The sequence below is a fragment of the Ruegeria sp. AI3 genome, from assembly GCF_056541245.1.
Genome location: NZ_JBQFYA010000011.1, coordinates 1 through 115,343, shown reverse-complemented (window position 1 = coordinate 115,343; position 115,343 = coordinate 1). Strand labels below are relative to the sequence as shown.

The following is a 115,343-nucleotide window of genomic DNA, read 5'->3' as shown; positions in this document are numbered from 1 at the left end:
CACGCCGTATGAGAGAGGACGCATAGCTGTACTGGCGGCAGGGCAGGGGGTTTTTCCGTCGACCGAAGCGGCTGTTGATGTGCTGTTCGCCGCTGCGTCAAAAGCGAAGCGATCAAAGGTCCGCAGCTTTGCAATGGTCCATGAAAGCCTAGGCGATCTTCTCCAGCACCCGGTTGCCTTGTCAGAGAAGGCGGGTCTAAAGCTGGCATCGGCCATTCGAAGTGGTGCGCAAGCGGTGCTTCGCGACGCTTTGGCAGGAGTCGGTCCGCTGGATGCAAAGGCCGAATGGGGTATCCTTGAGAAAGCAATGAGTGACTCGTCCGATGCATCTCAGGTCAAAAGCCGAGGCGGCCGACCCACAGAAGTTCTACGCCTCCCAAAGAGACCATTGAAGGGGGGAGGAGAGGTTTGGGCAGAAGTCGCATCAGGTGAATTGCGGTTGAAAATCAAAGGACGTGAACTGGCGCTGGCAGATGCGGAAGCCTTGGTGAACCAACTTTGTGAGCAATTTGAATAGGCAATAGTTGAGGTGCAGGGGGCTGGTAGAGAGGAGGGTAGAATAGCAAATTCACGGGAGTGCGCAAAATATAGAATTATTGAACATTATATTCGGCGAGGCTATTCTGCCATAGCCAGCCATGATGTAATTGATGTACGACTTCCCAAGTTCAAAAGTAGGAACATGGAAGCTTCTGAAAATCACACACTCTGGAACAGGACTAACAGTCAGTAGATGACAAGCGCTGTAAATGCGATGGAAGAGAGGAAGGCTTCCAGGCATTCGCAGTAAACGCAATAGTAGGAAGTTGGTTGAACCGCGTATTGCTTAAGTCATCGACAGATCAAAGCTACTCTTTCGCCAGCGCGAAGTCTTGTGGCAATCGGTTTGTCTGGAATTCTCTCTAAAGAATAAGCGTAACTTACTTTTCAGAGGGTCTTTCAATTGTCGGCGGCAATCAAACTCTTGCCTTTTCGAACTCGGCCCATGCGGTTTCGAAGGTTTCAAAATCAAACCCGGATTGGCGTGCAGCATCCAAGACGATACGCTCTGTCACAAGCAGTTTCTGGATTGCGGCTTCCAGTTGCACAGTGATATCCTCTGGCATCACCAGTGCTCCGTGACGGTCAGCGTGTACCAAATCACCTGGGCTTATATTCAGGCCGAACACGGAAACCGGCGTATCAATCTCGCGTATGTGGACGAAGCCATGGCTCGGGCCGACCGAACCGGCGACAACGGGAAATCCTTCGGGTAGGTCCCCAAGATCGCGCATCACGCCATTTGTGACGACCCCCGACATACCGAACCCTTTGTGGACCGATGTGTTGATCTCACCCCAATAGGCGCCGATACAGTCCGGGTAGTCTACATCCTCAATCACCGCGACAGATGGCTCCGGGGCCTCAGCCATATATTTGTAGTAGGCCATGCGCCGCGCCCGGATCACATCTGCTGGCTCGGTTGGCGGGTGAATGGCGGCTATCTTGGCGGTGCGTGCATAGCCGACAATTGCCGGCTCATCGGGGGCAGAGCACAGCATGGTGCCCCGGGTGAACTGATCAAAGCCTCGTTTGCCCTGCGCCACTTCAATGGCGTTGCATACGGTGGGCGTGTCGACCTTGCGAAGCAGAGACAGAAGCGATGGGGTCATGTGTCCTCCAGCCAGCGGATCAGGGCCGCTGTGGTTTCTTGTGGTTGTTCCAGTGTGGGCAGGTGCCCTGCGTCTTCAATGATCGTCAGCGCGCTATTAGGCAGAAGATCGTGCATGAGTTGGTGGCGTTCGACAGGGCAAAGACCGTCGGCACGCCCGCACAGAACCAGCGTTTTGCCGGTATAGGCCGACAGGGTCGCGCGTTGGTCGATGCGATCCATCAGCGCTTGCGACTGACGTAGAAAGACGTCCGGCCCCAGATCCGTGGCCATAGCCATGCAAAGATCCAGAATAGCGCCCTGTCGCGGACCATCCGCCAGATAGTTGGGCTTCATCTCATCGCGCATCACCTGCCGCAAGCGCCCCTCGCGAACGGCGGCCATCTGCGGCGCACGGCGCGCTTTGACCTCGGACGCTTCTGCCAGCGGGTTGGTGTCTAGCAAAGCGAGCCGTTCCACCCTATCCGGGGCCTGACGCAGCACTTCCATCGCAACGATCCCACCCATCGAAAGCCCCGCCAAAGCGAAGCTAGGAGGGGCATTGTTCAGAATTCCGGCGGCAATGGCCCCGACGCTGTCCTGCTGGCTTAGCGGGAAGCTCATCAACGGCACCCTGTTTGACATTGCGTCGATCTGCGGACCAAAGAGGCGCGCATCGCACATCATGCCGGGCAACAAGATCAAAGGCGTCATGACGCAGCCAGCTTTGCCCCTGCCGACAGCGCCGCCAATTTGGCATAGGCGATCTGCGGATCAACCGCTCCGAAGCCCGCGAAGGTACCAAAACCGCAATCGCTGCCTGCAATCACCCGATCCGCCCCTACGATGCCCGAGAAACGGTCGATGCGCTGCGCCACAAGCTTGGGGTGTTCGATGAAGTTCGTGGTGGTGTCGACAACGCCGGGCACCAGTACCTTGTCATCGGGTATCTCATTTTTCCGGTCGCGGAACACGGTCCATTCATGGGCGTGTCGCGGGTTCGAAGTTTCAAACAGCACATAGCGCGATTTGGTCGCCATCAGAGTGGAGAACACCTTGTCCATTGCGATGTCACAACAATGGGGCCCCTCGTAATTGCCCCAACAGATATGCACGCGCACACGGTCCTGCGGGACGTTCTGTAGAGCATGATTCAGGGCCTCGACATGCATATTGGCGATCTTCACGAACGCATCGTCCGACAGATCGGTGAACAACATATGCCGCGACAGGGCCAAATCCGGGCAATCCAGTTGTAAGTCCAGACCGGCGGCCACAATGGTCTCGTATTCTTCTTTCATCGCATCGGCCAGCGCGGCCAGATATGCTTCGCGCGTTGGGTAGTGGTCATTCTGCAGAAACAGCGAAATCACCCCTGGCGAGGCGGCGTTCATGAAGCCTCGGTCGAGCCCACGTTGGGACATCGCCGACTTAAGGTTTTCGATGTCCTTCTGCAACTCGCCTTGCCCTTTTGAACGCACATCGCCCGTACACATGGGGCGCGCATATTTCGGGGTGCCGCCATCATCGGCGAGGCGTTGCAAAAAGCTGGGAAACATCTTCAGATCCGCAGGTGCATTACGCGGGCTGTCACCGGAAAAACCGGTATATCGGTCTTTGACGTAGGTGGCGTAGGAAATCTTCGAGGTCTCGCCATCGCTGACGATATCCACCCCGGCTTCGACCTGTTTGCGCACCGTCTCGGAGACCGCTTCAGTCATGCAGGCATCAAAACCTGCGGCATCGTATGGCTTGCCGTTTTCACGGGCGAAGATGTAATCCACCACGTCCTGCGAGCGGGGCAGGGATCCAACATGCGTGGTCTTTACGGTCATTGGGGCCTCCTCAGATTTTGCGAGCCATCAGGATTGTGTGGCTTTGGGTTTCGGGGTCTTCGGCCAGAAACCCGGTCAATTGCAGCCCGTACTCTTCAAGGCAAACAGCATAGCCTGCCGGAGACAGCGACGCGTGATAGACACGTTCCGATCCAACGGTACCACTGTCCTCTCCCGCGCGGGGACCGACGGTCAGCATCAGCATTCCACCGGGCCGCAAGTGACGGGACATGCGGGCGATGCAATCCCTTTGCTCGTCCGCTGTCAGATGGAAAAAGCTGTTCCAGGCGATGATGCCATCGAAGGTCTGATCCAGTTCGAAATCGCGCATGTCGCCATGTCGCCAATCCCCATCGGGCCAGCGGGTCCGGGCAATGGCCAGCATCGCCTCAGAGAAATCGACACCCGTGACGTCAAACCCTTCGGCCTTGAACCACCGCGCAATCGGATCGCCTGTCCCGCACCCTAAATCCAGAACGCGATCGCCTGGCTTCAGGCTGGCAGTGAAGCGCGCCAGCCAGCGCGCTTCGAACAAGGCCTTTGAACGGCGCTTGTCATAGTCGGTCGCCTGCCGTTCATAGATAGCATGGGTGTCGTTTGGATCTGCGGTCATCCTGTCCAGGTGGCTCCTGCCGGGTCATCGGTCGCTGTAATCCGGTACAGACCTGCCTGTCCGGTCATCGACGGTTCAACGCTATAGCGTTCTCCTGGCAGAACCAAGGCGGTGTCTCCATTTGACAGAGTGGTCTCATACCCATCAATCGAGATGCGCCAGTGACCGCTGGCGGGCATTAGAACAACCGGTTTTTCAGCGACAATTGGATCAGTCACGCTTGAGCCGCGCCCGAGGAAGTCGACATCGAACCCTGGTTTGTCTTTGATCAGAGCGTTTTCGCCAATCACCGGTGCCGGTTTATTGGCCGACAGCGCCATCAGATCCCAATAGCGGGCGACGTATTTACCCACCACGTCCTCGACCGGTACTTCGGGGTAGTCTTTCAATTGTTCCTCGGTCAGCAGCGGCATCGGGCGCACGTTGTGGGGCAGTTCTTGGCCTTTCTTGCTGTCATACAGAACGCCATTGTCACCCAGCATCAGCCCGTGGGCCTGCGCGTCCTGAATAACTTGCGGTGCCCAGGTCACGCCACCCCCGGCATCGTCGCCGCCGAGGATCGACATGATCATCCCATAGTCCTGCCCCACATTTTCGAACCCGCGAAAGATGCCGGTTGGAATGTTGAAGATGTCGCCTTCTTCGGCAATGAACTCACCCGCAGTGCCATAGCGACCCCAGAAGAACCGCCAGCGGCCCTTGGCGACAAAGAACACCTCGGCCGTGGTATGGCTGTGCAGAGAGTTCCGGCATTTCGGAGGCTGGCCCGCAGCCCCAATGTTAAAGCCGATCTTGTCGGTGATGTGGACGTGCTGGTCGGGCGATTCCGAAACGCCGCCGCCGATGATTGTGAAGTTTTCCTTCTGATCACTGCCCGGTGTGTGGGCGTCGATAAAGGCGGCTTTGCAGGGCCGCAGCTCGCCGTAGCGGACGATGCGTTGTTGGATTGTGCTCATGATGGTCTCCTTGAAAATGGGGGCGATGGGATCAAGCCCGCCCCCCCGGGAGGTCGGTTGTTCAAACGCCGCGCGCGCAGCGAGGCGCGATGCGTGTGAAAGCGCCGCGCCGCCTGACTCGTGTTCAGGGAGAGGCCCATCGCAGCCACTCAGCCCTCCTGTCCCTGTAGCAGGATCTGTTTCCAGACCGAGGTCTCGTCGAACAGGGTGTATTCCCGGCGCAGCTGCGGCTGACCAGTGATCAACTCGCCGAATTCGCCGTGGCTGATGCCCAGAACATAGACCTGAGCCCCGGTCGGCGCGCCAAAGGCACCCCAGCCATCATGCTTGCCCCACAGGCTCCAGCGGATCGCTGCGCGAGGGGGCATATTCGGGTCGTCGCGGCCAATCTGGTGCTCAATCTTGAATTCGGCATTGGGGAAGCTGGCGCGCAGTCCCATCCAGAACCGATCCACCGAGTCCCAGCCGTGACCGGTGATCCCGCCTACATATTCGGACTGAACAGCGCGATCATATTCGGTTTCAATTGCGCCCATATCGGCATTCATGATCCGGGTCAGGATATCGGCGTAACGCTGCCCCCATTCATTGTCGTTGCCGGTGCCCTTGTAGGGGCCGGGCTGGTCGATCTCGGGTGTCAGCGGTTTGACGCAGTTCTCAGGTCCACCTTCGCGCGCGATCAGATCGGCGGCGTATTCCTTGGGGTCCCAACCCATCTGACGCACGATCGCGCCTTGATCGCGGATCAGCCATTCGTCATTGATCTGATTGTCGATGGCGTGGCAGTCGGCGAGAATCCGATAGCGCAATTTGGTTCCGGTCGCTTTGCCGTAAACACCCTCGGCCAAATGTGTCGCGGTTGAGATGATCCGGTGCGAACTCAGCATCCCTTCTTCCGGCGTACCGGACCAGATAACATCCTCGCCAAGCAATTGACGGTCGGGAAATTCGGCCAGCGTCGCCATGGTCGCGCCGATGACGTTCTGGTTGCCCAGCACCACCGACCCGGGCGAGCGCACGACGATATCCTTGCTGTAATAGACATGCAGCGTGGCGATGCCACGATCTTCCCAGATCTCTTTGGTGATCCCGATGATGTAATCCGGGAAGTCCCGGAATTTCGGATCAAAGCCCTTCATGTCTCAGTCCTTTGTGGTTTCCACCCCTTCGGCAAACGCGCCGAGGTCCGCACGATCAGCGGCCCGTCAATGGCCACTTTGCGCGGTTCGGCCGTGGCCGGGGTGTCGATATGGTCAAGCAATGCGGTGACGGTTTCAGCCACCATCAGGTTCGCACGCTGGCGGATTGTCGTCAGGTTATAGGCAGGCCACCCGGCGGGCGGCACATCGTCATAGCCGATGACCGAGACATCCTCGGGCACGCGCAGGCCCAATTCGAAGCGGATCACGTCCATCACGGCCAAAGCCATGTGATCATTGGCCACAAATACCGCGTCTGGCCTTTTACCGGGGGCAACATCAAACATCCGGCGGGCGGCGGCCCGTGCGTTTTCGGTGTGGAAATCTCCGACATCATGGGCGAACACGTCCTGCCCGCCTTCGGCCAGGGCCGCACGGAACCCGGCCTCGCGGTCGCGCTGGGTCGAGGCGCCCTGCCAACCGGCGATATAGGCAATGCGCTTATGCCCTCCGGCCAACAGAAATTCGGCCACCTTGCGCCCGCCCGAATAGTTGTCTGAGGCCACCGTGGTAATCCCGTCAAGATCTTGCGTACGGTTGAACAATACAACCGGAACACCGGCCTGCTGGCAGCGCGTGGCAATATCCGACGACATCGGAACCGAGGCCAGAATAACCCCGTCAACCTGATAATCCAGAATCTCGTCCATCACGTCGTCAATATTCCCGGCCGAGCGTGAGGCCATGAAAATCAGCACGTGATAGCCCTGTTCCTGCAGCGCGTTGGAGAGCTTTTCTAACGCCTCGGGGTAGAAGTAATTCTCGAGATACCCCACCACCAGACCAATGATCCGGCTTTTGCCCGACACCATGGCGCGGGCCAGAACATTGGGTCTGTACCCGAGTTCGGCGGCCGCCTTGCGCACTTTGTCTTCGGTCTTTTTGCTGACCGAGGCCCCGGGCGTGAACACCCGGCTGACCGCCGACTGGCTGACGCCTGCCAGCTGTGCAACCTGCAGGGATGTGACCTTTTCAGCCATCAGTCCGCCGTCCATCCGCCGTCAATCAGCATCGAGGTGCCCGTCACCAAAGCCGAGGCGTCCGAGGCCAGATAGGTGACCGCGCCCATGATGTCTTCGACTTCGCCCACACGGTCGAGTTTGATCTTGTCCATGATCCACGCGGCCCGTTCGGGGTTGTCGAAGGTGGATTGTGTCAGCGGCGTGCGGATGAAGGTCGGGCAAACCGTGTTGATGCGGATGCGCTGTTTGCCCCATTCGATCGCCATCGCTTTGACCATACCCTCAAGCCCGTGTTTGGTGGCGCAGTACAGCGCCCGGTCCACACCGCCCACATGGCCCATCTGGCTTGAGATATGGATGATCGATCCTGGCCGCCCCGCCGCCAGCAGCGCCTTGGCCGCGTAGGATGACAGGAAATAGGCCGAGCGCAGGTTGATATCGGTCACTGCGTCGAAATCCTCGGGCGTGGTGTCGATTGCCGAGCTGTGGCGGGCGGTCCCGGCGGAGTTGACCACCACGTCAAAGGCGCGGCCTTCAAACAACTGTTTCAGCGCCTGTAAGTTACCTTGATCCACCACAGCAGCCTCGGCCGACCAGCCCTGCGCCTGCAGCGCGGCGACGGTCTCGGCCAGTCGATCTGCCCCGCGCGCCGCACAAACCACATGCGCCCCGGCTTCGGCCAGCGCCACGGCGCAGCCCTGACCGATACCCGAGGAGGCACCGGTAACCAGCGCGGTCTTACCGCTCAGCGAAAAAGAGGGGGTGCGGGGCAGGTCAGTCATCAGCTCATTCCATCCGGTATTTCAATTCGGCCCATATTCCGGGCCTTGTTGAATTCCCGCAGACGGGCGAACACGTCAACGCCAAGTTGGCGATAAGCGTCCAGAAGATCGACCAGAACCCAGTTTTCGCGGATCAGGCCATTCTCGAGCCGCCAGAAATCAAGGCTGCGCATTGTGATCCGCTGGCCCGAGGGCGCAATCCCCATCCAGCCGTCATGGGTTACCGTTTGGATCATGTTCGGCCAGCCCGTGACGGCGGCATAATCGCCATCGCCGAAGAAGTGATAGGTGATCTCATCCACATACTTCCCGCGATCCGGCATCCCGCTCAGGAACGGAATCTGGTGCCAGTTGCGAAACCCTGCATAGCCGCGCCCGGTTCCGATCCCCGCCGGGCCGTACCAGTTCATTCGCGGATGCCAGAACTTCTCCATCTCCATCACCTCTGGCCCGCCTTCTGAGGGGTGTTTCTTGAGGTGATCCAGCATGTCGATGATGTGCTGGCATGTCTGCTGGCCCTTGGCGGCATCATATGGCCCCGGCACCAGACCATCCTGTGTCGCGGGACCCGGCACATGCCATTCGTGCCCAAGGCTAGGGGCCATGGGCCAGGCGTTGGCCTGCATCATAACTTCGGGGATGTCCCAAAGCGCCTGCATCTCGACGATTCTACCGTCGCTGAAGCGATAAAATTCATGGAACCGCATCGTCACCTGATGGCCGGTCGGCGGGATATCCAGCCACGGCCCGGTAAAGGTGCCGGTATAGTAGCCGCCGCACCCGACCCAATCCGCGCCGTGTTCATCCGGTCCGGCTGTGACGATGTAGTCGCGCCGCTCCAAGTCAGGCCATGCGTCCAACAAACCTTTGTAAGCGGTGTCATAAAACGCGTCGCTGCCTGTGCTGTCGCCGAACGGGTGGCACAACCGAAACAGGGCGTCCGGAGCGCTGATATTTGCCAGCGCCTGACGCACACCCGTTTCTATAAAGTCATACATAGCTGCCCTGATTTGCGCGATCAGCGCTTTGTGCTGCGTATGGGTGTCACTCATTCCGCGGCGTCCCGATAGGGGGCGGCCTCGCCATAGGGGACGTTGATCCCGCCATAGCGGCGGACACGGACGTTGCATTGCTCGGCATGGCCCACGAACCCTTCCAGCATACACAGGCGCGAGCCATATTCGCCGATTAGCGTTGCCGCTTCATCGGTCAGAACCTTCTGATAACTGTGCGTTTTCAGGTACTTGCCAACCCAAAGGCCGCCGGTATACCGCCCGGCCTTTTTGGTCGGCAGCGTGTGGTTGGTACCAATCACCTTGTCGCCATTCGACACATTGGTGCGCGGACCGAGGAACAGCGCGCCGTAGCAGGTCATATTCGCAAGGAACCAGTCATCGCGGTCGGTCATCACTTGCACATGCTCGGACGCGATGTCGTCGGCAACTTTCAGCATCTCGTCATAGGTGTCGCAGACAATCACCTCGCCATACTCGGCCCAGGACACTTTCGCGGTGTCGGCGGTGGGCAGGATGCCCAGCAGGCGGTCGACCTCGGCAAGAGTATCCTCGGCCAGTTTGCGCGAATTGGTCAGCAACACGCAGGGGCTGTTATAGCCATGCTCGGCCTGACCCAACAGGTCGGTTGCGCAGAGTTCCGCGTCTGCTGCGGTCTCATCTGCGATCACCATAGTCTCGGTCGGACCAGCAAACAGGTCGATGCCCACACGGCCAAACAGTTGACGCTTGGCTTCGGCCACAAAGGCATTGCCGGGGCCGACCAGCATGTGGACGGGATCAATGGTTTCGGTTCCCAGCGCCATCGCGCCGATGGCCTGAATGCCGCCCATCACATAGATCTCGTGCGCACCGCCCAGATGCATGGCGGCGATCACCGCCGGGTTCGGCTTACCCTGAAACGGAGGTGTGCAGGCGATGATGCGCGGCACGCCCGCCACGCTGGCCGTCGCAACCGACATATGGGCCGAGGCCACCATCGGGAACTTGCCGCCGGGCACATAGCAGCCTACCGATTGCACGGGGATGTTCTTGTGACCCAAAATGACGCCGGGAAGGGTTTCAACCTCGATATCCAGCATCGAGTCGCGCTGCGCCTGTGCAAAGTTGCGCACCTGTTCTTGGGCGAATTTGATATCGTCCAGCTCGCGGTCGGTCAGCTGGCCGATCAGATCGTCGATCTGCTCCTGCGACAAGCGGAACGAGGCGGGGGAATAGTTGTCGAACTTCTCGCTCAGTTCGCGCACAGCGGCGTCGCCACGGGTTTCGATGTCTTTCAGTGTGGCCTCGACCACGGCGCGGGTCTTGGCGTCATCTTCGGCCCGGTCAGCGTCGGACTTGCCGCGTTTGAGATACTCGATTGCCATTGTCGTGATCCTTACTTGTCGGGGCGGGGCGCGATTTTCTCACCCCTGTCATAGGCTTCCCAGCCCTCACCGTTAAACAGATCGACCCCCAGCTGCGCGGCCACATGGGCGAAATCCACATTCACCCAGTTGTCGACGATTTTGCCGTCGACCACTTTCCAGAAATCCATGTAACGGATTTCAACCCGCTTTCCGGTGGGGGCGATGCCCAGAAACTCGCCGGAATGGGTGGCCTCTTGCCGGCCGAAGGCGGCAGCCCATTCACCCATATAAAGGCGTGCCTCATCGATGCAGGTTTTGTCTGAAAACGCCGCTTGGAAGGGGCGCTGCCAGTTGTCTTGAAACTCTTTCAGGCCGGTCTTGGTGCCGCAACCCTGATTGCCCATCCAGCGGAAACCCTGCGAAAAGAACTCGCCGATATCGTCTATACGGTGGTCGTTCAAACCGTCCACCATGGTTTCGATCACGCGGCGCGTATCTTCGGTTTTGCTCAGATCCGTTTCACGGGTCAGAACGGCTTGTTCCGGGCGGGAACCCTTCATTTCTTTATCCTTTTACTGCGCCAGCGGTCAGTCCGCTTACGATTTGGCGTTGGAAGATCATCACAAGGAAGAACAGCGGGGCGATGATTGACACCGCAGCGGCTACGGCGACCACCTGATCGGTTGTCGTCGTCTCGCGGTTGAACATGCCCGCAATGGCGGGGACCATCGTCTGGTTCTGCGCATCAAGCAGCAGCGAGGTCACAAGAAAGTCGTTATAAGCCAGCAGGAAGCTGAACAGCCCGGTCGTGATCACCCCCGGCCACATCACCGGCATGATCACGCGGCGGAAGGCCTGAAAGTGGTTGCAGCCATCAACCCGCGCAGCCTCATCCAGTTCGGCCGGAATGTTCTGGAAGAACGAGCGCAGCATCCAGATCGTGAACGGCTGGTTGATCGCCACCAGCACCGCGATTACGGCGAAAGGCTTGCCATAGAGCGTCGGTGCATTCTCACCCAGAATTGGCGCCAGCCATTCGGCCGAGTTGATGAAGACCGGCAGGTAGCCCGCCACCAGAACCGAATGTGGCAGCGCGCGAAAGATCAGCGCAATCAGCAAGATCCAGAAGGCCAGTGTCGAGCCCGACCGCGCCAGACCATAACCGGCCAGCGTTCCCACGGTCAGCGATACGGTCACAACCCCTGCGGTCACGATCAGCGAGTTTTTGAAGTTGTTGGAAAAGCCCCGGTCGACCCAGACGGTCTTGTAGTGCTCGGTCGTCACGCCCAGCACGTCGCGACCCAGAGGGCCGAATAGCGGGTTCAGCACGTTCAGAAGCGCAGGCAAGACCACAAAGAACACCAGCAGGAAGGCGATCAGGGCAACAAGCACTCCGACCACCCAGCCGAACCATGCCTGACCCGGCGCAGTGTATTCCCTGATCTTCGTGGGCAGCACCTTGGTTACGACCATGGCTGCGCCCCAGATCACCGTGATCCCTAGAATGATATCCAGAACCGACAACCCGTTCCCGGTGGCCAGCGTCGCCGGGCCAAAGATCACGTTCAGCGCGTTGCTGTCATAGGCGTCCACTGGGGATTTGACGCTCATGATCGCAATCCAGACGATCGGGAAGGCGGCGACAAGGCACCAGAACGCCAGGAAGATGTTTGATGTCAGCCGCAGGCTGAGAGGTTGGCGAAGCGCGCGCGAGGACATATCAGTGGCCTCCTTTATGGTCGCGCCAGGTGCGGCGCAGCGGCAGGATCAGCAGAATGACGATCCCGATCATGGTCAGCATCGCGCTGGCCGAGGCCCGGCTGATCGACCGGTTGCCCGCCTGATCCGGCACGAGGAAGTCGAAGGTCAGCCATTGTAGCGAGATGACATAAGCCTGACTGGAGAAACCGACGATCTCTTCGAACACCCGGTAAGCGTCCATCAGGTGAATCATCGATACGAAGATGATCAGCGGCATCAGATGCGGAATGACGATGTATTTCATGCGCTGCCAACGAGTCGCCCCATCGATCACGGCGCTTTCCAGACTGTCCTGATTGACGGTCTGCAGCCCGGCATAGAACACAACGGCCGCAAACGGGGCCACGTGCCAGACGCGGTAGAACATCATCAGGATTTCAATCGTCCAGGCCTGCGCGAACAGGGCGATGTCTCGGTTCAACCACCATTCCAGCAGTGCGGTCAGGATACCGTCCCCACGGAACAACCAGTTGATCGACAGCGCGCCGATCACCGGCGTGATGATGAAGGGCAGCAGCGAGATGAAGATGACCGGTCCGCGGATCGACCCCGCAGCGTTATTGATCAGAACCGCGATGCCCAGCCCGAACCCAATGACCAGAGGCAGCGTGATTAGCGTAAAAGTCAGCGTGAATCGCAGCGCCTTCCAGAAGTTGATGGTGGACAGCACGGACCAGTTGCCCTCGGTGATCGCGCGCCAGGCCCGCTCGGGTTCCAGCACGTTGCGATAGCTTTGCAGGCCGACATATTCGGTCTGGGTGATAACCTCGCCATGTTCATCCAGCTTGGGCTGCGATTTCTGCTCGGTCACACAAGTCTGAGTCAGGAAGCCAGGGGTACAGGTTTCGACCTCGACTGTCTCATAGACGGGTTGGGTGATGTAAAAGCTCTGCTTAAACACGCTGACCAACGGGAAAGCGATAAAGAGAAGCATCATAAAGACAGAGGGGCCAACAAAGGCGGCAAATGTCCTGAAATTCATGGCTCTGCCTTTCTCATGGTTCTCGGGTGGGGAATTAGGGAGGGCACGGGGCCCTCCCCAGGGAGGATCAGTTGCTGATCAGACCAGCTTCTTTCGCGGCAGTGATGTAGTCCGCCTCGATATCGGCCAGTGCGGTTTGCGCGTCCTTGGCGCCGGTCAGGTAATCGGCCAAACCATTGCCCAGGGCGCTGTGCAGAACACCCATTGCGGCGCTGGCCGGGTAGGCCCCCGCACCGTTTTCCGCCGAGGCGGCAGCGCCTGCAGCCAGTTCGCCGGGCTGGTAGGCCGCGTTTAGCCAGACGGCAGTGTCATTGTTGGCACTGACCATGTCACCGTCGATTCCTTCCATGACCAGACGGAAGGCGGCATCGGCCTCTTCATCGCTCATGTTCGAGGCCAGAACGATGCCGTCCCACCAGATCGTGGTCGAGGGACGCTCGGATCCCATCGGAGCCGAGGCCATGGTGACCTTGCCGACCACTTGGCTTTCGGCCTCGTCATTCATGGCAGCGGCGCGGCTGGCCCACAGGTTCGCCATGGCGATCTTGCCCTGTTGGAACTGCTGCTGGACATAGGTGGAATCGGAGACAAGGTATTCGGGATCCATGAACTCGGTCATGGCCTTCATCGTCTCAAGCGCTTTGACGCCTTTTTCGTTGTTGATCGCGGGCATGTTGCCCTCGCCGATGAACGTGCCGCCTTCGCCCATATACATGTTGACGAATTCCTGAGCCAGGTTCCAACCGGTTTTGAACGTGCCGCCGATTGGGTATTCCATCACGCCGGCCTCTTTGATCTTGGCTGCGGCAGCCAGAACGTCGTCATAGGTCTTGGGTTCTTCGATGCCCAGCTCGGCCAGAACATCATTGCGATACATCAGGTGCTGCGCGTTCACCATCATAGCGATCGCCATCACCTTGCCATCCACCTTGATCAGCTGGTTGGGCAGCAGGTCTTGCCCGTATTTCGCGACAAGATCATCCAGCGGGCGGATCGTGCCCGCGTTCAGAAGCGGGATCATGGTTTCGTTCGCCACGCCGCCGATCTGATAGAGCGAGGGGTTGGCAGCGAAAGCTTCGGGCTGCTTCTCGCGGAATTCCTGATCCAGCGAGGCGCTGAAATTGCCGCACTCGGCCATCGCATCCGTCACTGCTTTCCAGGCTTCGAACCCTGCCGACAGCGATTTCAGCGGCACTTCGTTTTCATAGGAACAGGCTGCCGATGCACCGCTTGCCGCGATGGCCATGGCGCCTGCCATTAGGATCGTCTTGAGTTTCATGCGTTTCTCCCTGTCAGGATGGGTCCGTCGTCGACGCCCGGACCGCTGTTATGCCCCGAAGGGCTGTTGGCGGGGTTACTCCCCGATCCGCGCACCGCTTCCAGCTTCGAAGAGGTGACAGATTTCTGTTGGCACCGAGAATGAGACATCATCCCCGATCTCGGCGCGGAAAGATTTATCGGCCTTGACCGACACCAAAGCCCCACCGACCCGGACCGATATCATGGTCGCGTCGCCCAGAAGCTCCAGCGTGTAGATCGGTGCGGTGATCTGGCCTGCGCCTTCGGCAAGACTGGCATCCTCAGCCCGGAAACCCAGTGTCATGGGGCCATCGGGCGCGTTGACTGGGATCTCAACATGTTCCGCACGGAACACGCCGCCCGCGACCTCACCCTCCATCAGGTTCATGGCGGGCGAGCCGATAAAGCTGGCGACAAATGTATTCGCGGGTCGGTCATAGATTTCGGTCGGGCTGCCGACCTGCTGCACCACGCCCTGTTTCATCACCACAACGCGGTCAGCCAGTGTCATCGCTTCGATCTGGTCATGGGTCACATAGATCGTCGTCACCGCCAGCTCATGGCTGAGGTTTTTGATCTGCGCCCGGGTCGAGACCCGCAGCTTGGCATCCAGGTTCGACAGAGGCTCGTCCATCAGGAATACGTTCGGTTCTCGTACGATGGCGCGGGCCAGGGCCACGCGCTGCCGCTGACCGCCCGACAGTTCGGCGGGTTTGCGATGCAGAAAATCGTCCAGCTCGACCATTGCGCTGGCGCGGCGCACCTTGTCGTCATGGGTCGCCGGGTCGATGCCGCGGACTTTCAGCGGAAAGCGGATGTTCTCATAGACGTTCATGTTGGGGTAGAGCGCATAGCTTTGGAACACCATCGCCACGTCGCGGTCTTTGGGTTCCAGATCGTTTACGACCTTGCCGTCGATCAAAATATCGCCCTCGGTCACGTCCTCAAGCCCGGCGATCATCCGCATCGTGGTGGTCTTGCCGCAACCCGATGGACCCAGCAGCACCAGAAACTCGCGATCTGCGATGGTTAGGTCAAAATTGTGGACCCCCACAAACGAACCCCATCGTTTGCCGACGTTACGCAGTTGAATTTCCGCCATGGTGCCCCCAACTAGGATTCGTTTTGCATACGTTTGCAAAACTGTAATTCGCATATATCAAATCAGGCAAGACTTTTTTGCATACGTATGCAAGAATGTGGAAAATACCCGATTCATTCCAGCGACACAAAACGCGCAACACCCTGACAAAAATGGAAAATACCGTGACCTTCCAGAAAGAGAAAAAAGTTATCTCTGACTTTCATTCCGCATTGGATTCAGCGACGCCCCAAGACGTTCCCAACGTCATGAGCCGTTTCTGCACACCTGATTCAGTTTGGCGCGGCTTTCACCCATTCAACTTGATCAATGATGCTGAACAAGTGGCCCAGCAATTCTGGATGCCCCTGAAATCCAGTCTGACACGATTGCAAAATCGGGTGGATATCATGTTCGCCGGGCAGAATTCGCTACGTGATGAATCAGATGTGTGGGTCGTCACTATGGGGCATTTGATGGGCCTGTTCGACCATCCTTGGTTGGGCATTCGCCCGACCGGAAAGCTGGCGTTTCTGCGCTATTGTGCGTTCTACAAGGTCGCCGATGGCAAGATCACGGAAACGGCGATGTATTTCGACATACCACACCTGATGGTGCAGGCCGGGCAGAACCCGTTTCCTCCGCAAACAGCGGCGCATCTGGTGCAACCTGGCCCAATGCCGCATGATGGCCTGCTGCTTACGGAACAGCCGGTTGCAGAGGGTGAGAAAACACTGGCATTGATCAATGCGATGATCTCGGACCTTGGCCAGTGGCAAGGCGGGTTACCGCTTGAGGAAGAGTTGGCCAGAACCTGGCATAAAGACATGATCTGGTGGGGGCCCGAGGGGATAGGCGCGACCTACACGATCGAACGCTATGCCAAGCAACACTCGGGACCGTTCCGCGCGGGTTTCAAAGACCGGTCAAAGACCAAGCATATCTGCCGTCTGGCCGAAGGGCATTATGGCGGCTTCTTTGGCTGGCCCAACTTCACCGCAACGCCCTCAGGAGGGTTCATGGGTATGCCGGCCACTGGCAAACCGGGTGAGTTCAGGGTGATCGACATTTATCGCCGTGCCGAGGACAAACTGGCCGAAAACTGGATTTTCATAGACCTGCTGCATTTCTGGAAACAACAGGGGGTCGAAGTATTGGGCCGCACTGCTGGGATTGAAACACCATGAAAATAGACGCACATCACCATCTGTGGGATCTGAACGCGGTGGAGTATCCTTGGTTGATGGAAAAGGGCGCCGTTCGGTTTTTTGGCGACCCCACGCCGATCCAGCGTGACTATTTTTTACCAGAGTTTCGTGCAGACGCGTCGGCACAGGGTTTCTCGGCTTCGGTTCATATCCAAGTCGGCGCCGCCGATCCCTGGGCCGAGGCGCAGTGGGTGCAATCCGTGGCCGATCAATATCCGGACTGGCCGCTGGTTCAGGTCGTGTTTTGCGATCTGACGGCTGATGATTTGGATTACCAGCTGAATCGCTTTCAATCGCTACCCTCGGTCCGGGGTGTTCGTCAGATCGTCGGGCGCGCGCCCGGCGAAGATGCCAAGACCGGCACAAACAAGTTGCTTGAAAACCCGGATTTCCAGACCGGCCTCAAAGCCGTGGGCGAGCGAGGCCTTTCCTTTGACCTGCAATTGCTTCCCGAACTGATGGAGCAAACTGCCGAAGTGCTTTCGCAGGCACCAAGTACACGTGTCGCTCTTTGTCACGCAGGCTCACCACATGACCGCAGTGCTGATGGGTTAAGTCACTGGCAAGAGGCGCTTAGTTCTCTATCCAAACTGCCGCACGTCAATTGCAAACTCTCTGGGCTTGGTATGTTTGACCACAACTGGAGCACCGACAGTGTCGCGCCAATCGTTTCAACCTGCTTGTCGCAATTCGGAGCCGATCGTTGCATGTTCGGATCGAACTTTCCGGTCGACAGTCTTTCTTCGACTTACCATGAACTGGTGTCGCGCCTTCAAGAACTGATCCCTGACGCGCATCAGAACAGCGTGTTCCAAGATACTGCAAAGAGGTTCTACCGTTTTGAATGAGTTTGGAAACTGTATTCGAAGTTGATCGGCCCGTTGCAATTGAGGGTACCGCGTGGGGCGATACGTTTAGATATGCGCACGCCCGGATTCATTCGGTTTCAACATGTCAGGCAATCACAGCCAGACTTTCGACTTCAAATTAAAACCGAGCCAGGCAGATCAGGCCGCTCATGAGAACGGCCTGTTTCTCTTTTGCTGATCAAAACCTCTCAAGGAGAATTTGGTGCATAGGCCAGATAGTTTTCCTGAATAGAGATCTGGTCCGCGATGAACTTTGCATCATGCCAAACGCCCCAGATAAACGATGATCCGCGGCGCGATTGCCAAGGCAGCCCGACAAAATAGAGCCCCGGCACCGGAGAGACACCGCGTTGATGGATCGGTCTGCCTCGGTCGTCCAGCGTGTCTGCCTCCAGCCAGTCATAGTCAAACTGGAACCCGGTTGCCCAGATCACGGTGCGTATATTGTTACGCTCAAGGTCCAGCTCGCGAATGGGGTCCGACACACAAGCGGGATCGTCCGCTATGACCCAGGCCTCGGGCTCTTCTGGCAGGTCCATGCCGGTGCGCGCGACGTAGGCATCAGCGGCTTCGAGCAGGGACAACATGTTTGCGTCGCCCGCATCGAGATTGGCTTTGAGGTCATCAGCGATATGGAGAACGCCGTTTTCATATCCTGACGACATCCCCAGCAAAGTGATACCGCGCTGGGCAAGTTTCCTGAAATCTACGGTATTGCCGCCATGCGCGCCGCTGACTGCGATCGTGACATGCTCGGTGCCGGGCGCCGGTGTATCCAAATTCCAAATGCCGAGAACACCCAGCCACCAGACATTGTCGCGCCCGCGATAGCGACGCGGAGGTCGGTCATGGGGGCCAATGGAGAAGAAAACCTCGCGCCCAGCATCGTGCAACTCGGCGGCGATCTGCGATCCTGAGGAACCGCCGCCGATGACCAGAACGGCGCCCTCAGGCAAAGCCTCGGGATTGCGATACGCGATGGAATGCATCTGCAGAACGTCAGAGGTTTCAGGTATGATCGGCGGAATTGCCGGTTTCTGAAACGGCCCAGTGGCACAGACGAGGTGGCGCGCTTCTATGGGACCTTGTGACGTTTCGATCAAAAAACCCGCGCGGTTTTCATGCGGCCGCGCACGCGTCACCGTGACGCCGGTGCGCACGGGCGCGTCGATCATTTTGGCATAGTCTTCAAAATACTGGGCCACGCATTCCTTGCGCGGAAAGGCGTCGCGGTCGCCGGAAAACTCCAGGCCCGGGAAGCGATCATGCCATGCCGGACCATTTGCAACGAGTGAATCCCACCGTTCGGATCGCCAACGTTCGGCAATGCGGCCCCGCTCTAAAAGGACGTGGTCAATGCCTTGGGCACGGAGATGCTCGCTTGTGGCAATGCCCGCCTGACCTGCGCCAATCACCACCGTGTCGAAGTTTTCCATCGCGTCACCTTTTTTGCCGTGCTGGGTATCTGTTGGCCCGGCCGCTTCTTTTGCTTGTGCAACCCTAATTTTGTATCATCTTATGTCGATTAGATTTTACCTAATCACCGGTAAGATAGACTTTTGGTTTGTTTCCGGCAAAAGCCGTCTCAGTATGTGAATGCGGTGACCGCCCGCGACTCAGGCAAAGAGGTTCGTTCATGCCCAAAGACCACGTTGATCCTATCGCCGCTCTGCGCGCGAACACCTCGGTCCCATTTGAACGTGCGCGGGCCATGCCGACCGAGGTCTATACCGAGCAGAGCTTTGTAGATGCAGAGCTGGAGCACATCTTCCGCAAGGATTGGTACTGTGTGGGCCGGGCGGACGCCTTGTCGTCTGTCGGGGACTATGTGGCCTGTGAACTGGCTGGGCAGCCAATCGTTGTGTTGCGTGACAGAGACGGCGATCTGCGCGCGATGAGCAATGTGTGCCTGCACCGCATGTCGACGCTTTTGCAAGGGCGCGGGAATGCAAAGACAATCGTCTGCCCCTATCACGCCTGGACCTACAACCTCGACGGCAAGCTACGCGGAGCGCCCGCGATGAAGCAGAACGAGGGGTTTTGCAAAGAAAACTACGCGTTGCCTCAGGTCCGCTGCGAGGAATGGCTGGGCTGGGTCTTTGTCTGCCTTGATCCAAATGCAGCCCCCGTGGTCGAGCAGCTGTCCGAAGTGGCGACCATGATCGAAGGCTATGACATGGCCAACTATTCCGAGGCGTTCTATGAAGAACACGTCTGGGACACCAACTGGAAGGTGTTGGCCGAGAATTTTATGGAAAGCTACCATTTGCCGGTGTGTCACGCGGGCACGATTGGTGGATTGTCGCGGCTGGAGGACATGATTTGCCCACCCGGCAGCCCGGCCTTCAACTACCACACGATTCTGAAGGATGAATCCTTGCGCATCGCCATGGCGCATCCCAGCAATGACCGGCTGAAAGGCGATGAACGCCGCACGACCTTTCTTCTGGCGCTTTATCCAAGCCTGATGATCACGCTGACGCCAGGGTATTTCTGGTATCTGTCCTTGCATCCCAAAGGGCCGGGTCAGGTGCATATCCGCTTTGGCGGTGGCATGTCGAATGACTTTGCGGATGACCCGGATGCGCAAGACAATTTCACCGCGCTCAAGGCGCTTCTGGATGACGTGAATGTCGAAGATCGCGGTTGCACCGAAAAAGTGTTTCGGGGCCTGTGTTCAGAAGCGGCAACGCCTGGGCATCTCAGCCATCTGGAACGCCCGAACTACGACTTTGCGCAATATCTGATGTCAAAGATCGACGCAGGAGGCGCGTCCTAAATATGGCTCACACCCGCATCCGCCCCTTCAATACCGGCGATACCTACCCTGAACAATCGCTCGACAATGACCTGTGCCAAGCCGTTGTCACCCGCGGCGGGAGTACTGTCTGGATGCGCGGGCAGTGCCCGCAGAACCTGGACGATGCCAAGAACATCGATAGCCACGACCCGGCAGAGCAGACCCACAAGGTGATGCAGAACATCAAACAATTGATCGAAGAAGCAGGCGGCGAAATGGAGCATCTCGTCAAGGTGGTCGTCTATATCACCGATGTCCGCCACCGTGAGGCTGTGTATCGGACCATGGGCGAATACATCAAAGGCGTGCATCCTGTTTCGACCGGGCTTGTGGTGCAGGCTCTGGCACGGCCCGAATGGCTGGTGGAGATTGACGCCACCGCCGTGATCCCGGACTAGCCCCGTGACTTTCTCTCTTGTGGCCCGCTGCGCGCAGACCGGCATGTTTGGCGTGGCGATCTCGTCTTCTTCTCCGGCAGTTGCAGCCCGTTGCGCCTATGCGCGTACAGGCGTTGGTGCGGTGGCAAGCCAGAATGTCACCGATCCGAGCCTTGGTCCAAAGACGCTCGATCTGATGGAACAGGGCGCCTCGGCTGAGGCGGCGGTGCGCCAAATCACTGGTGAGGCCGCGCACATCGCGTACAGGCAACTTCTGGCGATTGACCGGAACGGAACCACAGCCATCCACTCAGGCCAAAACGTGCTGGGCAACTGGAACGAGGCGCAGGGCAGGGATGTTGCATCGGGGGGCAATCTTCTGGCCCATGACGGTGTACCCGCTGCCATCGTGTCCGCATTCGAAGATGCGACAGGTCACTTGGGTGACCGGCTGATTGCTGCACTGCGCGCTGGGCTTGTTGCCGGGGGCGAGGCCGGGCCCGTGCATTCCGCGGGTCTGATGTTGGTCGACAAAGTCAGCTGGCCCGTGGCCGACCTGCGCTGCGACTGGACCGAGGATTGCCCCATTGAAGCGGTTGCAACCGCCTGGGACGTCTACAAACCACAACTGGACGATTACGTGCGCCGCGCACTCGATCCCTCCGCCGCGCCCTCCTATGGCGTGCCAGGGGACGCGTAAGACATAACAACAAGGGAGGCCGGGATGACCCATTTGCGAACGAAACTTCAAGACTTGGCCGCCTTGCCCGCGGATCGCCCGATGGGCATGCCCGGCGCGTTCTATACCTCGCAGGAGCAATTCGACCACGAGGCGCAGACTGTGCTGCGCAGCGGGTGGCACTGCTTGGGTCGGGTTGATGAAATCCCTGAACCCGGTGATTTCTTCACTGTCCAGCTTCTGAATGAACCCTTGCTTGTCGTGCGCGGCGATGAAGGTGAAATCCGTGCCCTTGCGAATGTGTGTAGGCATCGCGGAATGCCACTGGCAGAAGGAAGCGGCAATACAAAACGGTTTGTTTGCTCGTATCACGCTTGGGCCTATGGGCGCGACGGTGCCTTGCTGCGTGCGCCGCGAATGGAGAACGCGGGCTTTGATCCCAAATCCTGCAGGCTGCCGGAACACCAGGTGCAGCTTTGGAACGGGTTCATTTACGTGAACCTGGCACCGAACGCCCCGCCGTTTGAACACCCCGAGCTTGATGCCATGCTAGCGCCCTATGAGACCGAGGATTTCCGCCTTGTGCATGTGGCTGAAGAGAACTGGCAGACCAACTGGAAATGCCTGGTTGAGAACTTCATGGAAGGCTACCACCTGAGTGTGGTCCATCCGCAAACCCTGCACGGCTACACCCCGTCAGGGCTGTCGCGCAAGCTGGTCAGCGGGGATGGATACACCTCCTACGCTGCCAATTACCCGGACAATATCACGCCGCGCGGAGACGGCGCGGCGGGCCTGAGCGAGGCAGAACGAAAACGGTCGTCCCTCTTTGCCAAGTTTCCCACGCAGGTGGCCAGCCAAGCCGCCAGCCTGCTCGTATCGCTGTCTATTTTCCCGATCAACGCGAACCTGATCCGCGTCAAATGGACGATGTCCGTCTATCGCGATAACCTCGATCACGACACGATCCAGGGGCGAATCGCGCTCTGGGAAGAGGTCAACCGCGAGGATCGCGAAAAGCTTGAGCGCATGCAGGTCGCGCTGCATTCTGCCCACGCGATCGAAGGGCCGCTGGCAGGGGATGACTATGAAGGCACGATCCGCGATTTCCAAACATGGCTGGCCCAACAGGATAGTGCCCCTGATCTGGCCTGAGACTATGCGAGCCGCTAAGACCTCTGACAACATCTCTAAAATAGGAGCGTCTGCGTGCCGCGTCTGACCCTCCGGCAGTTGGAGTACCTTGTTACGGTTGGCGAAACAGGCAGTATAGCGCGGGCTGCAGACCGGTTGAACGTCTCGTCGCCGTCGATCTCATCTGCCATCACCCAGCTTGAAGAAGAGTTGGCGATTTCGCTGTTTGTGCGGCAACACGCGCAGGGCCTGTCACTGACACAAGGTGGGCAAAGGGTGTTTGAAAAAGCCCGCCAGGTCCTGAACGACGCGAGAGAGATCGCAAACATTGCCGCCGATATTTCAGGTACGGCGCGCGGCCCTCTCGCAGTGGGCTGCCTCCTGACCTTTGCGCAACTTGTTTTACCGCGGTTGCGGCGCGGGTTTGAAACCGGATTTCCCGATGTCAGGATCGCCCAGAAAGAACTGAACCAGGCCGAGATTTTCAACGCGTTGCAACGGTCCGAGATCGACATTGCGCTGACCTATGACATGGATATTCCAACCGATCTGAATTTCATAGGGCTGGTGCGCCTGAACCCTTTTGCATTGCTGCATGCCGGGCATGAATTGGCGACACGGACATCCGTATCCATTGATGATCTGGCGGACCTGCCAATGATCCTTCTCGATTTGCCGATCAGTACCGACTACTTCCTGTCGCTCTTTACGGCATCCTCGCGCCAGCCTCGCATTGTGGAGCTGACGCGAGACATGGCTGTGATGCGTTCGATGGTCGGGAACGCCTTTGGCTATTCCATCGCCAATGTGCGCCCGCAAAGCAATACATCACCGGACGGCAACCCGCTGGTTTGTGTGCCGATCACCGGGCCGGTTCGGTCCTTGAGAATGGGCCTTTTGACCACCCACGGTGCGGAAAAATCGCGCACCGTTTCTGCGTTCATAGACTATGCGCAAGCTCAGGCCCGTGCGGGCGCCTTTCGCGCCATCGGAGGAGAAGCGCTTTCATGAGTGTCTCGCTAAAGGTTCTGGAGCGTCTGGTTGCCTTTGAATCCGTCAGTGCCCGATCCAACCTCGATATGATCGCCTATATCGAAGACTTTCTGCGCAATCGCGGCTTTCGGGTGCAGCGCATCACAGATCCTGACGAACCTAAGGCAGGGCTTTTTGCAGAAATCGGGCCATCTGTTGAAGGTGGGCTGTTACTCTCTGCGCATTCCGACGTGGTGCCGGTTGAGGGGCAGGATTGGAGCGTAAGCCCCTTCAAACTTACCCGACAGGAAGGCCGATTGTACGGGCGTGGAACGACCGATATGAAAGGCTTTCTGGCTGAGATGCTGGCCCTTGCCGATGCCATGCACGGTCGGGAACTGAAAACGCCTTTAAAGCTCTTGGTGTCATACGACGAAGAGATCGGCTGCGTCGGGATTTCACGTATGAAAAAGCAGCTACCGGCGCTCTTGGGACGCCCCAAACTGGCCATTGTGGGCGAGCCGACCGAGATGCAGGTCGCCATTGGTCACAAAGGCAAGCGTGCCTACCGCGCCGACATAAGAGGAGAGGCCGGACATTCCGCACTGGCCCCGCAATTTGTAAACGCACTCCACGTTGCTGTCGATTTCGTCGCAGAGTTGCGCCAGATGCAGCAGAAGGCCCAACAAACTGGGATCCGCAACGACGCCTACGATGTTCCCTATACGACCTTCCATGTTGGCCAGCTGTCCGGCGGCACAGCGCTCAACCTTGTACCCGACAAGGCGACGCTTGTGTTTGAGTTCCGGCATCTGGCGGAAGATGACCCCGACGAGATCGAAGCCGAGCTTCAGCAGGCAGCAGACGCGGTTTTGGCCAAGTTTCCAACGGCTGCCCAAATCTCGCTTCGGGCGTTGGCGGGATACCCCGGGCTGTCGGTCGCCAGCTCTGAACCGGTGGTCTCACTGGTAAAATCCTCTGGCGGCGGTGACACAAGCCACGTTGAATTCGGAACTGAGGCTGGCGTTCTGTCAGACCTCGGCATCGCGACAGTGGTGTGTGGCCCAGGGTCTATGGCGGAACAAGGCCACAAGCCTGATGAGTTTGTTTCCGAGGAACAGTTGGTTGCTTGTTCTCTCATGCTCAGAAAAGTCGCGGATGAGGTGTTGATTGGCGTCTAGAGCAGATGTGTTTTTGATGAGGTCAGTCGCGAAGCTTCCGACAATTGACGCCCAAAACTGGTTCTGATGAATGCCGTCTGCTCTGAGAGGGGGCGATCCGGGATTGGCGTGCAGCCATCAACTTAACCCTTGTCCGTGCTCTTGGATCGGTCGCATATCTGTTTCCTACGACGCGAGTCGTCAGAGACTGTCGCGGAATAGGATGCGCCACGAGCTCGCTTCTGAACGACTTTGTCGCAGCGTTGGCGAGATAGTTTGACCATTCAATTGTTTCGAATCGATTGAGAAGTGGTATGCTGCACCGCAGAAATCGAGGCGCCACGATGTTCCGCCTGAACAGGTCAAAAGCTGTCGTCATCGGAGTGGCAAGCGATCGGTCGATCGCGTGGGGTAATGCACGCGCGCTGCAGTCGCAAAGCGAAGATGTCGCCCGGCCCTTTGAAAACCCGCGTACTCACCGGGACAGTCAATTTCGGTGCGCTGCAGTAAATCGTGCACCCACGTATTGCTTCGCGACCATTGAAGATGTCGGCCTGTGCAGCGTTTATTGCAAGCCGCGAGGCGTTCAATTTTATCAGGGGCATATACCCCATCGACGATGAAAACAGCATCGTCTGAGGAAGGATAGATCAATGGCTCGGAATTCACGCGCGAATGAAAAGGCATCGAACCTAGCAAATGGTGAAAACATAGCGGCCGTGAACAGCAATATGTCTGACGCGATTTCCAACGTGCTCGACCAATCTGGCGTTCAGTATGAAATTCTGTCTCGCGCCGCCACAATTCAGGCTCAGAAGATAACTGAACACCATTCGGATCGGGGGTTAAAACTGACAAACGAACTGCGAGGTCTTGCAGTTCAATTAACGCAGACGAAATCTGTTGGCTCGGCTTGGGCGGACTACGTCAAGGATGCTGGTCAGCGCGTCGCCTTGACGATGGACGCCTTGCGTGAGCGTGGCGATGTTTTCCTCGAACATGAAGCGGCCGGATGCCCGCCGGTGCTCGCCTATGACTACGAAGTGATCGTTGACGGGGCGGAGCTCGACCGGCCTTGCAACTATCAGCTATTGTGCATTGTCCCCCCGCAAGGGATCGACGTAGACGATCACAAACGCCCCTACATCATCATTGACCCGCGTGCCGGTCATGGGGGTGGTATTGGTGGTTTCAAGTCCGACAGCCAGGTCGGCGTGGCGCTGGCCAAGGGCCATCCGGTCTATTTTGTGAGCTTCGGCCGTGATCCGGTTAAAGGTCAGACATTAGCCGACGTCATGCATGCCGAGGCTGGATTTGTTCGAACAGTCAGCGCGCGTCACCCCAAAAGCCCGCAACCAGTTGTGACAGGAAACTGCCAGGGCGGTTGGGCGACATTGCTGATGGCGGCCTGCAACCCAGATCTGAACGGACCTTTGGTGCTCAACGGAGCGCCGGTTGCACCTTGGTCGGGTGAGGTTGGTGAAAACCCCATGCGCTACAACGGTGGTATGCTTGGTGGCACCTGGCAGCCGATGTTCTGGTCAGATTTGGGGAATGGCAAGTTCGACGGCGCCAATCTGGTGATGAATTTCGAGCAGCTAAACCCCAGCCGAAACTACTTTGGCAAATATTTCGATCTGTATCGCGATCCCGAAGCCGGCAGGCAGCGCTTCATTGATTTTGAGCGCTGGTGGGGTGGGTTTTTCATTCTGAACGAGGCCGAAATTCGATGGATTGTCGAACAGCTGTTCGTTGGAAACCGGCTGGTCAAGAATACCGCGCAACTGGAACCCGGAGTTCCCGTTGATCTCAAGGCGATCAAAGCGCCGATTTTTGTCTTTGCAAGCCATGGCGACAATATCACGCCGCCGCAACAGGCGTTGAACTGGATTGCCGAAACCTATGCGGACGAAGAAGAGATACGGGTACGCGGCCAGCGCATCATCTACATGCTTCATGATGAGGTGGGACATCTGGGCATCTTTGTTTCCTCCAAGGTCGCGCGCAAAGAGCACGCAGGCTTGGCGTCTACACTTGAGACGGTCGAGGCAATGGCGCCGGGTCTCTATGAGATGATCATTGATAACATTGAAGGGGATGGGGTCGATAAGTCGTTCGAAGTTCGTTTCGTCGAGCGTACGCTTTCCGATGTCGCAGCATTGGATGACGGTCGGCAGGATGAGACCAGCTTTGCCGCAGTGGCGCAAATGTCCGAAGTGCAAGCAGGAGCTTATGAAACCTTCGCTCGCCCGGCGGTGCAAGCCCTGTCGTCACCGGTGATGGCCCGGGCTTTGCGCGATGCAAATCCATTGCGTGCACAGCGCGCTGCGATGTCTTCGAATACAATTTTGGGGAAAGGAATCGAAACTCTGGCGCAGAATGCCAGAGCGCAGCGCGCTCCTGCCGATGCTGAAAATCCGTTTCTGAAATGGGAAAAACTCACCGGAGAATGGATTGAGCAGTCGATGGATTTTGGCCGTGATCTGCGCGACGCCTGGTATGAGGCGTCGTTCTACGCAATTTGGGGCGGGCCGTTTGCGTCTTGGTTCGGGCAAAGGAATGCAGCTCGCCGTACCCTGCCGGATCCGGCGACTTTGCGCGATCTGCCCGAGGTCAGCGCTGTGCTTGCTCATATGCGGCAAGGGGGTCTGCCCGAGGCGGTCATTCGTATGCTGGTTCTATTGGCTGACAGTCACAAAGGCTTTCGTGCCGAGATTTTACACCGTTGGGCGCATATCTTTCACCACGAAGCGCCGTTCAAGTGCCTTTCGGTCACCGACCGTCAACGTATTCTGCATGAGCAATCTCTGGTCGCCACTTTCGATCCGAAGGGTGCGGTCGAAACGTTGCCTTATCTATTGCCGGACAAAGCGCGGCGCACTGAAGCCGTCGATCTCGTCAAACACATCATAGGTGAAGTCCGAACGCCCTCTAAAGAACTGGAAGAGATGGCCAATCTGCTTGTGCGGGTTTTGGACTACAGTGGCGATGCTGGAACTGAGGCAAAGCCAGCGTCAGAGTCATCACCGGCACGACCCAGAAAGCGAAGAGTAAAGACAAAATCCAGTCTGAATTAAAACGATTTCATTGCTTTAGGCTGGAAACGTCTATTAACTTAGCGGCAACCAGATTTGCCAGATCAATATAAATCCCTCCGGCGCTGATGCTTTGGTGGGCAGCACGAAAGTGGAAAGAATTTAAACTCTTAAACATGCGACTTAGGGTAGGCGATGTCTCAGAGTCTTTTGAAGTATACACGTGTTTTGGAAATTGTCGGCGACACGATCAAGGTTCGTGTGCCGGTTGACGATGGTGGCGCACCGGCTGTTCGGTTCAATGATCTGGCGGTGATCGAAACGGTCGATGGGCATAAAACGCTGGCCCAGGCGATCTTTATCGACCGGGATGTGGTGACGCTGCAAGTGTTCTCGGGCACCAAGGGCATCTCGACCGAGGCGACAGCGACCTTCCTGGGTCACCCGATGCAGACGCCGTATTCCGCCAATATTCTGGGACGCGTTTTTGACGGAGCGGGAGAGCCGATAGACGGCGGCCCTGACCTGTCATCCGAACCGCGGATCGAGATAGGCGGGCCAACTGTGAACCCGGCCGAGCGGGCCGTGCCCAACAAGATGATCCGCACCGACGTGCCAATGATCGACGTGTTCAATACGTTGGTCGAAAGTCAGAAGATCCCGATCTTTTCGGTCTCGGGCGAACCGTTCAACGCCTTCCTCAGCCGCATCGGGATACAGGCGGACGCGGATATCGTGGTCTTCGGCGGGTTGGGGTTGATCTTCGATGACTACCACACGTTTCGGACTTCGTTTGAGGATGCAGGGGTGTTCTCGCGCACTGTGATGTTTGTCAATCAGGCCATGGACCCTCTGGTCGAACGCCTTCTGGTGCCAGACATGGTGCTGGCCGTGGCCGAGAAATTCGCGGTGGAAGAGGGTAAGCGCGTTCTCGTGCTTCTGACCGACATGACCGCCTATGCTGATGCGATGAAAGAGGTGGGCATCAGTCAGGAGCGCGTCCCTTCGCAGCGTGGCTATATGGGCGATCTCTATTCGCAACTGGCGCGACGCTACGAGAAAGCCTGTGATTATGCCAAGGGGGGTTCGGTGACTGTTTTGACCGTCACGACGATGCCCGGCAATGATGTGACCCATCCGGTGCCGGACAACACGGGCTACATCACTGAGGGGCAGTTCTACCTGCATTCGGGTGTGATTGACCCGTTCGGCAGCCTCTCGCGCCTGAAGCAGAACGTCATAGGCAAGACTACACGTGAGGATCACGGGCAGATCATGAACACGATGATCCGCTTCTATTCGGAAAGCCGGGATGCCGCGCAGAAGCAGGCGATGGCCTTTGATCTGTCGGACTACGATCACCAACTGCTGAAATTCGGCGCGCTGTTCCGCAAGCGGTTCATGGATATCAATGTCTCGATCCCGTTGGAGGACGCGCTGGATCTGGGTTGGAAAACACTGGCCGAGTGTTTTGCGCCTGAACAATTGCTGATGAAGCAAGCTCTGATCGACAAGTATTTCCCAAAGGACGGTGATGGCGCGGTTGCAGCTGAATAAGTCGTCGCTCGCCCGCGAGCAGACACAGCTGAAAAGCTATGAGCGGTTCCTGCCGTCGCTGGACCTGAAGCGCCAGCAGTTGATGGCCGAACGCGCCAAGGCACGAGAAGATGTAAAGCGTCTGGAAGACGAAGTGAGCGATCTGGCGCAACAGGTTGGCGCAAAGCTCCCCATGCTGGCGCAGAAGGGCATTGATCTTGATGGCTTGGTACAGCTGACAGACTACAAAGTCAAAGAGGTGAATGTCGTGGGCGTCAAGATGCCCGCCCTTGACCGGATTGAGGTTTCGGTTCGGCCGTACTCACGGCTGGCCAAGCCCCATTGGGTCGACGCCGCCGCGCAGTTGCTGCACGACATGATTGAGGCGCGTCTGCGGGTCAAAGTGGCGGAAGAGCGGGTGAAGATATTCGACAAGGCCGTCGCCACGATCACGCAGCGGGTCAATCTGTTCGAAAAGGTTCTGATCCCGCGCGCCAAGGCCAATATCAAGAAGATCCGCATCTATCTGAGTGATGAGCAGATGCAGGCCGTCGTGCGCTCGAAGATCTCCAAGCGCAAACATGCGCAGGAGGCCATGTCATGAGTGTTGCACGGCTTAAGAAGCTGTCTTTGGTGGGACGGGCGGCGCAGAAGATCGAAACGCTTGAGGCGCTGCAGGCTCTGGGCTGTATGCATGTTCTGCCCCTGGCGCCGCCGCCGGCTGAGCCGGAAAAGGTCAACGAACGGGGCGCGCATGAAGCATACAAGGCGCTGCGTTTCCTGACCGATGTCCCCGAGCCCCGCAGGCAAATACAACGCGATCCTGAGTTCCAGATGAATCAGTTCGTCAAAGACGTGCTGGACCTGATGCAGCGTACGCGTGACATGTCGGACCGGCGGGATTTTCTGGCCCATCGAATTGCTCAGGTGCAGCCTTGGGGGGATTTGGATTTCCCGCCCGACGATGTGCTAGCGGGCAACCGGTTGTGGTTCTACCAACTGCCCCTAAAGCATCGGGATGCGTTGGAAGGTCTGGCGCTGCCTTGGGCCATTCTCGAACAGGATCACCGCTTCATCTATGCCGTCCTGATTGCGCCAGACGAACCGGCCGACGATATCCTGCCGGTCCCGCGCACGCATACCGGGTCTTTGCCGATCCACGAGTTGGAAGCACAGCTGGAAGAGGCAGAGATCGCGATCGAAGCGCTTGAGGCGGAACGGGTTGCGCAGACCCGATATCTAACGCTGATGCGGCGCAACCTGTCCGTAGCTGAAAGTGCGGCGGAGTTGGCCCACGCGACCCAGAAGGTCCGTGACGAAGAGGCGATGTTCACCCTGCAGGGCTGGGTGCCAGAAGATCGGATTGATGCGGTTCTGGAGATGGCGGGGGCGAAAGACGCCGCCGTTCTGATCGAAGACCCGGGCGCCGATGACACCCCTCCCACATTGCTGGAGCAGCCGGAACAGCGCAGCGCTGCTGTGGACTTGGCGCTGTTTTACCAAGTGCCGGGCTACAAGGACTGGGACCCGAGCGTGATCGTCGCTGCGTCTTTCGCGTTCTTCTTTGCGATGATCGTGGCAGATGCTGGATACGGGGCCGTCATTCTGCTGGGCCTGTTATTGTTCTGGAAGCGTTTGGGCGGGACGGTCAGCCAACAATCCTGGAGGCGCTACGGCGTGATCGTCTCGGTGGCGACCATCCTGTATGGCGTTCTGGTTGGCAGCTATTTCGGGGTCGCACCGCCCGATGGGTCCCTTCTGGCAAAAGCAAAACTGTTGGATCTGAATAACTTCGGCGCGATGATGATGATCTCGATTGTTGTCGGTGTCTTGCACCTTGTGCTGGCCAACGCACTGGCCGCGCGCGCGGCATGGGGGCAGCGTAAAGCGGTTGCGAACCTGGGTTGGATCGCGGCGCTGATCGGCGGGTTCGTCCTGTGGCTCAGCTACATGAAAGGCCAATCAGCAACGCCGGGCGCGATGATATTGGGCGCGGGTCTTTTGGCGATCCTGCTGTTTACCAGCGAGAGGCAGATCAAAAAACCAATCGACTGGCTCTGGCGACTTATTGACGGTGTGCAGGGTCTTGCCGGGGCCATGGGCGCATTCGGAGATGTCCTTAGCTACATGCGTCTATTTGCACTCGGATTGGCCTCGGCCTCGCTTGCAATCACTTTCAACGATCTGGCCGTCTCGGTGATCCACGCGCTGAAAGGGCCGGGCATTTTGTTCGGCCTGCTAATCCTGATCATTGGCCACATACTGAACTTCGCCCTCGCCATGATGAGCGGCGTCGTCCACGGGTTACGTCTTAATTACATCGAATTCTTTAAATGGGGCCTACCGGACGAAGGCATTGTTTTTCGTCCGTTCGCCCGCAAGGAGGTTCAGGAATGAATGAGCTTGTTCTGACATTGGGTTGGCTGGGCATCTACGCCCCCATGGCGCTGGGCGCGGCGGCCAGTGCGATTGGCTGTTCGATTGCGGGCATGGCCAGTATTGGTGCGATGACCGAGACGGAGGGCGGCTATGGCCGGTTCGTCGGTGTCTCGGCCTTTCCGTCAACGATGGTGATCTACGGGATCGTCATCATGTTCACGCTCAACCGCGATGTGACGCCGGAAAACGCGGGTGGGCTGTTCGGGATCGGCATCCTGTCAGGCATCGCGCTCATGTATTGCGGAATCTGGCAGGGTCGGGCCTGTGCCGCCGCGATTAATGCGACCAAAGAAAAGCCTGAGATTTTCGGCCTGTCCTTGGCTCCGGCGGCTATTATCGAAGGCTTTGGCGTCTTCGCCTTCGTCTTCGCCCTCGTGATCAGTGCGGGGATCAGTTGATGGCACAGGATGGCATGATCTCGCACGGCGTTGACGCGCTGATCGACAAACTGCGCAGTGATGGGGTGGCCGCCGGGCAGGCGGATGCCGAGAAGCTGAGGGCGGATGCCAAGGCCGAAGCGACCAAGATTCTGGCGGACGCCAAGCGTGAGGCGGATGCCTACCAGAAAAAGGCTCGCAGCGACTCCGACAGCTATCGCGCGGCAGGCGAAGAAGCATTGAACACCGCCATGCGGGACGCGGTTCTGACCATGAAGGCGGGCTTGACGGATCGGTTTCGAGAGGACGTGGCGCGCCTCGTCACCAAGGAAATGGCAGACCCGGACCTGCTGAAACAGATGATCCTGGAGGTTGTCGGGCGCGCGGCTGAGGGCGCCAATCTCGAGGGCAAGGTTCAGGTCATCCTGCCCGCAAAGGTCGCCACGCAAGAGGATATCAAGCAAAACGCTGATGACATCCAGTCCGGTAAGCTGACGAAATACGTACTTGGCCTGACCGCCGAAATGCTGCGCGAACAGGTTGAATTGCATGCTGCGGACGATGCGCAGGATGGTATCCGTGTTCGGGCCGAGGATCAGGGCGTCGTTCTGGACTTAACCGACAAAGCCGTGGCCTCGTTGCTGATGCAGCATCTACAACCTCGCTTCCGCGCCGTGCTGGAAGGGGTGATCCGGTAACATGTCGGACCCCGACGCCTATATCGCTTTGATCAGCAGCCTGCCGGGCTCGGAACGGTTGTTTGTCGCCAAGCAGCCACCCTTGTCGCGCCTGCGCCTTGAGCGGCGTTTGACGGCGCTGACATCCGAGGACGCGCGCGTTTTGAAGGCGTTGGAGCATGCCCTGAATTGGAGCGGCTATGACATGGACGTGACGGATGCTCAGGCCATGAAGCGATGCAAAGAAGCACTGGAGGATACGCAGCAACCAACTCTGCGGAAGATCCTTGTGGAACGCATGGATCTGCGCACCGTCGTTGCCGCGCTTCGCCTGCGTAAGCAAGGCGGTGGTGCCCCGTCAGGGGTGTTCGGCATGGGCCGTTGGAGCCGGCACATCCCCGAGAATTGGGGCGACCCGCACTTCCGTCTTGAAGGTGCGATGCCGTGGATCAAGGACGCGAAACAGCTGTTGGAGGCCGAAGATCCACTGGGCCTGGAACGGTTGCTCTTGTCGGTCAGTCACAAGCAACTGAAACGACACGCATCTCGTCACTACTTCGATTTCGAAGCCGTGGCGATCTATGTGCTGAAATGGAACATTTTCGACCGCTGGGCGCAAAGCAACGCGCAGGACGCGGCCAAGAGATTTGAGCATCTGGCGCAACAGGCCATGGCCGATGTCGCCGATATCGATTTTGAGGGAGCATACGCATGACCGCCCCAACACCCGCCACTCAGACCGCCACAGCCCGCGTCGTTTCGGTGCAGGAGGGGCTTGTGCAAATCCAAGCCAACGCTGACGCCTCGGGCCAGCCCGGACAGCTGGTCAAGAACGAAGTCGTGTTCATCCTTCCAACGCGCCCCGGCCCAGGCGGTAGGCAAGAGCGTCTAAAGGCCGAAGTGTTGCGCGTGCGCGGTGATACAGCGGACGTGCAGGTCTATGAAAGCACCGACGGTGTCGCGGTCGGCGATCCGGTAGAACAATCGGGCCAGTTGCTGTCGGTCGAACTCGGGCCGGGCTTGCTGGGGCAGGTGTTTGATGGCTTGCAATCGCCGCTGCCCAAGGTGGCCAGCGAGTTTGGAACATTCCTGCCGCGCGGGGCAGACGTTGCCCCACTCGACGATCAGGCAAAATGGTCATTCACGCCGTCGGTCAAGGTTGGGGATACGGTCACAGCAGGCGACAGCATCGGAACGGTGCCCGAAGGCCACTTCAGCCACAAGATCATGTTGCCCTTCAATTGGACGGGCGACTACAGGGTCGTTTGGGTCCAGAAGGGCGCGGCCACGATCCACGACATCGTTGCCCGGCTGGAGGATGAGCAGGGTGGCGAACACACACTCACCCTTTCGCAGAAATGGCCAGTACGTCGCCCCTTACCAGAGAGCATCCTCAAGCGCGCCCTGTCCGAACGCCTCTATCCAACTGAGCCAGTTCTGACCTCGCAGCGATTGATTGATACGTTCTTCCCGATCGCCCGCGGCGGGACAGCCTGCATTCCCGGCCCGTTTGGGGCAGGTAAGACGGTGCTGCAAAACCTGATCGCGCGGAATGCCAAGGTAGATATCGTCATCGTCGTTGCCTGTGGTGAACGCGCCGGTGAGGTGGTCGAGACCATCCACGAATTCCCCAAGATGACCGACCCGACCACCGGCGGCAGCCTGATGGATCGCACGATCATCATCTGTAACACCTCCTCGATGCCGGTCGCCGCGCGCGAGGCCTCAATCTTCACCGGCATTACGTTGGGCGAGTACTACCGACAGATGGGCTACGACGTTCTGCTGATCGCCGACAGCACCAGCCGTTGGGCCCAAGCGATGCGCGAAACCTCTGGCAAGCTTGAAGAAATCCCAGGCGAAGAGGGGTTTCCGGCTTATCTGGAAAGCTCGATCAAGGGTTTGTACGAACGGGCTGGCGCGTTGAAAACCAATGATGACGATCTGGGCAGCTTGACCCTGATCGGGACTGTTTCACCTGCTGGAGGCAATTTTGATGAACCGGTCACGCAGTCCACTCTGTCTACCGTGAAATGTTTCCTCGGCCTGTCCTCGGAGCGGGCCTATAAGCGGTTCTATCCAGCCGTTGACCCGATGCTCAGCTGGTCGCGCTACACGGATCAGCTTTCCGACTGGTATGACAAGAACGCGGAACCCGGTTGGACGGGTAAGGTTAGGGACCTGCTGGCCTTGATCGAAAAAGGTGAGCAGGTCGACCAAATGATGCAGGTCACCGGCGAAGAGGGTGTCACCATCGAGGACTTTGTCACCCAACAAAAGGCGCTGTTTGTGGATATGGTCTACCTGCAGCAGGATGCTTTTGACCAGGTGGACGCAACCGTGCCGCTGGAGCGGCAAAAGATGACCTTCAAACTGGTCTACGATGTCACCCAGTCGAGTGCCGATTTCGCCGACAAAGCCGAAGTGCGGCAGGTGTTCACGCAACTCACCGGATTGATGAAAAACTTCCACTACGCGGCAGAGAACACGCCGGAATTCAAGTCAATCTGGCAACAGATCACCGATCTCTGTCATGAAAAATTCGGAGTCTGACGAGTTGCTGGCCATTGAGGACGGAAAGCCGACTGCTGAGGACAATGTACGTGAGTTTTCGGGCTAGCTAAAACATCGTTCCCAGCGCTGTTGCAAACTTTTGACAACCGAAAGTGTCTTGGCTAGCCGGAGCATGACTTTCGAGGTCATCGCGTTGAAAGCCCATCCATGATTCCGTCAAAAGCACTCAATATTCGAAGAATGCTATGCGCGAGGACCGTATCGTATGCGCGTTTTGTTTTCTTTGGCATCGACCAATTTACAGGCAGATGGATGGATAAACCTCGGCAAGGTGCGCAAATGGATTTTGACTTGTTTGACAGAGCTACTGCTCTGGCGAACAATTGGCATTTGACGAAGCCGAGCCAAGCACAACGACCATGAGCCAGAATTTCTCCCGGCGACTGACGGATTTTCTGATCCGTATCTACCCGGACCACGATCATTCAGAATTGTCCGAGCAGATTGTGCAAGCGTTCTGGCCGTCCGGCCACCACCAAAGAAAGCAGGGGCGAAAGCCCGGCAATGGTCTTTGGTCGGAGCGAGACAGTGTTCTGATCACTTACGGCAATTCCATCGAAGATCAAGTTCATAAACCGCTGGACCTGTTGCACGATTTTCTTGTGCGTCATCTGCAAGGGGTCGTGAATGGCGTGCATATCCTGCCTTTCTTTCCCTTCACATCCGATGATGGGTTTGCGGTTTCGGATTACTACAGCGTCAGCGCGCAATTGGGGGATTGGCCGGACATCACGCGCATCGCGGATGATTTCCACCTGATGTCGGATCTTGTGCTCAACCACATGTCTAGTCAGGGGCTATGGTTCAACAACTACCTGCAGGGAAAACCGCCGCATGATAGGTTCTTCTTCGAAGCCAAGCCCGAAGATGATCTGCGGCCGGTGGTACGGCCCAGAACCACGCCGCTTTTGCGTCAGGTGGAAACGAGCCGTGGCGACCGTCACGTCTGGTGTACTTTTAGCCACGATCAAATCGATCTAGACTTCCGCAATCCTGAGGTTCTGATCGAAATGCTGCGGATCATCCGACTGCATATCGACAAGGGCGTGCGCATCCTGCGGCTGGACGCCGTGGCCTTCATCTGGAAAGAAGTGGGCACGAACTCGATCCACCTTCCTCAGACGCATGCCATCGTGCAACTGCTTCGGCTTCTTTGCGATTTCACGACAGAGACTGTCGTACTGCTGACCGAAACCAATGTTCCGCGTACAGAAAACTTAAGCTATTTCGGCAATCGGAACGAGGCGCATGCGGTTTACAACTTTCCCCTTCCTCCCTTGATCCTGCACGCCATGCAGTCTGGCACGGCACGATACTTGCGTGAGTGGCAGGCGGCCATGCCCCCGGCGCAATTGGGGTGTGCTTATCTGAATTTCACCGCCAGCCATGATGGTATCGGGATGCGGCCCGCAGAAGGGCTGCTGCCACCCGAAGAAAAGACGCGGATGATCGACACCGTGCGAAGGCTGGGCGGGCTGGTTTCCATGCGCGCCTTACCGGATGGTCGCGAAGAACCTTATGAATTGAACTGCGCCTTCTTCGAGGCCATGCGCGCGACCTTTGACGGCGAAGACCAATTTCACTTGGCGCGTTTTATCTGTTCGCAGACCATCGTGATGTCGCTTGAGGGTATTCCCGCGTTTTACATCCATTCACTGTTGGCTACCCCCAACGACCATGAGGCGGTTGAACGTCGCAGGATGAACAGGGCGATCAATCGGCATCGCTGGCACTATCCGGACCTGTTGTCAAAACTAGCCGACCCCGGATCGGATCAATCCCGAGTGTTGTCGGAAATGTCGCGCCGGTTGCGCATTCGCGCGCAGCAGTCGGCGTTCCACCCGAATGCGACGCAGTTCACCCTGCGGCTTGACGAAAGGGTTTTCGGCATCTGGCGGCAGAGCCTGGATCGAAGCCAATCCATTTTCGCCCTTCACAACGTGTCTTCGGATCACGTTCAGATCAACCCGACAGAGGTGAACCTGATTGCCGAAGAAACGTGGATGGATGCGCTGACCGGCGAGGTTTTTGGCGCCAACATGTCCGAATTCTCGCTGGCGCCTTACCAGTGTCGCTGGATCACGAACGCCCCTGCGGTGTGAACTCTTCCAGATCCAGAGCGACCGCTTCGCTCAAGTGGTGCAGGAACTCGGCATCTGCGGCATGGACCCGGTTCCATGTCGGGATAAAGGGCGTTTCATGGGGGTTTTCCAAAAAGACCCGACCGGCGCGGATGATATTTTCGGCAAACAGCTCAATCGACTTTTCCTCAGTATGGCGATCAAGTGCCAAGCCGTTCATCTTTGCATCGGTATAGTACCCCTCGAGCAAATCCAGAGCCGAGCGATAATAGGTCGCCTTGAGCGTGCGGAACGTGTTGGCGGTGAACACGGTGCCGTCTGCGGCCAGTTTGCGGAAAATGGCCTTGCAAATGTCGGTCGACATCCGGCTCAGCCCTGTGTTTGCATCTTCGGGCGACAGCTTCTGATGCTTGTGATCGTAATTGTCGGCAATCTCGACCTGGCAGACGGATTTGGGCGCGAGGTTCCTCCAGGCCTCAGATAGAACGCCGATTTCAAGCCCCCAGTCGGACGGGATGCGCAGATCGGGCAAGGTTGGTGTGCGAATGGCAAACTCGCCTGACAGCGGATAGCGGAAGCTGCGCAGGTAGTCGATGTAGTCCCGATCTCCGATCACCTTTTTCAGCGCGATCAGCAGAGGGCTGACCAGCAGCCGCGTGACACGGCCGTTCAGGTTGCCATTGCCGATGCGCGGATAAAAACCTTTTGCCATCTGGAACGGGAAGGTCGGGTTGACCACAGGGTAGACCAGCCGATCCAGCATATCCCGTTTGTAGGTCACGATATCGCAGTCATGGATCGCCATGACCGAGCTGTCGGCGCAGGCCAGCAGATAGCCGATACAGGACCAGACGTTTTTGCCCTTGCCGGGTTCCTGTGGTGCAAGGCCAAGGTCGCGCAGCCGGTCTTCCAGCTGCAACATCCGGGGGCTGCTATTCCAGATCACAACATGTTTCTGGGGCAAACGCTCAAAAAACGCTCTGGCGCTTTGGTATTGTTCTGCGTCGGCCTGATCTAGCCCGATGATAATGCGATGCAGGTAGCTGACCTTGGACAGCTCATCGATAATCCCCGTAAGGGCCGGACCTTCCAGTTCTGAGTAGAGACAGGGCAGGATCAGCGTCACCTTACGCGTTTCGGCAAAGACCGAGATTTCGTGCACCAGATGCTCGGCCGGGCGGCTTCGCAGGTTGTGAAGCGTGGTGATGTTTCCGTTTTGATGGAAGTCTGCCATTTGGGCTGCCTGTCTTGGTTAACTGTCTTTGTGATCGGCTGCGGTGAGGGTCAGAATGGCCTCGGCCCAGCCTTCGGGACCTTCACGTGAGGTTCTGAGGATCCGCTGTTCGGTTTCTGGCGCCTGGACCGGAATGGGTGTACCATGCCGGTTTGCGACAACGACGCCGGTTTCGGCGGAAAGGATCATTTCCAGATCGTTTGGTGCATCGCCGAGAGCGATGATTCTTTCGGGTTTCAACTGGCGGATCACGTCGGACATGGCATCCGCTTTGGTCTTTCCGAACGACAAAGTGAGAAATCGACCGCCTTGCCTGGCTTTTAGACCGTACCGCCCGGCTTCGGAGATAAACCCGTCAAGATCTTCTGGCGCGCCCTCCCACACGCCCGGTTCGCTGAAATGCCGATCCTGGGCTTTCTCTGCCTCGACGAGATCAAGGCCGGTCCTGTCGCTCACCTCCTGCACGCTCATATCTGCAAAACCGCGAAAGCCGGGTTGGAGGTGTTGCAGGATATTCAGAATGTTCAGATATTCAGAGGGTCCATCGGTTTCTGGGTGGCCCGGTGTCAGAATGCCAGCCCCATTTTCGACGATCGACGGCATGTTCGAAAAGCCTATGGCTTGGCGCAAGCCAATAATCTCGGCAGCGGTTTTACTGCTGGCTAGCACGAGCCCCGCGCCAATGTCCCTAAGCCGCTTTAGCGCGGGTTGTGCGGCGTCCCAGCTATAGTCTTGATGGTTCAGCAGAGTACCATCGAGATCGGAGAAAACCAGAAGTGGCAGGCGTTGGAGCATGGCTTCTGACTAGCATCCGAGATTGCGCGGCTACATCTCAAATCAGAAGAAGACGCGAGTTTTCTGTTTAAAAAAACAGCATACAGGCGAGAACGATTAAGAATTAGGCAATTTAGGCCGGTAAGTTCTGACTTAACCCGCTCCCATGCGCACTGGACGGGCGGTAAATGAAAACGGATAAAACTAAGAAAGCGTATCCGGGCATTGAACTTTGTGTCTGTTCCGGATCACCTGCACGACAGCGCGAGCGAAGGAAACCGACCATGCCCAGCAATGTAGAACCGAGCATCCGCCAGCTCAAAGCGCTTGAGGCGGTTGCCCGCACCGGCAGTTTCACGGCTGCGGCAGAAGAGTTGGGCGTCTCTCAACCCACGGTTTCCAACCTGATCGTCGCCTTGGAGCGGCAAACCGAGTGTCGCTTTTTGCGGCGGGGCAACAAAGGTATTGAAACCACCGAAATGTTCGAAACACTGCGTCCACAGATCAAGGCTCTGCTGGCGTTGAAGTCCGAGGTCGATCTGGCGATTGGCGCGCGGAAAGACCTGAAGTCGGGCAGCTTTTGGGTGGGCTATTCGACCTATCAAATCGCCATGCCTCCAATTGCCCGATTTATTCAGACCCATCCGCGTGTCACCCTGAATGCACGTGCCATGGCCAGCCTCGACCTGCTGCCCTTGCTGCGCACGGGTGATCTGGATGTCGCCTTTGTCACCGCACTCGAACCGCTGGAGACGATGCATTGCCAAAAGGTCGCCTCGTTCCGGATCGGCGTCGTCGCCCAAAGCGAAGGTGCATTGCGAGACGTCGAGACCCTTAGTTGGGCGGATGTCGGGAAACTGAGACTGATACAGCGGGAGCCGAATGCCGGTACGCGTCAGATCTTCGAACGCGCAGCCTCAGAAGCTGGTATCGCGCCGGATACCATTCTGGGCCTCGGCTCCTGGGGGTCGATCACCTCTCTGGTTCGGGCTGGCGTGGGCGAGGGGGTAGGCTTCGAATCGGAATTGGTGGCTTCCGACAAGGATCTGAAATTTATCCCGATTTACGATCAAAAGCTAAGCGCTCATCAGTTTTTGGTTTCGATGCCTGCGATGGCTGCGTCAGCCACCGTCCGGCAATTCTATGAAATTACTCAAGAAACTTTGGCGAGCGTTAACGAATAGGAGTAATATAGTTAAAAGCTATAAACGCTCACTCATTATTAAATTGTTACAATAGCCCCTTAACCGGGTCGTCGAACAAACCTGGAGGTTGTCATGACGATCCGTCATATCCTGATGTCCACTGCCGCGACGATGATTGCGGTTCCCGCGTTGGCAAATTGCCCTGTCGCCACCGTCGCTGATCCAATGGGGCTAGAGCCCGCGTTCCCGCAGCAGCTGGAACTGGCCGAGCTGCAATCGACCGCATCCTGCAACCTGGAATTCTCGGAAAATCCCGCGATTACCGAACTGAACAGCAAAATCCTTGGCAACGCCGACCTGGCCGCTGTTGCAGACCGCCTGCCGGCCGAGCCTCTGGTCGTGATGCCCTATGAGAGCATCGGCCAGTATGGCGGCGCGATCACCGGCATCTCGAAAGCGACGGAGTCGGGCACGTCGGACCTTCTATCCGTGCGTCATGTGAACTTTGTGCGCTATGCGGATGACTTGCAGACGGTTGTGCCCAACGTCGCCAAGGCTTGGGACTGGAACGAAGACAAAACCGTTCTGACGATCACGCTGCGTGAAGGCCACAAATGGTCTGACGGCGAACCCTTCAGCGCCGAAGACGTTGCCTTCTGGTACAATGATCTGCTGCTGAACACTGACATTCTGGAAAAAACCCCGGATCGCTGGCTGTTTGCAGGCGAGCCGATCAAGGTTGAGGCGGTCGACGACGTGACCGTCCGCATGACCTTCCCGGTGCCGACGCCGGGCATTCTGAACCGCTTTGCCGTCGACTATGGCCAGCCGTTCCAACCCAAGCATTTCCTGGGCCAGTTCATGCCCAAATACAACGAAAACGCCGATGCGCTGGCGCAGGAATACGGTTTCGCCAACGGGGCCGAGGCAGTTGATTTCTACTACGGCGGCTCAGATTGGAAAGACGTTCCATCTCCGCTGCTGAAAGACGCCGACAAAGCAGCCGCCATCGGCCGCGCAGTAGTGCCGACACTGGAAAGCCACATCGTTGTCGAAGAGACTTCGGAAGGCCGTAAACTGGTAGCGAACCCCTATTTCCACCAGGTCGACACTGCAGGCAATCAGCTGCCCTATATCAATGAAATCGTTGAGAGCTATGTCAGCGAAAAGGAAGTTCAGAACCTCAAGGTCATGAATGGAGAGGTTGTCTGGAAACAGCAGGCGATCTTCCTGGAAGACTTCCCGCTGCTGAAAGAGAACGAAGCCAAGGGCGGCTACACAATCCAGTTCGCGCCGACCCTGGGTGAAAACGTGTTCTTCTCGTTCAACCGCACCCATAACGACGAAGTGCTGCGCGAAATCTTCAACGATGTACGCTTCAACCGCGCCATGTCGTTGGCGATGAACCGTGATGAAATCAACGAGATCGTCTATCTGGGTCAGGGCACTCCGATGCAGGGTGTGCCGGCGGAGCCCAAGACCGTGTCGTTTATCTCGGATGACGTGCTGAACAAGGACATCGCCTATGATGTCGAAGGCGCCAAGGCCCTTCTGGCCGAAATGGGCCTGAGCGACAGCGACGGCGACGGCACGTTGGAGCGCGCGGACGGCAAGCCTCTGGTCATTCGCCTGGTCTATTCCTCGCAAGGTGTACCGGTGAAAATGATGGAGCTGGTGCGGGACTACTGGACCGCCGTGGGCGTGCGCGTTGACCTGAAAGAGGTTACCTCGGACGAATACCGCGCCTCGGGCAACAACAACGATCTGGACCTGACGACCTGGAAGTATGATGGCAATGCTGGCCCGACCATCTCGCAGGATACCACCGTTTTCGTGCCGCCCTTTGGTGACTTCTTCAACCCAGGCACCGGTGCCAAATGGGCCACATGGAAACAGACCGATGGTGCTGAAGGTGTTGAACCCCCGGCCGATATCCAGAAGCTGTGGGACCTGAGCGAGCGGTTCATCCAGGCTGAGTTCGGCTCGGACACCAGCAATGAAATCGGTGCGGAAATCGTCAAGATACACACTGACAACATGCTGAAGATCGGCACCGTCGGTGACATCGTTGCCCCCTTCCTGTGGCGCAACGATCTGCAGAACGTCAAACCCATCAAGTCGAAAACCTACGACTTCTACTGGACCTACCCCTACCGCCCCTCGCAGTGGTGGCTGGAACAGTAACCCCCATACGGGTTTGACATTTTCCTCCGGGGCGTTTGCAGCAGACGCCCCGGAGTTTGCAGTCCAAGCTGCAATCTCGGGACAGACGCATGCTCAGATTCACTGCAGAACGACTAGTAGGGATGGCCATCACGATGCTTCTGGTGTCGATGATGGTATTCCTGATCATGGAAATCCCGCCCGGAGACTACGCCGACCGCTACGCGTTCCGGAAATACTCGGGCACCGGGGTCAACGTAACCGAGGCCGATGTGCAGGCCATCCGTCAGGAGCTGGGTTTGGACAAGCCCATGCTGCTTCGGTATTTCGACTGGATCGGCGGTATCGTTCTGCGCTGGGATTTCGGGCAGGCATTTGCCTTTGAAACCTCGGTCACCAAGGTGATCGGTGACAAGGTCTGGCTGACCGCGGGCATCCTGTTCGCGACGCTGATCCTGACCTATCTGATCTCAATCCCCGTTGGGATCTACGCGGCCGTCCGGCGCGGCTCGGCCATTGACTACGGTCTGACGATTTTCTCGTATCTGGGCCTCGCGCTGCCGAACTTTCTGCTGGCGCTGGTTATGCTTTATTTCGCCAACCGCTGGTTCGGTGCGGATATCGGCGGGTTGTTCTCGGCCCAGTATCAGGACGCTCCGTGGAGCGTGGCCAAGGTCTGGGATATGCTGAAACATCTGTGGTTGCCCGCAGTGGTTTTGGCGTGGTCGGCAGTGGCCTATCAAATCCAGACCGTGCGCGCGACCATGTCGGATGAGTTGAACAAGCTATCCGTTACCGCAGCCCGCGCGCGCGGTGTGCCTGAGCGGAAGCTGCTGATCAAATACCCGGCCCGGCTGGCGATCAACCCGGTCGTCTCGACCATCGGGTTTGACGTGAACCGTATCTTTTCCGAGCTGCCGATCGTGGCCGTGGTTCTGGGCCTGACCGAGCTGGGTGAGCTGCTGCTGAAAGCGTATCTCGACCTCGACATGAACGTGGCGGGTGCGATCCTGCTGATGCTGACCTTTGCCATCGTCTTCATGAATTTCCTTTCCGATCTGCTGTTGGCGTGGCTCGACCCGCGCATCAAGCTGGGGGCGTGAAATGACCGATATGACAGATCCCGAAATGACCCCGGCCCAGCGTCGGGCTGCGGAAAAAGAACGTCAGCAGCTGCTGAAATACTACTCGGCCTCGCAATGGACCCTGATCTGGTGGCGTTTCAAAAAACATCGCGCCGCGATGTATGCCTCGATCGTGCTGGGGCTGATGGCGCTGGCCGGCTTGTTTGCCGAGATCGTGGCCCCCTATGGCCCGGTCACGCGCGATACGTCCTATATCGAAGGACCGCCGCAAATCCCGCGTTTTTGCGATGACAACGGATGCTCGGTCGTGCCCTTTATCAACGGCACCAAGACCGAGCGTGATCCGGTTACCCTGCGGGCTGTCTCGGTGCCCGATCCCGAGGTGCGCAACTATTTAGGGCTCTTCGTAAAAGGAGAACCGGTCAAGGTTCTGGGCTTTATCCCAACCGACCGCCACCTGATCGGCTTGCAGATCCCCGACGCCAAGATCCATTTCTGGGGCACGGATGATCTGGGACGGGATGTGTTCTCACGCACCATCTATGCCACACGCACCTCTCTTTCGATTGGTGTGATCGGCGTGCTGATTTCCTTCGTACTGGCGCTGATCATCGGCGGGATTGCCGGGTATTTCAGCGGCCTCATCGACAACGTCATCCAGCGCGTGACCGAGGTGATCCGGGTGGTGCCCATCATCCCGCTTTACATGGGACTGGCGGCCGCCATGCCCAAGGAATGGTCGACCACGCAGGTCTATTTTGCGATGACACTGATCCTTGGCCTCTTTGGCTGGCCGACACTGGCGCGGCGCATCCGGTCGCAGCTTTTGTCGATCCGGAATGAAGACTACGTTGTCGCGGCCCGACTGGCCGGCGCGCGCCCCAAGCGCATCATCGGTCAGCACATGCTGCCCAGCTTCACCAGCTTCATCATCGTCGATCTGGTGATCTCGTTCCCCTACATGATCCTGTCGGAAACCGCGCTGTCCTTTGTTGGCCTCGGCCTGCGCCCGCCATCGGTCTCGTGGGGTGTTCTGCTGCAACAGGCGCAATCGGTGCGCGCGATCGAGCAAACCCCATGGCTGTTCATTCCCGCCGTATTCGTGGTGGTGGCCGTTCTGGCCTTCACCGTGATCGGCGACGGGCTGCGCGACGCTGCTGACCCTTATGCGGAGGCGAAGTGATGGCAAACATCCTCGACGTCAAAAACCTGACCCTGTCTTTCCGCACCGATGAAGGGCTGATCCAGCCGGTGCGCGATGTCTCATTCTCGCTGGAGAAGGGCAAGACGCTGGGCATCGTGGGTGAAAGTGGCTCGGGCAAATCCGCGTCGACCAAGGCGGTGATGCAGCTGCTGCCCGGTATTGCCAGCATCGATCAGGGGTCCGAGATCAACTACGTCATGAAGGGCGGAAAATCCGTCGATCTGGCCAAGGTGCGCCCCCATGACCCGCGGATGGGCGTGATCCGCGGCGGTGAGATCGGGATGATCTTTCAGGAGCCGATGGCCAGCTTTTCGCCGATCTACACCATCGGCAACCAGATCATGGAGGCGATCCAGCTGCATCGCGGGCTCAACAAACGGCTGGCGCGTGAGCTGGCGATAGAGATGCTGGACAAGGTCGGCATCACCAACCCCTCCGCCCGCGTCGATCAGTTCCCGCATGAGATGTCGGGTGGCATGCGCCAGAGGGCCATGATCGCTCTGGCCCTCTCGGCGGGCCCGCAACTGCTGATCGCGGATGAGCCGACAACCGCTTTGGACGTGACCATTCAGGCGCAGGTTCTGCAACTGATGCGTGATCTGCAGGCTGAGCTGGGCATGAGCATGATTTTCATCACCCACGATCTGGGTGTGGTCGCTCAGGTCGCGGACGACATTGCAGTGATGTATAAGGGCGAGATTGTCGAGCGTGGCACCGTGCGCGAGGTCATCAACAACCCGCAACAGGCCTATACCCAGCGCTTGCTGGACGCGGTTCCGAGGTTGGACAAGGTCGTTCCGCCCGCGCCACTGAAGAAGGCCCGCAAGCTGATTGACGTCCACAATCTGGGCGTCGAATTCGAGGTGCGAAAGAAGAAGCTGTTCCGAACCGAGGTTGAAACGGTCCGCGCGGTCAGTGACATCACTTTCGACATCCTCAAGGGCGAAACCGTGGGCCTCGTCGGTGAAAGCGGATCGGGTAAAACCACCGTTGGACGCGCGATGTTGCGCGCCATTGATCCCAGCGAAGGCGAGGTGATCTTTCACCGCAAGAAAAAGGGCGATATCGACCTTGCCCACGCCTCCGAGGCCGAGCTTCGTGCGGTGCGCAGCAAGATCAACATGGCGTTCCATGAAGGCCCGGTTCAGTTGCACAACCTCGGTGGGAACCTGCTACGCAGCTTCCGCCCGGAAATGAGCCTTGTCTTTCAGGACCCGTATTCCTCACTGAACCCGCGCATGACGGTGCGCGATATCATCGCCGAACCGCTCGTGGCCTCAGGCCTGATGACGGACCGGGACCAGATCGACGAGCGGGTGCGCGAGATAGCATCACGTTGCAAGATCGACCTAGAACATTTGCGTCGTTTCCCGCATGCGTTCTCCGGCGGTCAACGGCAGCGGATCTGCATTGCGCGCGCCCTGGTGTCCAAGCCCAAATTTGTTGTCTGCGACGAATGCGTCTCGGCACTGGACGTGTCGATTCAGGCCGAGATTGTCGCGCTTTTGAAGGACGTACAGGCCGAACTTGGTGTCAGCTTTCTGTTCATCGCGCATGATCTGGCGGTGGTTGCGCAGATCTCGCACCGGGTGGCGGTGATGTATCGGGGGCGGTTCATGGAATATGGCCCGACCGACAAGATCTTTTTCAACCCGCAGCACCCTTACACCAAGGCGTTGCTGTCCGCCGTACCGCATCCTGATCCTGACGCCGAATTCAAACCGATCCGCTTTGAGGGCGATATGATCCATCCCGTTGCCTCGAATGGTCCAGACGGTGTGTCGCTGCGTATCCCGGACCAACCCTCGAACGAGCCGATCCAACTGGTGAAAGTGGAGGAGGGGCATTTTGTTGCCTGTCATCTAGACCAGCACGTGACCACGAAAAGGACCAAGGCGCTGGAACCCGCTTAGCCGGTCGAACCACCCTTGCGGAGGTCACTGGAAAACTGTAGCCACACCATAGCTCAAACCTATGTTATGGCAACCTTCATATAGAAGATGAATGACATGATTGATCACACCCAAAGACTGCCATCGCCCCATTTCGGCGAACCGTATCTGTTGACTCCGGGCCCGTTGACCACGTCGCTGCCGGTGAAAGAGGCGATGCTGCGCGACTGGGGCAGCTGGGACGCCGATTTCCGCGCCATTACGGCTGAGTTGCGTAGCCGCCTGCTGGATATTCTGGGGCAGGACAAAGCCCGCTATGGCTGTGTGCCTTTGCAGGGCAGCGGCTCTTACGTGGTCGAGGCGATGCTGGGCAGCTTTGTACCCAAGGACGGCAAGGTGCTGGTGTTGTGCAACGGCGCCTATGGCAAACGAGCGGTACAGACTCTGGGTTATCTTGGCCGTGACTACGCCGTGATCGATATGGGGGACTATCTGCCGCCGCGCGGGGATCAGGTGGCAGAGGCGCTGCAGGCCGACCCCGCGATCACGCATGTGCTGGCCATCCATTGCGAGACCAGCTCGGGCATCCTCAACCCGCTGCAAGAGATCTCGGACGCGACGCAAGCGGCGGGCCGCAAGCTTCTGGTCGATTCCATGTCGGCCTTCGGTGCCGTTCCGCTCGAGCCGCATGTGATCCCGTTTCAGGCCATGGTCAGCTCGGCCAATAAATGCATCGAGGGCGTACCGGGCTTTGGTTTTGTGATCGCCGAAACAGGTGCGATCAAGGCGGCGGAAGGCAACAGCCATTCGCTTAGCCTGGATGTTTATGCCCAATGGGCCGCGATGGAGAAAACAGGCCAGTGGCGCTTTACCCCGCCGACGCATGTGGTCGCGTCCTTCATCGAAGCGCTGCGCGCGCATGAGGCCGAGGGCGGCGTCGCTGCAAGGGGCGCGCGGTATCTTGAGAACCGCAAGACGCTGGTCAAAGGGATGCGCGCGCTGGGCTTTGTCACATTGCTGGACGATGAATGGCTGTCGCCGATCATCACCACCTTCTTCTGCCCAGATCACCCGCGTTTTGCGTTTCCGGATTTCTATAACCGCATGAAAGCGCGCGGATTTATCCTGTATCCCGGCAAACTGACGGCGGCGGAAAGCTTCCGGATAGGCCACATCGGACAGGTCGATGCGCATGTGATGCAAGCGGTCGTTGACACCGCAGCCGAGGAGCTGCGTGACATGGGGGTCGACAGTGCCAGACCCTCGGACGAAACACTCAAACAGAAACAGGTTGAACCTGCCTGACGAAAGGAAAGACAATGAGCAAATTCAAAGCCGCCGTGTTTGATTGGGCGGGGACAATGGTCGATTTCGGATCATTCGCGCCGATGGGAGTGTTTGTGAAGGCCTTTGCCAAGTTCGATATCGAAGCCACGATCGAGCAGGCCCGCGCACCGATGGGCGCGCCCAAATGGGATCACATCCGCTCCATGATGGATATGCCCGAAATCGCCGCCCAGTGGGAGGCAAAATACGGCAACGCGCCCACCGATCAGGATGTCGACAAAGTCTATGAGATATTTGTGCCGATGAACGAAAAAGTCGCCGCCGACTACGCGGATCTGGTTCCGGGTGGCAAAGCTGCGATTGATGATCTGCGGTCCATGGGCCTCAAGATCGGATCGACCACAGGATATACCCGGTCAATCATGGAGAACGTTCTGCCGGTTGCCGCCGCTCAAGGCTATGAGCCGGACAATCTGGTCTGTTCCGACGACCTGCCCGAAGGCCGCCCCGGCCCGCTGGGCATGTATAAGTGCATGGTCGATCTGGTGGCTTATCCGCCTGCGGCGATCATCAAGGTCGATGACACCGAGCCGGGCATCAAAGAGGGCGTCGCCGCGGGCTGTCTGACAGTTGGCGTGTCTTTGTCTGGCAACGCAGTGGGCAAGACACCGGAGGAACTGGCTGCTCTGTCCGCAGAAGAGGTTGACGCGCTGCGCCAGCACGCGACCAAGATCCTGAAGGACGCGGGCGCGGACTATGTGATCGACACGGTTGCCGATCTGCCCGCGCTGATCCGCGAACTGGACGGCGCAGAGGCCTGACGCCATGTTGAAGAAGGCTCCGCGCAATTTTCTGTTCATCGTCATCGATCAGTTCCGCGCGGACCTTCTTACCGGCGCTTTGGGTCAGCATGTGCCGCTGCCCAACATTCGCGCTCTCGCAGAACGATCGGTGCATTTCCGCAACCATCATACGGTTGTGGTGCCTTGCGGCCCGGCGCGTGCAAGCCTGCTAACGGGCCAATACGCCATGAACCACGGATCGGTTCAGAATGGCGTTCCGCTGCGGCGCGATATCCCCAACCTTGCAACGGCGCTGCGCACCATTGGGCGAGAGCTGTTGCTGTTCGGCTATACAGATACGCAGCCTGATCCCAAAGGCTTGCACCCGAATGACCCGGCGCATCTGTCCTACACGGGGCCGATCCCAGGGATCACCGAGGTTACCGAGATGCGCGAGGAAGCGTGGGAGTGGCTCGCCCATCTCAGATCGCGTGGATATGACGTGCCGGATGCGGGCGACCTGACCGCGCTCTACAGACCTAAGAACGATACCTTCGGAGGGCCAGCACTCTATGACGCGCAGGACAGTGATACCGCGTATCTGACCGACCGGGTTTTGGCACATCTTGACGTGCGCAAATCACAGCCATGGTCTGCCATGGTCACCTATATCCGGCCTCATCCTCCGTTTGTTGCCCCTGCGCCGTATAACGACTTGATCAACCCTCAGGGCATCTCGCCACCGGTTGAGGCCACTTTTGAGCATCCTTTTTTCGAAGCCTATCATTCCCGCCCAAGCGGTGCGGATATGTTCTGGGGTTTTGACGGAAAGCAAGATGCCATGACGCCCGAGCAGATCGCTCTCTGCCGGTCCACATATCTGGGGCTGGCTGCCGAGGTCGATCACCATATCGGTCGGATTTTTGAATGGTTGCGAAACGTGGGGCAGTTGGACGACACACTGATCGTGTTGACCGCCGATCACGGAGAGATGCTGGGCGATCTTGGTCTGTGGGGAAAGCAGACCCCGTTCCGCGCCGCCTCGCACGTGCCCCTGATGATCGGGCATCCGGATCTTGCGCCCGAAGATATCGACGTGTTGACCCAGTCAATTGACGTTGCCCCGACGGTTCTGTCGGCGCTTGGGGCGACAACGCCGCCCGAGATGCAGGGCAGCAACCTCTTGGCGCCCGACCGACCCGTCGGGCAAGGGGCCATGGTCGAGCTTGAGCTTGGATCAGAAACCGGCCAAGGGCGCTTTGAAACCGCATGGCAATGCCCACCTGATCATTGCCGCGCCCTCGCGTTTGAGAAAGACGGGTACCGGCTTGCGCATTTCGCAACGGATATCGCGCCGATGCTGTTTGATGTCGAAAATGATCCCGATTGCACCCGGAATCTCGCGCGGGAAGATCTGCCCCGACTGCATCACCTTCGGGCTGAGGCGCTGTCACACAGAATGAGAAAAGGCTCGGTCTGAGGTGACCTCGGGTCCTGACCCCCAAAGCTTAAAACGGTTGAAAAAGCAAAGAAATTAGCTCTGAGGTGGGGAATTTCGGAGCTTTTCAGAAATGCTTGCCGCAGTCTCAACAACCGACGCGGCCAAGGTTTCAAGCTTGTTGTCGGGGAATCTGGTGATGGGCCCAGATACTGAAACGCCAGCGACAACATTCTCCAACGAGTCGAAGACAGGCGCTGCGATACAGCGCAGGCCCGGAAAACGCTCTTCATCGTCGATCGCCCATCCCCTTTGCCGGGAAGTCTGCAGCTCGTCTTTGAGCTGTTGTTTGTCCGTAATCGAGTTGGGCGTCTGCTGAACCAGTGTCAGCGGGGCCAACAGCTTTTCAAGTGCCGCCTCGTCCATGTACGCCATGATGGCTTTGCCGACGCCGGATGTGTGAAAGTAAGCTGCGGTTCCGTTCTTGATCGAGGCGCGGATCGGGTTTTCGGATTCCACCTGAATCAGATACAGCAACTGCCCACCTTCCTCGATGGCGAGGTTCACGGTCTCTCCGGTTTCCTTGGACAGCTTGCGCATCGCGGCTGGCGCGACTTCCAGCAAATTCGAGGCTTCCTCAAACGTATTGCCGATCCGATAAGCCTGCGGTCCGACGCGCCACTTACCATGTTCGGCATCGTTAACCACCATGCCTCGCTGTTGAAGCGTGGTCAGAAGCCGGTGCGCCGTTGCCGTTGGAATGCCTGTCGTTCTTGCGATGTCGACAAGCGTCGCGCCCCGGGCATCTGCGACGGCAATCAGGACACGAATCCCACGATCCAGCGCCCCGACCAGAGAACCTGCGGGCTTTTCTTCATTCGCTTTCAGGCGCGGCCGTCCGCGTCTTGCAACTGTCTTTGGTTCGTTCATTTTTGGCGCGTTTGTCATCTGGCTTGTTGTGAAAAGAGTCTAGCTTGTTCGCAAGTGCAAAAAAATGAAAATAATAAATAACGCAAAATCAATTAGTTGCTCGTATTTTGACGCTCAAAATGAAAGAGTTTCCAAAATATTTTGAAAAATCGCGAATCTGGCTTATCGTAGATTCTATCCGCTGGAGGGCGGGTTTGGTGCCAATGCCGAAGGGATATCGGCGACGGCCCAGTCTAGGGAGGAAACATGACAAAATCTTTGAACCGCAGAAACTTTCTGCGTGGGTCCGCTGTTGTAGGTGCTGGTGCGCTTGCTGCTCCGGCTGTCCATGCGCAGGAAGGAACGACAATGAAGATGCAGGCAGCCTGGGGCGGCGGCATCTTTCTTGAGAACGCGCAATCCTACGTCAACCGAGTCAACGAAATGTCCGGTGGCAAACTGACGATCGAACTTCTGCCTGTGAATTCGGTTGTGAAAACCAGCCAGATGCAGGACGCGGTCCACCGCGGCGTTCTGGACGCGGCGCATTACGTTCCGGCCTACTGGTACTCGAAATCCAAAACAGCATCGCTATTTGGTACGGGTCCGTGCTTTGGGTGGTCTAGCCAAGAGGTTCTGGGCTGGGTGAACTATGGCGGCGGTCAGGAACTGTTTGACGAGCTGATGGGCATCCTTGGCCTGAACGTTGTTTCATTCTTCAACTCGCCCATGCCCGCACAGCCATTGGGTTGGTTCAAAGAGGAAATCACAAGCTCGGATCAGATGAACGGTCTGAAGTATCGCACAGTCGGTCTTGCGGCAGATGTTCTGCTTGAGATGGGCATGTCCGTTGTGCAGCTGCCCGGAGGCGAGATCCAGCCCGCGATGAAGTCCGGCCTGATTGATGCGGCCGAGTTCAACAACCCCACATCCGACCGCGACTTTGGTATGCAGGACGTGTCCAAACACTATCACCTGGCCTCGTTCCACCAGAGTCAGGAGTTCTTCGAGGTCACGTTCAACAAGGACAAGTTCAACGCGCTTGCGCCCGAGCTTCAGGCAATCCTGAAATACGCGTCCGAGGCCGAGAACTCGAACTTCTACTGGAACAACACCAAGCGTTACGCCGACGATCTGGTAACGCTGGCCGAAGAGCAGGGCGTCAACGTGTATCGCACGCCTGACAGCGTGATGCAGGCTCAGCTCGAGGCTTGGGATGTTGTGGTCGAAAGGATCTCGAACGAAGATCCGTTCTTTGCCAAGGTCGTCGACAGCCAGAAGGCCTATGCGAAGACTGTTATGAACTACCTCAACCTCAACCAGCCGGACTACAAGCTGGCGTATAAGCACTACTTCGGCTGAGGCCTGACACCTCATTGAAAACGGAAGGTCGCGCCGGTGCGCGGCTTTCTGAACTGCGGGCGGAACAGGCGAGGAACTGACCTTGATCAAAACAATCCACGCCATCGAAGGGCTAAGCCAATGGGTCGGCAAAGCCTTCGGTTGGTGCATCCTAATTCTGACACTTTCGGTGTCCTACGAAGTGTTCGTCCGGTATGTGCTGAACAAGCCGACCGTCTGGGCGTTCGATATGATGGTGCAGATGTATGGCGCCCTGTTCCTGATGGCCGGGGCCTATGCGCTGGCGCAAGACGCGCATGTGCGCGGCGACGTGCTGTACCGCCTGTTCTCGGTCCGCTGGCAGGCGCGGGTCGATTTCGTTCTGTATATCATCTTTTTCTTCCCCGGCATGTTTGCCCTGTTCTGGTACGGGTGGGAAATTGCCAAGGACAGCTGGCGCTACGAAGAAGTCAGCTGGAACAGCCCCGCCAGAATTCAGATCTATTTCTTCAAAACCCTGATCCCGGTTGCCGGCGTTTTGCTGATGCTGCAAGGGCTTGCCGAGATGGCAAGATGCTGGCTGGCGATGAGAAATGGCGTCTGGCTCGACCGTCTGGATGACGTGCGCGAGACCGAAGACATGCTGATGGAATCAACCGTCGACCGAATTCATACAACAGGCACCAAGCAAGGAGGTCGCAGCGATGACTGACCCACAAGTCGCCATCCTGATGCTCAGCCTCTTTATTGTACTGGTGCTGTTGGGCTTTCCGATTGCGTTCACACTGCTCGCCATGGGCGTCGCGTTCGGGTACTACGCCTACTACCAGTCCGCGCCCGAGAGCATTGCGGACATCTTCAACAACAACATCTTCTACCTGCTGAACCAGAACACCTATTCGGTGATGGAGAATGACACGCTTGTTGCCATCCCCTTGTTCCTGTTCATGGGCTACGTGGTCGAAAGGGCGAACATTGTCGACCGGTTGTTCTTTTCGCTCTACATGGCGGCCCGCAACCTGCCCGGATCTCTGGCGATTGCGGCTCTGCTAACGTGTGCGGTTTTCTCGACAGCGTCGGGGATTGTGGGCGCAGTTGTCACCCTGATGGGATTGCTGGCCTATCCGGCAATGGCCAACGCGGGGTATCAGCGCAGTTTTGCTTCGGGCGTGATCTGCGCCGGTGGCACGTTGGGCATCCTGATCCCGCCGTCGATCATGTTGATCGTCTACGCCGCCATTGCCGAGCTTTCTCCTCTGCGCCTCTATGCAGCGGCGGTCTTTCCGGGCCTCATGCTGGCGGGTCTCTACATCGTTTACGTCATGGTGCGTGTCTGGCTGAACCCGTCGCTGGCCCCCAAACCGCAGGAGGATGATGTTCCGCCAAAACGGCTGATCTACATGGACCTGCTGATCTCGTTCGTGCCGTTGACCGTTTTGATCCTGCTGGTGCTTGGCTCAATCCTCGGCGGTCTTGCAACACCGGCCGAAGCGGCAGCGATGGGTGCCTTGGGCGGGCTTGTGCTGGCAATGCTCTACCGGTCGCTCACCTGGGACAAGGTCAAGCAAAGTGTCTTCCTCACGGCCAAGGCCACTGCCATGGTGTGCTGGTTATTCGTGGGCTCGTGGACCTTTGCGTCGATCTTTTCATATCTCGGCGGGCATGACGTGATCGAGCATTGGGTTGTTGGTATGAACCTTCAGCCCTGGCAGTTCCTGGTGCTCGCGCAGCTGATTATTTTCCTGCTGGGCTGGCCGCTTGAATGGTCTGAAATTCTGATCATCTTCGTGCCGATCTTCCTGCCCATGCTCGAAACGTTTGGCGTCAACCCGTATTTCTTCGCGATGCTGGTGGCTCTGAACTTGCAGACCTCATTCCTGACACCACCGATGGCTATGTCGGCCTACTATTTGAAGGGGGTCCTTAAGAACCAGATCCAGCTGATGGAGATCTTCCGAGGTCTGATGCCCTATCTGGCCATCGTGATCCTGTGCATGGTGCTGATGTATCAGTTCCCCGGTATCGCGCTGTGGCTGCCTGACTACCTCTTCGGGGTCTGGGTGCCATGACCAAACATGATCTGTCATTGTTCCCGGCGGTTGAATCCGCCGAGGGCATTCGGGACGGGCGTATCTTGTCCGAAGCATTGGTTGAGGACTGTCTCAAACGCATCGAAGAGACCGACAGCACCATCCGCGCTTGGGCTTATCTGGATGCAGGCGTAGCGCTGGATCAGGCGCGTGAGCTGGATCGCATTCGCAAGGCCGGACGGGCGACAGGCCCCTTGCACGGCGTGCCCATCGGGCTAAAGGACATTGTCGATACAAAAGACATGCCCACGCAGCGGGGCACACCGATCTTTTCGGGTCGGCAGCCGGAGGCAGATGCTAGGCTCGTAGAGTGCTTGCGCGAGGCCGGCGCCGTTATCATGGGCAAGACCAAGACGACCGAGCTTGCTTTCATGCATCCGACCGACACCACCAACCCTTTTGATGCGACCAGAACACCGGGCGGCTCGTCCAGCGGATCAGCGGCGGCCGTTGCGGCCAGACATGTGCCTCTGGCCATCGGCACTCAGACCGGGGGCTCGGTCATCCGTCCGGCCTCATACTGCGGCGTCTATGGTTTCAAACCCACGCGCGGAATGATCTCGCGACATGGGGTTTTCAGGACGTCGGTCTCTTTGGACCACGTTGGGGGGTTCGCCAACACGCTGGAAGATATCGCTCTGCTGACAGACGTGGTCGCCGGATATGACCAGCGCGACCCCGCCAGCTTTGCCCGGCCGCGAGCGGATATGCTGTCCGGCGCGCAGGCCGAGGTTCTGGTCGAACCGAACATTGCCTGGCTCGATTTTCCGTTCAACGACCGCCTTGATGCAGATGCGCTTGAGGGGCTGAACGCCGTTATCGAGGGGCTTGGTGGAAGGGTCGAGCGTTTCTCGGTATCGCCGCAACTGGCCGATCTGATCACCGTTCACAAAACAATCTATGACTTTGAGATTCGCCAGAACATGGCCGAAATCTCGAATGCGCATTGGCCGGAGCTCAGCCCCGAGATGCAATCCGCAATCACCCGCGGCGGAGATATCAGCGAGGCCCAGTATGAAGACGCCTTGGCCGTCATGGCGTCCGCTCAGGGCTTCTTTGCCGAGTATTTCAATGAATTCGACGCAATCCTGGCCCCGGCAGCAACCGGTGAAGCCGTGCCGCTGAGCGCGGGCCATACCGGAGATTCCGTTTTCTGCCTCACTTGGACGCTGGCGGGTTTGCCCTGCCTCACGCTGCCTTTGTTGGTGGGGCAGAATGACCTGCCCATTGGTGTCCAGCTGATCGGCGCGGTCGAAGAAGACGATCGGCTTCTTCGCACTGCTTCTTGGGTTCAAAGAACCCTCAGAACGCAAGAATAAAAGGGAGAGTAATCCTATGTCACGACTGACAAATATTCTCATGGGCCTCATCGGCACCGGCCTGATGATGGTGTTCGTTCTCGGGCTTGCCCACAGTATCTCGACCGGGTTCGCCGGGTTCTGGGGCGGTTTTCCATTCTTGTGTATTGCGGTCTTCGTGATAGCCCTTGCGCTGTACAATTTCTGGGAAGACGCGATCAAAAAGGACTGACCCCATGAGCGATAGACCTGTTCTCTGGCTACCGCGTCGGGTGTCCGATGCCACGATTGCGCGCGCACGACAAGGCTATGACGTGATCCTGAACGAGGCCGACACGCCAGGCACTGCAGACGAGATCATCGCCATGAGCGCGAAGGTCGACGCGATGATGCCCTGTCACTCGGAACATTTCTCGGCCGAGGTCGTTTCAAAGCTCAATCCAAGGCTGAAGATTTTGGCGAACCATTCAGTGGGCGTAGATCACTGCGACCTTCCGGCGCTGGCGGCGAAGGGGATTGTTGTGACAAACACGCCTGACGTCCTGTCGGATGCCACGGCTGAGCTTGCGATATTGCTGATGCTGGGCGCGGCGCGGCACGCGGTCCGAGGGGATCGCCTGATGCGCACCGGTGCCTGGGACAGCTGGAGCCCGTCTTTCATGGTCGGCAAACAGGTCACCGGCGCTCGGCTTGGGATTGTCGGTATGGGTCGTGTGGGCCGCGCGTTCGCAGAAAAGGCGCGCGGTTTTGATATGGAGGTTCACTATTTCAACCGCAGCCGCCTGTCGCCTGAACAAGAGCAAGGCGCGACATATCACGACAACATCGACACGTTGTTGACGGTCGCGGATTTCCTGTCGCTTCATTGTCCTGCAACACCTGAAACTGTGAACCTTATGGATGCCCAAAATCTGGCAAAACTGCCTGGCGGCGCGGTTCTGGTGAACTCTGCGAGGGGCGCGCTGGTTGACGAAGACGCTTTGCTGGGCGCAATCGAAAGCGGCAAGCTGGCGGCCGCCGGTCTTGATTGTTTCAAGACCGAACCGGGTGGAAACCCAAAATTCGCCGCGCATGAAAACATCTTCATGCTGCCGCATATTGGCAGCGCCACAACCAAAACCCGAGACGCTATGGGCTTTCGTGCTTTGGACAATCTGGACGCCTTTTTTGCGGGTCAAATACCGCGAGACCTTGTGTAGTAGAGGATTTAACTAATGGCTAAACTTGCTTTTCTTGGCTTGGGAGTGATGGGCTATCCGATGGCCGGCCACTTGCAGGCTGCAGGCCACGACGTGACGGTTTTCAACCGGACGGCAGCCAAAGCCGAAGCCTGGGTTGCCGAACATGGTGGCTCAATGGCCGCAACCCCGCGAAAGGCGGCCGAGGGGGCAGAATTTGTCATGACCTGTGTGGGGAATGACGATGACCTGCGCAGCGTTTGCACGGGGGCAGACGGAGCGTTCTCGGGGATGTCGCAAAGCACTACGCTCGTGGACCACACGACCGTTTCGGCGAAAGTCACACGCGAGTTGTATGCGGCGGCGAAGGATCAGGGCTTGGGCTTTGTAGACGCGCCGATTTCGGGCGGTCAGGCTGGGGCCGAAAACGGTGTCCTTTCGATCATGTGCGGCGGGGATCAGTCTGTTTACGACGCGGCCGAGCCAATCATGCAGGTCTATTCGAAGATCTGCCGTAGGATTGGCGAAAGCGGTGCGGGTCAGATGACAAAGATGAGCAACCAGATTGCGATCGCCGGTCTGGTTCAGGGCTTGAGCGAGGCCCTGCACTTTGCCGAGAAAGCCGGTCTGGACGGGCGCGCGGTCGTCGAGGTTATCAGCCAGGGCGCAGCCGGAAGCTGGCAGATGGCCAACAGGTACGAGACGATGCTGGACGACCACTTTGACCACGGGTTTGCCGTGGACTGGATGCGCAAAGATCTGGGGATTTGTCTTGATACTGCAAATGAAACAGGGGCAAGCCTTCCGGTGACTGCGCTGGTCGATCAGTTTTACAAAGATGTTCAGAAACTCGGCGGCGGCCGCTGGGATACCTCGTCTTTGCTAAAAAGGCTTCGGGCTCTGGATTGAACAACACGCCTGCGATTTCGAGGCCTCTCGGCAGAGCGCTTGCAAAGCAAACCGAGGTAGGGTGGCGATTCGCCTGACACGCAGTCCAAGCGCCAGATGGTTCGCTAGCCCAGGCGCTTCTTGAACCTCAATGTTGCTGCCAGCAATCCGAAAATGGCAAAGCCGATCATCCACAGGATCTCCGAGCGCAGATCATAAAGCGAGGCGTCGCGCAGAACCACGCCTCGGATCATTTCCATAAAATGCGTGGCTGGCAGCACCTGTGCGATGATCTGTACCGGTTGAGGCATGCCGTCGAACGGGAACATGAACCCGGACATCAGGATGGACGGCAGCAGGATAAAGAGGGTCATCTGCATCGACTGAAGCTGGTTCTGGGCCAGCGTGGAAATCACCAGCCCCAGCGAAAGGCTGGCAATGATGAACAGCAGCGTCACCACCAGCAATGTGCCCAGCCCTCCGTTAATTGGGACGTCAAACAGAAGATGCCCAAGCCCCAGAATGATCGCGACCTGGATCAGGCCCAGAAAGATGTAGGGGATGATCTTGCCCAGCATCAATTCGATCGACTTGATCGGTGTGTTGATCAGCATCTCCATATTCCCGCGTTCGCGCTCCCGAACGATCGCGGCGGAGGTGAACAGGATCATCGTCATCGTCAAGATCACCCCCACAAGACCTGGCACGATATTGACTGCGGATCGCTGTTCAGGGTTGAAATACAGTGTCACTTCAAATGTCGGAACCTGCCGGTTAGCAGGCAGCCTTAGCAGTTCGGTCAAGGGCATTGTCCGCAGGGATTTGATTGCGCTTGCCACCATGGTGTCCGAGCCATCGACGATCCAATGCGCAACAGGTCGACTACTGGTTTGATCTGTTGAATTGGGCAAGCCAAGCCCAACAGACGGGCTGCGGGCAAGGCGCTGGCTAACGTCCGGAGGGATGATTAGCGCGGCCCGCACGCGGGATTGCGTGATCGCGCGCTCGGCCTCTTGTGGGGTTGTCAGTTGCTCGGTGACTGTCACGACCTGCGTGGCCTGAACCATCTGCGTCAACATGCGGGACAGCTCGGTTTGGGATTGATCAACAACAGCCACAGGCACGTGGCGCAGGTTGGTGTTGATCGCATATCCGAACAATAATAGCTGGATCAGCGGGATCATGATGACCATGGCGAAGGTCATCCTGTCCCGCCGCAGTTGCAACAGTTCTTTCCTGAGGACGGCTGCGATCCGGCGGGCCGAGATCATGGGTCTTCCCCCCGCGTAGCGCTGACAAAGACGTCCTCAAGATTTGGCCTCTGGGGTGTCAGAGACAGATCAGAGAACCCCTCAAGCTGGGCGCGCAGCATGTCCACCGGCTGAGGTTCGGACTTGTCCACCAGAACCCGCAAGCGAGAGCCGACCTGAGCGGTCGACAATATCTTTGGCGTGCCGTCCAGCTCATGTTTGACCCTACGCAGATCCGGGCCTTCGACCTCCACAACGTCGGCTTGAAGATCATTCATAAGCTGGCGCGGTGATCCGTCCGCTTTCTTGACACCATGCTGGAGGATGGCCAGGCGGTGGCAGCGCTCGGCCTCATCCATGAAGTGGGTAGAAACGATCATGGTCGCACCCTGATCGACCAGATCGAACAATTGCTCCCAGAACGTGCGGCGTGTTTCGGGATCAACGGCCGAGGTCGGCTCGTCCAGAAACAGCAGTTTAGGCCGGTGCAGGATCGTGGCCGCAAGGGCCAGCTTTTGCCGCTGACCTCCGCTCATGCTGCCGCTGAGTTGATTTACGTTGGTCGTCAGGTCGTATGTGTGTAGCAGCTCGTCGATCCGATCTTTCGCTGCTTTTGCAGGGATACCGTAGATTTCCGCCGCGAACCTGAGGTTTTCCAGCACGGTCAGGTCGCGGTAGTAGGAGAAGATCTGGGTCATGTACCCGATCTCATTCTTGAGCGGTTCTGCCGCTTCGGGCATGGATCGACCCAGAACCGAGATGGATCCGCTGGTCGGCGTCAGTAGCCCGGTCAGCATACGCATGGTCGTTGTCTTGCCGCAGCCGTTAGGGCCAAGAAACCCGTAGATCTGGCCTGTTCTGATCTCAAGATCCAGATCGTTGACGGCGGTGTTTGTTCCGAATTGCCGGGTCAGGCCGCGTGTCGACACAACGACATCTGTCATGGCATGGGAACCTGCACTGGAACGCCGGCAGGCAGGTCCGGCGACGCGGTGGGCAGATCAATTTCGGCTAGATAGACAAGCCGCGTCCGGTCATCTTGGTTCAAACCATAGTAAGGGGTGAAGGACGCGTCGTCGCTGATCCACCGGACCACGCCGTCCAGCGGGGCATCCAGCCCATCGACATTCACCTCCAACGTATCGCCGGGTTTCAGTTTCACGCGATGCGGTTCGGGTACATAGACGCGGGCATAGGGTGTCTGCCCCGTGACCAGAACGGCCACGGGGCTGCCGGTCGTCACCCGTTCACCAAGGTTCCAAGGCAACGAGTCCAAGACGCCGTCGCGTGTTGCGACAACGGTCAGATCCTCCAATACGGTCTGTTCCGCGTCAACCGACGCTTCGGCTGCGCGGACGTTGGCTTCGGCGACGGCGAGATCTTCGGGGCGGGTGCCGTTCTGAAGCTCTTTCAACGTTTCCTGAGCACCGACCAATTCGGCACGCGCAGAGTCCCGCAAGGCCAGATCATTTGCGACCTGCGCCTCGGTCACGACCGAGTTTTCAACCAAACGGGCATTGCGTTCATAGATTGCTTCAGCATCGGCCAATCGCGCGGTAGCCCCGGCGACCTTGGCTTGGGCAATTGCGATCTCTTCCTCGCGCGGCCCGACCTGCAGCTTCAAAAGGGTGGCTTTTGCTTTTTCCAGTTCCGCCTGAGCCAGGTTTAGCTTTGCGGTCTGCAATGTGGGATCAAGTTGAACCAGCGTATCTCCGGCCATGACGACCGAGCCTTCGGCAACTGGCAAATCGACGATGATTTCGCTGGCCGTCGCAGTCAATGCGACGCGGTCGCGTGCCAGAACACCTAGGGCCACGCTCGTATCCGAGGCAGAGCATCGGTCCAGAACCGCAGGCAGCATTGCCGCCAATATCAAGGGTATGGGGATCGACAAATTCAGCACGGGGTCCCTCCGGGTGTTAACCTCTGGTCGCGTTGGACGGTTTGTTGAACCATACAATCATGAAATCGGAATTGTATATGTTGTCTAGCCTTTCGCGAAGACCGCACCGATCATGCGATGCGTTGTGCCGGTTTCAAACCTTAAGCTTGTCCTGACACACCATTTACCTGCCATGCCTTCGGCAGTGTAGGATCAATGGGGTTCTCAAAAGCATCAAAAGTCAAAACGCGCGCTGTCATAGCGGGCGAAAAGAACATCGCAGTCATCAGACTCCTGACGAATGGGTCTGGGGAAATCCAGAATTTCAAACCCGTTCTTACCCATGAAAGAGACGAGCTCTGAGAACCTGTATCCACCCACACAACGCCGTTTTACATTCGCTTCGGCCAACACAAAGATAGCTCTTTTTGCGCGAGATCTACCCTCAGCCCGCACAGTTGGCGAAGGATCAGACGAGGTATCGATCATGTCATGGGCCGGTCTGGTTGGTGTTCAAGAAGGATGTTCATCAGCTTGTGGCTTATCACCTCGGGCGAGTGCATTTGCGCATGGTTCAAACAGGCCTGTCGCAGCCTCTGATACTCTGAGGTTTCCATCTGCAGCGATCGGATCATGGCGCGGATCAACCCTCGGTGCAAGCTTGGGTCATAGAGTGTTGTCTCATGCAGTTCCGGCGGCGTGATTTCCTTCATTTCGCGCAGGGCAGGGCCGATGATCGGTAATCCGAAACTTATGGCCAGTGAAACAGTGCCCGAGCTGAACAGCTCGGAATAGGGGGCTAGAAAGAAATGCGCGTTCGAGAAGATTTCGGGGATCTCTTCATCCGGGATACGGTCGGTTCTGAGCGAAATGTTCTTATTCCAGCCTAGGCGCCTCAGCAACCGTCTTTGGCTGCCGAAAGCCTTGCCGTACATGTTCAGACTATAGTCATAGTCCCGCTTTGTCAGCTTAGCGGCGGCGTCCCGGATGCGCTCTGCCCCTTTTTCTCCTCGAAACATTCCGAAGAACAAAAACGTGGTTGGTTTGCGATCCGGCATAGGGCGCGCCAGCGTGATGTCTTGCGGCTCGTACGACCCGAGGTAGCTTGGATGGGAAATCACATGAATACGGCTCGGGTCCGCCCCGTATTCCGAGATCATGTGATCGCGGGCATGGGGGGCGTGAACGTGGATGGCGTCGGGCCGTTTGACCAGTGATTGGCGGGCTTGGCGAAAACCGTCAAGGCTGATCACTTTGTGCGGGCGGGCGTTGTGAATGGTCCAGACCAACCGACCGCCCTGCGCGCGGTAGCTGTCAATCGACAGTTCCGCCTTGTGCAAAAGGTCCGTGTTGTTTTGCGCATCTGCGTCACGACCAAAGATCCGGTCATCCCAATGTAGATGGGTTACTGGGTGTTTGGCCGCATCCAAATTCAGAAGTGCGCCTTTGCCGCCGCCGACAAACTCGACCCTGTCCGTCGCGCAGCGATACATCAGATTGCGCTGATAGGGGTTTCCGTCGGCGGTCGGAATGTTGAGGACTTGCATAGGATTTCCGCCGTTCACAAGGACCTGCCGATTTCGTCTTGGGCGGGCGTGGCGTGATTCATTCTGGGGTTCGGCGAAACTGTCACTTGGCTCATATCTGCCCAGATCAAAGGGTCTGTTATCGATTGCATCCAACGAGATTGGCTGCTCGGCGTATGCAGGCTTGCTTGATGATGGGGGTGATAGCAACCCTTTTCTGCCAGCAACCTCGGTTCGGACCAAGCGCAAGGTTGCAGGGGGCAGGGGTCCCTGCTCAGTTATGGGCAGCCTGACCGTCGAACAGGGGTTTGCGGTTCCCACGGTGACGCTCGACAAGCTTCGAAATCCACTTGCCCTTTCCAGGCACCAACCTTGCCGTCAGCGGTCGAAAATCGATCGCCGCGCATTCCGGGAACAGCTCTTTGATCTCTTGCCTCGCTTCGGGCGAGATGGCCTGCATGGTCAGCGGCCCTAGAAAGAGGCTTTCCGTGGGCGTGCCGTTGGACCAGATGATCTCATGCTTATCGAACAGGATGTGGTGATACCGAACTCCACCAGACAGGTCGTCCAAAACATCGACACCGCTCAACGGCAGCAGTTTCTTCGCGGGCAGCAGGATATCCTTACAGTCAAACATCCGTTTGGCGATGGCTGAGGAAACCAAAATCCGGTGCTGAGGCGACACGATCAGATCGCGCTGCGGATAGCCAGGACCCAGCGCATTCGCCCTGATCACAATGGGTTTGAGGTGCGTTTTGTCCTCAAGTTGGTTTTGGCTCAGGCCACGAGAGCCAATCCAGCAAACCGGCCGCAGCCCGTTGTCATACGTCAGGACCTGATCGCCGACCTTCAGGTCCTCGACGCGAACAAGCCCCTCTGATGTTTCGATCAGTGTTCCTGATGCAAAACAGGGCACATCCTCGAATTCACCGCTCGCATTGGTCGGGCCAGTCACGACCTGATCGATTTCGATGGTGTTGTCACCATCCTCGTTCCAAGCTGCCGCGATTGCGTCGGTGTTGACGGTTAGGCCGTTGAACAATTCCAGCGGAACAAGGGCGCCATCGTTGGACTTCACGCCGAACAGGGCGATGGTCCCGTCCGGGTTCACCTCGAGCCGGACAACAGGATCAGTGTCCGAGTTTTGCAGTTGCCAAACGGCGGGCGTATTCACCTCGTATCGATCACCATCGGCAAATCGCACGGTTTGACCGGAGGTCCCGCTAATCTGGAACTGTAGCTCATTGGGTGCTCCGGCGGGGCCGCCGACAAAAAGATCAACACCGTTGATCTGCACGCTGAAGCTGTTGTCGAGCAGCCTGAAGTCGATGACAAACCCCCCGCCGGGGGTTGTGTCCGTAAATGTGGTAGATGCGCCGCCGACGATGCTGAAATCTGGCATTCAAGTCTCGTTTCAACCTGTAACCTGTTTTCCTTCCGTAGACGCGTAAACCCTTGCTTCTTCAAGACAGAAATTCGTTCATTTTGTGAAAAATTCGCCCCTGACGTCAGGTCCATTTGTTTTGGTTTTGCCCTAGACTGACGTGGGAATCCGCGGGCAGCGTCCTGACGCATATTTGGGGCGAGAGCGCGCGCCTCTCGATGGCGTGTCGTGCTCAGGCAGCCTCGTCCAGAGTGCGCAAAATCCAATCTCTTACCTTTCGCGCATCATCGGACAGAGGGGTTTTCTTGGACCAGACCAAATAGAACCCTTTGCCGGTCGTCCATTGCCAATCGGATCGGGCAGCCAGCAGACCCTGATCGACAAGACGGTCGGTCAGGTGTTTCCAGCCGAAGGCAAAGCCCTCACCGGCCATCGCCGCCTGCAGGACAAGCGCATAGTCATTCAATCGCAACCCCGTGTTCGGAACCGCTGTCCTGATCGAGAAATTGGCGAACCAATCGCTCCAACTCGGACGCTGACGAATGGGTTCTTCCAGATGAATGAGGCGTTGGGACAGGAGATTGGGCAGGCTTCTCAGATCAACTGCGGCGGCCATGACGCGGGGCGAGGCGACAGGATAGATCGCCTCGGGCGCGATCAGGGCGCTTTCGCAATCCGCCCAGTTTCCATCCCCCAGACGCACCGCCAGGCTGATGTTTTCCGCGTCGATATCCGGTTCCCGGTCACTGGATTGCAGGCGCAAGTCGATTTTCGGATGCTGGCTTTGCAGATCGACCAGTCGCGGCATGATCCAATAGTTGTTGAAGGCTGTCGATGCGCTGAGGGTGACGTAGCCCGCCTGTTTGGTCTGCTGAATGGACTCAACCGACAGGGCCAATTGCTCGAACGCGCGCGAGACATCCGCCAGCAGTCGCTCGCCGGCTCCGGTCAGGACGACCTGACGGTGACCGCGGGTGAACAGAGGTGTTCCCAGGCCTTCTTCCAGCCTGCGAATGGCAACGCTGACGGCGGGTTGTTGCACGTTCAGCTCCTGCGCGGCGCGGGTAAAGGACTGAAGGCGGGCGGCGGCCTCGAATACGACCAGATTACGAGGGGATCCAAGCTGTTTCCAGAGTTCTAGCATAATCTGTGTTTATGCTAAGCATTCAAATTTTCAAGCGTCACATGCGTTTTCTTGGCAGTTAATATGCACCCAAAAAATGGAGTGCTATTAATGGCTCGGCGCGCACGTCAATCCCGTTCCCGCGGTTCCGAGGCTGGTTCTGTCCCGGCCTCCCCTTATATCCAACGAAAGTTGGCGTTCTTTGACCCCCTGAACGAGGAAGATCTGGCCCGCCTTGAGGCTCAGGTCGACTGGATTTTCCAGGATGTGGGAATCGCCTTCCGCGACGACCCCGAAGCGCTGGAGCTGTGGCGCCGTGAAGGGGCGCGGGTCGAAGGCGATATCGTACGGGCCGACGCGCAATGGATTCGCAGCCTGTGTGCCAAGGCGCCCAAAAGCTTCAAACAAGTCGCACGCAACCCCGAGCGTTCGGTGGTCATAGGTGACGGAAATCAGGTTTTCGCGCCGGTCTACGGCGCACCTTTCGTGCGTGATCTGGAAGGCGGTCGCCGCTACGGCGATATCGAGGCGTTCGAAAAGCTGGTGAAACTGACTTACCTGCATCCGAACCTGCACCATGGCGGTTTCGTGACCTGCGAACCCTGCGACGTGCCGGTCAGCAAGCGTCACCTCGACATGATGTTGGCGCATATGACCCTCAGTGACAAACCGCATCTGGGTGCCATCACCGAGATGAGCCGCGCGCAAGACAGTGTCGACATGGCCGAGATCATCTTCGGCGCGGATTTCATGGAAGACAATTGCGTCATTATGGGCAACGTGAACACGAATTCTCCATTGCTGGTCGACCGCGTTGTCACCGAAGCGGCACGGGTCTATTCGACGCGCGGACAAGGCATGATCGTGGTTCCGTTCATCTTGTCCGGCGCAATGGGTCCGGTCAGCACCGCCGCCAGCGTCGCACAGGCCATGGCCGAGGCGATGATGGTCTGTGCCTACGTCCAACTTCTGCGCCCCGGCGCGCCCTTTGTTCTGGGCAACTTCCTGTCGTCCATGTCGCTGAAATCCGGTGCACCGACCTTTGGTATGCCGGAACCTGTGATTTCGAACTACGCCATCGGCCAACTGGCCCGCCGTGCCGGTCTGCCGCTGCGCTGCGGTGGCTCTTTGACGGCCTCCAAGATCGAAGACGCGCAGGCCGCCTATGAATCGGCGGATTCGATGCATTCGACCATGCTGGCCGGTGCAAACTTCGTTCTGCACTCGGCCGGTTGGCTCGACGGTGGCCTGTGTACCGGTTTTGAAAAGCTAATCATGGATGCAGACCGTCTTGGCTCATACCAAAAAGTCCTCAGTCAAGGGCTGGACACCAGTGACGACGCCTTCGCCCGTGACGCCTATGACGAGGTCGACGCAGGCGGTCACTTCCTCGGCTGCGCCCACACCATGCGCAACTACCAGACTGCATTCTACGAACCCAAGCTCAGCGACAGCGAAAACGTCGAAAGCTGGGAAGAGGGCGGCTCCAAGGACATGCGCCGCCGCGCCTATGAGCGCTGGAACCAGATGCTGAGCGAATACCAACCCCCCGCAATGGACGAGGCCAAGAAAGACGAACTGGCCGCCTATGTGGCCAAACGCAAAGAAGAGATCCCGGACGCCTGGTACTAAAACCGGGATCCCTTCATCTGGCCAGAAATACCTTCAGGGGTGAATTGAGCCGCAGGCTCAAGAGGGGGCAGACAGCCCCCTTTCCCCATCACCACAAGAAAACGACACAGGAAATTCCCATGCCTGAGATTCAAAAAGACGAAACCACGTCTGGTAAAAAGCTGCCCTCCCACGCCAAGGTCGTTGTCATTGGCGGCGGCGTCGTCGGCTGTTCGATCCTCTTCCACCTGGCCAAGTTCGGTTGGAAAGACGTTGTCTTGCTGGAGCGTGACGAGTTGACATCCGGATCCAGCTGGCACGCGGCGGGTCAGATCCACACGATCAGTTCGGATCCCAACATCTCGCGCCTGCAGAGCTATACCATCGATCTCTATAAAGAGATTGAGGAAACCTCGGGCCACTCGGTCGGCATGCATATCACCGGCGGTTTCTACGCGGCGTCGACCAAGGAGTGGTACGACTACCTCAAGCGTGAACGCTCGAAAGCGCGCTACATGGGCCTGCATCAGGAATTCATCAGCCCGCAGGAACTGGCCGAGCGTCACCCGCTGATCGACCCCAAACACTATCACGCCGCCCTCTGGGACGAGCAGGATGGCGATGTCGATCCCTCGGGCGCAACTTACGCCTTCGCCAAATCCGCCCGTCACCACGGCGCGCAGTATTTCACCCATTGCGGTGTAACCTCGATGAGCCAGCGCCCCGATGGAAGCTGGGATTTGACCACCCCCAAAGGCGTCATAAACGCCGAGCAGGTTGTGAACTGCGGCGGCCTCTGGGCGCGCGAAGTGGGCCATATGTCGGGCATCCATCTGCCGGTACAGCCGATGGAGCACCACTATCTGATCACCGACGCGATCCCGATGATCAAGGACCGCATGGAGAGCATGGGCGAAGCCGGTCGTTTACCCGCGGGCATCGACTATGAGGCCAACATCTATTTCCGTCAGGAACGCCACGGCATGCTTCTGGGCACCTATGAGCCGAAATCGACCCCGTGGAAGGTCGATGGCACACCATGGGATTTCGGCCACGAGTTGCTGCAACCCGATCTCGACCGTATCGCCGACCGTCTAGAAATGTCGTTCGAGCGTATCCCCGCCATTGGCGAATCCGGTATCAAGGACACCATCAACGGCCCGTTCACCTTCGGCCCCGATGGCAACCCGATGATCGGTCCGGTTCCGGGCATGAAGAACTACTGGGTCGCCGTGGGCGTCATGGCAGGCTTCTGTCAGGGCGGCGGCGTTGGTCTGACCATGGCCGAATGGATGATCGACGGCGAGCCCTCGATCGACGTCTGGGCGATGGACGTGGCGCGCTTTGGCGAGTTCGCAACGCCGGACTGGGGCACCATCAAGTCCTCGGAAAACTACGAGCGTCGTTTCGTGATGACCTTCCCGAACGAAACGCTGCCCAAAGGCCGGATGCAGAAAACCACCGCGCTCTATGACCGTCTGGTCGAAAAAGGCGCCGTGATGGGGCAAGGCTTTGGTCTGGAAAACGCTCTGTGGTTTGCCGACAGTGCCGAAGACGCGCATGAAACGCCGACTTTCGAGCGGAACCGCAGCCACGACTATGTCGCGCGCGAAGTCAAAGCCGTGCAAGAGGCCGTGGGCGGTATCGAAATTGCCAACTTTGCCAAGCACGAGTTCAAGGGCGCTGGCGCGCGTGAATATCTGAACCGCACTCTGGCCGGCTACGTCCCGAAACCGGGCCGTCTGGCGCTGACCCCAATGCTGACCGAAAAAGGCCGCCTGTACGGAGACCTGACCGTGGCATGCCTGGGTGACGATCACTTCATGCTGTTCGGTTCCGGCACGATGCAGGACGCACACAGCCGTTGGTTCGAAAAGGACCTGCCTGCGGATGTGAGCTATGCGAATGTCTCGGATGACTGGCATGGGATCGCTCTGTCGGGTCCCAAGTCGCGCGAACTGCTGGCCCTTATCACCCGCGACGACGTCAGCGCCGATGCGCTGAAGTTCCGCGATCTACGCCAGACCTTCGTGGGCGGCGTGCCGGTGATCCTGAACCGTATCTCGTTCTCGGGCGAGCTGGGCTTTGAGATCTACTGCAAGCCGATGTACCTGCTGCGTCTGGCCGAGGCGATCGAAGAGGCCGGGGCCGATCTGGGTTATTGCTGGTACGGCGCGCGCGCGCTGATGTCGCTGCGTCTTGAAAAAGGCTGGGGCGTCTGGACCACCGATTTCCGTCCTGATTTCAACGCGGTCGAATCCGGCATGGATGTCTTCATCAACTGGAAGAAAGACTTTGTCGGCAAGGAAGCGACGCTGAAGTTCAAGGAAGATGGCGTTGCCCGCAAGCTGGTCACCATGACCATCGACGTGGACGGCATCGACGTCTCGAATGACGAAGCGATCCTGAAAGATGGCGAAGCGGTTGGTTATGTCTCGTCCGGCGGCTATGGCCACCGCGTCGGCAAGTCGATGGCGATGGGCTATGTCGCAACCGAGAGTGCCGCTCCGGGAACCAGGCTTCAGGTCGAAATCCTGGGCGCGTTCTACGATGCGGAAGTTCTGGGCGCGCCCGCCTATGACGCCAACGGCGCCAATATGCGGACGTAAGAAAGGAAAGCCGGAATGGGTCGTCCCGAGATCAATTTTGCAGATGCAAGCACACGGGTGAATGAGCTGAACCGCTTCATTTTCCTGCTGACGCCGGGGTTCTCTGCTTTGGACCTTGGGGCCGGGATCGACTCATTGGGGGCGGCCAATGCCGCCTCCGAGCAGGCTGTTTTCGAATGGAGTATCGTCAGCGAAACCGGCGAGGCGGTGACCTCATCCTCGGGGATGACGGTTGCTGTCGATGGCGGTTTGAACAAGAACCGCCGGGGCGATTGTATTGTCATTTGCGGGCCGACGACCGTGGATCGGTCGGTCTCGAATGAGTTGAAATCCTGGTTGCGTCAGGGGCGTCGGTTCGGCGTTCAGCTTTGCGGCATCGGGGGTGGGTCCGGCATTCTGGCCATGGCCGGAGTGGCCAGCGGCCAGAGCCTGAGCGCGCATTGGAAACAGCAACCCGTGATGGTCGAGCTGTTTCCGACCGTGGAATCCAACTGCTCGGTCTTTGTGGATGAAGGTCCGATTGCGACCTGCGGCGGAGGTGTCACCACGCTCGACCTGTTCTCATCGTTGATCGGTCAGGCCTGTGGTCAGACCGTTGCCTCTCGCGTGGCGGATCAATTGCTATATGCGTCGGTGCGTCCAAAGGACGGCAGGCAGACGCAGACGGATCTGTTCCGCTTTGGCCGCCGTCATGAGAAACTGGCGACCGCCATCATGATCATGCGCGAAAATCTTGAAAGCCCATTGTCGCCAAGTGTCGTGGCCGAAAGCGCGGGCCTCTCGACCCGACAGCTTGAGCGCTTGTTTCAACGGTACGTCGGCACAAGCCCAAAGAACTATATGACGCGCCTGAGGCTCGAGCGTGCGCGCACCCTGTTGCAGCAAACCGATATGCGGGTGCTGGATGTGGCCATCGCCTGCGGCTTTGGCTCAGCCAGCTATTTCTCCAAATGCTTCCGCCGGTATTTTGGAACCTCTCCGCATATGCAGCAGAAGTCGGTCTGAAAGACCGAGCTTTAGTCCGAAAACCTGCTCTTACCCCGCGCTGGGCGAACCTTTGTGGTGCAGAATACGCCCAATTGTGTTCATGAGGATTTGTGCCGCCAGAATGGCGGTGCTGCCCGTGTGATCATAATCCGGGGCCACTTCGACCAGATCCAACCCCACCACATCACCGCGCTGGGTCAGACCGTCGAGCAGTTCCAGCACTTCGTAATACAGGAAACCACCGTGGCTGGGCGTGCCGGTACCAGGCGCGATGGAGGGGTCGAACCCGTCAATGTCTATTGTGACATAGTACCTAGCGCCTACCGGTATCCGGTCCAAAACAGCCTCGGTCCCCAGCTTGCGCAACTGCCGGACCGACAGGATGTCTGACCCCATGCGACGGGCGTCCTCATAGCCCTCTTTTGCGGTCGACGAGACGTTGCGAATGCCAATTTGCGTCAGGCCCGAAACATATGATTTCTCCGCCGCACGCCGCATCGGGTTTCCGTGCCCGAACCGAACCCCGTGCCGTTCATCCACGAAATCCAGATGCGCGTCGATCTGAACAAGGTGAATGGGGCCGTTCTTTTCGCAATCGGCAGCAAAGGCATCAATGCAAGGGATGTTGACCGAATGATCTCCGCCCAGAACCACAGGCAGAGCCCCGGCCTCAAGGCATTTTTCGACACCGAGCTTTATGTTCTGGTGGCTTTTTTCGGTGCTGGTATGCACGATATCGGCGTCGCCCAGATCCACGATCCGGGTGGTTTCCGACGGCAGGTAGGTGATGTCATCCTCGTGGTCGTATGCGCCGCCATGCCCAAAGGAAAACAAGGTCGAGGCTTCGCGGATGGCGCGTGGCCCGAACCGCGCGCCGGGCCGGAACTGAGTGCCAAAATCAAACGGAGCGCCAAGGATCGCGACATCAGCGTCGATCGCATCCCAGTCGCTGACATAGGGATATTTGCCAAAGGTCGAGATCCCGACAAAGGGCAAGTTTAACCGACCGCTTTCATATCCATGTGCGCTCATTCTTCAGCCTCCAACCGCTATTCTTGCGCCATAGTGTGGGATAATTTTCAGAAGGGCCATAGGGTTGTGGAGAAGAGGGCGAAATCTATCGCCACGCTCAGCGCATCACAAACGGGTTCGACATGGGTTGATCAGAGGTGTTCAGCCATACGGTCTTGGTGCGTGTGTAGTCCTGAATGGCCTCGATCCCCGCTTCGCGGCCATAGCCGGATTGGTTGTAGCCGCCAAACGGCGCGATGGGCGACACCGCTCGATACGTGTTGATCCAACAAATACCGGCCTTCAATCGGGACGACACCCGGTGCGCGCGGGCGACATTTTCGGTGAACACGCCCGATCCCAACCCGAACGGGGTTTCGTTGGCCAGAGCGATTGCTTCTTCCTCGGTGTCGAAGGGCAACAGGGACATGACGGGCCCGAACATCTCGACCTGCAGGGTCTCGGTCTCGGGCGATGCACATTCGACCAGAGTGGGCGCCATGAAGTTTCCGGGTCGGTCAAGCGGCGCGCCGCCAAACCGGATGCGCGCGCCCTGATCGGTGGATTTTGCCAGTACCGTCTTGATATTGGCGATCTGCGCATTGGTGCAAAGCGGCCCGATATGGGTCGAGGCGTTCAAAGGGTCACCCACGACGACGTCTTTCATTTTCTCTTCGATCCTGACTGCCAAGGCCTCCAGAATTGGGCGATGTACCAAACCGCGAGATCCCGCGACGCAGCTTTGGCCGGAGGCCCCGAAGTTGCCTGCGATCAGGCCATTGGCGGCCCCGTCCAGATTGGCATCGTCAAATACCAAAATCGGGGATTTTCCGCCAAGCTCCAGCGTGGTTACAGCGAAGTTTTCGGCCGAGTTGCGAACCACATGGCGCGCTGTTTCCGGGCCGCCGGTAAAGGCGATGCGATCCACGTCGGGGTGTCGGGTCAGGGGGATCGCGCAGTTTTCTGCATCGCCCGTGATAACCGAGACGACGCCGGGCGGGAAGCCCGCCTGCTCTACCAGACGCGCGAATTCCAGCATTGGCGCTGGCGCAATCTCAGAGGCCTTCAGCACCACCGAACACCCGGCGGCAAGGGCTGGACCCAGCTTGGTTGCCGTCAGGAACATCTGCGCGTTCCAAGGCACAATTGCGACGACCACACCGATTGGTTCGCGGCGGGTAAAGACATGCAGGTTGGGCTTGTCGATCGGAAGCACCGCACCTTCGATCTTGTCGGCCAAACCAGCGTAGTAACGATAGTAGTCGCCGACATAGGCCGTCTGGCTTGCTGTTTCGGCCAGAAGCTTTCCGCTGTCTTTCGTCTCAATCTCGCCGAGGCGTTCGGCATTTTGTTCAATCAGCTCTGCAAGCCTGAACAACAATTTGCCACGCGCGGTCTGCGTCAAATCCCGCCAAGCCGGGTTATTCAGGGATCGACGCGCCGCCGAGATGGCACGATCCACATCCTCGGGCGCGGCGCAGGCGAAACTGGACCATGCCTCGCCCGTAGCAGGGTTTTGCGAGGTCATGACCTGCCCGTTGGCGCCCTCGGTCCAGGTTCCGTCGATGAAAAGCTGATAGTGTGGGTTCTGTTGCATCACGGGTCCTCACTGAAACTTTGGCATCACGTCGTCGATAAACCGGGCCAGCGAAGCGCGCTTGCGCTCAAAGCTCATGCCGCTGTCGATCCAGAACGAATATTCATCATAGCCAAGGTCTTCATAGTGCTTCAGGCGATCCGTGACCTGCTCAGCCGTGCCAACTGTCAGATCGCGGCCCATGTTCTCGGGGGCCATCATGGCGTTGGCCGCCATTTCTTCATCCGTCAGGGTTTGGATCAGCCCCTGATGTACGGGTCGCTTGTTCTGAAACCACGCGCCGAAATAGTTGTAAAAGCGCGAAAGCTCACGCGTGGCCTGATCCACATCAGCGGCGTCCTGCCCGACATAAGTGTGGTGAAGAAGCATGATCTTCGGTCGCGGCCCGTCATAGTTGGCGCAGGCATCATTGAAGCGGCCCATCAAACTCTCAATCTCTGCGTTGCCTTGCCAGAGAGGCGTGACCTGAATGTTGAAGCCATTTTGGACGCCGAATTCGTGGCTGTTGGGGTCGCGGGCAGCGATCCAGATCGGCGGCCCTCCGTCCTGAACGGGTTTCGGCGCAGAGGTGGTGGCAGGGAATTGGAAATACTCTCCCTCATGGGCGCAATCGCCTTCCCACAATTTGGGCAACAGGGGCGCGATTTCCCGCATGCGCTGGCCCGCGTCCCAGGCATCCATGCCGGGGATCAATCGTTCATATTCATAGGAATAGGCTCCGCGCGCGATACCCAACTCGATACGTCCCCCGGTCATCAGGTCGGCGGCGGCCGTTTCGCCCGCTAGCTTGATCGGATGCCAGAAAGGCGCGATGACCGTGCCGGTACCTAGGCGGATGTTTTTGGTGTGATGCGCAATATCGACGAGGGTCATCAATGGATTTGGCGCGATGGTGAAATCCATCCCGTGATGCTCGCCCGTCCAAACCGCGCGCATACCGGCGTCATCCGCCATTTTGCACAGCTCAATAAACTCTTCATACAGTTTCTCATGAGGCTGTTCGGGGTTGAGCCGCTCCATATGAGCAAAGAGGGAAAACTCCATCATTCAGTCCTTTCCGAGAGGGTATGTACATCGCCCCGCTGCGCATCGCCGAGGTATAGAGAAAAGTCGCGGGTCAGGCTTTCAAACGCAAAGCGGGACATCATGGTGGCGATGGCCGGGGTTGCGAATGTCAGGTCTGTAAGCTGCTTGATGGCAACCGCTTCAAGGGTGCTGTTGAGCGGCAAAGCCGGTACCGATGCGAGCGTGTAGACATGGTGCGTCGTGGCGTCGTCGTAGACAGAATAGACCGCACCCAACTGCGCTGTGATCCCGCGCGTTGCCAAGTCTTGCTGCAGGCTTTCGCGCAGGGCTTGATGATCCGACAAGCTGATCTGCGGCGGGCGGTATCCGGATGCGGTTTTCTCCAACAGCACCTTTCCGTTGCATTCGATGATCGCGCCGCAGACAACGGATCGGTCTGCGGCCTCGAATGCGCCGCGTTCCAGGCCGAGGCTGAAATACTGCCCGTTGGCGTATCCGAGGCCTCGGGTTTCGGCATAGGAATACGCCCCAACCTCTCCGATCAGAATACAGTGATCTCCGGCGTCAATGGCCTGATGCGCCCGGCAGGAAAACGTTGCAACTGCGCCATCCAGAAGAGGGACGCCATTGGCGTCCAACTGGTGCGCGGTTTTGGCAAACCGATCGCCTTTGAACCCGGCGAACGTGTTTGAGACATCCTCTTGCCCCTCAGCCAGAATGTTCACTGCGAAATACTCGCAGCTCGCGAAGGCATCGTAGGAGGACAGGTTCTTGCCCGGACAAACCAGCAAAAGCGGCGGGTCCAGAGAAACGGATGAGAAGGAATTGGCAGTAAACCCCAACGGCGTGCCTGAGGTGTCGCGCGTCGTCACAACAGTGACGCCGGTCATAAAGCTGCCAAAGGCACGCCGCAGGTCGCGAGGGTCGAGACTGGTCATTGTTGCACCTCGTTCAGAAAGGTCGAAAGGGCGGCGTTAACCTCTGCGGCGTGGGTCATCGGCATCATATGCGCGGCACCCTTGACGATCTGCGCCCGCCCGTTTGGAACAAGCTTCGCCATGGCGCGTGACATGGCGGGGGTCGAGTTGGGCTCAAGTTCACCGGTCATAAACAGCGCTGGGCAGAGGATCTTTTTCAACTCATTACGGCGCGGGTTTTTGCTGTTGGAAAAGACGGTATAGGCCTGTTTGTACCCAGCTGGGTTCGTTGCCGTCAGCCAGTTTTGACAGGCTGTACGCTCGGGCGATTCCGTGTCGCCGAACCAACGGAAGAGGGTCCCCGTCGGGTCGCTCGGTGTCTTGCCATCAAGCGCGGCGGCGCGGGTTTGTATGGCCCGTGTAGCCTCAGAATCGCGTTCGAAAATCGCGTTCAGAGCAACAACGCCCGCGATCCGCTGAGGTGCTTTGGCCGCCAGATCCAGCGCAATCATTGCGCCCATGGAATGACCGACGACGAGTGTTGGCCCGTCCAGCCGATCCAGAACGCGCAACGCGGCCTCGGTATATTCCGAAATATCCTCACGCGGGTCGCCCAAAGGGCTTTCGCCGTGACCGGGCATGTCCGGTGCGGTCAGACACGCCACCGATGCCAGCGCGTCAAATTGGGCGCCCCAGGCCTCGGCGCGCAAACCGACGCCATGCAGCAACAGGACATTCGGTCCCGCGCCGGTCTGGATTGCTGCGAGGCCGCCGATCTCAGACCGCGGCCGGGTTGTCCACGTCATGGCCCAAATCCTTGAGGTCCTGATAGCGGTCGCCAATACGGTGATGCGGCCGGCCCGAGGTCGCCGCACCAAGCACCACAACGATCTCATCGTCTCGTGGCGCATCGGGGATCGCAAATTGGATGGTCAGATAGTGCGAGCGCCGCCCGGCGTCGTTCTTGTCCATCAGCGGCACCATGATCGGAGCGTTCGCGGGCCCTCGGGTGTTGGTAAAGGCCAGATAAGACTTTGCGTCAACGGCCTGCCGGTAGTGGTTGCCAAAGCGCAGAGTGTGAATGAGGCCCGAGGCATGCTCGACCTCGCCATTCAGACCAACCACGGCGGCCTTGCCATAAGCCTCGATCGCATCCCCGCTGCCAGCCAGCGCAATCATGCGCTTGGTCATCATTTCACCCAAGACGGGACCGTAGGCCTGAATCTCGGGCTTCAGGTCTTCGACATATCGGCCAGCCCATGGGTTGGTGACTACAGCGGCCACTGCAAACATTCGCCATGGGGTTTTTGCGGGGCGAAACCCCTCGACCAGAACCTCTTCGTCATAGGTTACGATTTTGCGTATTTCCGGCTGCATAAAACTTCTCCTGTCGCGCGGGCCGACGTTAGAAACGGGGCTGATTTTTGACAAATGATAGAATTATGTGCTTTGACATTAACAAGACTAATGACCAGCTTGGCCTATGGCAAAATCACTTCCCCCTCTGACCTGGTTCCGATCCTTCGAGGCCGCCGCCCGCACGCTTAGCTTTACCGCTGCGGCCGAGGAAATCGGTCTGACGCAATCGGCGGTCAGCCAGCAGGTGAAATCGCTTGAATTGCGGTTGGGCGCATCCCTTTTCGTGCGCCATCCGCGCAGTCTGGCGTTGACGGATGCGGGGAGAAAGCTGTTGCCCGAGGTGGGTAAGGCGCTTGAGGCGCTGGCTGTTGCCGCCGGGCAGGTCGACACCAACGCGTCCGGAGACGTTCTGACCGTCGCGACCTCGGTCAGTATCGCGCAATGGGTCATCGCCCCACATCTGCCCGCGTTTGCCCGTCAGCACTCGGACATTCGCGTACGGCTGCTCAGTGCGATATGGCCCGATGACTTTAATGCATCCCAGGCGGATGTGCAGGTGCGATTCGGATCGAAGAAACAAGTGGGGCAGGGCGCTGTTCGTCTGATGCCGGACCGGCTTGTTCCTTTCAAATCTCCGGCTCTGTTGGGGGACATATCGGATCTGCCTCTGATTGAAGCTGTGGGGACTTCAGGCGGGTGGAGTCGATGGTTGGAAAGCCAAGGGCTACAAAGCCAGCCCACTATTTTTGTGGATACCTTTGGCATGGCGCTTCAATTGGCGGCGCATGGGGGTGGCGTGGCATTGGTGAGTGAGCTTCTTGCGAAACATGCGCTTGATACGGGCTTGGTCGAGCGTGCGCATGGCGGCTCAATCGAGAGCAATGAGGGGTATTTTCTATCCGCCAACGCCGCGAACCCGGCGGCGGGATTGTTTCATGACTGGCTGTTGGGTCAGGTCGGTTAACGCTCAGAAGAGTTGACAGATCCAGGGCGATCGGATCACGTCAGGCAAAATGGCGGGGAGACACATGAAGATCGTTGCGAATACACACAGGGCAGGTCCCAAACTTGCGCCCTCGGCCCCTTATCCGTCGACACATGCGGCCCGCGTTTCGGCGTTGTTGTCCATGTGTCCAGCGGCGAAAGATACCCCGCTGGTGAATGCCGCAGGCCTCGCTCCGGTTGCGCAGCTTTGGGTCAAAGATGAACGCGCGCGTATGAATCTGGGCTCGTTCAAAGCCCTCGGCGCGGCTTATGTGATTGCGCGCCACGCGGCCGAAGCCTCGGATACGCCGGGTGTAGACACGTTGGCAGGGTCAACCTACGTGACCGCCAGCGCCGGGAATCACGGGATGAGCGTTGCAGCGGGAGCGCGGATGTTTGGCGCAAAGGCCGTTGTCTATATCGCCGAGACGGTGCCCGAGAGTTTTGCCGCACGATTGAAGGGCCAAGGTGCCGAGGTTGTGCGCAGTGGCTCTGACTATGCGGCCAGCATGCAAGCGGCAAGCGCGGCGGCTGAAGAGAACGGGTGGATCCTGCTCTCGGACAGCTCATGGGACGGGTATTATGAGCTGCCCTGGACCCTGATGGAGGGGTACCTGCAAATGGCGTCTGAGGCGGTTGATCAATGCCCTGAGCCCCCGACTCACATCATGTTGCAGGCAGGTGTTGGCGGTCTTGCCGGTGCTGTAGCGGCCTATGCGCGCAAAGCCTGGGGCGACGCGCCGAAGATAGTCGTGGTCGAACCTGAAGCCGCGCCTGCCCTGCAGGCCAGTATCGAGGCCGGGTCGTGCGTGTTCGCCGATGGGCCAGATAGCATTATGGGGCGTTTGGATTGCAAGGAGCCGTCGTTGATCGCATTGAATGGATTGGCGCGCGATGCCGACCTGTTTCTGACACTTTCGGATGAGGACGTGTCCGAGAAACTGCCCGCCATGGCCGCGGCGGGGTTGGAGACAACAGCCTCGGGCGGCGCTGGGCTTGCCGCGGTTCTGAATGACCAGGCACGGACCGAATTGGGAATGACTGAGGCCTCACGCGTGCTGTGCATCCTCTCCGAGACTGCGGAATGAGGGGGTTCGCACGATCCGAGTTTGAAGCGCGCACCAGACGCGCGCAAAAGTTGATGGATGCGGCGGGCCTGTCGGCGCTTTTGCTGACAACCGAGACGGATGTACGCTATTTCACCGGGTTTCTGACCCGGTTCTGGGAAAGCCCGACCCGCCCGTGGTTCCTCATTGTGCCAGCCACGGGCAAGCCGATAGCGGTGATCCCGTCGATCGGGGCAGCCCTCATGGCGCAGACATGGATTGACGACATCCGCACCTGGAGCGCGCCTCATCTGGAAGATGATGGAGTCTCACTGCTGCGCGACGCGCTGGTCGAGGTGACACCGGCAGAGGGGCGAATTGGGATACCGGATGGGCATGAGACGCACCTCCGTATGCCTTTGGCAGACCTTGAACGATTACGAGGCCAGCTTGGAACAAGGGCGCTGAAAGGTGACAACGGCATCCTGCGCCAGTTGCGCATGGTCAAATCAGAGGCCGAGGTTGCCAAGATCGAAACCGCCTGCAGCATTGCCGGTCGGGCTTTTGCCCGCGTCCCCGAGATCGCCGGAGAAGGAGTGCCGTTGAATGAGGTGTTCCGCCGCTTTCAAATGCTGTGCCTGGAGGAGGGTGCCGATTGGGTGCCCTATCTTGCAGGCGGGTCGGAGCAGGGTGGCTATGCGGATGTGATTTCGCCAGCCTCCGACGTACCGTTGGCGCTGGGCGATGTGTTGATGTTGGACACCGGTTTGGTCTGGGACGGGTATTTCTGTGACTTCGACCGAAACTGGTCGGTTGGCCCGCCTCGGCCTGATGTGGCAAACGCCCATGCCAGATTAATCGAGGCATCGGGTGCTGCGTTCGAAACCGCTCGTCCAGGCGCAACCGCAGCGGATTTGTTTCATGCTATGAACACCGTTCTCACGGCGGATGCAGAGGGTACGGATGCGGGTCGTCTGGGCCATGGTTTGGGAATGTCCCTCACCGAATGGCCCTCTCTGATCCCGACGGACAACACAGTTCTGGAACCGGGCATGGTTTTGACACTGGAACCGGGCATCGCCGTCGGTGACAAAATTCTGGTGCATGAGGAAAACATCGTCATCACGGACGGCACCCCACGGTTTATCAGCCCAAGGATCGGGCCGGAGATGGTGCAGCTATGACCTATGTCCCTTACACTCTGGATGAAGACGATCCAAGCGCCTCGCCGCTGGGGCTGATCGTTTTGCAGGTCGATGAGACGCTTGAGCCTGAATTCGGCGCATATTTCGCGGACCGTAAATACCCGCTGCACGTCACGCGCATTCCAAGCGGGATCGAGGTGACGACCGAAAGCCTTGCCGAAATGGAGAAGGCGCTGCCGGCGGCGGCGGAGTTACTTCCCAATGCGCGACCCTACAACGTTGTGGGCTACGGCTGCACCTCGGCCAGTTCGGTGATCGGGTCAGAGCGCGTCGCGGAACTGATCAAACAGACATGCAATACCCGTGAAGTCACGAATCCTCTCCGCGCGGCGACCGCTTGCGCCGCCGACCTAGGTGTTTCGAAATTTGCCCTGCTGTCGCCTTACATCGAAGAGGTCAACATACCGCTGCGTACTGCGTTTCAGGCCAGTGGAATAGGCATGGATGTTTTTGCAAGTTTCGGGCAGGCAGAAGAGGCCAAAGTGGCGCGGATATCGACGGAATCCGTGGTCGAGGCGGCCTCCGAATTGGGGGCAGATCCGGCGGTCGAGGCGGTGTTCCTGAGTTGTACCAACCTGCGAACTCTCGACGCGATACCGAAAATCCAAGAGCGGATCGGAAAACCTGTTTTGTCGAGTAATCAATGTCTTGCGTGGCATATGAGGCGCTTAAACGCTGTGCATTGACAAGTAAGTGTGAACTCAATTTTGGCAAAAGCACCATAACTTGTTGCCAAGTGCGTATCGCTTGGTCTTAACTGTGGGTCACAGATCAATGAAATCCGAAAGCCTCGGGTAATCATTTGACGAAACAGGGGGTCTTGTGACCGGTACAACGAACGACGCCGCGTTTGTCGAATTTCAACGCGTTCAGAAGTCTTATGATGGCGAGAATCTCGTCGTTAAAGATCTCAACCTTGCAATGCCGAAGGGCGAGTTTCTAACAATGCTTGGGCCGTCAGGCTCAGGCAAGACAACTTGCCTTATGATGCTCGCCGGGTTTGAAACCGCTACCCATGGTGAAATCCTGCTGGATGGAAAGCCAATCAACAATATCCCGCCGCACAAACGTGGGATTGGCATGGTGTTTCAGAACTACGCTCTGTTCCCGCACATGACGGTGGCCGAAAACCTTTCGTTTCCTCTGGAAGTTCGCAAGCTGGGCAAGTCCGAGCGTGACGAAAAGGTCAAGCGCGCTTTGGACATGGTGCAGATGGGTGCCTTTGGCGGTCGTCGTCCGGCGCAGCTGTCCGGCGGTCAGCAACAGCGGATCGCCTTGGCCCGCGCGTTGGTGTTCGAGCCGGAGCTGGTGCTGATGGACGAGCCGCTGGGCGCGCTGGACAAACAGCTGCGTGAGCATATGCAGTTCGAAATCACCCGACTGGCGCATGAGTTGGGCATTACCACCGTTTATGTGACCCACGACCAGACCGAGGCGCTGACGATGTCAGACCGTGTCGCCGTGTTCGATGATGGCCGCATTCAGCAGCTGGCCCCGCCGGATCAACTCTATGAAGAGCCCGATAACAGCTTCGTCGCGCAGTTCATCGGCGAGAACAACACTCTGGAAGGTGTGGTCAAATCCATCGACGGAGACGGCTGTGTGGTGCAGTTGGATGACGGATCAGAAATTGATGCGGTGCCGATCAATGTGCACAATCCGGGCGAACGGACCAAGGTTTCGATCCGGCCGGAACGTGTGGAGTTCAACAAGGATCGTCTGCATGCCGACGCGCATACGCTGAAGGCGACGGTTAAGGAATTCATCTATATGGGCGACGTGTTCCGCTTCCGCATGTCTGTAGCGGGCAATGACGAGTTCATCGTCAAGACACGGAACGCCCCCGATGCCATTCGCCTGCAACCCGGTCAAGAGATCGATATTGGTTGGCTGGCCAAGGATTGTCGTGCGCTTGACGCATAGACCAAGCCGCGCGGCACAAGCGCGGTTACACTGAGGGACCGGCTGGCGAAAACCCGTGCGTCGGCTGACCACACAACAAACGGGAAATACTGGGAGTTTTACATGAAACCAACAAAGACACTGCTGACTGCAGCGGCTCTGGCAACAGCGGCCGGTGGCGTTTCCGCCGAAGAGATGACCATCGTCTCGTGGGGGGGAGCCTATTCCAAATCGCAGCTTAAGGCCTATCACGAACCCTATTCGGAAAAGACTGGCGTCACCATCCTGAACGATGACAGCTCGGCCGAAGCGGTTGCCAAGCTGCGCGCTATGAATGAAGCCGGGAACATCACCTGGGACGTCGTTGACGTTGTTGCGGCGGACGCGATCCGTCTGTGCGACGAAGGTCTGGCGATGGAAATCGATCCCGACACCATGCTGGCCCCGGCACCTGATGGCACGCCCGCATCCGAAGACTTCGGTGACCTGCTGGTTAGCGACTGCTTTATCCCGCAGATCGTTTACTCGACCACATTCGGCTATCGCACCGACCTGGTTGGTGACACACCGCCGACAGACGTCTGCGCCGTGTTTGATCTGGAAAACTATCCGGGTAAGCGTTCGCTGGAAAAGCGTCCGATCAACAACATGGAATGGGCTCTGATCTGTGACGGCGTTGCCAAGGACGACGTTTATGACGTGCTGGCGACTGCAGAGGGTCAGGATCAGGCTCTGGCCAAGCTCGACACCATCAAGGACAGCGTTGTCTGGTGGTCGGCAGGTGCAGACACGCCCCAGCTGCTGGCTGATGGCGAAGTCATCATGGGCTCGACCTACAACGGTCGTCTGTTCAGCGTGATCGAAGAACAGAACCAGCCCGTTGCCATGCTGTGGGATGCGCAGGTGTTCGATCTGGACGGTTGGATCATCCCGGCCGGTCTGAGCGAAGAGCGTCAGGCGCGCGCACTGGACTACATCATGTTCGCGACCGACACCCAGCGGCTTGCGGATCAGGCCAAGTACATCTCGTACGGTCCGGCCCGTGCCTCGTCGGCTCCGCTGGTGGGTCAGCATGCCGATCTGGGTATCGACATGGCACCGCACATGCCGACCGATCCGAACAACGCCAAGAACACGTTCCTGTACAACTACGAGTTTTGGGCTGACTACCGCGACGACATCGACGCCAAGTTCCAGGCGTGGTTGGCGCAATAAGCGTCTGATTTCATGACAAACTCGGGGGCGGTGCGCCGCCCCCGGACCAAAGAAAACCCAAGGGGCACTGATGACTGACGCAAGCCAAAACGCCGGACCTATGCTGGCAGCGGATGGAACGCCGCTCAAGCAATCGCTGGCACGTTCGTTGAGGCGACAAAAGCTGCGGGCGCTGATGCTGGTGGCCCCTCTGCTTTTGTTCGTGCTGTTCTCGTTCATCGTGCCGATTGCATCGATGCTTTTCCGGTCGGTGGAAAACAGCATTGTGCAGCAAACCCTGCCCCTGACGGTCGAAGCCTTGCAAAGCTGGGATGAAAACAGTGGCGAACTGCCTGACGAGGCCGTCTATGATGCCTTTGTCCGCGACATGGTCGTGGCTGTCGACAACAAGACACATACCCGACTGGGTTCGCGCTTGAACTACGAAGAGACAGGCATGTCCTCGATGTTCCGCCGCTCCGGTCGGAAAATGGGTAAGCTGGATCCCGAAACAGATGGGCCGTTCAAGGATCAGGTGATCGAAATCCACGAGGGCTGGGGCGAACCGCAGACTTGGGCGGTGATCAAGACTCACTCGCCCGCTGTGACGAACGGCTATTTCCTAAACGCGGTCGATATGCGCCGCACACCCGAAGGCGCGCAGGCGCAGCCTGAGGACAAGCAGATTCTGATCAAGCTGTTCGGGCGCACACTGTTCATGTCGTTGGTGATTACCGCGTCCTGTATCCTGTTGGCCTATCCGGTCAGTTACCTGCTGGCGACCCTACCGATGCGGGTGTCCAACTTGCTGATGATCCTTGTATTGTTACCCTTCTGGACCTCGCTTCTGGTGCGAACGTCGGCGTGGAAGGTCATGCTGCAACAACAGGGTGTGATCAACGAAACGCTAGTCTGGCTCGGATTGGTGGCCGATGACGCCCGACTTGTCATCATCAACAACCAGATCGGTACGATCATCGCGATGACGCATATTCTGCTGCCGTTTATGATCCTGCCGATGTACTCGGTGATGCAAACAATACCCGAGTCCTACACGCGCGCCGCGAAATCCATGGGCGCGACGAATTGGACGACCTTCTGGCGCATCTATTTCCCTCAATCCATTCCGGGCATTGGCGCGGGGTCGATCCTCGTGTTCATTCTGGCCATCGGCTACTACATCACGCCCGAGATCGTGGGCGGCACCAAGGGCGTCTTCATCTCGAACCGGATTGCGTACCACATCTCGTCCTCGCTGAACTGGGGGCTGGCGGCTGCGCTGGGCACGATCCTGTTGGCCGTCGTGTTGTTGCTCTACTGGTGTTACGACAAGATCGTCGGCATTGATAACGTGAAGTTGGGATAATCGACATGGCCGCACTTACTCCGATTTCCCGCAAACCGATGTCCATGGTTCTGCCAAGCGTTGCGCTGGCAGGGGCCTTCGCCGGTGTCTTCGTTGGCGCAGGTAACGGTTCGATCTTTCTGGGCATCATTGGCGGAGCCGCCCTGATCGCGGCACTGGCTTGGATCTACATCGCTGTTCTGAAAAACGAGCAACTGGCCCGCTGGATCACCATTTTGGGCTTCGGCATCGCCGGATTTCTGATTTCGGGTCCGATGGGCGGCGTTCTGGGCCTGCTGGGCGGCTGGTTCTTCGCATGGTTCATCTACTGGCTGTATGAGGGCCGCTATCGCCGCAAACTGCTGCCCTATCTGACCGCGAAACAGGTGTTCTATCACTACCTGTTCCGGGTGATCTGCGGTGCGATCTTTGTTTTCCTGATCACGCCGATCCTCGTGGTTCTGCCCCTGTCGTTCAACGCACAGGACTTCTTTACCTTCACGCCCGAAATGCTGCGGCTGGACCCCGAGGGGTACTCGCTGAAGCATTACCGCGACTTCTTCACCAACAATGAATGGCAGCGCAGCTTCAAGAACTCGTTGATCATCGCACCGATTGCGACGGTGATCTCTGTTTCGCTGGGCACACTGGCGGCCATTGGGCTCAGCCAAAGCCACGTTCCCGGTCGCCGTGCCATCATGGGTATCCTGATCTCGCCGATGATCGTGCCACTGATCATCTCGGCCACCGGCATGTTCTTCTTCTACAGCGATATCGGTCGCTTCATGGAAGGTACGCTGGGCATGAACAAGAACTTCGTGGGCTATGTGAAAGTGATCCTCGCCCACGCCGTTCTGGGCATCCCCTTCGTCATCATTACCGTGACCGCCACGCTGGTGGGCTTTGACCGATCGCTGACGCGAGCGGCGGCGAATATGGGCGCAGGGCCGGTGCGGACCTTCTTCAAGATCCAGATGCCGCTGATCCTGCCGGGCGTGATCTCAGGTGGTTTGTTTGCCTTCATCACCTCGTTTGATGAGGTGGTCGTTGTGCTGTTTGTCGGCTCGGCCAGCCAGAAGACACTGCCATGGCAGATGTTCACCGGCTTGCGCGAACAGATCAGCCCGACCATTCTGGCGGTGGCGACGATCCTTGTGGTGATCTCGATCGCGCTGCTGACCACGGTCGAATTGCTACGCCGCCGGTCCGAGCGTCTGCGGGGGCTTTCCCCCGCTTGACGCAAGCGCGCGCCTGATCTAACGATTCACCTGTTCATCCCAGCCGCGATGGCGTCGCGGGCGCACTGGGATGATCGGCTCTCGGACCCCGAGACCGCCTGTCCTGAACGCCGGGACAAGTGGCCGGGTTTGCCGCCCGGCAAAGATGAGAGACCTGAAAATGACAAATCGCCCCGAATTCTTCACCTGCCACAATGGCGACAAGGCGCCCCTGCCGTTCAGCAAAGGCGAATACGATCGCCGTCTGGGCAAACTGCGCGCCATTATGGCTGCGCGGGATATTCCCGTAGTTCTTCTGACGTCGATGCAGAACATCGCCTATTACTCGGGCTTTCTGTACTGCGCCTTTGGCCGGCCCTATGGCTGCGTGGTTACGCAGGACGCCTGCACCACGGTTTCGGCCAATATCGACGCAGGCCAGCCGTGGCGCCGCTCGGCCGAAGACAACGTGATCTACACCGATTGGAAGCGTGACAATTACTGGCGCGCGGTGGCCAGCCTGATCGGCGGCGCGAAACGGATCGGGATCGAGAGCGATCACATGACTCTGGCCGCGCGCGATACTGCTTTGGCGATGCTGGGCCAGCCTGAACTGATCGACATCGCGCCCGACACCATGGCGGCCCGTATGGTGAAATCCGCCGAAGAGATCGAACTGATCAAAGGCGGTGCCCGCACCGCTGACGTGGGCGGAGCGGCCATCCACGCCGCCATCCGCGAAGGCGCAACCGAGATCGAGATCGCCATGGCCGGCCGCGACGCGATGGAGGCGGAGATCGCCCGTGCTTATCCCGACGCAGAATACCGCGACACTTGGGTCTGGTTCCAGTCCGGCCTCAACACCGATGGCGCGCATAACCCGGTCACCAGACGGGCGCTGCAAAAGGGCGATATCCTGTCGCTGAACACCTTCCCGATGATTTCGGGTTACTACACGGCTCTGGAGCGCACCCTGTTTCTAGGCGAACCCGACGCCGAAAGCTTGCGCATCTGGAAGGCCAACGTCGCCGCGCATGAGCTTGGCCTGAGCCTGATCAAACCCGGCGCGACCTGTTCTGGCATCACCGCCGAGATCAACCGTTTCTTTGAAAATGAGGGTCTGCTGCAATACCGTTCCTTTGGTTATGGCCACTCCTTCGGTGTGCTCAGCCACTACTACGGGCGCGAGGCTGGTCTGGAACTGCGTGAGGATATCGACACCGCACTGGAACCCGGCATGGTCGTGTCCATCGAACCGATGCTGTGGATCCCCGAAGGCCAGCCGGGAGCCGGAGGCTACCGTGAGCATGACATTCTTGTGGTCGAAGAAGACGGGGCCGAGAACATCACCGGTTTCCCCTACGGTCCTGGCCACAACATCATCGACGCGTGATACCAAGGGGGTGGGGCGTGTGCCTCACCCTTTGCCGCAAACACACAGAGTGCAGTCTAGGCCTGATAAAACGGATCCAGCTTGGCCTTGGCTTTTTCGTTCACGATTGGGATATAATTCAAGCGTCCGCTGGCAGATTGTGGAATGGCCTGCTCGAGAGCCTGAAGGTCCCGCACTGCCAAAACGACGGCATCGCCGGTTTCTCCGCCAAAACCCGCGATCTCTTCTTCTGTGAAACCGATCAGTTGAACGACGTCTTTGGCCAGAAACATTTTGACCTCAACAGATTGCGATAGCTTGAGAATTTCGTCCTTCAGCCGTTGGGCTGTCTGCGCAGGCATGGTAACGACGGCCATATTCGGTCCTGATTGATTGGGGTACGCTGTATTTGATCACACTACAGGAAAAAGATACTAGGGTTGTCAATTTAAGGATGCATTAATACGCATGAGATAGAATATCGTTATTCTATGCAGTTTAAGCGGTTTGGGAGACGCAGTAGTGCCATTCCTATTTGATTGGTCAACTCTGGGCAGTGCGAACAGTTCGACCGTGCTGACAGACGGTTCGAACTCGTCGACGCTAACCGTGGCCTCTGATCCAGGGGTATTCTTCAATGGGTTTCTTGGTGGAAACCTGTTTGTTTCGGGCATCCCGGGCCCTGCGACATCAGAAGTGACGTTTTCAACCGCTGTTAAAAACGTGACGTTCGAAATTCTGGATCTGGACAGCAACGAATTCTCTTTCGACGATAGAGTGACGGTTCTGGCGTTTGATGTGAACGACAATCCGGTCCCGGTTGTTTTCTCCAACCTCAGCCCATTTCACGTCCAGACCGGCAACACGGTCGAAGCCAACGGGAATGTGTCTCCGGGTGTCGAAGGGCCAGGTGCGCCAGATTCGCTGACCGTTTCAATTGCAGGCCCGGTGTCCCGGATTGAGGTCATCTTTGAAGGGGGTCTGTCTTCGGGTGCCAATACCGGTGCAATCGGCTTTGGTGATATCTCCGGCGATATTCTGTGTTTGTGCGCGGGAACTATGATTGAAACGCCGAACGGCCCAACTTCTGTTGAAAATCTGTCCGTGGGAGACACCGTTCTGACCAAGGGAAATGGCCCGCAGCGGTTGCGGTGGGTTGGTTCCAAAACGGTGGACTTTGCGGCCCAAGGTGCCGCTGCGGAAAAATTGCGACCTGTCTGTATCTCTGCCGGCGCACTTGGGCAGGGGCTTCCAGCAAAAGACCTGCTGGTGTCCAGACAACACCGCATATTGGTGTCTTCCAAAGTGTCCGAGCGTATGTTCGGCAGTCCCGATGTCCTTGTGTCGGCAATAAAGCTGGCCGCGTTACCTGGGATCTACGTGGATGAAGACATAACCGAGGTTGTCTATTACCACCTTCTCTTCGATCAACACGAGGTCATTTTCGCCGATGGTGCTCCTTCGGAGAGTTTGTTTACAGGCCCCGAAGCAATCAAGACAATATCGGAGGAGGCCCGAGAAGAAATCTTTATCCTCTTCCCGGAAGTGCAACGTCAGGGCTACGCCGCGGAAACGGCATATCCTGTACCAGCCGGTCGTTTGCAGAAGAAATTCGTCGAGCGGCATCTCAAGAACGGAAAGCTGGTTCTCGAGGACGCGTCCACGCCATCGAACCGCCTGCATTGAGCGTTCACAACTCGGTCACTCCGCTATTCGTGTCGAAAGTCCGATGTGGTGTATTCTTTGGTCTCCGCGATTGGCCAAAGCCAAGACGCATTTAGCCTGCAATTGCCTCGGAAAATGCGGCCAGGCGATCGCTTAGATCGCTCTGACCATCGGCGCCGATGATCATGTAGCCATAGCCGTCTTCCGCCCAAGTGGCCGTTGCCAGCCCGCTGAGAACGGCAAGGTTCACATCCTTGTCCGGTGCCCCTGGCCCTTGACGGATCACGCAAAAGGCAAAGGGCCGCCCCTGATCATCCGCAAAGACGACCTGAACCAGTGGCTTTCCCTTGAAAGACAGAACCTGAGCGCGTTTCAGCTCTGCACCCGGTAAGACGCTCAGGGCTTCGCGATTCAGGGACCGGCCTAGCGTGGCCTCGGCCTGAGCAAACTGGGCCTCAAGCGCCTCGGGTGCGGTGTCCAGAGTGGCAATTGTTTCAGGTACATAGAGCGATTGGTAGATTGCCGCCTGTTGCGCCCAACCTAGCGGCGCGGGTCGTGTCGCCCACAACGTCGCCGAAACCGCCACAATCGCGACCGAGGCCGCGACGGCCAGCAATCGAAAAGGTTGAGACGCGGGTTGAGACCTCGCGCGGTCCGGCAAGGTGATCTGAGGCGCGTCCTGCGGAACATCCTTGAAGACCGCATGCACAACGGGTGCAAACGGATCAAGCGCCATCAGGCGCTGTTCCAGTTCTGGATCGGCTTCGACCGCGCTCTCGATCTCTTGCGCCTCGGTCTCGTCCAGATTTCCATTCAGATACGCCAGCAGCGTTTCATCGGAAAGCGTCATTTGCCACCCCGTCGAACGGCGTCCGCAGCCTCGTGCTGCATCACGGTTTTCAGTTTCTGCCGAGCCGTAGAAAGCCGGCTCATGATTGTTCCAATCGGCACCTCAAGCAAGGCTGCTGCCTCGCGATAGCTATACCCTTCCACGAAGACAAGCATCACAGTCTCGCGCTGTGCTTCTGGCAGGTGCATCACTTGAGTAAACACTTCAGCCGCGAAAATATTCGTTTCTGAATCCGGTCCTGTTGCAATTAATTCGGTTTCTGGGGTCACAGACAAGGCCTGTGCCTTACGAACCGAGCGCGCGCGTACCTCATTCAGCCAGATCGAGCGGCAGATCGTCATCAGCCAGCTGTCTAGCCTGTCATGGGATGTCACCTGATGGTGACGCTCCAGCGCGCGCAGGCATGTGGATTGCAAAAGGTCGTCGGCCACATCTCGGGCCCCCGACAGGGCAAGCCCGAACCGCCACACGCGTTTCGAATGCGTCTGGATCGCGCCGCGCACGGCCTGTTCCGAGCTGATTTCACCACTCATCGAATAAATCGCGACCTGTGTGTGTTTGTCTTTCACGGACCGGGCCCGCAGGGTCAGAAATTACATAACCTGAGGAGAAATGAAATGAAACTTCTGTTGAAAGCAGTCACGATTGCGTCTGCAATTGTTGCAACCCCGGCCCTGTCGGAAAGTTGGACTTTGTCCTCGGATGCCTCTCATCTGGCCTATGGTACGATCAAGAAAGACACAGTGGGTGAGGTCAATTCTTTCACCTCGCTGAGCGGTCATGTCAGCCCTGATGGCAAGGCCGAGATCGAGATTGATCTGTCCTCAGTAGAAACCAATATCGACATACGCAACGAACGGATGATCGAATACGTGTTCCGCAAGGCAGGCACCGCTGCCCTGACCGCTGAATTCGACATGGATGAGGTCTCGGGCCTTGCCGTGGGCGCATCGTCGATCATCGATGTCGAGGCCGCGTTGTCTCTGGTCGGGACCGAGATCGAGTTCGACGCCGAGATGTTTGTGGTGCGACTGACCGAGACATCGGTGATGGTTTCTACCAATGATATGGTTTTTCTCAGCACCGAGGACGCAGGCGTGGATGCAGGCGTTGACAAGCTGATGGAGCTGGCCGACCTGCCCGGCATCACACGGACCGTACCGATCACCGCACGTCTCGTGTTTACCATGGACGAAAACAAGGCCGAAGCGGCGACCGCCGCTCCGGTCGCAATCGCCGCAGTGGACGGGGATCTCCAAGCGGGCAAGAAGGTCTTTCGCAAGTGCAAAGCCTGCCATCAGCTGAAAGAAGGCCGCAATGGCGTAGGGCCCTCGCTGTTCAAAGTGGTGGGTGCATCTGCGGGGCAGGTGGACGGGTTCAAATATTCCGGCCCGCTTGCCAGTGCCGATCTTGTCTGGACGCCGGAGAATCTGGCGGCGTTTCTGGCCGACCCCAAAGGGTTTCTGCCCGGCAACAAGATGCAGTTCCCCGGCCTGAAGAACGAGGCCGATATCACCAATGTCATCGCCTACATGCAGGATGAGGCTCAGGGCTGAGGGAAACAAAATGCGGTGTGGCAGACCCTGCCACACCCACTGGATGCGCGTTAGGTGCGGCGCTTATTGCACGAATTGTTCTGCAACGACTTCTCCGAACTTGTCGAAGAACTTGCCGGATAGCTTTTTGGCCGTCCCTGCAATCAGGCGGCTGCCTAATTGTGCGATCTTACCGCCGATCGTCACCTTGGCTGTGTAAGACAGAACCGTCTCATCCCCGTCGGCAGTCAGAGATACATCCGCGCCGCCTTTGGCAAAGCCGGCAGCACCGCCTTTGCCTTCGCCGGACAGCGAAAACGCATCTGGCGCCTGGGAGTTGTCCAGCGTCACCTCGCCGTTGAAGCGGGCCTTGACCGGGCCGATTTTCAGGACGACCTTGGCCTCGAGGTGTTCGGGGGAATGCTGGATCAACTCTTCGCAGCCCGGAATGCATTCGCGCAGCACATCGGGGTCATTGAGCGCGCGGTAAACGGCGTCCTTGGGGGCAGCGATGCGAATTTCGTCGGTGAGTTCCATCTCGGGGGTCCTTTTTCAACAACATTTCGGAAAGACACGGAGGGCTTTTTCGGTCGCCTCCTCCGCGGTCAACTCGGGTTGCGCCGCTTTGAGAGCGTGCAGCCAGTTAAGCCATTTTCTCATCATGGGACGTCTCCTGGGATTTGTCAGAATTGCGCCACATGATGATTTCAGCCAAAATCGAAAGCGCGATTTCATGCGGGTCGATGGCGTGGATATCCAACCCGGCGGGCGACTTCAGGCGCTTGGTCTGTTCAGTGCTCAGCCCTTGCGTTTCCAGTTTGGCACAAAGCACTTCGGCCTTGCGGCGGCTGGCAACCATCGAAACGCGGCGCGCAGGTGACAGCAGTGCAGCTTTCAATGCCGCTCCGTCGCCTTTGCCTTGCGACGCCACCACAACAAAATCACGCGCTTCAACGCCCAAAGCGTTCAGATGGTTGGGATCAAAGGGGGTGTATTTCACCGTGTTTTCAGCACCCTCAGGCAAACACACGCGCAACCCAGCCAGTGCGGCATGGGTCGCCAACGCCTGCGCGATCGGAGAGACTCCAAAAATGATCAAGCGCGGAGCGTGTTGATAGGGTTCGATCAGCATGTCCACTGTCCCTCCGGATGGGCACCCGCTTTTGTAGGTCTGAACACCGTCCGGGTCGGCCATAGACACAACCTTGTCCGAGGGTTTGACGCGGATCATTTTCGGCTCACCTGACACCTGCGCCTCTTGCGCTGCGGCGCGAACCGCGCGTTGCACGCAGGCACCCCCCAGATGGCCTAGAACCGTACCGTCGCGGGTAATGGCCGCCTTGCCTCCGGCCTTGGCCGAGGTCGCATCGGCTGTGCGCAGAACGGTCGCCACGCAAAAGGCATCGCCGGTGCGGCGCAGTTCTTCAATCGTGTCGAAAATGTCGAAACCTGCCATCGGTAAATCCTTTCACAGTTTTCTGAATTCAGGTTCCAGCGCCGCCAGCGCCTCAAGCGTATTGGCGGGCAGATGGGCATCCAGATGGGGTTCTGCGGCCTGCATGGCAGCGGCAACCGGTTGGTAATTCTGCCAGCCTTTCAGCGGGTTCAGCCAGACGACCCGGCGCGCTTTGCGTTGGATCCGTTCCAGAACCTGCCCCAATGCCTGCGGAGCCGTGCTGCAATACCCATCCGACAAGATCAGCACGATCGTCCGTCCGTTCAGCGCCCGCGCGCCGTAGCCGTCCAGAAAGCTTTCGAGACTGCCAGAGATGTCGGTCCCGCCGCCAAACCCCTCGGCCATCAGTGAAAGCCGCCCGGCGGCGCGGATTGAGTCGTGATCGCGCAGTGCGTCTGTCACGCGCATCAGACGGGTGTGGAACAGATAAGCGTCGGCTTCGGTTCCGCTGCCGATTAGTCCCTTGAGAAAAGCCAGGAAGACTCGGGAATAAACGGTCATCGACCCACTGACATCGCATAGCGCAACGATCCGCATCGGTCGCGGCGGTCGCGCACGGCGATAGAGGTCCATCGGCTCTCCACCCCGTGCCAGACTGGCCCGTTGTATCCGCCGCATGTCCAGCGTCCGACCACGTAGTGCCTGTCTATGTCGGCGAGATCGGCGGTCGCGGATCGCTAGGGCTAGCTGCGTTGCGGCCCGTTCGGCCTGTCTCAGCGACTCGTCATCCATCAACTCGCGCAGATCCCGGCGCGACAGGTTGGCCGTTCGGGTCGCAATCAGCTTCCCATCCATCCCTTCGGCCTCCCCGTCGCCCGGATCAGGAGTGGCGGCTGCCTGATGTTTATCCGTTTGCGGATCCTGTTCGCCTTGCGTTTGCTGCTGCCAGATCTTCGGTTTCGCCGACTGCACCCGTACATGAGCGGTCTGCGCCATCCCACTGCGCTGTTTGCCGGCATTGAACCAGTAGGCGTCGAACAGCTCATCAAAGCGTCGCCAATCCTCGGCGCTGCCTGTCAGCAACACGCACAAGGCCTGCCTGGCCTGTGTCCTGTCGGTTGCCTCGACCGCCGCCAAGGCGGCCAGCGCTTCACCGGTTTCAGCGGGACCCACGCGTAATCCGTTCATCCGCAGATGGGCCATGAATCCGCTCATGCGGTCCACCAAGCCTGTCGCGCGGGAAGGGAACCGGGTGACCTGCATCACGCAACCTTCCCGATCAAGCGATCCAGAACCTCAGACGGGGCGGCGTCATAGTCGGCTGCCGTCTTCAGCAGGCAGACCAGCGTCGCCTGCACCTCGCCCCGAGACCGGGCCATGTCGTTCACACCCAGCCCCGACAGGGCGGCGGCCCAGTCCAGCATCTCGGCAATGCCTGGTGTTTTCTCGAGGTCTTCCTTGCGCAGGGCCTGAACAACCCCGACGATCTGACGTGCCAGCAACCCTTCAATAGAGGGCATACGCGCCTTCAAGATGGCCATTTCCGTCTCGCGCGAGGGGTAGCCGAGATAGCTGTACAGACACCGCCGCCGCAAAGCGTCGGACAGGTCCCGCGTGCCGTTGGCCGTCAGGATCACAATCGGGCGAGAGCGCGCTTTGATGGTCCCAAGCTCCGGAATTGTGATCTGAAAATCAGACAGGATCTCAAGCAGATAGGCCTCGAACTCTTCATCTGCGCGGTCAATCTCATCTATCAAAAGAACCGGAGGGTCGTCCTCACTGATCGCCTCTAAAAGGGGCCGTTTCAGAAGGTAGTCATCCGAGAACAACTGCGCTTCGCTTGTGCCACCATGCGCTTCGCTCGCGCGGATGGCCAGCAATTGGCGCTGATAGTTCCATTCGTAAATGGCGTGGCTGGCATCCAGCCCCTCATAACACTGCAAGCGGATCAAGCGCGCGTCGTGTTGGGCAGCCAGAGCCTTCGCGACTTCGGTTTTGCCAACGCCTGCCGGACCTTCCAGCAGCAAGGGCCGCCCCAAAGCCTGCGCCAGATGCAGCGCCATCGCCAACCGATCATCGGCAACATAGCCCTGCGCGGCCAATCCGTTCTGCACGTCACTCAAAGTCAAAACCAGGATCCATTCTTCATCTGGCTAAAAATTTCCCGGGGGAGGTTCGGAGGGGGCTGGCCCCCTCCGTTCGGTCGGACCGGCGTCAGCCGGTCCGAACCCAATCACCCATGCATCCCCAACCCATTGGCGATCTTCCAGATCCGCCAATGGTCATGCGGCATATGGCTCTGCACCAACCCGAAGGGTCGGAACGCATCATGCACCGCGTTTGAGAAACAGGGCACGCCACCCACATTCGGGCTTTCGCCCACACCCTTCGCGCCAATCGGATGGTGCGGAGAAGGCGTCACCGTATAGTCGGTGATATAGTTCGGCGTCTCCCACGCGGTTGGCAGGAAGAAGTCCATCAGCGTGCCGGTTTTCACATTGCCCATCTCATCATAGGCAATCTCCTGACCCATTGCGATGGCCAAGGCTTCGGTCACACCACCATGGACCTGCCCGTCAATGATCATCGGGTTGATCCGGGTGCCACAATCATCCAGCGCATAGAACTTTCGCACGTCCCACTCACCGGTATCCACGTCGATCTCCATGACGCAGATATAGGCCCCGAACGGATAGGTCATGTTCGGCGGGTCATAGTAGCTGACCGCCTCCAGACCGGGTTCCAGTCCCGGGATTGCCTGATTATAGGCGGCAAAGGCGATTTCCTTCATCGTCTTGAAACGCTCGGGCGCGCCTTTGACGGAGAACCGATCCACATCCCATTCGACATCGTCGTCGTGGACCTCAAGCAGATAAGCCGCGATCATCTGCGCCTTGGCGCGGATTTTGCGCGCGGCCATGGCAGTCGCTGCACCGGCAACGGGCGTGGACCGAGAGCCGTAGGTTCCCAGACCGTAGGGCGCAGTATCGGTGTCGCCTTCCTCCAAAGTGATATCATCGGCGGGTAGACCGATCTCACTGGCGATGATCTGGGCAAAGGTCGTGGCATGGCCCTGACCCTGTGAAATCGTCCCCAACCGCGCGATGGCGGACCCGGTCGGGTGGATCCGGATTTCGCAACTGTCGAACATACCAAGCCCAAGAATATCGCAGTTCTTCACTGGCCCGGCACCCACGATTTCGGTGAAATGCGTCAGACCAATTCCCAGCAGCTTGCGGGTTTTACCAGCCTTGAAGTCCTCAACCCGCTGTGCCTGTTCCGCCCGCAGACCTTCGTAGTCGACGGCCTTCAATGCCTTGTCCCAAGCGGTATGGTAATCGCCCGAGTCATACTCCCAGCCCAGAGCCGACTGGTACGGGAACTGATCGGCCTTGATGAAGTTTATTCGGCGCAGCTCGGCCGCGTCCATGTTCAGTTTGATGGCTAGAACCTCGATCATGCGTTCGATGAAATAGGCGGCCTCGGTCACGCGGAAGGAACAGCGATAGGCCACCCCGCCCGGAGCCTTGTTGGTATAGACACCATCCACGGCCAGATAGGCGGTGGGGATGTCATACGACCCCGTACAGATGTTCATGAAGCCTGCAGGGAATTTGGTCGGGTCCGCACAGGCGTCAAAGCCGCCATGGTCCGCCGTGGTGTGACACCACAGGCCGGTGATCTTGCCGTCCTTGGTGGCCGCGATCTTGCCCTGCATCCAGTAGTCGCGGGCAAAGGCGGTGGACATCAGGTTCTCCATCCGGTCCTCGACCCATTTCACCGGCTTGCCGGTGACAATCGAGGCCACGACCGAGCAGACATAGCCCGCATAAGCTCCAACCTTATTGCCGAAACCGCCACCGATATCGGGGCTGATGACGCGGATATTGTGTTCGGCGATGCCTGAGATCAGCGACACAACCGTCCGGATCGCGTGCGGTGCCTGAAACGTGCCATACAGCGTTAATTTTCCGGTCACCTTGTCCATGCTGGCAACCGAGCCGCAAGTCTCCAACGGGCAGGGGTGGGTGCGGTGATAGTACACCATCTCCTCGGCGACCACGTCAGCTTCGGCCAGAATGGCCTCGGTCGCATCCTTGTCGCCTTGTTCCCAGGTGAAGATGTGGTTGTGATGCTTGCGAGGGCCATGCGCACCTTCGGTTTGACCTTCAAGGTCTTCGCGCAGGACCACATCGGATTTCAGCGCCTCAAACGGATCGGTGATCACAGGCAGTTCTTCGTAGTCAACCTCAACCAACTCCACCGCATCGGCGGCGATATAGCGGTCTTCGGCGACCACAAAGGCGACTTCCTGGCCTTGGAACAGCACCTTGCCGTCGGCCAGAACCATCTGCTTGTCACCCGCCAGCGTTGGCATCCAATGCAAGCCCAGCGGAGCCAGATCCTCGGCGGTCAGAACAGCGATCACGCCGGGCATCGCCAAGGCAGCCTCTTTGTTGACGCTGACAACGCGGGCATGTGCGTAGGGGGAGCGCACGAAGTCGCCGAATAGCATGCCGTCCAGCTTGATGTCATCGACATAATTGCCCTTGCCTTGGGTAAAGCGCACATCCTCGACGCGTTTGCGCGAGCTGCCCATCCCCTTGAGATTGGCGGCGCGTTCTTCGGGGGTCAGTGTCTGGTCGTTCATTCCGCAGCCTCCTTCTGAGCGTTCAGCATGTCAGCAGAGGCCGAGATCGCCTTGACGATGTTCTGGTATCCGGTGCAGCGGCACAGGTTCCCGGCCATCCCGAAACGGATATCCTCTTCGGTCGGGTTCGGGTTTTCCTGTAGCAAACGGTGCGCGCGAGTAATCATCCCCGGCGTGCAAAAGCCGCATTGCAGCCCGTGATGCTCGCGGAACATTTCCTGCAATACGCCAAGGCTGCCATCGTCATTGGTGAGGCCTTCGACGGTGGTGATATCGGCTCCGTTCACTTGCGCTACAAAGGTCGTGCAGGATTTGACGGATTTGCCATCGATATCCACGGTGCAGGCGCCGCAATGGCTGGTCTCGCAGCCGATATGAGGGCCGGTGATTTTAAGATCTTCCCGAAGGAAGTGAATCAACAGCGTGCGCGGCTCGGCCAGACCTTCGACCTCTTTGCCGTTCACGGTGAGTTTGACGTGCATTTTCGACATGGTTTCCTCCCCTCAACCCGCGCGGCTTTGCGCACGGTCGATGGCGCGGCGCAGCATCACGCTCGCCACATGTTTCTTGAATTCGACGGGTCCACGGTTGTCGGCCACGGGTTCAATGGCATCCAGCATGGCGGCAACACAGCCGTCCACATCGCCATTGGCCAATGCAGCGCTGGCGCTTTCGGACCAGATCGGAGTGTCCGCCAAGTTGGTCATCGCAACAGAGGCCGTGCCATTGCCGACCATCACAGCTGCGGCGGCCGTAGCGTAATCCCCGATCTTACGCTTTTGCTTCTCATACGCCTGACCAACTCCGGCCCCCGGCACAGGGATCGAAATCCGGGTCAGAATTTCTTCATCCTCGCGCGCGGTGAAATAGGCGGCCTCATAAAACTCACGGGCGGCGACACTGCGTGACCCATCGGGGCCGGACAGTTCAAACGTCGCGTTCAGGCACTGCATCAAACCCGGCATGTCGTTCCCTGGGTCGCCGTTGGCGACATTGCCACCGACGGTGCCCATGTAGCGGACCTGAGGGTCGGCAATCTGCAAGCCCGCCTCGCGGATCAGCGGAATGGCAGTGGCGAGACCGTCATGGGTGATCAACTCGTGCTGCGTCACCATGGCGCCAAGGGTCACGGTATCGGACCCGACCTCGATGCCCTTAAGTTCGTCGATGGCCTGAAGATCGACAAGATGGCCCATCTCGGCCATGCGCAGCTTCATCATCGGGATCAGGCTGTGCCCGCCCGCGATCACGCGCGCTTCGTCTCCGTGTTCTTGTAAAATGCCGATGGCCGAGGCGATGTCGCCTGGCCGGTGATACTCAAAACCGGCTGGTATCATGTTTTTCCTCCCTGGGTCCAAGCGGTATACCTTGGGGTACCTGCAGTTAGGAAAGAGGGGTGCGCTCAGCGGTTCCAGCCGTAGGGAACGGGGCGCGCAGCTTGTTTCACGAAATGCGAATAAGCTGCACGAGTTGCGATCAAAGGCCCAAAGCGTCGCGGATGTCCGACAGGCGGGATCGGCTGACAGGTACTTTGCTAAGGGCCTCGACAGAGTCGAAATAGCACGTCCCGTTGTCCTTGTGCCTCTCGAAGCTTGAGACATGTTTGGGGTTCACCAGATAACTTCGATGGGCGCGCAGGAAGCCATCGGGTTGCAGGCGCGTCTCAGCCTCGGTGATGGACCAGGGGCAGAACAGTTTCTCGGAATCGATATAGAGAATGGTGTAATGCCCCTCGGCCCGGATGGCGGCAATTTGGGCGGGTTCGGCAAAGAAGGTCTGACCTTCGCGTTCAAACGGCACTCCGGCGCGAAGGGTCGGGGTCGGTTCTGGCTGCGACGCGGGTTCTGGTTCTGCAGCCGATTCTGGTTTGGGTTCGATGAAGGTGATCCCGGTCAGCAGGAAGGCCCCACAGATCAAAAAGACTGCGACCGTGACGCCCATCGCCAGAATCTGGTTGTCCAGCGCAGGCCCCGCAGCCCCGGCAGTCTCGGTGGCCACGAAATCCGTAAGACCGGTTGCGATGAAATGCATGGAAAACACGGCAATGCCGAAACAGGCTGTGCCCAGCAGGATGTTCCGATGGGTTCGGCTGTCGTAAGCCACCCAAATCGCCAGAACCGACAGAACAACCGAGGCCGCGGTCGATAAAACGATGTCGAACAGGCTGTAGACGGGTCGGCACAGCTGCATCCCGGCCATGCCGACATAGTGCATGACAACGATGCCAAGCCCCACGATCACGCCCGCGCCAATGATGGTCGGCGGGGTTCTGGGACGGAAATGCAAAAGCAGCAGCGCCAGTCCCACCATAAGGATGGCGACCAGCGCCGAGATCAGCGTCACCAGCGCGTCGTAATAAAACAGGATCGGCAGTTGCAGGCCCAGCATGGCAACGAAGTGCATCGACCAGATACCGCCACCCAGTATCACGGCTGCGAGGGCGACAATGAACTTGCGCCGTTGATTGTCCAGTTTAGACGCGCCATGCGTCAGGTACAGACCGGTAAAGCCGGCCATCAGCGCTACGGCCAACGAGGCCGCCACGAGCCACGCATTGTGCGAATAGTCCAACATTGAGATGCCGCGCCCTCCCCAGCGCGATCATGACGTTATCAAACTGAAATTATCCGCACAATCTTTGTTGGCCTCAGCGGAAGACACCTGTTTAGAATGAGGTGCATAAACGGGTCTCGCCGGTTTTTAGGCTACAGGTCAGCCCCGCTTTTTCGGCGCAAGGTAGGTCCATGTCGGCCCGGCTGTCTCGCCCGATCCGTCCGGCAATGGGATGCGCATCAGTTTTTGCGCCAGCGACTTGATCGAATACATCGTTGGAACAAGGTCGCGCAAAGCGGATTTATCCTCGTTGAAGGCGATGTGCAGACCGTCCAGCAAACCGGACCACGCGGCGTTGAACTCGGCCGAAATCGCGGCGATTTCGGGGGCGGACTTGTAGTTCTCCTCGCTGGGGTCGTCTTTCATGGGCGAGACCGCGCTCCAATCAACGATCAGGTCACCGCCAGTCGGAGGGTCGGTCACAAGATCTTCGGGGCGATAGTAGCGGCTATGTAGGATTTCGTTGAACTTGAAGAAATGCGCAACGTCCTCATGGCCGGCTGGCCCCGGAATGGTGTCTCCGTCACCAGCTTTGCCACCCAGATCTGCGCCTTCACCTTCTTCCATGATCTTTTGGATGGCATCAAAAGCCGCTTTGCGACGTTGCGCGGGGGTGCCGGTTATCTCGACAACTTCACCGCCCGCGCCGAAATAGTCGTCATTGGAGATCTGACGCGCGGGGTCGCCGATGAAGATCTCTTTGTCCCCGAACTCCTTACATGCTTCTTCCAGCAGCTTCCTGACATAGGCGTAGAATCCGCCGATGGTGGAATAGTGCCCCCTCAATGCCTTGCGGAGGTCTTTCGGCGCGGTTTCTATCTTGCGGAAGCTTTTGACCTGTTTGGGCGAGAACTTACGCAGACGCACCTCTGGCCCGGCCCCGTTCAGTAACTCTGTCGGGTATTTCGGCAGCAAGTTTGGATTGTTCAGCTGAGGCGTACCCCCGATCGCGTTCATCACATTCGCCGCAAGAACCATATGCAGCATCTCTTCGACCATGACCTGGCGGATCACCTCGATCGGCTCGGCATTCACGATGGTCGGCTCGGACCGGTCGTATTGCCCTTGCTCCAGGATCGAATAGCAGGCGGTCGCGTAGGGCGGGATTGTCGAAAGCTCCAGCATCAAGGCGTCTTGCAGATGTTTGCAGAGATTTTTACGCGCGGCGTCCAGTTTCTTTTTCGAACTCATTTCGCACCCCCTTTCCGAACGGCCTTCTGGATGGCTCTGGCGGCCCTGAAGGCCATGGCCGACATCGTCAGCGTCGGGTTGGACGTGGCAATCGTCGGCATCGAGCCCGCGCCCACCAGCCACAGATTGTCGTGGTCCCATGCGCGCATCTCGTCACTGGTGACCGAGTTGTGCCTGTCTGTCCCAATCCTGTGCGTACCGACCAGATGGCCTGCACCGAAGAAGGTGTAACCCTTTCCATCATAGGTTAAATACCCCGCATCCGATGGGCTGTAGGAGGTATGGTTCTTGATACCCAACCGCTGGAAAATTTGCGCGCAGGTGTCATTGGCAGCGGCCAGCCCGGCGCGGGAATAGTCGTCCAGATCATAGCTGATCACCGGGCGGTATTCGCCCATGGGTGTGCGGTAGGCTGGGTCGATGGTCACTCGGTTTGTTGCTCTGGGCAGTTGCTCGACCATGGTGCCAATTCGGACCTGCCGCTGGACATCGTGATAGAGCTTATCGCGCAGGGCGGTGCCATAGAGGTTGTCCTGCTCGACCAGCCGCGCCACGTCTGAATTCGGAGAGCCAGCGGCAAAGTTCCAGCCCCAATTACCGATCTCCAACCGGAAGGCCGCGTTCTTGTTCCTAAAGTTTCCGTCCCGGAAATTGGCGTAGCTCGAGGTCGATCCGGGCCCGCGAAACGGTCCAACCGGCTCGGGCGCGGCGCCCCAAGTCATCATGTAGGGGTGGTCCATCAGGTTGCGGCCCAGCTCGTCACTGCTGGTGCAAATTCCCGAGGCCAGAGCCAGAGTAACGTTTTCCACCGCACCGCCAGCCAGCACAAATTGCTTACCTCTGGCCCGGCGCAGTTCGTACTGAGGCACACCGGGGAACGGGTATTTCTTGTAAACGATGCCAGATACACGCCCGCTTTCGGCCAGTTCGACCTTCGAGGCGATGGCCTGCGTGATCGTCTCCAACTGATGCTTGGCTTCGTGCTTGGCATCTTCGAGCGTTTTCATCGCGTTGTATTTGGCCTGGATCGGGCAGATCGGAATGCAGCTTGAGTTCCCCTCGCACCGCTGACCCATATAGGCGAATGGCCCGGTCGCGCCGCGCGGGAGGAATTGTTGCCGGCGCTTGTCGCCAACCTGAATACCCTTGGCAGTTCTTGGCTTGCGGGGGGTTGAGTTCCGACCTTGCGGCGTGCGCGAGACTTTCAGGTGTACCGTGCTGGTGGCGTCCTCGCCGATTTCGATGGGCATCCCATCTGCCTTGGCAAAGAAGCCATCCACATAAGACGACGGGATCGAATGCATCGGATAGTCGTACTCTTTGTCGAAATACCCGACATTGTCGTGCCGTCCGGACGTGCGAATACCCAGTGCCTTGGGCGTCTGTTCGTCGGCATCGGCCGAAACGCCGATCTCCCACTCGGCGCGCTCATAATCCGCGCGCAGGTCCTGATAGCCAAAGGGCCAGTCAACGCCTTTGCCGAAACGGCTTTGCATCTCGAAATCCGCAGGCATCATGCGCAGGCTTGTGCCCAGCCAATGCAGTGAGGTTCCGCCAAAGGCCATCAGATAGTTGCTGCCAAAGGGCAGGGGGCCGCGTTGGACGAAATACCCGTTTGTATCGGGCTCGGTGCCCCGAACAGCGGTGATATCCAGCACCGAAGGTGAGGGCAGGGTTGGTAGGTTCGGATAGGGAGAGTTCGGCGTCTTGGCCAGCGACAGATAGTACTGATCCAGGTACGAGCGATAGGTTTCCCACGTCTTGCCGTGGTCTTCTCCGGCTTCGAGGATCAGAACCGAATGACCGGCCGATACCAGCTCCTTCGCCAGAATGCCCCCGGCAAACCCGGCTCCCACGATGACCACATCATAGGTCCGGTCGTCATCTGCAATTGCGCTCATTTGCCTGCCCCCCGCTGTTTTGGAGGTTCAAGGCCCCATGCGCCAAAGCCCTGTTGCTTGGCCCCTTGGGGATGCGCGCCGATGGCGTCCCAGACCAGCCCTTCCTTGTAGGACCGGGTCGAGATGATCTTGACCACATCAAACCGCGACGCGCCGTAGCTTTCGCGCCATTCCTGCGAAAGCGGTACCCATTGGCCGGTGTACCAAAGTTGGATCAGCGTGCGTGACAGCGGGCCGAGGCATTTGTCTGACAGATAAGTTTGACGCATGATCCGGTCGTCGTCCTGTTTGCCCAGCTTGTCGGAATGAGACAGGAACTCTTTGAGGATTTCGGTGGGCAGGACTTGCCGAAACTGATGCCAGTATTCGCCTGCGCATCCGGTGCCTTGCAGTTCGGCGCTGCTATAGCCGGTCAGGGCGGCGCTGACGGTCAGAAAGGCGTTAAACTCGGGGGTGTCATCATGCGTCTTCATGGCGATCCCCATCAATTGCGTCCACGTAGAAGCCACGCGGCTCAAAGCAGGCGGGCGGGCTTTCAAAGACTTGCACAGCCACCGGCGTCATATCGGTGAACAGCGTGCGCATGTCGCGGGTCATCGGGAAATCGTTGTTCCCTAGTTTCAGCTTGAAGCTTTTTGCGATGCGTTTGCCCTCTTTCGTGGTCAACATCGCGGTTTCAAACAGGCCCGAGATGGTCCAGCGGGTCCAAACAGTGCGTCCAAGCCCGGTGGCGAATTCGGGGATCGGTGTGCAGTTGGTCAGGGTCCAGTGATCGCCCTTGAGTTTGCCCAGATCCGCCGTCAGATCGTAGACGATGGTTTGCGGATCGTCGGGATTGACCAGTTGAATCCACCATTTCTTGGGTGAGATCGGTGGGTGTCCCTTCATCTTGGCGTTCAGCGAAGGAACCTTGTAGTTGAACTGGCCCAGAAACTTGGGCTCTCCGAACGCTTGGCGTCCGGCCTTGACGGCCATGGCATTATCGGCGGCCACATGAACCCGTAGATGGCCGATGGTTTTTGTCTGATCGCGGCCGTGAAGATATTCGGTCAGTGACATCTTCGGCACGCCTGGCACCCGGTTCTTGGGATAGGCCAGTAGGTTGAATTCGACCTCGTTCACGAAGCCCAGCGAGTTGTCATAGTGCGCGGTATAGCGTTGGAAGTTCAGCAGGATGACGGCCTTGTTCTCGCCGTCTTCATCGGGAAATTCGGCGACGCAAAGGCCGGTGCCTTTCACAAACTGGCGGGCAACTTCGACCGAGGTGTACCAATACATCCACTGGCATTGCAGCGAGGCATAGTAGAAGGGGAACGTGTCAAACTGCTTTGGCAGTTTCGGCATGACGCCGGTGACATCCGTTTGATGGCACGGGTCGCTTTTGGCTTTTTTCTTTGTCATTTGGCTGTGATCTCCCCCACTGGCTGTGACAATTCTACTTGCTCCAATTCCGCCCGATCATGCCTCCGGCTGTTTTGTTTTTAGGGTTTTCAAAATGGCTTTTGCCTCGACCAGCGCGGGTGCTTTGGTCTTGTCGGCGGCCACGGCTTTCGAGATCTCACCAAAGCAGTTCGACGAAGTCTCAAGCTCGGCCAATTCCCGAACGACATGCAAAAGCGGGCCGTAATGGCCAAGCTGCAACGCCACCATGGCAGCGTCTTTAAGGTGGTCGATCCCGGCGCTGTCGTCCCCGTGGGCCATGGCCAACCGACCGCGCAGGCAGGTCAGGCCAACGATCCAGAATTTCTCACTGCTGTCGTTGGCGAAGGCTTCGGCTTCGTCCAACAGCTCCTCGGCCAGTTCCAGTTTGCCGTGCAGAATGGCCGCATCCGCGTAGAGGCACAGGAAGAAGCTCAGACCAAGGCGGCAGCCTGTATCGCGCCATTCGCGCAGGCCCAGGGCGATCTCTTCCAAGGCCTTTTCGCCATCGGTGCTTCGGCGCACCCAACCATTCATGACCCGCGCCCAACCGCGCCAAAACTGGAAAGAATATTCTTCGGACAGGGCGATCAAAATGGCAGAGCTGTCCTGCACCGTCGCCTCATCACCCCGGAAATGGGAAATCCATCCAAGGAAGGCATTGGCGAAGGACTGGCTGAACGGGTGTGCTGTCTCTTCGGCATGGACCAGCGCTGCCTTGATCGCTTTCAGGGCGCTGGCTTCGTCGCCTGATAGCCAGTAGGAAAGCGCGCGATAGCCCTGAAGGGCAACCGCAAGGTCAACCACATCGAAATCGAGGCCCATGAAGCGATGTTCGATGGACAGATTGACCTCAAGCCCGGCCTCAAGATGTTTCAGCGCGTCCTTGGGATGGCCCAGATAGGTCTGAAGCGACCCCATTGAGCGTTTGGCCGAGACAATGGTCAGCGGGCTCGATAAATCCTGACAGAGCGAGACCAGCCGGTCCGCATTCTGTTTCGAGATCTCATATTCCCCGCCCAGCATGGTCGAACGGAACTGCCCGTAGACCACTTTGAACAGCCGCTCGGTCTCGCCATATTCACGGCACAGGGACTGCGCCCGCGCATAGGCCGACAAAACCGATTTATGCGCATAGCCCCGGACGAAGGCCAGAGGCACGGCGATCATGATCTGCATGTCTATTTCGCGCCGGTCGCGTTCCTGCGATTGCGGCATTTCCTGCAAGCATTCCAAAGCGTGCTGCAAATGGGTGATCGCCTCGACATTCGCCGAATGGTCCAATGCCTGCCGGGCAGCGGTCATCAGTTTGCCCTCGGCGGCGGGGTAATTGCCGGCACGCCAATAGTGATGGCCCAGAATTTCGGGCTCTCGCGCGACAGTTTCGGAGTATTTTTCCTCAAGAACTGCTGCGATTTGGCCATGCCATCGTGAGGCTGTCGAGCGCAGCATGGATTGATACGCGGCATCCTGTACCAGCGCGTGGCGGAACCGGTATGCATCAGCCATACCCGGCTGGCCTGCTGGAACGATCAGTTCGGTCTCAAGCAGCTGGTTCAGCGCTTCGGTGATGTCGTTTTCGGTCCAGTCCAGAACCTCGGACAGCAGCTTGCGTTCAAAGTTTCGACCGATTGCGGCGGCGACCTGCACGATCTCGCGGCTGGCCGACAAACGGTCCAATCTGGCCATCAGTGAGTCCTGCAGCGATTCCGGGATCGCCATGGACAATTCGGCCTGACTCTGGCCGCGATTGACCAAAAGGCCGGATTCCATCGCCATCTTGGTCAGTTCTTCGACGAATAGCGGCACGCCATCGGTGCGATCGGCCAACTGGCTGAGAACTTCCGGCGACGGCCGCACGCCCGAAATGCTTTCAACCAGCTTATAGATGTCACGTCGTACAAGCCGGTTAAGCTCCAGACTGGTGACATGGGACTGGTTGCGCCATGGCGATTGGAACTCGGTCCGGGCGGTCATCAGGATCAGGCAGCGGCGGTTCGGCACCTGTTCGATCCAGCCATTGACGAATTCCAGCGTCGAGGCGTCGAACCAATGCATATCGTCGAGCAGCAGCAATAGCGGCTGATGCTGCTCCAACCCCGCGCATAGCTGCAAAAGCGCTTCGATCAACGCACCCTTTTCCCGCTCGGGTCCCATCGGCGCGACCAGAGAGGTGTTGTCTTCCAGCCCCATCAGGCGCAGGACAGGCGCGGCGCAGGTTTCAGTATCAAGGTTCAGATCGGTCAGAAACCGGGTGACTTTGTCCCGGCTTTCCTCAGGAGGCGCATTGGGCAGCATGCCCGTCAGCGTCGTCAGCGCATTCTTGATCGGGAAAAACGCGCTGCTTTGATGCAACGGCGATCCGAACAGGGTGAACTGGGTGGAGTCCTCGCTGGTCAGTTTGTCCTTCAGTCCAAATGCGATCTTTGATTTGCCAACGCCCGCGTCGCCGGTCAGCAGCAGAACCTGCCCCTCTCCGTCCAGCGCGCCGTCCCATCTGGACTGGACCAGAGCGATTTCGGCTGTGCGCCCGATGGTCGGTGTCTTGTCGTGCGCGAAGTCTTTGCGCCCGGTCTCAAAACCGGAAATCCTCGGCCCGACCACATAGAGCTGCAATGGTGTGCTGACACCAGCCAAGGGCGGGCTGCCGATCGAGGTGAAATCCAGACGCTCTCCGATCAGTCTGCGTGTCACTTCCGAGACAACCACCTGACCCACATCTGCAGCAGCCTGAATCCGAGCTGCCACGTTCGGTGTATCCCCAAAAAGCCAGACCTTTTCCGAGCTTGACGTACCGGCTGCCGTGCCCACCACCACAGGTCCGGTATGGATCCCGATCCGCACATTTGTCGAAACCGACTTGTCCGTCAGCCCCGCATTCCCGTCGCGCGTCGCGCCAGCGATCTCAAGCGCGCAAAGAGCGGCGGAATAGTGGCTGAGTTCCTGCGCGGTAGGATAGCCGAAGATGGCGACCACTCCGTCGCCCGCATAGTTTGCAATCTCGCCGCCGAATTTGGTGACGGTCCGGCCAACCAACTCGCGGTATTGCGTGATCAGTTCGCGGTAATCCTCGGGGTCGAGCCTTTCGGACAAGGCCGTTGAACCCACCAGATCGCAGAACATGACGGTCAGTTGGCGACGTTCGGCCACGTCTTCTGGTGCGTCCTTGGGAGAGGGCAAAGGGGCACCCGGTGGGGGACTGTCCTGACCCATCAGCGAAGCCCCACAAGCGGTGCAAAACTTTGCATGCGCCATCGCTGACGCACCACAGGACCCACAGGCTAGGGTCAGTGCATTGCCGCAGCCGTGGCAAAAGTTGGACCCGGCAGGATTGGCCGCACCGCATTTGCTGCAATTAACATTCGGACGTCCCAATATGACTGCCCCTGAGCGCTGTAATTGCGCCGAATATGAAACAAAGAAACAATTTCGCGTTCTTTAGTATCACAAAATCTACAATTCGTCGCCCATGAATTGTGCTCGGGTTTTGTGCGCCCGCAAAGGGTTACTCACTGGTGCGGGCTGGCACTGTGGTTAGGACCCCGCCTGCGGTCGCAGAAACCCTCCAATTCTGTCGATGTTTTCGACCAGAAAGAACGGGCTGTCAGAGCCTGGTATGGGCTGAAAAAGCTGCCCATGGTCTTTTTTGAATGCGGTAAAGATCGGGCCGCTCACATGGTCCAGAAAAGCTTGGAAATTCTTGTAGATTTCGATGAAAACGACGGTGCCGTCACTGCAGGGCGGCGCCGAGTTTTCGCCGCCCGTGTGGATGAGGTAGCCCCAGGTGTCCTCTTCCTGCTTCACATCTTGGGCCAATTGCTTGAGGGCTGCGATCCCCTCGGCCTCTTCTCCGGGTTTCAAATACCAGGTCGCGATTATGCTATACATATCGATAGTCCTTTCGAGAGGCAGGTCTGTGTCCTATCCGTGATCAGCCCTGCCCAGACGGGTCAAATTGATTGATCGTTGTGGCGCGGCGGCCCTCGGTAAAAGAGGGTAAAATATGCCGAAAGAGAGCCTGCAACAGGCTTGCCGGATGAGGGCCACGCAGCCCTTATGTTAGCATATTGTGCGCCGGGCTGGCAAAACTCAGATGTTGCCAGCGGGTGTGTGCGGTCCTGACTGTCACTGAGCCACGGTCCGAATATCAACCCCGCGAGGAAATCTGCCGCAGAGGTCCGTAGGCGGCTTTGAACTGCGCCTTGGTTGCCTCGTAATCTGCGGTTTTGCTGCTTTCGGGCAGAACGCGTTCGCCGATGCTGGGAGGGGTTAGGATGTCTTCGGGCGACGCTCCGGTTTCTGCGATTTGGGCAAGACGCGCGGCCCCCAGTGCTGCGCCGAACTCGCCATCTTTGGGTAGCTCTATGGGTACGTTCAAAACAGTTGCAATCAGCTTGACCCAGTAGCGCGATTTTGTACCGCCGCCGATGCCGATCAGCCGATCAATCCGCGCGCCAGTCTGCACCAGCGCGTCATAAGAGTCGCTCAGACCATAGGCGACGCCCTCAAGCACGGCGCAGGTCAGATCGCTCTTGTCGGTGTCTTTTCCCAGCCCGGTAAAGCCGCCGCGAATGTTGGCGTCGTTGTGCGGGGTGCGCTCGCCTGAGAGGTAAGGGTAGAATTGCACGCGCCCCGGCGCGCGTAGCTCCTCGCCCAGTGCGCGCGTCAGGTCGGCGGGTTTTTGGCCAGTGATTTGGCTTAGCCAGTTCAGGCTGTCGGTTGCAGATAGCATAACGCCCATCTGATACCAGCGATCGGGCACTGCATGGCAAAACGTGTGCAATGCCGAGGCCGGATCAGGGTGATAGCCATCGCGCGCAGCCAACAGCACCCCGGAGGTGCCAAGCGAAATAAACCCGTCTCCTTCGTTCAGAGCACCCAAACCACAGGCAGCCGCGGCGTTGTCTCCGGCACCGCCTGCGACCGTTACGTTATTGCGCAGACCCCAACGGCTGGCAAGATCGGCGCGAAGGGTACCTGCGGGCTGACATCCCTCGACCAGGCGGGGCATCTGAGATTCTGACATCTGCCCAGCGATCAAAAGCTCCTCGGACCATGTACGCCGCGAGACGTCCAGCCAGGATGTGCCAGCGCTATCCGACATGTCAGCGACGTAGTCGCCTGTCAGATAGTAGTTCATATAAGCCGCAGGCAGCAGAACCTTCGCGATACGGGTGAAATTGTTTGGCTCATGTTCCTTGACCCAGAGCAGTTTGGGGGCCGTAAAGCCGGGGAAAACGATATTGCCTGAAGTCTCGCGAATACCGGGCAGGGCGTCCAGATGCTGGGCCTCGGTATCCGCGCGCGTGTCATTCCACAGAATACAGGGTCGGATCACGTCACCTGCGGAATCCAGAAGCGTTGCGCCATGCATGTGGCCCGCTACGCCTACGGCTCGCAGATCGGCGAATTCGGGATGGGCGTCGCGTAGCGCGGCAACCGCCCCCTCTAGCGCCGCGACCCAATCGGCGGGGTCCTGTTCGCTCCAGCCCGGATGTTTGTGTTCGGACGTGCAGGAGCGCTCGGCCGAGCCGAGCACGCTGCCGTCTTCGGCCAAGAGCAGGGCGCGCAGCCCGGACGTTCCCAGATCAATGCCAAGGTAGCTCATACTGCGTCGCCTCTGAATTCACATATTTGCAAACGGTTTATTCTGTTTTTAAGGAGTCTGCAAAGTGCGGATCAGCCCCCGATGTAGCTGCCGGTCTTTGGGCGATAGAAAATCTTCTGATCATGCAGCTTGCCCAGAAGATCATGCATCCGGCGGATGGTGTCTTCGGTGGTCTCATTCGCCTCAATAGAATAAGAGGCCATCGCCTGTCGCAGGGCCTGTTCGATCAGTTCCATATCCTCGATGGAGAGTTCGAACATGTCATTGTATTGCGGCATTTGAAGTCCTCCGGCTGCGGGTGTGAACCCAAAGCATGCCCGGAAAACCCCGAGTTTACCAGAATGCGGTCCGTATCAGTCCCTTTGCATCCGCGCTGCATAATATTGCGCAATGGCTTGGGTCCGGTTTTTGACGCCCAGCTTGTCGTAGATGTTCGACAGGTGGAACTTCACGGTGTTTGTCGAAATCTCGAGCTCTTTTGAAAGTTCGCGATTGGACATGCCCTGCGCCAGCGCCTCGAGGATGGTGCGTTCCTTGCGCGACAGGCTTTCGATCGGGTCCTGCTGCATTTTCCGGACGTCTATGAACGGAAACACCATCTTGCCCGCGGCCACCTTCTCGCAGGTGTCCAGAAGCCCTTCGACCTCGCCCGAGCGTGCGGCAAACCCAGCTGCCCCGGCCTGCATCGCCAGTCGTGGAACGTCAGCATTGGCATCGCCATAGACGACGAAGCGCGGTGCGCTGGCCTGATCGCGCAGCACCTCGATCAGTTTGGCAGCGCCAAGGGCGGGCAATGTCCAGTCCACCACGCCGACCTGAACAGGCACCCGCATGACCGTGCCAAGGAATCCTTCGGCCGTGGCCGAGGTCGCGACCAATGAGAATCGCGGGTCGCGTTCAAAGATCTCTGACATCGCCGACAGGACCAGAGGGTTGCCGTCTGCCAGCATGACGTCGATGGGCTTTGATGGAGCTTCTGCCATATGAATTTGCCCTTAAAGTTCAAAAAACTACCCAAATGGGTGGGTGCAGTTTTTGTATACTATCGTATTTTTATACCTTTAGGTAGGTAATATCCCATCCTATTAGGCATGCTAAATCAGTAGTAAGTTACGTTGCGTGATCTGGCAAGACCACGTTTTCTACACGGCAACTCAACCAAACGGGCCGCTAAGCCTGAGAAACAGCCGAGGAAGCCGCACAATGACTTTCCAGATTTTCCCTCCGCTCGAAATCCCCGAGACCCTTGCAGCGGGTCCCGGACCCGGCAACACGGATGCCCGCGTTCTGCAGGCCTTTGCAGGGGCAGGGGTCGCCGATCACATGCAAGGCGACGTTCTGCGAGGAATGATCGAGTGCAAGTATATGCTGCGCGAAATCTGGGGCACGCAGAACGCCTATACCTTCGCCGTCGCCGGAACGGGTTGGAGCGCGCTGGACACCATGTTCTCGGCCGTCATGCCGGGCGACAAGGTTGTGGCTTTTGCCAACGGCACATTCTCGGGCATTGATGCGCTGACCCTGCGGATCAAGGCGGCGACGCCCGCTGAACACGCAGCCAATCCGCTTGACCCGCAAGCTGCCAGCGTCACCGTGATCGAGGTTCCGCATGGCCAGTCTGTCACCGGAGAAATCGTCGAAGCAGCCCTGGCCGAGCACAATGCCAAATGGGCGTTCATGGCGCATTGGGAAACCGGGTCCGGCCGGATCAACGACATTCGTGGCTTTTCGGACGCGTGTGAGCGTCACGGCGCTATGGGTCTGATCGACGCGGTGTCGTCGCTGGGCGTCGATAACTTCTCTATCGACGACTACCCCGGCATTGCGGGTTGGGCCTCTTGCCCGCAGAAAGGTCTATGCTGTCTGCCACTGACCTACGCGCCGGTTAGCTTTACCGATGCCTTCATCGACAGCCTCAAGACCAGCGGTGCTTACACCTATGTGCACAACCCGATCTTCGAGGCCCGCCACTGGGGTATCGTCGACGGACAGGATGTCGAGAAAGGCACCTATCACCGGACGCATTCGGGCTATGCCGTGGCCGCCTTTCACGAGGCGCTGCGTCTGACCTTGCAGGAAGGGCTGGCCAAGCGCGCTGCGTCTTACCGCATTCACGAACGAGTCCTGCGCGATGCCGTGGTCGAACTGGGGTGCGAGGTCACCTCGGACATGCCGAGCTTGATCGTTCTGAACCTGCCGCCAGAGCTTGCCGGGCGTGAGATGGAATTGGTGCAGAATTGCCGTGCGCGCGGTTATGGCATCTGGCCCACGCTCAGCGCGCCTGTTCAGGTGCGGATCGGCATCCTCAACCAGCTGAACCGGAAATCCGTCAGCCGGATCGTGCGCTTGTTTGCCGAGGCGATGCGCGAACTGGGCGGGCAGATTGATCGGGACGCAATCGAAGCCCTGCTGGAAAGCCGCTACGGCACTTCGATGGCTGCTTAATTTCACTGCAAGAACGGGAGGATTGCAGATGGATATTCACGAATATCAGGCGAAAGAACTACTTTCGAATTTCGGTGTCGAAGTGCCGCCCGGTGCTTTGGCCTATAGCCCGGAACAGGCGGCCTATCGGGCGCGTGAACTGGGGGGCGACAAGTGGATCGTCAAAGCGCAGGTCCACGCAGGCGGCCGCGGCAAGGCCGGAGGGGTCAAGCTGTGCAACACCGAAAACGAGATCTACACAGCCTGTGATGACATGTTTGGCCGCAAGCTGGTCACGCATCAGACCGGTCCTGAAGGCAAAGGGATCTACCGCGTTTACGTGGAAGCCGCGGTCCCGATTGATCGCGAAATCTATTTGGGTTTCGTGCTGGACCGTTCCAGCCAGCGGGTCATGATCGTTGCGTCCTCGGAAGGCGGGATGGAGATCGAAGATATCTCGGCCGAGCGTCCGGACAGCATCGTGCGTTCGATCGTTGAACCCGCGGTGGGTCTGCAAGAGTTCCAAGCCCGTGAAATCGCGTTCCAATTGCGGCTGGAGCCGAAGCTGATCCAGCACATGGTCCGCACGCTGCAAGGCTGCTACGCCGCCTTCAGCGATCTGGACGCCACAATGGTCGAGATCAACCCTCTGGTCATCACCGGAGACGACCGCGTATTGGCGTTGGACGCGAAGATGAGCTTTGACGACAACGCGCTCTTCCGTCACCCGCAGATCGCCGAATTGCGTGACAAAAGCCAGGAAGACCCGCGCGAAAGCCGCGCCGGTGACCGGGGTCTGTCCTATGTTGGTCTCGACGGTAATATCGGCTGCATTGTCAATGGCGCCGGTCTGGCGATGGCGACGATGGACACGATCAAATTGGCTGGCGGAGAGCCTGCGAACTTCCTCGACATCGGTGGTGGAGCCTCACCTGAGCGTGTGGCCAAAGCCTTCCGTCTGGTTCTGTCGGACGACAATGTGCAGGCCATTTTGGTGAACATATTTGCCGGTATCAACCGCTGCGACTGGGTGGCCGAAGGTGTCGTACAGGCGTTGAAAGAGCTGGATATCGACATCCCTGTCGTCGTGCGCCTGGCCGGTACCAATGTGGAAGAGGGTCAGAAGATCCTCGCCAAATCCGGTCTTCCGATCATCCGCGCCACCACTCTGATGGAGGCTGCCGAACGCGCTGTCGGCGCATGGCGCAACGACCTTATCCAAGGCACCAAGATGAGGGCTGTGCAATGAGCATTCTTCTAGATCGTAACTCGCGCGTGATCGTGCAGGGTATCACTGGCCGAATGGCGCGGTTCCACACCAAGGACATGCTGAACTACGGCACCAATGTGGTGGGCGGCGTGGTTCCCGGTAAAGGCGGCGAAACCGTCGAAGGCGTTCCGGTCTTTGACACCGTCAAGCAGGCGGTTGAAGCAACCGGCGCGGATGCCAGCCTAGTGTTCGTTCCACCGCCCTTCGCGGCGGACTCGATCATGGAGGCTGCAGATGCCGGTATCCGCTATTGTGTCTGCATCACCGACGGTATTCCGGCGCAGGACATGATCCGCGTGAAGCGCTACATGTACCGCTACCCCAAAGAGAAGCGCATGGTTCTGACCGGGCCGAACTGCGCGGGCACCATCTCGCCGGGCAAAGCGCTGCTGGGGATCATGCCAGGGCACATTTACCTGCCAGGCAACGTGGGCATCATCGGTCGCTCAGGGACGCTGGGCTATGAGGCTGCGGCCCAGTTGAAAGAGCGTGGGATCGGTGTCTCGACCAGCGTTGGCATCGGCGGCGACCCGATCAACGGCTCGTCCTTCAAGGATATTCTACAGCGTTTCGAAGAGGATGAAGACACCCACATCATCGCCATGATCGGTGAGATCGGCGGCCCTCAGGAGGCCGAAGCGGCTGAGTTCATTCGCGATCACATCACCAAGCCCGTTGTGGCTTACGTTGCGGGTCTGACCGCTCCGAAAGGCCGGACCATGGGTCATGCCGGTGCGATCATCTCGGCCTTCGGCGAAAGTGCCAGCGAAAAGGTTGAAATCCTGTCGGCCGCCGGTGTGACCGTGGCCGAAAACCCAGCGGTGATCGGTGAAACGATCGCCCGCGTGATGGAGGCCGCATGATGGTCAAACCCTCGGTTCTAGTCACCCGTCGCTGGCCTGCCGCCGTCGAGGCGCAACTGGCCGAGAACTACAACACCGTGCTGAACACCGGGGACAAGCCTATGTCCCCGGCAGAAATCCGGCATGCGCTGAAATCCTATGATGCGGTCCTGCCGACCGTGACCGATACCCTCAGCTCCGAGGCTTTGGACGTTCCCGGTGCGCAGACGAAAATCCTGGCAAATTACGGCGTTGGCTACAGTCACATCTGCGAGTCTTCAGTGCGTGGGTTGGGCATGACCGTCACCAACACGCCGGACGTGCTGTCCGAATGCACCGCCGATATCGCAATGACCTTGCTGCTGATGGTGGCGCGCCGCGCGGGCGAAGGGGAACGCGAGATACGGGCGGGCCACTGGACCGGCTGGCGCCCCACGCATCTGATCGGCACCAAGGTCAGTGGCAAGGTGCTGGGCATCGTCGGCTATGGCCGCATCGGGCAGGAAATGGCCCGGCGTGCCCATCACGGGTTCGGCATGCAGATCGTTGTCTACAACCGCAGCAAAATTGCACCCGAGGTTCTGGCCCCGTGCAATGCCACGCAGGTCGAAACTGTGGATGATCTGCTGCCGCAATGCGATTTCGTCTCGCTCCATTGCCCCGGCGGGGCCGCAAACCGGCACCTGATAAACGCGCGCCGTCTGGATCTGATGAAACCGGATGCGTTCCTGATCAACACGGCCCGAGGCGAGGTGATCGACGAACGCGCGCTGATCCAGTCCCTGACCTTCGACATGATCGGAGGCGCAGCACTGGACGTTTTCGACGGAGAGCCCCGCATCAACCCCGACCTTTTGCAATGTGACAACCTCGTGATGCTGCCGCATCTGGGCAGTGCCACCCGTGAGGCGCGCGAGGCGATGGGGTTCCGGGTGCTGGACAACCTCAGCGACTTTTTCGATGGCCGCGAACCGCGCGATCGCGTGATCTGACACTCGCGTATATCAATTTCCTGCTCTGGCCCCTCCAAAGGGCCGAGCTTTGGACCGCTTAGGAGGACTGCGTCATGAACGCCCCCAATCGTATCGACGGTTTTTTCACCCAGTCTTTGTCGGACCGTGATCCTGAGCTTTTCGGTTCGATCACGTCCGAGCTGGGCCGTCAGCGCGACGAGATCGAGCTGATCGCGTCGGAAAACATCGTCTCTGCCGCCGTGATGGAGGCGCAGGGCTCGGTGATGACCAACAAATATGCCGAAGGCTATCCCGGCCGTCGCTACTATGGCGGCTGCCAGTTCGTCGATATCGCCGAAAACCTGGCCATCGACCGCGCGAAAGAGCTGT

102 protein-coding genes and 2 pseudogenes (1 of these 104 running past the window's edge) are annotated in these 115,343 nt (G+C 58.4%); 52 read left to right on the top strand and 52 right to left on the bottom strand.

The genetic code is table 11. The features are described from left to right. A protein-coding gene (locus ACRZ95_RS16685) for a ParB/RepB/Spo0J family partition protein (protein WP_170680077.1) crosses the window boundary here: on the top strand, nt 1–517 show its final stretch. The gene continues 551 nt to the left of window position 1, outside the view; only the last 517 of its 1,068 coding nucleotides appear in the window; its start codon lies beyond the left edge, outside the window; the stop codon is at nt 515–517. 439 nt (nt 518–956) lie between these two features. On the opposite strand, the gene ACRZ95_RS16680 is transcribed toward ACRZ95_RS16685, so the two are convergent. The 15 genes from ACRZ95_RS16680 to ACRZ95_RS16610 all read right to left on the bottom strand — a co-directional run bounded on the left by ACRZ95_RS16680 (nt 957) and on the right by ACRZ95_RS16610 (nt 15,483). Then, entirely contained in the window at nt 957–1,652 is a 696-nt protein-coding gene (locus tag ACRZ95_RS16680; RefSeq protein ID WP_170680078.1) for an RraA family protein, read from the bottom strand. Continuing rightward, nucleotides 1,649–2,344, bottom strand: a complete 696-nt coding sequence (locus ACRZ95_RS16675; RefSeq protein WP_170680080.1) for an alpha/beta fold hydrolase — start codon at nt 2,342–2,344, stop codon at nt 1,649–1,651. The genes ACRZ95_RS16680 and ACRZ95_RS16675 overlap by 4 nt, the downstream gene beginning before the upstream one ends. Beyond that, nucleotides 2,341–3,465: a cobalamin-independent methionine synthase II family protein gene (locus ACRZ95_RS16670; RefSeq protein ID WP_170680082.1), complete on the bottom strand. Its 1,125-nt coding sequence runs from the start codon at nt 3,463–3,465 to the stop codon at nt 2,341–2,343. The genes ACRZ95_RS16675 and ACRZ95_RS16670 overlap by 4 nt, the downstream gene beginning before the upstream one ends. A gap of 10 nt (nt 3,466–3,475) precedes the next feature. Further along, on the bottom strand, nt 3,476–4,078 hold the full coding sequence (locus ACRZ95_RS16665; protein ID WP_170680084.1) for a class I SAM-dependent methyltransferase: 603 nt from the start codon (nt 4,076–4,078) through the stop codon (nt 3,476–3,478). Further along, entirely contained in the window at nt 4,075–5,034 is a 960-nt protein-coding gene (locus tag ACRZ95_RS16660; protein WP_170680086.1) for a cupin domain-containing protein, read from the bottom strand. Before ACRZ95_RS16660 ends, ACRZ95_RS16665 begins: the two co-directional genes overlap by 4 nt. 149 nt (nt 5,035–5,183) lie before the next feature. Beyond that, a complete protein-coding gene (locus ACRZ95_RS16655; RefSeq protein WP_170680087.1) occupies nt 5,184–6,173 on the bottom strand; it encodes a nuclear transport factor 2 family protein in 990 nt (329 codons plus the stop codon). Continuing rightward, complete coding sequence (locus tag ACRZ95_RS16650) at nt 6,170–7,213, bottom strand: LacI family DNA-binding transcriptional regulator (protein ID WP_480555248.1); 1,044 nt, start codon at nt 7,211–7,213, stop codon at nt 6,170–6,172. Before ACRZ95_RS16650 ends, ACRZ95_RS16655 begins: the two co-directional genes overlap by 4 nt. Continuing rightward, nucleotides 7,213–7,977, bottom strand: coding sequence for an SDR family oxidoreductase (locus tag ACRZ95_RS16645; RefSeq protein WP_170680088.1), 765 nt, complete (start codon nt 7,975–7,977; stop codon nt 7,213–7,215). The genes ACRZ95_RS16650 and ACRZ95_RS16645 overlap by 1 nt, the downstream gene beginning before the upstream one ends. Then, a complete protein-coding gene (locus tag ACRZ95_RS16640; RefSeq protein WP_170680089.1) occupies nt 7,977–9,029 on the bottom strand; it encodes an ester cyclase in 1,053 nt (350 codons plus the stop codon). The genes ACRZ95_RS16645 and ACRZ95_RS16640 overlap by 1 nt, the downstream gene beginning before the upstream one ends. Next, a complete protein-coding gene (hisD, locus tag ACRZ95_RS16635; protein WP_170680090.1) occupies nt 9,026–10,357 on the bottom strand; it encodes a histidinol dehydrogenase in 1,332 nt (443 codons plus the stop codon). Before hisD ends, ACRZ95_RS16640 begins: the two co-directional genes overlap by 4 nt. 11 nt (nt 10,358–10,368) lie before the next feature. Next, the gene (locus ACRZ95_RS16630) at nt 10,369–10,899 is read right to left on the bottom strand and encodes an ester cyclase (RefSeq protein ID WP_170680091.1); all 531 of its coding nucleotides are present in this window, start codon (nt 10,897–10,899) and stop codon (nt 10,369–10,371) included. A gap of 4 nt (nt 10,900–10,903) precedes the next feature. Further along, nucleotides 10,904–12,058, bottom strand: a complete 1,155-nt coding sequence (locus ACRZ95_RS16625) for a carbohydrate ABC transporter permease (protein ID WP_170680092.1) — start codon at nt 12,056–12,058, stop codon at nt 10,904–10,906. Between the two features lies 1 nt (nt 12,059). Then, the gene (locus ACRZ95_RS16620) at nt 12,060–13,082 is read right to left on the bottom strand and encodes a carbohydrate ABC transporter permease (protein WP_170680093.1); all 1,023 of its coding nucleotides are present in this window, start codon (nt 13,080–13,082) and stop codon (nt 12,060–12,062) included. Nucleotides 13,083–13,149: 67 nt separating this feature from the next. Then, nucleotides 13,150–14,361, bottom strand: coding sequence for an extracellular solute-binding protein (locus ACRZ95_RS16615; protein WP_170641198.1), 1,212 nt, complete (start codon nt 14,359–14,361; stop codon nt 13,150–13,152). Between the two features lie 75 nt (nt 14,362–14,436). Then, complete coding sequence (locus tag ACRZ95_RS16610) at nt 14,437–15,483, bottom strand: ABC transporter ATP-binding protein (protein WP_170641200.1); 1,047 nt, start codon at nt 15,481–15,483, stop codon at nt 14,437–14,439. Between the two features lie 152 nt (nt 15,484–15,635). Here ACRZ95_RS16610 and ACRZ95_RS16605 point away from each other — a divergent pair, with 152 nt between their 5' ends. Together ACRZ95_RS16605 and ACRZ95_RS16600 are read left to right on the top strand one after the other, a co-directional pair. Further along, nucleotides 15,636–16,649: an ester cyclase gene (locus ACRZ95_RS16605; RefSeq protein ID WP_170680094.1), complete on the top strand. Its 1,014-nt coding sequence runs from the start codon at nt 15,636–15,638 to the stop codon at nt 16,647–16,649. Then, complete coding sequence (locus ACRZ95_RS16600; RefSeq protein WP_170680096.1) at nt 16,646–17,518, top strand: amidohydrolase family protein; 873 nt, start codon at nt 16,646–16,648, stop codon at nt 17,516–17,518. The genes ACRZ95_RS16605 and ACRZ95_RS16600 overlap by 4 nt, the downstream gene beginning before the upstream one ends. Before the next feature lie 209 nt (nt 17,519–17,727). Here the strand turns inward: ACRZ95_RS16600 and ACRZ95_RS16595 are convergent, their stop codons facing one another. Further along, a complete protein-coding gene (locus tag ACRZ95_RS16595) occupies nt 17,728–18,975 on the bottom strand; it encodes a flavin-containing monooxygenase (RefSeq protein ID WP_170680098.1) in 1,248 nt (415 codons plus the stop codon). A 200-nt stretch (nt 18,976–19,175) separates the two neighbouring features. On the opposite strand from ACRZ95_RS16595, the gene ACRZ95_RS16590 reads away from it, so the two are divergent. From ACRZ95_RS16590 to ACRZ95_RS16520, 15 genes are all read left to right on the top strand, one after another. After that, a complete protein-coding gene (locus ACRZ95_RS16590) occupies nt 19,176–20,318 on the top strand; it encodes an SRPBCC family protein (protein WP_170680100.1) in 1,143 nt (380 codons plus the stop codon). Nucleotides 20,319–20,320: 2 nt separating this feature from the next. Next, nucleotides 20,321–20,737 carry a RidA family protein gene (locus tag ACRZ95_RS16585; protein WP_170473868.1) on the top strand — a complete coding sequence of 139 codons (417 nt, stop codon included), beginning with the start codon at nt 20,321–20,323 and terminating at the stop codon, nt 20,735–20,737. 4 nt (nt 20,738–20,741) lie between these two features. Continuing rightward, nucleotides 20,742–21,416, top strand: a complete 675-nt coding sequence (locus ACRZ95_RS16580) for a DUF1028 domain-containing protein (protein WP_170473865.1) — start codon at nt 20,742–20,744, stop codon at nt 21,414–21,416. 24 nt (nt 21,417–21,440) lie between these two features. Further along, nucleotides 21,441–22,550, top strand: a complete 1,110-nt coding sequence (locus ACRZ95_RS16575) for a Rieske 2Fe-2S domain-containing protein (RefSeq protein ID WP_170680102.1) — start codon at nt 21,441–21,443, stop codon at nt 22,548–22,550. Nucleotides 22,551–22,604: 54 nt separating this feature from the next. Then, entirely contained in the window at nt 22,605–23,540 is a 936-nt protein-coding gene (locus tag ACRZ95_RS16570; protein WP_170680104.1) for a LysR family transcriptional regulator, read from the top strand. Next, nucleotides 23,537–24,682 (top strand): acetylornithine deacetylase, encoded by a 1,146-nt coding sequence (gene argE, locus ACRZ95_RS16565; RefSeq protein WP_170680105.1) that lies wholly within the window; start codon nt 23,537–23,539, stop codon nt 24,680–24,682. Before ACRZ95_RS16570 ends, argE begins: the two co-directional genes overlap by 4 nt. A gap of 632 nt (nt 24,683–25,314) precedes the next feature. Next, nucleotides 25,315–27,738: a DUF3141 domain-containing protein gene (locus ACRZ95_RS16560; RefSeq protein ID WP_170680107.1), complete on the top strand. Its 2,424-nt coding sequence runs from the start codon at nt 25,315–25,317 to the stop codon at nt 27,736–27,738. A 153-nt stretch (nt 27,739–27,891) separates the two neighbouring features. Then, nucleotides 27,892–29,253, top strand: a complete 1,362-nt coding sequence (locus ACRZ95_RS16555) for a V-type ATP synthase subunit B (RefSeq protein ID WP_170680109.1) — start codon at nt 27,892–27,894, stop codon at nt 29,251–29,253. Continuing rightward, complete coding sequence (locus tag ACRZ95_RS16550; RefSeq protein WP_170641219.1) at nt 29,231–29,836, top strand: V-type ATP synthase subunit D; 606 nt, start codon at nt 29,231–29,233, stop codon at nt 29,834–29,836. The genes ACRZ95_RS16555 and ACRZ95_RS16550 overlap by 23 nt, the downstream gene beginning before the upstream one ends. Beyond that, nucleotides 29,833–31,629 carry a V-type ATP synthase subunit I domain-containing protein gene (locus tag ACRZ95_RS16545; RefSeq protein WP_170680111.1) on the top strand — a complete coding sequence of 599 codons (1,797 nt, stop codon included), beginning with the start codon at nt 29,833–29,835 and terminating at the stop codon, nt 31,627–31,629. The genes ACRZ95_RS16550 and ACRZ95_RS16545 overlap by 4 nt, the downstream gene beginning before the upstream one ends. Next, nucleotides 31,626–32,069 carry an ATP synthase subunit C gene (locus ACRZ95_RS16540; protein WP_170324458.1) on the top strand — a complete coding sequence of 148 codons (444 nt, stop codon included), beginning with the start codon at nt 31,626–31,628 and terminating at the stop codon, nt 32,067–32,069. The genes ACRZ95_RS16545 and ACRZ95_RS16540 overlap by 4 nt, the downstream gene beginning before the upstream one ends. Further along, the gene (locus ACRZ95_RS16535; protein ID WP_170680113.1) at nt 32,069–32,746 is read left to right on the top strand and encodes a hypothetical protein; all 678 of its coding nucleotides are present in this window, start codon (nt 32,069–32,071) and stop codon (nt 32,744–32,746) included. Before ACRZ95_RS16540 ends, ACRZ95_RS16535 begins: the two co-directional genes overlap by 1 nt. 1 nt (nt 32,747) lies before the next feature. Then, a complete protein-coding gene (locus ACRZ95_RS16530) occupies nt 32,748–33,440 on the top strand; it encodes a hypothetical protein (RefSeq protein WP_170680115.1) in 693 nt (230 codons plus the stop codon). Further along, nucleotides 33,437–35,278, top strand: a complete 1,842-nt coding sequence (locus tag ACRZ95_RS16525; protein ID WP_170680117.1) for a V-type ATP synthase subunit A — start codon at nt 33,437–33,439, stop codon at nt 35,276–35,278. The genes ACRZ95_RS16530 and ACRZ95_RS16525 overlap by 4 nt, the downstream gene beginning before the upstream one ends. A gap of 380 nt (nt 35,279–35,658) precedes the next feature. After that, nucleotides 35,659–37,401, top strand: a complete 1,743-nt coding sequence (locus ACRZ95_RS16520; RefSeq protein ID WP_170680119.1) for a sugar phosphorylase — start codon at nt 35,659–35,661, stop codon at nt 37,399–37,401. Here ACRZ95_RS16520 and ACRZ95_RS16515 read toward each other — a convergent pair. Together ACRZ95_RS16515 and ACRZ95_RS16510 are read right to left on the bottom strand one after the other, a co-directional pair. Further along, nucleotides 37,379–38,614 carry a glycosyltransferase family protein gene (locus ACRZ95_RS16515; RefSeq protein WP_170680121.1) on the bottom strand — a complete coding sequence of 412 codons (1,236 nt, stop codon included), beginning with the start codon at nt 38,612–38,614 and terminating at the stop codon, nt 37,379–37,381. The two genes, ACRZ95_RS16520 and ACRZ95_RS16515, sit on opposite strands and share 23 nt — an antisense overlap. Nucleotides 38,615–38,632: 18 nt before the next feature. Beyond that, nucleotides 38,633–39,409, bottom strand: a complete 777-nt coding sequence (locus ACRZ95_RS16510) for an HAD hydrolase family protein (RefSeq protein ID WP_170680122.1) — start codon at nt 39,407–39,409, stop codon at nt 38,633–38,635. Nucleotides 39,410–39,672: 263 nt separating this feature from the next. Between ACRZ95_RS16510 and ACRZ95_RS16505 the strand changes: the two genes are divergently transcribed. From ACRZ95_RS16505 to ACRZ95_RS16470, 8 genes are all read left to right on the top strand, one after another. After that, complete coding sequence (locus tag ACRZ95_RS16505) at nt 39,673–40,572, top strand: LysR substrate-binding domain-containing protein (RefSeq protein ID WP_170680124.1); 900 nt, start codon at nt 39,673–39,675, stop codon at nt 40,570–40,572. A 93-nt stretch (nt 40,573–40,665) separates the two neighbouring features. Beyond that, nucleotides 40,666–42,717, top strand: a complete 2,052-nt coding sequence (locus ACRZ95_RS16500) for an ABC transporter substrate-binding protein (RefSeq protein WP_170680126.1) — start codon at nt 40,666–40,668, stop codon at nt 42,715–42,717. Between the two features lie 89 nt (nt 42,718–42,806). After that, nucleotides 42,807–43,799, top strand: a complete 993-nt coding sequence (locus tag ACRZ95_RS16495; RefSeq protein ID WP_480555242.1) for an ABC transporter permease — start codon at nt 42,807–42,809, stop codon at nt 43,797–43,799. Between the two features lies 1 nt (nt 43,800). After that, on the top strand, nt 43,801–44,964 hold the full coding sequence (locus ACRZ95_RS16490) for an ABC transporter permease (protein ID WP_170680128.1): 1,164 nt from the start codon (nt 43,801–43,803) through the stop codon (nt 44,962–44,964). Beyond that, entirely contained in the window at nt 44,964–46,898 is a 1,935-nt protein-coding gene (locus ACRZ95_RS16485; RefSeq protein ID WP_170680129.1) for an ABC transporter ATP-binding protein, read from the top strand. Before ACRZ95_RS16490 ends, ACRZ95_RS16485 begins: the two co-directional genes overlap by 1 nt. A 96-nt stretch (nt 46,899–46,994) precedes the next feature. Next, nucleotides 46,995–48,182: a 2-aminoethylphosphonate--pyruvate transaminase gene (locus tag ACRZ95_RS16480; protein ID WP_480555240.1), complete on the top strand. Its 1,188-nt coding sequence runs from the start codon at nt 46,995–46,997 to the stop codon at nt 48,180–48,182. Between the two features lie 14 nt (nt 48,183–48,196). Next, nucleotides 48,197–48,985, top strand: coding sequence for a phosphonoacetaldehyde hydrolase (phnX, locus tag ACRZ95_RS16475; protein ID WP_170680133.1), 789 nt, complete (start codon nt 48,197–48,199; stop codon nt 48,983–48,985). Between the two features lie 4 nt (nt 48,986–48,989). After that, nucleotides 48,990–50,426, top strand: coding sequence for a sulfatase-like hydrolase/transferase (locus ACRZ95_RS16470; protein WP_170556019.1), 1,437 nt, complete (start codon nt 48,990–48,992; stop codon nt 50,424–50,426). Nucleotides 50,427–50,480: 54 nt separating this feature from the next. Here ACRZ95_RS16470 and ACRZ95_RS16465 read toward each other — a convergent pair whose 3' ends face one another. Beyond that, entirely contained in the window at nt 50,481–51,314 is an 834-nt protein-coding gene (locus ACRZ95_RS16465) for an IclR family transcriptional regulator (RefSeq protein WP_170680135.1), read from the bottom strand. 246 nt (nt 51,315–51,560) lie between these two features. Here ACRZ95_RS16465 and ACRZ95_RS16460 point away from each other — a divergent pair, with 246 nt between their 5' ends. The 7 genes from ACRZ95_RS16460 to ACRZ95_RS16430 all read left to right on the top strand — a co-directional run bounded on the left by ACRZ95_RS16460 (nt 51,561) and on the right by ACRZ95_RS16430 (nt 58,109). Next, entirely contained in the window at nt 51,561–52,655 is a 1,095-nt protein-coding gene (locus ACRZ95_RS16460) for a TRAP transporter substrate-binding protein (RefSeq protein WP_170380352.1), read from the top strand. An 82-nt stretch (nt 52,656–52,737) separates the two neighbouring features. Further along, nucleotides 52,738–53,346, top strand: coding sequence for a TRAP transporter small permease subunit (locus ACRZ95_RS16455; RefSeq protein WP_170380353.1), 609 nt, complete (start codon nt 52,738–52,740; stop codon nt 53,344–53,346). Next, nucleotides 53,339–54,703, top strand: coding sequence for a TRAP transporter large permease subunit (locus ACRZ95_RS16450; RefSeq protein ID WP_170680137.1), 1,365 nt, complete (start codon nt 53,339–53,341; stop codon nt 54,701–54,703). The genes ACRZ95_RS16455 and ACRZ95_RS16450 overlap by 8 nt, the downstream gene beginning before the upstream one ends. After that, nucleotides 54,700–56,043: an amidase gene (locus ACRZ95_RS16445; RefSeq protein WP_170680139.1), complete on the top strand. Its 1,344-nt coding sequence runs from the start codon at nt 54,700–54,702 to the stop codon at nt 56,041–56,043. Before ACRZ95_RS16450 ends, ACRZ95_RS16445 begins: the two co-directional genes overlap by 4 nt. A 16-nt stretch (nt 56,044–56,059) precedes the next feature. Further along, the gene (locus tag ACRZ95_RS16440) at nt 56,060–56,254 is read left to right on the top strand and encodes a hypothetical protein (RefSeq protein ID WP_170380356.1); all 195 of its coding nucleotides are present in this window, start codon (nt 56,060–56,062) and stop codon (nt 56,252–56,254) included. 4 nt (nt 56,255–56,258) lie between these two features. After that, nucleotides 56,259–57,221: a 2-hydroxyacid dehydrogenase gene (locus tag ACRZ95_RS16435; protein WP_170680141.1), complete on the top strand. Its 963-nt coding sequence runs from the start codon at nt 56,259–56,261 to the stop codon at nt 57,219–57,221. A gap of 15 nt (nt 57,222–57,236) precedes the next feature. Continuing rightward, the gene (locus ACRZ95_RS16430) at nt 57,237–58,109 is read left to right on the top strand and encodes an NAD(P)-dependent oxidoreductase (RefSeq protein ID WP_170680143.1); all 873 of its coding nucleotides are present in this window, start codon (nt 57,237–57,239) and stop codon (nt 58,107–58,109) included. Nucleotides 58,110–58,213: 104 nt separating this feature from the next. Here the strand turns inward: ACRZ95_RS16430 and ACRZ95_RS16425 are convergent, their stop codons facing one another. The 6 genes from ACRZ95_RS16425 to ACRZ95_RS16400 all read right to left on the bottom strand — a co-directional run bounded on the left by ACRZ95_RS16425 (nt 58,214) and on the right by ACRZ95_RS16400 (nt 65,274). Then, nucleotides 58,214–59,359 (bottom strand): ABC transporter permease, encoded by a 1,146-nt coding sequence (locus ACRZ95_RS16425; protein ID WP_170680145.1) that lies wholly within the window; start codon nt 59,357–59,359, stop codon nt 58,214–58,216. Next, entirely contained in the window at nt 59,356–60,282 is a 927-nt protein-coding gene (locus tag ACRZ95_RS16420) for an ABC transporter ATP-binding protein (RefSeq protein ID WP_170680147.1), read from the bottom strand. Before ACRZ95_RS16420 ends, ACRZ95_RS16425 begins: the two co-directional genes overlap by 4 nt. Next, the gene (locus ACRZ95_RS16415) at nt 60,279–61,241 is read right to left on the bottom strand and encodes an HlyD family secretion protein (protein ID WP_480555236.1); all 963 of its coding nucleotides are present in this window, start codon (nt 61,239–61,241) and stop codon (nt 60,279–60,281) included. The genes ACRZ95_RS16420 and ACRZ95_RS16415 overlap by 4 nt, the downstream gene beginning before the upstream one ends. A 464-nt stretch (nt 61,242–61,705) precedes the next feature. Continuing rightward, complete coding sequence (locus tag ACRZ95_RS16410; RefSeq protein WP_170680149.1) at nt 61,706–62,767, bottom strand: glycosyltransferase family 4 protein; 1,062 nt, start codon at nt 62,765–62,767, stop codon at nt 61,706–61,708. Between the two features lie 253 nt (nt 62,768–63,020). After that, on the bottom strand, nt 63,021–64,148 hold the full coding sequence (locus ACRZ95_RS16405; RefSeq protein WP_480555234.1) for a Hint domain-containing protein: 1,128 nt from the start codon (nt 64,146–64,148) through the stop codon (nt 63,021–63,023). A 214-nt stretch (nt 64,149–64,362) separates the two neighbouring features. After that, nucleotides 64,363–65,274, bottom strand: a complete 912-nt coding sequence (locus tag ACRZ95_RS16400) for a LysR substrate-binding domain-containing protein (RefSeq protein ID WP_170661448.1) — start codon at nt 65,272–65,274, stop codon at nt 64,363–64,365. Nucleotides 65,275–65,364: 90 nt separating this feature from the next. On the opposite strand from ACRZ95_RS16400, the gene ACRZ95_RS16395 reads away from it, so the two are divergent. The 3 genes from ACRZ95_RS16395 (at nt 65,365) to ACRZ95_RS16385 (ending at nt 70,478) form a co-directional block, all read left to right on the top strand. Further along, entirely contained in the window at nt 65,365–66,885 is a 1,521-nt protein-coding gene (locus tag ACRZ95_RS16395; RefSeq protein WP_480555232.1) for a trimethylamine methyltransferase family protein, read from the top strand. Between the two features lie 119 nt (nt 66,886–67,004). Beyond that, entirely contained in the window at nt 67,005–69,473 is a 2,469-nt protein-coding gene (locus tag ACRZ95_RS16390) for an FAD-dependent oxidoreductase (RefSeq protein ID WP_170680155.1), read from the top strand. A 15-nt stretch (nt 69,474–69,488) separates the two neighbouring features. After that, the gene (locus tag ACRZ95_RS16385; RefSeq protein WP_170680157.1) at nt 69,489–70,478 is read left to right on the top strand and encodes a GlxA family transcriptional regulator; all 990 of its coding nucleotides are present in this window, start codon (nt 69,489–69,491) and stop codon (nt 70,476–70,478) included. 30 nt (nt 70,479–70,508) lie between these two features. Here the strand turns inward: ACRZ95_RS16385 and speB are convergent, their stop codons facing one another. The 6 genes from speB to ACRZ95_RS16355 all read right to left on the bottom strand — a co-directional run bounded on the left by speB (nt 70,509) and on the right by ACRZ95_RS16355 (nt 76,388). Continuing rightward, nucleotides 70,509–71,492: an agmatinase gene (gene speB, locus ACRZ95_RS16380; protein ID WP_170680159.1), complete on the bottom strand. Its 984-nt coding sequence runs from the start codon at nt 71,490–71,492 to the stop codon at nt 70,509–70,511. 97 nt (nt 71,493–71,589) lie between these two features. Further along, nucleotides 71,590–73,068 carry an aldehyde dehydrogenase gene (locus ACRZ95_RS16375; RefSeq protein WP_170680161.1) on the bottom strand — a complete coding sequence of 493 codons (1,479 nt, stop codon included), beginning with the start codon at nt 73,066–73,068 and terminating at the stop codon, nt 71,590–71,592. A 9-nt stretch (nt 73,069–73,077) separates the two neighbouring features. Beyond that, a complete protein-coding gene (locus ACRZ95_RS16370) occupies nt 73,078–74,112 on the bottom strand; it encodes an LLM class flavin-dependent oxidoreductase (protein WP_170680222.1) in 1,035 nt (344 codons plus the stop codon). Continuing rightward, nucleotides 74,112–75,032, bottom strand: coding sequence for a flavin reductase family protein (locus ACRZ95_RS16365; protein WP_170680163.1), 921 nt, complete (start codon nt 75,030–75,032; stop codon nt 74,112–74,114). The genes ACRZ95_RS16370 and ACRZ95_RS16365 overlap by 1 nt, the downstream gene beginning before the upstream one ends. Continuing rightward, nucleotides 75,029–75,817, bottom strand: coding sequence for an alpha/beta fold hydrolase (locus ACRZ95_RS16360; protein WP_170680165.1), 789 nt, complete (start codon nt 75,815–75,817; stop codon nt 75,029–75,031). Before ACRZ95_RS16360 ends, ACRZ95_RS16365 begins: the two co-directional genes overlap by 4 nt. Continuing rightward, entirely contained in the window at nt 75,789–76,388 is a 600-nt protein-coding gene (locus ACRZ95_RS16355) for an amino acid synthesis family protein (protein ID WP_170473740.1), read from the bottom strand. Before ACRZ95_RS16355 ends, ACRZ95_RS16360 begins: the two co-directional genes overlap by 29 nt. 106 nt (nt 76,389–76,494) lie before the next feature. On the opposite strand from ACRZ95_RS16355, the gene ACRZ95_RS16350 reads away from it, so the two are divergent. The 9 genes from ACRZ95_RS16350 to ACRZ95_RS16310 all read left to right on the top strand — a co-directional run bounded on the left by ACRZ95_RS16350 (nt 76,495) and on the right by ACRZ95_RS16310 (nt 86,656). Further along, the gene (locus ACRZ95_RS16350) at nt 76,495–77,334 is read left to right on the top strand and encodes a LysR family transcriptional regulator (protein ID WP_170680167.1); all 840 of its coding nucleotides are present in this window, start codon (nt 76,495–76,497) and stop codon (nt 77,332–77,334) included. Nucleotides 77,335–77,398: 64 nt separating this feature from the next. After that, the gene (locus ACRZ95_RS16345; protein WP_170680169.1) at nt 77,399–78,442 is read left to right on the top strand and encodes a pyridoxal-phosphate dependent enzyme; all 1,044 of its coding nucleotides are present in this window, start codon (nt 77,399–77,401) and stop codon (nt 78,440–78,442) included. After that, entirely contained in the window at nt 78,439–79,584 is a 1,146-nt protein-coding gene (locus ACRZ95_RS16340) for a M24 family metallopeptidase (protein ID WP_170680171.1), read from the top strand. Before ACRZ95_RS16345 ends, ACRZ95_RS16340 begins: the two co-directional genes overlap by 4 nt. Continuing rightward, complete coding sequence (locus ACRZ95_RS16335; RefSeq protein WP_170680173.1) at nt 79,581–80,291, top strand: aspartate racemase/maleate isomerase family protein; 711 nt, start codon at nt 79,581–79,583, stop codon at nt 80,289–80,291. Before ACRZ95_RS16340 ends, ACRZ95_RS16335 begins: the two co-directional genes overlap by 4 nt. 136 nt (nt 80,292–80,427) lie before the next feature. Then, nucleotides 80,428–81,528, top strand: coding sequence for an ABC transporter ATP-binding protein (locus ACRZ95_RS16330; protein ID WP_170556042.1), 1,101 nt, complete (start codon nt 80,428–80,430; stop codon nt 81,526–81,528). Nucleotides 81,529–81,630: 102 nt separating this feature from the next. Continuing rightward, entirely contained in the window at nt 81,631–82,722 is a 1,092-nt protein-coding gene (locus ACRZ95_RS16325; RefSeq protein ID WP_170380379.1) for an extracellular solute-binding protein, read from the top strand. A gap of 70 nt (nt 82,723–82,792) precedes the next feature. Continuing rightward, the gene (locus ACRZ95_RS16320; protein ID WP_170556043.1) at nt 82,793–84,067 is read left to right on the top strand and encodes an ABC transporter permease; all 1,275 of its coding nucleotides are present in this window, start codon (nt 82,793–82,795) and stop codon (nt 84,065–84,067) included. Between the two features lie 5 nt (nt 84,068–84,072). After that, nucleotides 84,073–85,284, top strand: a complete 1,212-nt coding sequence (locus ACRZ95_RS16315; RefSeq protein ID WP_170680175.1) for an ABC transporter permease — start codon at nt 84,073–84,075, stop codon at nt 85,282–85,284. 160 nt (nt 85,285–85,444) lie between these two features. After that, the gene (locus ACRZ95_RS16310; RefSeq protein WP_480555227.1) at nt 85,445–86,656 is read left to right on the top strand and encodes an aminopeptidase P family protein; all 1,212 of its coding nucleotides are present in this window, start codon (nt 85,445–85,447) and stop codon (nt 86,654–86,656) included. A 56-nt stretch (nt 86,657–86,712) separates the two neighbouring features. On the opposite strand, the gene ACRZ95_RS16305 is transcribed toward ACRZ95_RS16310, so the two are convergent. Beyond that, nucleotides 86,713–87,012, bottom strand: a complete 300-nt coding sequence (locus tag ACRZ95_RS16305; protein ID WP_170380383.1) for a hypothetical protein — start codon at nt 87,010–87,012, stop codon at nt 86,713–86,715. A gap of 145 nt (nt 87,013–87,157) precedes the next feature. On the opposite strand from ACRZ95_RS16305, the gene ACRZ95_RS16300 reads away from it, so the two are divergent. Next, nucleotides 87,158–88,321, top strand: coding sequence for a Hint domain-containing protein (locus ACRZ95_RS16300; RefSeq protein ID WP_170680179.1), 1,164 nt, complete (start codon nt 87,158–87,160; stop codon nt 88,319–88,321). 91 nt (nt 88,322–88,412) lie between these two features. On the opposite strand, the gene ACRZ95_RS16295 is transcribed toward ACRZ95_RS16300, so the two are convergent. Then, a complete protein-coding gene (locus tag ACRZ95_RS16295; protein ID WP_170680181.1) occupies nt 88,413–89,150 on the bottom strand; it encodes a hypothetical protein in 738 nt (245 codons plus the stop codon). Then, complete coding sequence (locus ACRZ95_RS16290) at nt 89,147–89,719, bottom strand: RNA polymerase sigma factor (RefSeq protein ID WP_371811923.1); 573 nt, start codon at nt 89,717–89,719, stop codon at nt 89,147–89,149. The genes ACRZ95_RS16295 and ACRZ95_RS16290 overlap by 4 nt, the downstream gene beginning before the upstream one ends. A 48-nt stretch (nt 89,720–89,767) precedes the next feature. Between ACRZ95_RS16290 and ACRZ95_RS16285 the strand changes: the two genes are divergently transcribed. Continuing rightward, entirely contained in the window at nt 89,768–90,706 is a 939-nt protein-coding gene (locus tag ACRZ95_RS16285) for a c-type cytochrome (protein WP_170680183.1), read from the top strand. Nucleotides 90,707–90,769: 63 nt separating this feature from the next. On the opposite strand, the gene ACRZ95_RS16280 is transcribed toward ACRZ95_RS16285, so the two are convergent. The 18 genes and pseudogenes from ACRZ95_RS16280 to ACRZ95_RS16195 all read right to left on the bottom strand — a co-directional run bounded on the left by ACRZ95_RS16280 (nt 90,770) and on the right by ACRZ95_RS16195 (nt 110,447). Continuing rightward, the gene (locus ACRZ95_RS16280; protein ID WP_170556048.1) at nt 90,770–91,222 is read right to left on the bottom strand and encodes an SRPBCC family protein; all 453 of its coding nucleotides are present in this window, start codon (nt 91,220–91,222) and stop codon (nt 90,770–90,772) included. 106 nt (nt 91,223–91,328) lie between these two features. Next, entirely contained in the window at nt 91,329–92,141 is an 813-nt protein-coding gene (locus ACRZ95_RS16275; RefSeq protein WP_170680185.1) for an XdhC family protein, read from the bottom strand. 12 nt (nt 92,142–92,153) lie between these two features. Next, complete coding sequence (locus ACRZ95_RS16270; protein ID WP_480555224.1) at nt 92,154–93,296, bottom strand: vWA domain-containing protein; 1,143 nt, start codon at nt 93,294–93,296, stop codon at nt 92,154–92,156. Between the two features lie 47 nt (nt 93,297–93,343). Beyond that, nucleotides 93,344–94,210, bottom strand: coding sequence for an AAA family ATPase (locus ACRZ95_RS16265; protein ID WP_170680189.1), 867 nt, complete (start codon nt 94,208–94,210; stop codon nt 93,344–93,346). Between the two features lie 104 nt (nt 94,211–94,314). Further along, a complete protein-coding gene (locus ACRZ95_RS16260) occupies nt 94,315–96,732 on the bottom strand; it encodes an aerobic carbon-monoxide dehydrogenase large subunit (protein WP_170680192.1) in 2,418 nt (805 codons plus the stop codon). Then, a complete protein-coding gene (locus ACRZ95_RS16255; RefSeq protein ID WP_170473684.1) occupies nt 96,729–97,223 on the bottom strand; it encodes a (2Fe-2S)-binding protein in 495 nt (164 codons plus the stop codon). The genes ACRZ95_RS16260 and ACRZ95_RS16255 overlap by 4 nt, the downstream gene beginning before the upstream one ends. Before the next feature lie 12 nt (nt 97,224–97,235). Further along, nucleotides 97,236–98,069 (bottom strand): FAD binding domain-containing protein, encoded by an 834-nt coding sequence (locus ACRZ95_RS16250; RefSeq protein WP_170680194.1) that lies wholly within the window; start codon nt 98,067–98,069, stop codon nt 97,236–97,238. Nucleotides 98,070–98,208: 139 nt separating this feature from the next. After that, entirely contained in the window at nt 98,209–99,306 is a 1,098-nt protein-coding gene (locus ACRZ95_RS16245) for an MHYT domain-containing protein (RefSeq protein ID WP_170680196.1), read from the bottom strand. Nucleotides 99,307–99,444: 138 nt separating this feature from the next. Then, nucleotides 99,445–100,536, bottom strand: coding sequence for a ferritin-like domain-containing protein (locus ACRZ95_RS16240; protein WP_170680199.1), 1,092 nt, complete (start codon nt 100,534–100,536; stop codon nt 99,445–99,447). Beyond that, complete coding sequence (locus ACRZ95_RS16235; RefSeq protein WP_170680201.1) at nt 100,533–102,437, bottom strand: GMC family oxidoreductase; 1,905 nt, start codon at nt 102,435–102,437, stop codon at nt 100,533–100,535. Before ACRZ95_RS16235 ends, ACRZ95_RS16240 begins: the two co-directional genes overlap by 4 nt. Then, the gene (locus ACRZ95_RS16230; RefSeq protein ID WP_170680203.1) at nt 102,434–102,910 is read right to left on the bottom strand and encodes a hypothetical protein; all 477 of its coding nucleotides are present in this window, start codon (nt 102,908–102,910) and stop codon (nt 102,434–102,436) included. Before ACRZ95_RS16230 ends, ACRZ95_RS16235 begins: the two co-directional genes overlap by 4 nt. Then, nucleotides 102,897–103,838 carry a hypothetical protein gene (locus ACRZ95_RS16225; RefSeq protein WP_170463365.1) on the bottom strand — a complete coding sequence of 314 codons (942 nt, stop codon included), beginning with the start codon at nt 103,836–103,838 and terminating at the stop codon, nt 102,897–102,899. The genes ACRZ95_RS16230 and ACRZ95_RS16225 overlap by 14 nt, the downstream gene beginning before the upstream one ends. Before the next feature lie 57 nt (nt 103,839–103,895). Further along, a complete protein-coding gene (locus ACRZ95_RS16220; protein WP_480555281.1) occupies nt 103,896–107,069 on the bottom strand; it encodes an adenylate/guanylate cyclase domain-containing protein in 3,174 nt (1,057 codons plus the stop codon). A 21-nt stretch (nt 107,070–107,090) separates the two neighbouring features. Continuing rightward, nucleotides 107,091–107,231, bottom strand: a pseudogene (locus ACRZ95_RS16215) (double zinc ribbon domain-containing protein); the annotation flags it as partial. A gap of 159 nt (nt 107,232–107,390) precedes the next feature. Further along, a complete protein-coding gene (locus tag ACRZ95_RS16210) occupies nt 107,391–107,744 on the bottom strand; it encodes an antibiotic biosynthesis monooxygenase (protein WP_170680207.1) in 354 nt (117 codons plus the stop codon). A gap of 259 nt (nt 107,745–108,003) precedes the next feature. Beyond that, nucleotides 108,004–109,464, bottom strand: a complete 1,461-nt coding sequence (xylB, locus tag ACRZ95_RS16205) for a xylulokinase (protein WP_170680209.1) — start codon at nt 109,462–109,464, stop codon at nt 108,004–108,006. Between the two features lie 71 nt (nt 109,465–109,535). Beyond that, complete coding sequence (locus tag ACRZ95_RS16200) at nt 109,536–109,742, bottom strand: hypothetical protein (protein WP_170680211.1); 207 nt, start codon at nt 109,740–109,742, stop codon at nt 109,536–109,538. 75 nt (nt 109,743–109,817) lie between these two features. Continuing rightward, nucleotides 109,818–110,447 (bottom strand): response regulator transcription factor, encoded by a 630-nt coding sequence (locus tag ACRZ95_RS16195; RefSeq protein ID WP_247748029.1) that lies wholly within the window; start codon nt 110,445–110,447, stop codon nt 109,818–109,820. A 220-nt stretch (nt 110,448–110,667) separates the two neighbouring features. On the opposite strand from ACRZ95_RS16195, the gene ACRZ95_RS16190 reads away from it, so the two are divergent. The 5 genes and pseudogenes from ACRZ95_RS16190 to glyA all read left to right on the top strand — a co-directional run. Then, complete coding sequence (locus ACRZ95_RS16190; RefSeq protein ID WP_170680213.1) at nt 110,668–111,909, top strand: aminotransferase class V-fold PLP-dependent enzyme; 1,242 nt, start codon at nt 110,668–110,670, stop codon at nt 111,907–111,909. A 28-nt stretch (nt 111,910–111,937) separates the two neighbouring features. Next, on the top strand, nt 111,938–113,137 hold the full coding sequence (locus tag ACRZ95_RS16185) for a malate--CoA ligase subunit beta (protein WP_170680214.1): 1,200 nt from the start codon (nt 111,938–111,940) through the stop codon (nt 113,135–113,137). After that, nucleotides 113,134–114,021 (top strand): succinate--CoA ligase subunit alpha, encoded by an 888-nt coding sequence (gene sucD / locus ACRZ95_RS16180; RefSeq protein ID WP_170380404.1) that lies wholly within the window; start codon nt 113,134–113,136, stop codon nt 114,019–114,021. Before ACRZ95_RS16185 ends, sucD begins: the two co-directional genes overlap by 4 nt. After that, complete coding sequence (locus ACRZ95_RS16175; RefSeq protein ID WP_170680223.1) at nt 114,021–114,992, top strand: 2-hydroxyacid dehydrogenase; 972 nt, start codon at nt 114,021–114,023, stop codon at nt 114,990–114,992. The genes sucD and ACRZ95_RS16175 overlap by 1 nt, the downstream gene beginning before the upstream one ends. A 74-nt stretch (nt 114,993–115,066) precedes the next feature. Then, nucleotides 115,067–115,343: pseudogene (glyA, locus tag ACRZ95_RS16170) on the top strand (serine hydroxymethyltransferase); the annotation flags it as partial.

Bases quoted from the DNA above. Each gene is read 5' to 3' on its own strand.
- ACRZ95_RS16520 (WP_170680119.1), top strand. From the start codon at position 35,659: ATGAGCCAGAATTTCTCCCGGCGACTGACGGATTTTCTGATCCGTATC.
- ACRZ95_RS16615 (WP_170641198.1), bottom strand. From the start codon at position 14,361: ATGAAACTCAAGACGATCCTAATGGCAGGCGCCATGGCCATCGCGGCA.
- ACRZ95_RS16285 (WP_170680183.1), top strand. From the start codon at position 89,768: ATGAAACTTCTGTTGAAAGCAGTCACGATTGCGTCTGCAATTGTTGCA.
- ACRZ95_RS16595 (WP_170680098.1), bottom strand. From the start codon at position 18,975: ATGGAAAACTTCGACACGGTGGTGATTGGCGCAGGTCAGGCGGGCATT.
- ACRZ95_RS16340 (WP_170680171.1), top strand. From the start codon at position 78,439: ATGAGGGGGTTCGCACGATCCGAGTTTGAAGCGCGCACCAGACGCGCG.
- ACRZ95_RS16545 (WP_170680111.1), top strand. From the start codon at position 29,833: ATGAGTGTTGCACGGCTTAAGAAGCTGTCTTTGGTGGGACGGGCGGCG.
- ACRZ95_RS16335 (WP_170680173.1), top strand. From the start codon at position 79,581: ATGACCTATGTCCCTTACACTCTGGATGAAGACGATCCAAGCGCCTCG.
- ACRZ95_RS16220 (WP_480555281.1), bottom strand. From the start codon at position 107,069: ATGGGTCAGGACAGTCCCCCACCGGGTGCCCCTTTGCCCTCTCCCAAG.
- ACRZ95_RS16240 (WP_170680199.1), bottom strand. From the start codon at position 100,536: ATGAGTTCGAAAAAGAAACTGGACGCCGCGCGTAAAAATCTCTGCAAA.
- ACRZ95_RS16370 (WP_170680222.1), bottom strand. From the start codon at position 74,112: ATGGAGTTTTCCCTCTTTGCTCATATGGAGCGGCTCAACCCCGAACAG.
- xylB (WP_170680209.1), bottom strand. From the start codon at position 109,464: ATGAGCTACCTTGGCATTGATCTGGGAACGTCCGGGCTGCGCGCCCTG.
- ACRZ95_RS16200 (WP_170680211.1), bottom strand. From the start codon at position 109,742: ATGCCGCAATACAATGACATGTTCGAACTCTCCATCGAGGATATGGAA.
- ACRZ95_RS16255 (WP_170473684.1), bottom strand. From the start codon at position 97,223: ATGTCGAAAATGCACGTCAAACTCACCGTGAACGGCAAAGAGGTCGAA.
- ACRZ95_RS16500 (WP_170680126.1), top strand. From the start codon at position 40,666: ATGACGATCCGTCATATCCTGATGTCCACTGCCGCGACGATGATTGCG.
- speB (WP_170680159.1), bottom strand. From the start codon at position 71,492: ATGAGCGCACATGGATATGAAAGCGGTCGGTTAAACTTGCCCTTTGTC.
- ACRZ95_RS16280 (WP_170556048.1), bottom strand. From the start codon at position 91,222: ATGGAACTCACCGACGAAATTCGCATCGCTGCCCCCAAGGACGCCGTT.
- ACRZ95_RS16490 (WP_170680128.1), top strand. From the start codon at position 43,801: ATGACCGATATGACAGATCCCGAAATGACCCCGGCCCAGCGTCGGGCT.
- ACRZ95_RS16675 (WP_170680080.1), bottom strand. From the start codon at position 2,344: ATGACGCCTTTGATCTTGTTGCCCGGCATGATGTGCGATGCGCGCCTC.
- ACRZ95_RS16400 (WP_170661448.1), bottom strand. From the start codon at position 65,274: ATGCTAGAACTCTGGAAACAGCTTGGATCCCCTCGTAATCTGGTCGTA.
- ACRZ95_RS16650 (WP_480555248.1), bottom strand. From the start codon at position 7,213: ATGGCTGAAAAGGTCACATCCCTGCAGGTTGCACAGCTGGCAGGCGTC.
- ACRZ95_RS16620 (WP_170680093.1), bottom strand. From the start codon at position 13,082: ATGAATTTCAGGACATTTGCCGCCTTTGTTGGCCCCTCTGTCTTTATG.
- ACRZ95_RS16365 (WP_170680163.1), bottom strand. From the start codon at position 75,032: ATGACCAGTCTCGACCCTCGCGACCTGCGGCGTGCCTTTGGCAGCTTT.
- ACRZ95_RS16645 (WP_170680088.1), bottom strand. From the start codon at position 7,977: ATGACTGACCTGCCCCGCACCCCCTCTTTTTCGCTGAGCGGTAAGACC.
- ACRZ95_RS16320 (WP_170556043.1), top strand. From the start codon at position 82,793: ATGACTGACGCAAGCCAAAACGCCGGACCTATGCTGGCAGCGGATGGA.
- ACRZ95_RS16420 (WP_170680147.1), bottom strand. From the start codon at position 60,282: ATGACAGATGTCGTTGTGTCGACACGCGGCCTGACCCGGCAATTCGGA.
- ACRZ95_RS16450 (WP_170680137.1), top strand. From the start codon at position 53,339: ATGACTGACCCACAAGTCGCCATCCTGATGCTCAGCCTCTTTATTGTA.
- ACRZ95_RS16345 (WP_170680169.1), top strand. From the start codon at position 77,399: ATGAAGATCGTTGCGAATACACACAGGGCAGGTCCCAAACTTGCGCCC.
- ACRZ95_RS16195 (WP_247748029.1), bottom strand. From the start codon at position 110,447: ATGGCAGAAGCTCCATCAAAGCCCATCGACGTCATGCTGGCAGACGGC.
- ACRZ95_RS16235 (WP_170680201.1), bottom strand. From the start codon at position 102,437: ATGAGCGCAATTGCAGATGACGACCGGACCTATGATGTGGTCATCGTG.
- ACRZ95_RS16625 (WP_170680092.1), bottom strand. From the start codon at position 12,058: ATGTCCTCGCGCGCGCTTCGCCAACCTCTCAGCCTGCGGCTGACATCA.
- ACRZ95_RS16540 (WP_170324458.1), top strand. From the start codon at position 31,626: ATGAATGAGCTTGTTCTGACATTGGGTTGGCTGGGCATCTACGCCCCC.
- ACRZ95_RS16575 (WP_170680102.1), top strand. From the start codon at position 21,441: ATGACCCATTTGCGAACGAAACTTCAAGACTTGGCCGCCTTGCCCGCG.
- ACRZ95_RS16515 (WP_170680121.1), bottom strand. From the start codon at position 38,614: ATGGCAGACTTCCATCAAAACGGAAACATCACCACGCTTCACAACCTG.
- ACRZ95_RS16445 (WP_170680139.1), top strand. From the start codon at position 54,700: ATGACCAAACATGATCTGTCATTGTTCCCGGCGGTTGAATCCGCCGAG.
- ACRZ95_RS16550 (WP_170641219.1), top strand. From the start codon at position 29,231: ATGGCGCGGTTGCAGCTGAATAAGTCGTCGCTCGCCCGCGAGCAGACA.
- ACRZ95_RS16385 (WP_170680157.1), top strand. From the start codon at position 69,489: ATGGGTCGTCCCGAGATCAATTTTGCAGATGCAAGCACACGGGTGAAT.
- ACRZ95_RS16590 (WP_170680100.1), top strand. From the start codon at position 19,176: ATGCCCAAAGACCACGTTGATCCTATCGCCGCTCTGCGCGCGAACACC.
- ACRZ95_RS16605 (WP_170680094.1), top strand. From the start codon at position 15,636: ATGGAAAATACCGTGACCTTCCAGAAAGAGAAAAAAGTTATCTCTGAC.
- ACRZ95_RS16230 (WP_170680203.1), bottom strand. From the start codon at position 102,910: ATGAAGACGCATGATGACACCCCCGAGTTTAACGCCTTTCTGACCGTC.
- ACRZ95_RS16350 (WP_170680167.1), top strand. From the start codon at position 76,495: ATGGCAAAATCACTTCCCCCTCTGACCTGGTTCCGATCCTTCGAGGCC.
- hisD (WP_170680090.1), bottom strand. From the start codon at position 10,357: ATGGCAATCGAGTATCTCAAACGCGGCAAGTCCGACGCTGACCGGGCC.
- ACRZ95_RS16665 (WP_170680084.1), bottom strand. From the start codon at position 4,078: ATGACCGCAGATCCAAACGACACCCATGCTATCTATGAACGGCAGGCG.
- ACRZ95_RS16680 (WP_170680078.1), bottom strand. From the start codon at position 1,652: ATGACCCCATCGCTTCTGTCTCTGCTTCGCAAGGTCGACACGCCCACC.
- ACRZ95_RS16670 (WP_170680082.1), bottom strand. From the start codon at position 3,465: ATGACCGTAAAGACCACGCATGTTGGATCCCTGCCCCGCTCGCAGGAC.
- ACRZ95_RS16175 (WP_170680223.1), top strand. From the start codon at position 114,021: ATGGTCAAACCCTCGGTTCTAGTCACCCGTCGCTGGCCTGCCGCCGTC.
- ACRZ95_RS16360 (WP_170680165.1), bottom strand. From the start codon at position 75,817: ATGACGTGGACAACCCGGCCGCGGTCTGAGATCGGCGGCCTCGCAGCA.
- ACRZ95_RS16585 (WP_170473868.1), top strand. From the start codon at position 20,321: ATGGCTCACACCCGCATCCGCCCCTTCAATACCGGCGATACCTACCCT.
- ACRZ95_RS16535 (WP_170680113.1), top strand. From the start codon at position 32,069: ATGGCACAGGATGGCATGATCTCGCACGGCGTTGACGCGCTGATCGAC.
- ACRZ95_RS16440 (WP_170380356.1), top strand. From the start codon at position 56,060: ATGTCACGACTGACAAATATTCTCATGGGCCTCATCGGCACCGGCCTG.
- ACRZ95_RS16210 (WP_170680207.1), bottom strand. From the start codon at position 107,744: ATGTATAGCATAATCGCGACCTGGTATTTGAAACCCGGAGAAGAGGCC.
- ACRZ95_RS16395 (WP_480555232.1), top strand. From the start codon at position 65,365: ATGGCTCGGCGCGCACGTCAATCCCGTTCCCGCGGTTCCGAGGCTGGT.
- ACRZ95_RS16245 (WP_170680196.1), bottom strand. From the start codon at position 99,306: ATGTTGGACTATTCGCACAATGCGTGGCTCGTGGCGGCCTCGTTGGCC.
- ACRZ95_RS16295 (WP_170680181.1), bottom strand. From the start codon at position 89,150: ATGACGCTTTCCGATGAAACGCTGCTGGCGTATCTGAATGGAAATCTG.
- ACRZ95_RS16260 (WP_170680192.1), bottom strand. From the start codon at position 96,732: ATGAACGACCAGACACTGACCCCCGAAGAACGCGCCGCCAATCTCAAG.
- ACRZ95_RS16430 (WP_170680143.1), top strand. From the start codon at position 57,237: ATGGCTAAACTTGCTTTTCTTGGCTTGGGAGTGATGGGCTATCCGATG.
- ACRZ95_RS16310 (WP_480555227.1), top strand. From the start codon at position 85,445: ATGACAAATCGCCCCGAATTCTTCACCTGCCACAATGGCGACAAGGCG.
- ACRZ95_RS16435 (WP_170680141.1), top strand. From the start codon at position 56,259: ATGAGCGATAGACCTGTTCTCTGGCTACCGCGTCGGGTGTCCGATGCC.
- ACRZ95_RS16530 (WP_170680115.1), top strand. From the start codon at position 32,748: ATGTCGGACCCCGACGCCTATATCGCTTTGATCAGCAGCCTGCCGGGC.
- ACRZ95_RS16425 (WP_170680145.1), bottom strand. From the start codon at position 59,359: ATGATCTCGGCCCGCCGGATCGCAGCCGTCCTCAGGAAAGAACTGTTG.
- ACRZ95_RS16270 (WP_480555224.1), bottom strand. From the start codon at position 93,296: ATGAGCGGATTCATGGCCCATCTGCGGATGAACGGATTACGCGTGGGT.
- argE (WP_170680105.1), top strand. From the start codon at position 23,537: ATGAGTGTCTCGCTAAAGGTTCTGGAGCGTCTGGTTGCCTTTGAATCC.
- ACRZ95_RS16390 (WP_170680155.1), top strand. From the start codon at position 67,005: ATGCCTGAGATTCAAAAAGACGAAACCACGTCTGGTAAAAAGCTGCCC.
- ACRZ95_RS16640 (WP_170680089.1), bottom strand. From the start codon at position 9,029: ATGAGTGACACCCATACGCAGCACAAAGCGCTGATCGCGCAAATCAGG.
- phnX (WP_170680133.1), top strand. From the start codon at position 48,197: ATGAGCAAATTCAAAGCCGCCGTGTTTGATTGGGCGGGGACAATGGTC.
- ACRZ95_RS16375 (WP_170680161.1), bottom strand. From the start codon at position 73,068: ATGCAACAGAACCCACACTATCAGCTTTTCATCGACGGAACCTGGACC.
- ACRZ95_RS16600 (WP_170680096.1), top strand. From the start codon at position 16,646: ATGAAAATAGACGCACATCACCATCTGTGGGATCTGAACGCGGTGGAG.
- ACRZ95_RS16225 (WP_170463365.1), bottom strand. From the start codon at position 103,838: ATGACAAAGAAAAAAGCCAAAAGCGACCCGTGCCATCAAACGGATGTC.
- ACRZ95_RS16250 (WP_170680194.1), bottom strand. From the start codon at position 98,069: ATGATACCAGCCGGTTTTGAGTATCACCGGCCAGGCGACATCGCCTCG.
- ACRZ95_RS16655 (WP_170680087.1), bottom strand. From the start codon at position 6,173: ATGAAGGGCTTTGATCCGAAATTCCGGGACTTCCCGGATTACATCATC.
- ACRZ95_RS16560 (WP_170680107.1), top strand. From the start codon at position 25,315: ATGGCTCGGAATTCACGCGCGAATGAAAAGGCATCGAACCTAGCAAAT.
- ACRZ95_RS16480 (WP_480555240.1), top strand. From the start codon at position 46,995: ATGATTGATCACACCCAAAGACTGCCATCGCCCCATTTCGGCGAACCG.
- ACRZ95_RS16485 (WP_170680129.1), top strand. From the start codon at position 44,964: ATGGCAAACATCCTCGACGTCAAAAACCTGACCCTGTCTTTCCGCACC.
- ACRZ95_RS16355 (WP_170473740.1), bottom strand. From the start codon at position 76,388: ATGCAGCCGGAAATACGCAAAATCGTAACCTATGACGAAGAGGTTCTG.
- ACRZ95_RS16470 (WP_170556019.1), top strand. From the start codon at position 48,990: ATGTTGAAGAAGGCTCCGCGCAATTTTCTGTTCATCGTCATCGATCAG.
- ACRZ95_RS16660 (WP_170680086.1), bottom strand. From the start codon at position 5,034: ATGAGCACAATCCAACAACGCATCGTCCGCTACGGCGAGCTGCGGCCC.
- ACRZ95_RS16315 (WP_170680175.1), top strand. From the start codon at position 84,073: ATGGCCGCACTTACTCCGATTTCCCGCAAACCGATGTCCATGGTTCTG.
- ACRZ95_RS16630 (WP_170680091.1), bottom strand. From the start codon at position 10,899: ATGAAGGGTTCCCGCCCGGAACAAGCCGTTCTGACCCGTGAAACGGAT.
- ACRZ95_RS16405 (WP_480555234.1), bottom strand. From the start codon at position 64,148: ATGCCAGATTTCAGCATCGTCGGCGGCGCATCTACCACATTTACGGAC.
- ACRZ95_RS16185 (WP_170680214.1), top strand. From the start codon at position 111,938: ATGGATATTCACGAATATCAGGCGAAAGAACTACTTTCGAATTTCGGT.
- ACRZ95_RS16505 (WP_170680124.1), top strand. From the start codon at position 39,673: ATGCCCAGCAATGTAGAACCGAGCATCCGCCAGCTCAAAGCGCTTGAG.
- ACRZ95_RS16305 (WP_170380383.1), bottom strand. From the start codon at position 87,012: ATGGCCGTCGTTACCATGCCTGCGCAGACAGCCCAACGGCTGAAGGAC.
- ACRZ95_RS16190 (WP_170680213.1), top strand. From the start codon at position 110,668: ATGACTTTCCAGATTTTCCCTCCGCTCGAAATCCCCGAGACCCTTGCA.
- sucD (WP_170380404.1), top strand. From the start codon at position 113,134: ATGAGCATTCTTCTAGATCGTAACTCGCGCGTGATCGTGCAGGGTATC.
- ACRZ95_RS16325 (WP_170380379.1), top strand. From the start codon at position 81,631: ATGAAACCAACAAAGACACTGCTGACTGCAGCGGCTCTGGCAACAGCG.
- ACRZ95_RS16460 (WP_170380352.1), top strand. From the start codon at position 51,561: ATGACAAAATCTTTGAACCGCAGAAACTTTCTGCGTGGGTCCGCTGTT.
- ACRZ95_RS16610 (WP_170641200.1), bottom strand. From the start codon at position 15,483: ATGGCGGAAATTCAACTGCGTAACGTCGGCAAACGATGGGGTTCGTTT.
- ACRZ95_RS16410 (WP_170680149.1), bottom strand. From the start codon at position 62,767: ATGCAAGTCCTCAACATTCCGACCGCCGACGGAAACCCCTATCAGCGC.
- ACRZ95_RS16510 (WP_170680122.1), bottom strand. From the start codon at position 39,409: ATGCTCCAACGCCTGCCACTTCTGGTTTTCTCCGATCTCGATGGTACT.
- ACRZ95_RS16275 (WP_170680185.1), bottom strand. From the start codon at position 92,141: ATGGCAGGTTTCGACATTTTCGACACGATTGAAGAACTGCGCCGCACC.
- ACRZ95_RS16465 (WP_170680135.1), bottom strand. From the start codon at position 51,314: ATGAACGAACCAAAGACAGTTGCAAGACGCGGACGGCCGCGCCTGAAA.
- ACRZ95_RS16525 (WP_170680117.1), top strand. From the start codon at position 33,437: ATGACCGCCCCAACACCCGCCACTCAGACCGCCACAGCCCGCGTCGTT.
- ACRZ95_RS16555 (WP_170680109.1), top strand. From the start codon at position 27,892: ATGTCTCAGAGTCTTTTGAAGTATACACGTGTTTTGGAAATTGTCGGC.
- ACRZ95_RS16495 (WP_480555242.1), top strand. From the start codon at position 42,807: ATGCTCAGATTCACTGCAGAACGACTAGTAGGGATGGCCATCACGATG.